General features: G+C 69.1%; 97 protein-coding genes and 3 tRNA genes (2 of these 100 only partly in view). 54 read left to right on the top strand and 46 right to left on the bottom strand.

The window, feature by feature from the left end; all coding sequences use genetic code 11:
• Both ACYVO7_RS12420 and ACYVO7_RS12415 read right to left on the bottom strand, forming a co-directional pair.
• Positions 1-121 carry the beginning of a bifunctional salicylyl-CoA 5-hydroxylase/oxidoreductase gene (locus ACYVO7_RS12420; RefSeq protein WP_460450135.1) on the bottom strand. 2243 nt of this gene lie to the left of the window's left edge, so only the first 121 of its 2364 coding nucleotides appear in the window; it begins with the start codon at positions 119-121; its stop codon lies beyond the left edge, outside the window.
• A gap of 100 nt (positions 122-221) precedes the next feature.
• A complete protein-coding gene (locus tag ACYVO7_RS12415) occupies positions 222-1799 on the bottom strand; it encodes a cryptochrome/photolyase family protein (RefSeq protein ID WP_460450134.1) in 1578 nt (525 codons plus the stop codon).
• Between the two features lie 229 nt (positions 1800-2028).
• Here ACYVO7_RS12415 and ACYVO7_RS12410 point away from each other — a divergent pair, with 229 nt between their 5' ends.
• Positions 2029-3324, top strand: a complete 1296-nt coding sequence (locus tag ACYVO7_RS12410) for a cystathionine gamma-synthase family protein (RefSeq protein ID WP_460450133.1) — start codon at positions 2029-2031, stop codon at positions 3322-3324.
• Between the two features lie 9 nt (positions 3325-3333).
• On the opposite strand, the gene ACYVO7_RS12405 is transcribed toward ACYVO7_RS12410, so the two are convergent.
• From ACYVO7_RS12405 to ACYVO7_RS12375, 7 genes are read right to left on the bottom strand one after another with little or no spacing between them, the layout of a single operon-like run.
• On the bottom strand, positions 3334-4350 hold the full coding sequence (locus ACYVO7_RS12405; protein ID WP_460450132.1) for an ABC transporter substrate-binding protein: 1017 nt from the start codon (positions 4348-4350) through the stop codon (positions 3334-3336).
• A gap of 14 nt (positions 4351-4364) precedes the next feature.
• Positions 4365-5366 carry an ABC transporter substrate-binding protein gene (locus ACYVO7_RS12400; RefSeq protein ID WP_460450131.1) on the bottom strand — a complete coding sequence of 334 codons (1002 nt, stop codon included), beginning with the start codon at positions 5364-5366 and terminating at the stop codon, positions 4365-4367.
• A gap of 46 nt (positions 5367-5412) precedes the next feature.
• On the bottom strand, positions 5413-5751 hold the full coding sequence (locus ACYVO7_RS12395; protein ID WP_460450130.1) for a cupin domain-containing protein: 339 nt from the start codon (positions 5749-5751) through the stop codon (positions 5413-5415).
• Positions 5752-5753: 2 nt separating this feature from the next.
• Positions 5754-6764, bottom strand: a complete 1011-nt coding sequence (locus ACYVO7_RS12390; RefSeq protein ID WP_460450129.1) for a quinone oxidoreductase family protein — start codon at positions 6762-6764, stop codon at positions 5754-5756.
• Positions 6761-7660, bottom strand: coding sequence for a beta-keto acid cleavage family enzyme (locus ACYVO7_RS12385; RefSeq protein WP_460450128.1), 900 nt, complete (start codon positions 7658-7660; stop codon positions 6761-6763). The genes ACYVO7_RS12390 and ACYVO7_RS12385 overlap by 4 nt, the downstream gene beginning before the upstream one ends.
• A gap of 16 nt (positions 7661-7676) precedes the next feature.
• Positions 7677-8450: an SDR family NAD(P)-dependent oxidoreductase gene (locus ACYVO7_RS12380; RefSeq protein ID WP_460450127.1), complete on the bottom strand. Its 774-nt coding sequence runs from the start codon at positions 8448-8450 to the stop codon at positions 7677-7679.
• A gap of 25 nt (positions 8451-8475) precedes the next feature.
• Positions 8476-9363, bottom strand: a complete 888-nt coding sequence (locus ACYVO7_RS12375) for a dioxygenase family protein (RefSeq protein ID WP_460450126.1) — start codon at positions 9361-9363, stop codon at positions 8476-8478.
• Positions 9364-9458: 95 nt separating this feature from the next.
• Between ACYVO7_RS12375 and ACYVO7_RS12370 the strand changes: the two genes are divergently transcribed.
• On the top strand, positions 9459-10490 hold the full coding sequence (locus ACYVO7_RS12370; RefSeq protein ID WP_460450125.1) for a LacI family DNA-binding transcriptional regulator: 1032 nt from the start codon (positions 9459-9461) through the stop codon (positions 10488-10490).
• Positions 10491-10634: 144 nt separating this feature from the next.
• Positions 10635-11354 carry a transglutaminase-like cysteine peptidase gene (locus ACYVO7_RS12365; RefSeq protein WP_460450124.1) on the top strand — a complete coding sequence of 240 codons (720 nt, stop codon included), beginning with the start codon at positions 10635-10637 and terminating at the stop codon, positions 11352-11354.
• A gap of 27 nt (positions 11355-11381) precedes the next feature.
• Here the strand turns inward: ACYVO7_RS12365 and metC are convergent, their stop codons facing one another.
• Positions 11382-12569 (bottom strand): cystathionine beta-lyase, encoded by a 1188-nt coding sequence (metC, locus tag ACYVO7_RS12360; protein ID WP_460450123.1) that lies wholly within the window; start codon positions 12567-12569, stop codon positions 11382-11384.
• A 267-nt stretch (positions 12570-12836) separates the two neighbouring features.
• On the opposite strand from metC, the gene ACYVO7_RS12355 reads away from it, so the two are divergent.
• From ACYVO7_RS12355 to ACYVO7_RS12335, 5 genes are all read left to right on the top strand, one after another.
• Positions 12837-13856, top strand: coding sequence for an amino acid ABC transporter substrate-binding protein (locus tag ACYVO7_RS12355; protein WP_460450122.1), 1020 nt, complete (start codon positions 12837-12839; stop codon positions 13854-13856).
• Between the two features lie 98 nt (positions 13857-13954).
• Positions 13955-15151: an amino acid ABC transporter permease gene (locus ACYVO7_RS12350; RefSeq protein WP_460450121.1), complete on the top strand. Its 1197-nt coding sequence runs from the start codon at positions 13955-13957 to the stop codon at positions 15149-15151.
• Positions 15152-15161: 10 nt separating this feature from the next.
• Positions 15162-16358, top strand: a complete 1197-nt coding sequence (locus ACYVO7_RS12345) for an amino acid ABC transporter permease (protein ID WP_460450120.1) — start codon at positions 15162-15164, stop codon at positions 16356-16358.
• Between the two features lie 11 nt (positions 16359-16369).
• Positions 16370-17158: an amino acid ABC transporter ATP-binding protein gene (locus ACYVO7_RS12340; protein WP_460450119.1), complete on the top strand. Its 789-nt coding sequence runs from the start codon at positions 16370-16372 to the stop codon at positions 17156-17158.
• A gap of 22 nt (positions 17159-17180) precedes the next feature.
• Positions 17181-17678, top strand: coding sequence for a hypothetical protein (locus ACYVO7_RS12335; RefSeq protein ID WP_460450118.1), 498 nt, complete (start codon positions 17181-17183; stop codon positions 17676-17678).
• A 107-nt stretch (positions 17679-17785) separates the two neighbouring features.
• Here the strand turns inward: ACYVO7_RS12335 and sseA are convergent, their stop codons facing one another.
• Together sseA and ACYVO7_RS12325 are read right to left on the bottom strand one after the other, a co-directional pair.
• Positions 17786-18643 (bottom strand): 3-mercaptopyruvate sulfurtransferase, encoded by an 858-nt coding sequence (gene sseA, locus ACYVO7_RS12330; RefSeq protein WP_460450117.1) that lies wholly within the window; start codon positions 18641-18643, stop codon positions 17786-17788.
• A gap of 28 nt (positions 18644-18671) precedes the next feature.
• Positions 18672-19385, bottom strand: a complete 714-nt coding sequence (locus ACYVO7_RS12325; protein ID WP_460450116.1) for an alanyl-tRNA editing protein — start codon at positions 19383-19385, stop codon at positions 18672-18674.
• A 234-nt stretch (positions 19386-19619) separates the two neighbouring features.
• On the opposite strand from ACYVO7_RS12325, the gene ACYVO7_RS12320 reads away from it, so the two are divergent.
• Both ACYVO7_RS12320 and ACYVO7_RS12315 read left to right on the top strand, forming a co-directional pair.
• A complete protein-coding gene (locus tag ACYVO7_RS12320; RefSeq protein WP_460450115.1) occupies positions 19620-20279 on the top strand; it encodes a ChrR family anti-sigma-E factor in 660 nt (219 codons plus the stop codon).
• Between the two features lie 35 nt (positions 20280-20314).
• Positions 20315-21106 carry an SDR family NAD(P)-dependent oxidoreductase gene (locus ACYVO7_RS12315; RefSeq protein ID WP_460450114.1) on the top strand — a complete coding sequence of 264 codons (792 nt, stop codon included), beginning with the start codon at positions 20315-20317 and terminating at the stop codon, positions 21104-21106.
• On the opposite strand, the gene ACYVO7_RS12310 is transcribed toward ACYVO7_RS12315, so the two are convergent.
• From ACYVO7_RS12310 to ACYVO7_RS12285, 6 genes are all read right to left on the bottom strand, one after another.
• Positions 21103-22452, bottom strand: a complete 1350-nt coding sequence (locus ACYVO7_RS12310; RefSeq protein WP_460450113.1) for an MFS transporter — start codon at positions 22450-22452, stop codon at positions 21103-21105. The two genes, ACYVO7_RS12315 and ACYVO7_RS12310, sit on opposite strands and share 4 nt — an antisense overlap.
• A complete protein-coding gene (locus ACYVO7_RS12305) occupies positions 22449-23699 on the bottom strand; it encodes a class I SAM-dependent methyltransferase (protein WP_460450112.1) in 1251 nt (416 codons plus the stop codon). The genes ACYVO7_RS12310 and ACYVO7_RS12305 overlap by 4 nt, the downstream gene beginning before the upstream one ends.
• A 32-nt stretch (positions 23700-23731) precedes the next feature.
• Complete coding sequence (locus ACYVO7_RS12300; RefSeq protein ID WP_460450111.1) at positions 23732-24622, bottom strand: DUF1365 domain-containing protein; 891 nt, start codon at positions 24620-24622, stop codon at positions 23732-23734.
• Positions 24619-25935: an NAD(P)/FAD-dependent oxidoreductase gene (locus tag ACYVO7_RS12295; RefSeq protein WP_460450110.1), complete on the bottom strand. Its 1317-nt coding sequence runs from the start codon at positions 25933-25935 to the stop codon at positions 24619-24621. Before ACYVO7_RS12295 ends, ACYVO7_RS12300 begins: the two co-directional genes overlap by 4 nt.
• Before the next feature lie 63 nt (positions 25936-25998).
• Positions 25999-27462: a cryptochrome/photolyase family protein gene (locus ACYVO7_RS12290; protein WP_460450109.1), complete on the bottom strand. Its 1464-nt coding sequence runs from the start codon at positions 27460-27462 to the stop codon at positions 25999-26001.
• Positions 27463-27633: 171 nt separating this feature from the next.
• Positions 27634-27709 (bottom strand) — tRNA-Asn (locus tag ACYVO7_RS12285).
• Positions 27710-27882: 173 nt separating this feature from the next.
• On the opposite strand from ACYVO7_RS12285, the gene ACYVO7_RS12280 reads away from it, so the two are divergent.
• From ACYVO7_RS12280 to ACYVO7_RS12240, 9 genes are all read left to right on the top strand, one after another.
• A tRNA-Cys gene (locus ACYVO7_RS12280) sits at positions 27883-27956 on the top strand.
• Positions 27957-28107: 151 nt separating this feature from the next.
• The gene (locus tag ACYVO7_RS12275; RefSeq protein ID WP_460450108.1) at positions 28108-28773 is read left to right on the top strand and encodes a protein-L-isoaspartate O-methyltransferase family protein; all 666 of its coding nucleotides are present in this window, start codon (positions 28108-28110) and stop codon (positions 28771-28773) included.
• Positions 28774-28895: 122 nt separating this feature from the next.
• The gene (locus ACYVO7_RS12270) at positions 28896-30380 is read left to right on the top strand and encodes a TolC family outer membrane protein (RefSeq protein WP_460450107.1); all 1485 of its coding nucleotides are present in this window, start codon (positions 28896-28898) and stop codon (positions 30378-30380) included.
• 167 nt (positions 30381-30547) lie between these two features.
• Complete coding sequence (locus tag ACYVO7_RS12265; RefSeq protein ID WP_460450106.1) at positions 30548-31081, top strand: PopZ family protein; 534 nt, start codon at positions 30548-30550, stop codon at positions 31079-31081.
• 116 nt (positions 31082-31197) lie between these two features.
• Complete coding sequence (locus tag ACYVO7_RS12260; RefSeq protein WP_460450105.1) at positions 31198-34011, top strand: valine--tRNA ligase; 2814 nt, start codon at positions 31198-31200, stop codon at positions 34009-34011.
• Positions 34012-34280: 269 nt separating this feature from the next.
• The gene (locus ACYVO7_RS12255; protein WP_460450104.1) at positions 34281-35870 is read left to right on the top strand and encodes a peptide ABC transporter substrate-binding protein; all 1590 of its coding nucleotides are present in this window, start codon (positions 34281-34283) and stop codon (positions 35868-35870) included.
• A gap of 66 nt (positions 35871-35936) precedes the next feature.
• Positions 35937-36857, top strand: coding sequence for an oligopeptide ABC transporter permease OppB (gene oppB / locus ACYVO7_RS12250; protein ID WP_460450103.1), 921 nt, complete (start codon positions 35937-35939; stop codon positions 36855-36857).
• The gene (locus ACYVO7_RS12245) at positions 36823-38001 is read left to right on the top strand and encodes an ABC transporter permease subunit (RefSeq protein ID WP_460450102.1); all 1179 of its coding nucleotides are present in this window, start codon (positions 36823-36825) and stop codon (positions 37999-38001) included. The genes oppB and ACYVO7_RS12245 overlap by 35 nt, the downstream gene beginning before the upstream one ends.
• A gap of 1 nt (position 38002) precedes the next feature.
• A complete protein-coding gene (locus ACYVO7_RS12240) occupies positions 38003-39649 on the top strand; it encodes an ABC transporter ATP-binding protein (protein ID WP_460450101.1) in 1647 nt (548 codons plus the stop codon).
• Positions 39650-39676: 27 nt separating this feature from the next.
• Here the strand turns inward: ACYVO7_RS12240 and ACYVO7_RS12235 are convergent, their stop codons facing one another.
• Entirely contained in the window at positions 39677-39988 is a 312-nt protein-coding gene (locus tag ACYVO7_RS12235) for a hypothetical protein (protein WP_460450100.1), read from the bottom strand.
• A 237-nt stretch (positions 39989-40225) separates the two neighbouring features.
• Here ACYVO7_RS12235 and ACYVO7_RS12230 point away from each other — a divergent pair, with 237 nt between their 5' ends.
• The 4 genes from ACYVO7_RS12230 to ACYVO7_RS12215 all read left to right on the top strand — a co-directional run bounded on the left by ACYVO7_RS12230 (position 40226) and on the right by ACYVO7_RS12215 (position 45017).
• Positions 40226-42469, top strand: coding sequence for a PAS domain-containing sensor histidine kinase (locus ACYVO7_RS12230; protein WP_460450099.1), 2244 nt, complete (start codon positions 40226-40228; stop codon positions 42467-42469).
• On the top strand, positions 42466-42897 hold the full coding sequence (locus tag ACYVO7_RS12225) for a response regulator (protein ID WP_406853590.1): 432 nt from the start codon (positions 42466-42468) through the stop codon (positions 42895-42897). The genes ACYVO7_RS12230 and ACYVO7_RS12225 overlap by 4 nt, the downstream gene beginning before the upstream one ends.
• Before the next feature lie 16 nt (positions 42898-42913).
• Entirely contained in the window at positions 42914-43942 is a 1029-nt protein-coding gene (locus ACYVO7_RS12220; protein ID WP_460450098.1) for a sensor histidine kinase, read from the top strand.
• Between the two features lie 118 nt (positions 43943-44060).
• A complete protein-coding gene (locus ACYVO7_RS12215; RefSeq protein ID WP_460450097.1) occupies positions 44061-45017 on the top strand; it encodes a PAS domain-containing protein in 957 nt (318 codons plus the stop codon).
• Here the strand turns inward: ACYVO7_RS12215 and ACYVO7_RS12210 are convergent.
• Together ACYVO7_RS12210 and ACYVO7_RS12205 are read right to left on the bottom strand one after the other, a co-directional pair.
• Positions 44998-45744, bottom strand: coding sequence for a hypothetical protein (locus ACYVO7_RS12210; RefSeq protein WP_460450096.1), 747 nt, complete (start codon positions 45742-45744; stop codon positions 44998-45000). The two genes, ACYVO7_RS12215 and ACYVO7_RS12210, sit on opposite strands and share 20 nt — an antisense overlap.
• Positions 45745-45895: 151 nt before the next feature.
• Positions 45896-46429, bottom strand: coding sequence for a Dps family protein (locus tag ACYVO7_RS12205; protein ID WP_460450294.1), 534 nt, complete (start codon positions 46427-46429; stop codon positions 45896-45898).
• 497 nt (positions 46430-46926) lie between these two features.
• Between ACYVO7_RS12205 and ACYVO7_RS12200 the strand changes: the two genes are divergently transcribed.
• The 3 genes from ACYVO7_RS12200 to ACYVO7_RS12190 all read left to right on the top strand — a co-directional run bounded on the left by ACYVO7_RS12200 (position 46927) and on the right by ACYVO7_RS12190 (position 48019).
• A complete protein-coding gene (locus ACYVO7_RS12200) occupies positions 46927-47145 on the top strand; it encodes a hypothetical protein (protein ID WP_460450095.1) in 219 nt (72 codons plus the stop codon).
• A 128-nt stretch (positions 47146-47273) separates the two neighbouring features.
• Positions 47274-47597 (top strand): PilZ domain-containing protein, encoded by a 324-nt coding sequence (locus tag ACYVO7_RS12195; protein WP_460450094.1) that lies wholly within the window; start codon positions 47274-47276, stop codon positions 47595-47597.
• On the top strand, positions 47594-48019 hold the full coding sequence (locus ACYVO7_RS12190; RefSeq protein WP_460450093.1) for a response regulator: 426 nt from the start codon (positions 47594-47596) through the stop codon (positions 48017-48019). Before ACYVO7_RS12195 ends, ACYVO7_RS12190 begins: the two co-directional genes overlap by 4 nt.
• On the opposite strand, the gene ACYVO7_RS12185 is transcribed toward ACYVO7_RS12190, so the two are convergent.
• From ACYVO7_RS12185 to ACYVO7_RS12155, 7 genes are all read right to left on the bottom strand, one after another.
• Entirely contained in the window at positions 48013-50436 is a 2424-nt protein-coding gene (locus tag ACYVO7_RS12185; protein ID WP_460450092.1) for a penicillin-binding protein 1A, read from the bottom strand. The genes ACYVO7_RS12190 and ACYVO7_RS12185 overlap by 7 nt on opposite strands.
• Before the next feature lie 192 nt (positions 50437-50628).
• Positions 50629-50704, bottom strand: a tRNA-Lys gene (locus ACYVO7_RS12180).
• Between the two features lie 79 nt (positions 50705-50783).
• On the bottom strand, positions 50784-51452 hold the full coding sequence (gene aat / locus ACYVO7_RS12175; RefSeq protein ID WP_460450091.1) for a leucyl/phenylalanyl-tRNA--protein transferase: 669 nt from the start codon (positions 51450-51452) through the stop codon (positions 50784-50786).
• Between the two features lie 43 nt (positions 51453-51495).
• Positions 51496-52860: an acetyl-CoA carboxylase biotin carboxylase subunit gene (accC, locus tag ACYVO7_RS12170; RefSeq protein ID WP_460450090.1), complete on the bottom strand. Its 1365-nt coding sequence runs from the start codon at positions 52858-52860 to the stop codon at positions 51496-51498.
• The gene (accB, locus tag ACYVO7_RS12165; protein ID WP_460450089.1) at positions 52860-53336 is read right to left on the bottom strand and encodes an acetyl-CoA carboxylase biotin carboxyl carrier protein; all 477 of its coding nucleotides are present in this window, start codon (positions 53334-53336) and stop codon (positions 52860-52862) included. Before accB ends, accC begins: the two co-directional genes overlap by 1 nt.
• Before the next feature lie 258 nt (positions 53337-53594).
• Positions 53595-54392, bottom strand: a complete 798-nt coding sequence (locus ACYVO7_RS12160) for a DsbA family protein (RefSeq protein ID WP_460450088.1) — start codon at positions 54390-54392, stop codon at positions 53595-53597.
• 62 nt (positions 54393-54454) lie between these two features.
• Positions 54455-55810: a M48 family metalloprotease gene (locus ACYVO7_RS12155; protein ID WP_460450087.1), complete on the bottom strand. Its 1356-nt coding sequence runs from the start codon at positions 55808-55810 to the stop codon at positions 54455-54457.
• A gap of 334 nt (positions 55811-56144) precedes the next feature.
• On the opposite strand from ACYVO7_RS12155, the gene ACYVO7_RS12150 reads away from it, so the two are divergent.
• A complete protein-coding gene (locus tag ACYVO7_RS12150; protein ID WP_460450293.1) occupies positions 56145-57254 on the top strand; it encodes a pyridoxal phosphate-dependent aminotransferase in 1110 nt (369 codons plus the stop codon).
• On the opposite strand, the gene ACYVO7_RS12145 is transcribed toward ACYVO7_RS12150, so the two are convergent.
• Complete coding sequence (locus tag ACYVO7_RS12145) at positions 57173-58111, bottom strand: phosphatase PAP2 family protein (RefSeq protein ID WP_460450086.1); 939 nt, start codon at positions 58109-58111, stop codon at positions 57173-57175. The genes ACYVO7_RS12150 and ACYVO7_RS12145 overlap by 82 nt on opposite strands.
• Before the next feature lie 245 nt (positions 58112-58356).
• Positions 58357-61329, bottom strand: a complete 2973-nt coding sequence (locus tag ACYVO7_RS12140) for an Rne/Rng family ribonuclease (RefSeq protein ID WP_460450085.1) — start codon at positions 61327-61329, stop codon at positions 58357-58359.
• A 727-nt stretch (positions 61330-62056) separates the two neighbouring features.
• Here ACYVO7_RS12140 and ACYVO7_RS12135 point away from each other — a divergent pair.
• The 3 genes from ACYVO7_RS12135 to prfB all read left to right on the top strand — a co-directional run bounded on the left by ACYVO7_RS12135 (position 62057) and on the right by prfB (position 67240).
• Positions 62057-63307: an N-acetylmuramoyl-L-alanine amidase gene (locus ACYVO7_RS12135; protein ID WP_460450084.1), complete on the top strand. Its 1251-nt coding sequence runs from the start codon at positions 62057-62059 to the stop codon at positions 63305-63307.
• 284 nt (positions 63308-63591) lie between these two features.
• Positions 63592-66003: a penicillin-binding protein 1A gene (locus ACYVO7_RS12130; RefSeq protein WP_460450083.1), complete on the top strand. Its 2412-nt coding sequence runs from the start codon at positions 63592-63594 to the stop codon at positions 66001-66003.
• A gap of 108 nt (positions 66004-66111) precedes the next feature.
• Positions 66112-67240, top strand: a protein-coding gene (gene prfB / locus ACYVO7_RS12125; RefSeq protein WP_460450082.1) for a peptide chain release factor 2 whose coding sequence is annotated in 2 segments (ribosomal slippage) — positions 66112-66180 and positions 66182-67240 — 1128 coding nt in all. Because the reading frame shifts where the segments join, the coding sequence is not laid out codon by codon here.
• A gap of 21 nt (positions 67241-67261) precedes the next feature.
• Here the strand turns inward: prfB and ACYVO7_RS12120 are convergent.
• Together ACYVO7_RS12120 and ACYVO7_RS12115 are read right to left on the bottom strand one after the other, a co-directional pair.
• The gene (locus ACYVO7_RS12120; protein ID WP_460450081.1) at positions 67262-68629 is read right to left on the bottom strand and encodes a M23 family metallopeptidase; all 1368 of its coding nucleotides are present in this window, start codon (positions 68627-68629) and stop codon (positions 67262-67264) included.
• Positions 68630-68710: 81 nt separating this feature from the next.
• Positions 68711-69181: a peroxiredoxin gene (locus tag ACYVO7_RS12115; RefSeq protein ID WP_460450080.1), complete on the bottom strand. Its 471-nt coding sequence runs from the start codon at positions 69179-69181 to the stop codon at positions 68711-68713.
• 149 nt (positions 69182-69330) lie between these two features.
• Between ACYVO7_RS12115 and ACYVO7_RS12110 the strand changes: the two genes are divergently transcribed.
• Positions 69331-72726, top strand: a complete 3396-nt coding sequence (locus ACYVO7_RS12110; protein WP_460450079.1) for a hypothetical protein — start codon at positions 69331-69333, stop codon at positions 72724-72726.
• Positions 72727-72738: 12 nt separating this feature from the next.
• Here the strand turns inward: ACYVO7_RS12110 and tyrS are convergent, their stop codons facing one another.
• Positions 72739-74016, bottom strand: a complete 1278-nt coding sequence (gene tyrS, locus ACYVO7_RS12105; protein WP_460450078.1) for a tyrosine--tRNA ligase — start codon at positions 74014-74016, stop codon at positions 72739-72741.
• Between the two features lie 161 nt (positions 74017-74177).
• Between tyrS and ACYVO7_RS12100 the strand changes: the two genes are divergently transcribed.
• Positions 74178-74795: a redoxin family protein gene (locus tag ACYVO7_RS12100; RefSeq protein ID WP_460450077.1), complete on the top strand. Its 618-nt coding sequence runs from the start codon at positions 74178-74180 to the stop codon at positions 74793-74795.
• 1 nt (position 74796) lies between these two features.
• On the opposite strand, the gene ACYVO7_RS12095 is transcribed toward ACYVO7_RS12100, so the two are convergent.
• Entirely contained in the window at positions 74797-75447 is a 651-nt protein-coding gene (locus tag ACYVO7_RS12095; RefSeq protein ID WP_406853569.1) for an alpha/beta hydrolase, read from the bottom strand.
• A 361-nt stretch (positions 75448-75808) separates the two neighbouring features.
• Here ACYVO7_RS12095 and ACYVO7_RS12090 point away from each other — a divergent pair, with 361 nt between their 5' ends.
• From ACYVO7_RS12090 to ACYVO7_RS12055, 8 genes are all read left to right on the top strand, one after another.
• Positions 75809-76993: a cysteine desulfurase family protein gene (locus ACYVO7_RS12090; protein ID WP_460450076.1), complete on the top strand. Its 1185-nt coding sequence runs from the start codon at positions 75809-75811 to the stop codon at positions 76991-76993.
• A 55-nt stretch (positions 76994-77048) separates the two neighbouring features.
• Positions 77049-78518, top strand: a complete 1470-nt coding sequence (gene sufB / locus ACYVO7_RS12085) for a Fe-S cluster assembly protein SufB (RefSeq protein ID WP_460450075.1) — start codon at positions 77049-77051, stop codon at positions 78516-78518.
• Between the two features lie 94 nt (positions 78519-78612).
• On the top strand, positions 78613-79362 hold the full coding sequence (sufC, locus tag ACYVO7_RS12080; RefSeq protein WP_460450074.1) for a Fe-S cluster assembly ATPase SufC: 750 nt from the start codon (positions 78613-78615) through the stop codon (positions 79360-79362).
• Between the two features lie 7 nt (positions 79363-79369).
• Entirely contained in the window at positions 79370-80692 is a 1323-nt protein-coding gene (gene sufD, locus ACYVO7_RS12075; RefSeq protein ID WP_460450073.1) for a Fe-S cluster assembly protein SufD, read from the top strand.
• 159 nt (positions 80693-80851) lie between these two features.
• Positions 80852-82090, top strand: coding sequence for a cysteine desulfurase (locus ACYVO7_RS12070; RefSeq protein ID WP_460450072.1), 1239 nt, complete (start codon positions 80852-80854; stop codon positions 82088-82090).
• Positions 82091-82106: 16 nt separating this feature from the next.
• Complete coding sequence (locus tag ACYVO7_RS12065; protein ID WP_460450071.1) at positions 82107-82487, top strand: SUF system Fe-S cluster assembly protein; 381 nt, start codon at positions 82107-82109, stop codon at positions 82485-82487.
• A gap of 140 nt (positions 82488-82627) precedes the next feature.
• Positions 82628-83008, top strand: a complete 381-nt coding sequence (locus tag ACYVO7_RS12060; RefSeq protein WP_460450292.1) for a HesB/IscA family protein — start codon at positions 82628-82630, stop codon at positions 83006-83008.
• A 9-nt stretch (positions 83009-83017) separates the two neighbouring features.
• The gene (locus ACYVO7_RS12055; protein WP_460450070.1) at positions 83018-83380 is read left to right on the top strand and encodes a TfoX/Sxy family protein; all 363 of its coding nucleotides are present in this window, start codon (positions 83018-83020) and stop codon (positions 83378-83380) included.
• 10 nt (positions 83381-83390) lie between these two features.
• Here ACYVO7_RS12055 and ACYVO7_RS12050 read toward each other — a convergent pair whose 3' ends face one another.
• Positions 83391-84443, bottom strand: coding sequence for a diguanylate cyclase (locus ACYVO7_RS12050; protein ID WP_460450069.1), 1053 nt, complete (start codon positions 84441-84443; stop codon positions 83391-83393).
• A gap of 86 nt (positions 84444-84529) precedes the next feature.
• Positions 84530-86086, bottom strand: coding sequence for a DEAD/DEAH box helicase (locus ACYVO7_RS12045; protein ID WP_460450068.1), 1557 nt, complete (start codon positions 86084-86086; stop codon positions 84530-84532).
• Between the two features lie 198 nt (positions 86087-86284).
• Here ACYVO7_RS12045 and ACYVO7_RS12040 point away from each other — a divergent pair, with 198 nt between their 5' ends.
• The 5 genes from ACYVO7_RS12040 (at position 86285) to ACYVO7_RS12020 (ending at position 91261) form a co-directional block, all read left to right on the top strand.
• Positions 86285-86980 carry an alpha/beta fold hydrolase gene (locus ACYVO7_RS12040; protein ID WP_460450067.1) on the top strand — a complete coding sequence of 232 codons (696 nt, stop codon included), beginning with the start codon at positions 86285-86287 and terminating at the stop codon, positions 86978-86980.
• Positions 86981-87175: 195 nt separating this feature from the next.
• Positions 87176-88357, top strand: a complete 1182-nt coding sequence (locus ACYVO7_RS12035; RefSeq protein ID WP_460450066.1) for an extracellular solute-binding protein — start codon at positions 87176-87178, stop codon at positions 88355-88357.
• Between the two features lie 108 nt (positions 88358-88465).
• Positions 88466-89530, top strand: a complete 1065-nt coding sequence (locus ACYVO7_RS12030) for an ABC transporter ATP-binding protein (protein ID WP_460450065.1) — start codon at positions 88466-88468, stop codon at positions 89528-89530.
• The gene (locus ACYVO7_RS12025) at positions 89530-90411 is read left to right on the top strand and encodes an ABC transporter permease (RefSeq protein WP_460450064.1); all 882 of its coding nucleotides are present in this window, start codon (positions 89530-89532) and stop codon (positions 90409-90411) included. The genes ACYVO7_RS12030 and ACYVO7_RS12025 overlap by 1 nt, the downstream gene beginning before the upstream one ends.
• A gap of 4 nt (positions 90412-90415) precedes the next feature.
• Positions 90416-91261: an ABC transporter permease gene (locus ACYVO7_RS12020; protein ID WP_460450063.1), complete on the top strand. Its 846-nt coding sequence runs from the start codon at positions 90416-90418 to the stop codon at positions 91259-91261.
• Positions 91262-91296: 35 nt separating this feature from the next.
• On the opposite strand, the gene ACYVO7_RS12015 is transcribed toward ACYVO7_RS12020, so the two are convergent.
• A complete protein-coding gene (locus ACYVO7_RS12015; RefSeq protein WP_460450291.1) occupies positions 91297-92286 on the bottom strand; it encodes an ABC transporter substrate-binding protein in 990 nt (329 codons plus the stop codon).
• 153 nt (positions 92287-92439) lie between these two features.
• Between ACYVO7_RS12015 and ACYVO7_RS12010 the strand changes: the two genes are divergently transcribed.
• Together ACYVO7_RS12010 and ACYVO7_RS12005 are read left to right on the top strand one after the other, a co-directional pair.
• Positions 92440-94791 (top strand): glycoside hydrolase family 15 protein, encoded by a 2352-nt coding sequence (locus tag ACYVO7_RS12010; RefSeq protein WP_460450062.1) that lies wholly within the window; start codon positions 92440-92442, stop codon positions 94789-94791.
• A gap of 131 nt (positions 94792-94922) precedes the next feature.
• Positions 94923-96608, top strand: coding sequence for an adenylate/guanylate cyclase domain-containing protein (locus tag ACYVO7_RS12005; RefSeq protein ID WP_460450061.1), 1686 nt, complete (start codon positions 94923-94925; stop codon positions 96606-96608).
• A 7-nt stretch (positions 96609-96615) separates the two neighbouring features.
• On the opposite strand, the gene ACYVO7_RS12000 is transcribed toward ACYVO7_RS12005, so the two are convergent.
• From ACYVO7_RS12000 to pcaD, 3 genes are read right to left on the bottom strand one after another with little or no spacing between them, the layout of a single operon-like run.
• Positions 96616-96801 (bottom strand): hypothetical protein, encoded by a 186-nt coding sequence (locus ACYVO7_RS12000; RefSeq protein WP_460450060.1) that lies wholly within the window; start codon positions 96799-96801, stop codon positions 96616-96618.
• A 48-nt stretch (positions 96802-96849) separates the two neighbouring features.
• Positions 96850-97896 (bottom strand): ketopantoate reductase family protein, encoded by a 1047-nt coding sequence (locus ACYVO7_RS11995; RefSeq protein WP_460450059.1) that lies wholly within the window; start codon positions 97894-97896, stop codon positions 96850-96852.
• 22 nt (positions 97897-97918) lie between these two features.
• The gene (gene pcaD, locus ACYVO7_RS11990) at positions 97919-98689 is read right to left on the bottom strand and encodes a 3-oxoadipate enol-lactonase (protein WP_460450058.1); all 771 of its coding nucleotides are present in this window, start codon (positions 98687-98689) and stop codon (positions 97919-97921) included.
• 314 nt (positions 98690-99003) lie between these two features.
• On the opposite strand from pcaD, the gene ACYVO7_RS11985 reads away from it, so the two are divergent.
• From ACYVO7_RS11985 to ACYVO7_RS11970, 4 genes are all read left to right on the top strand, one after another.
• Complete coding sequence (locus tag ACYVO7_RS11985) at positions 99004-100149, top strand: ABC transporter substrate-binding protein (protein ID WP_460450057.1); 1146 nt, start codon at positions 99004-99006, stop codon at positions 100147-100149.
• 76 nt (positions 100150-100225) lie between these two features.
• A complete protein-coding gene (locus ACYVO7_RS11980) occupies positions 100226-101101 on the top strand; it encodes a branched-chain amino acid ABC transporter permease (protein ID WP_460450056.1) in 876 nt (291 codons plus the stop codon).
• Complete coding sequence (locus tag ACYVO7_RS11975; protein WP_460450055.1) at positions 101098-102873, top strand: branched-chain amino acid ABC transporter ATP-binding protein/permease; 1776 nt, start codon at positions 101098-101100, stop codon at positions 102871-102873. The genes ACYVO7_RS11980 and ACYVO7_RS11975 overlap by 4 nt, the downstream gene beginning before the upstream one ends.
• Entirely contained in the window at positions 102860-103609 is a 750-nt protein-coding gene (locus tag ACYVO7_RS11970) for an ABC transporter ATP-binding protein (RefSeq protein WP_460450054.1), read from the top strand. The genes ACYVO7_RS11975 and ACYVO7_RS11970 overlap by 14 nt, the downstream gene beginning before the upstream one ends.
• A 5-nt stretch (positions 103610-103614) precedes the next feature.
• Here the strand turns inward: ACYVO7_RS11970 and ACYVO7_RS11965 are convergent, their stop codons facing one another.
• The 3 genes from ACYVO7_RS11965 to ACYVO7_RS11955 form a co-directional block, all read right to left on the bottom strand.
• Positions 103615-103899 carry a hypothetical protein gene (locus tag ACYVO7_RS11965; RefSeq protein WP_460450053.1) on the bottom strand — a complete coding sequence of 95 codons (285 nt, stop codon included), beginning with the start codon at positions 103897-103899 and terminating at the stop codon, positions 103615-103617.
• A 107-nt stretch (positions 103900-104006) separates the two neighbouring features.
• Entirely contained in the window at positions 104007-106685 is a 2679-nt protein-coding gene (gene ppdK / locus ACYVO7_RS11960) for a pyruvate, phosphate dikinase (RefSeq protein ID WP_460450052.1), read from the bottom strand.
• A gap of 267 nt (positions 106686-106952) precedes the next feature.
• The gene (locus ACYVO7_RS11955; protein WP_460450051.1) at positions 106953-107537 is read right to left on the bottom strand and encodes an HdeD family acid-resistance protein; all 585 of its coding nucleotides are present in this window, start codon (positions 107535-107537) and stop codon (positions 106953-106955) included.
• Positions 107538-107708: 171 nt separating this feature from the next.
• On the opposite strand from ACYVO7_RS11955, the gene greA reads away from it, so the two are divergent.
• Both greA and ACYVO7_RS11945 read left to right on the top strand, forming a co-directional pair.
• Entirely contained in the window at positions 107709-108176 is a 468-nt protein-coding gene (gene greA, locus ACYVO7_RS11950) for a transcription elongation factor GreA (RefSeq protein ID WP_460450050.1), read from the top strand.
• Between the two features lie 48 nt (positions 108177-108224).
• Positions 108225-108911 (top strand): 4'-phosphopantetheinyl transferase family protein, encoded by a 687-nt coding sequence (locus ACYVO7_RS11945; protein WP_460450049.1) that lies wholly within the window; start codon positions 108225-108227, stop codon positions 108909-108911.
• Between the two features lie 3 nt (positions 108912-108914).
• Here the strand turns inward: ACYVO7_RS11945 and ACYVO7_RS11940 are convergent, their stop codons facing one another.
• The 3 genes from ACYVO7_RS11940 to ACYVO7_RS11930 all read right to left on the bottom strand — a co-directional run bounded on the left by ACYVO7_RS11940 (position 108915) and on the right by ACYVO7_RS11930 (position 112257).
• Positions 108915-110417, bottom strand: coding sequence for a DHA2 family efflux MFS transporter permease subunit (locus tag ACYVO7_RS11940; RefSeq protein ID WP_460450048.1), 1503 nt, complete (start codon positions 110415-110417; stop codon positions 108915-108917).
• 71 nt (positions 110418-110488) lie between these two features.
• A complete protein-coding gene (locus ACYVO7_RS11935) occupies positions 110489-111709 on the bottom strand; it encodes an HlyD family secretion protein (RefSeq protein WP_460450047.1) in 1221 nt (406 codons plus the stop codon).
• Positions 111706-112257: a MarR family winged helix-turn-helix transcriptional regulator gene (locus ACYVO7_RS11930; RefSeq protein ID WP_460450046.1), complete on the bottom strand. Its 552-nt coding sequence runs from the start codon at positions 112255-112257 to the stop codon at positions 111706-111708. The genes ACYVO7_RS11935 and ACYVO7_RS11930 overlap by 4 nt, the downstream gene beginning before the upstream one ends.
• A gap of 335 nt (positions 112258-112592) precedes the next feature.
• Here ACYVO7_RS11930 and ACYVO7_RS11925 point away from each other — a divergent pair, with 335 nt between their 5' ends.
• Positions 112593-112696, top strand: partial view of a cold-shock protein gene (locus tag ACYVO7_RS11925; protein WP_460450045.1) — the 5' portion only. Its footprint extends 496 nt past the window's final position; only the first 104 of its 600 coding nucleotides appear in the window; it begins with the start codon at positions 112593-112595; its stop codon lies off the right edge, out of view.

Here is a 112696-nt window from a genome sequence, read left to right as displayed (position 1 = left end):
CGAAGGTGTCGTCGGCCCTGTTGCGCTCCAGCACCGTGATGGCCGCCTGCGGGAAGGACTTGCGGGCCAGGATGGCGAAATACAGGCCGGCGGGGCCGCCTCCGATGACACTGATGCGCATGGGATGCCTCTTCGTCGTCACGGTGGGCCAGGCTGCGAATTCATTTAAGCTTAAAATAATTTGGCTCGCAAGGCCTGCGGCCCGACGCTCACGGCCTTGCTCACAGGTCCAGGGCGAGCTGCGCGGGCCGGGTCGCGGAGGGGTAGTCGGGATCGGGCGAAAGCCCGTTCAGGAAGGCGTTCGCCTCCCGGGCGATCTGGAGGCGGCGGGCCGCCGGCATGGCGTCGAGCGTGCGATAGGGCATGCCCAGGCGCGGATTGCGGCCGAGCGCGGCGCGGTTCTCCAGCAGGAAGTGCCAGTAGAGCAGGTTGAACGGACAGGCGCCGGGGCCGGTCTTCACCTTGGGGTCGTAGCGGCAGCCGGCGCAGTAGTCCGACATGCGGTCGATATAGGCTCCCGACGCCGCATAGGGCTTGGAGGCGAGCAGGCCGCCGTCGGCGAACAGCGCCATGCCGTGGGTGTTGGGCAGTTCGACCCACTCATACGCGTCGGCGTAGACCGCCAGATACCATTCCTCCACCTGGCTGGGCGCGATCCCGGCCAGGAGGGCGAAGGTTCCCGTCACCATCAGGCGTTGGATGTGGTGCGCATAGGCGTGGCGGCGCGTGTCCGCGACCACCTGGGCGACGCAGTTCATCTCCGTCTCGCCGGACCAGTAGAACCAGGGCAGCGGCCGGGACGCGCCCAGCGCGTTGGTCGCCGCATAGTCGGGCATGCGCAGCCAGTAGACGCCCCGGACATATTCGCGCCACCCGAGGATCTGGCGGATGAAGCCCTCCGCCGCGTTCAGCTCCACCCGCCCGGCCTTCCAGGCGCGCTCGGCCGCGACGCAGACCTCGCGCGGCGTGAGCAGGCCGCAGTTCAGCGAGGTCGAGACGAGGGCGTGGTAGAGGAAGGGCTCGCCCGATTTCATCGCGTCCTGGTAGTCGCCGAAGCGGGGCAGGGCGTCCGCGATGAAATGCGCCAGCGCCTCGAGCGCTTCGGAGCGGGTCACCGGCCAGCCGAAGGCGTCGAGATCGCCGAAATGGCCTGAGAAGCGCTCGGCCACCAGGGCGATGACCTCGCGCGTGATCGCGTCCGGCTCGAAGCGAAGCCGGGGCGGGGTCTGGGCGCCGGCGGGCAGCGACTTGCGGTTCTCGCGGTCGAAGTTCCAGCGGTCCCCGGCCGGCTCGTCGTTCTCCATGAGCAGGCCGGTCTCCCGCCGCATCTCGCGGTAGAAGAACTCCATGCGGTAGGAGCGCCGGTCGGCGGCCCAGCGGGCGAAGCGCCCGCGCGTGCAGAAGAAGCGGTCGTCTTCGCGGATCTCGACAGGGACGCCCAGGCTGGCGGACCAGTCCCGCATCATCTCCCAGACGCGCCATTCGCCGGGCTCGGTCAGGACCACGCGGTCCGGCGCATGCCGCTGGACCGCGCGGGCGAGCTCGCCGCCGAAGGAGCCGGCATTGGCCGGGTCGTCCAGCCGGACATAGTCGACCGCGATCCCATCCGCCGCCAGCTCGCGCGCGAAGTGGCGCATGGCCGACAGGATCAGCGCGATCTTCTGCTTGTGGTGGCCCACATAGGTCGTCTCTTCTGCGACCTCGACCATCAGGACCACGTCGGTTCCGGGATCGATGTCGACGAGAGACGCCAGATCGCGCGTGAGCTGGTCGCCCAGGACGAAACGCAGAGTTGTCATGCGGGATACAGGCTCATGGCGACCTCTCGCTGGCGCTTGCGATCTCGGGTGAGGCTCGGGCGCCGGCAAGGGGCGAAAGGTCGCAAGAGCTGCGGAAGGACCGATGTTCCTAGCGGACGCCGCCGCCATGTTCCCGCCGACGAGGCCGAAGGCCCGCGCGTGCGCGGGGCGGGGGTGCTAGGATCGGTTGCAACAACCGCTCCATTCCCCCCCGAGCAGGATGACCGCCGTGGCCGATCAACGCTATCACAAGGACCGTCTGGGCAACCGCAAGCTCGCTCCCGAGACGCTCATGCTGAGCTACGGGTTCGATCCGCGTCTCTCGGAAGGGGCGGTGAAGCCGCCGGTGTTCCTGACCTCGACCTTCGTGTTCTCCTCGGCCGAGCACGGCAAGGAGTTCTTCGACTATGTGTCGGGGCGCAAGCCCCTGCCGGCGGGCGAGAGCGCGGGACTCGTCTACTCCCGCTTCAACCATCCGAACGCCGAGATCGTCGAGGACCGGCTGTCCGTCTTCGAGGGCGCCGAGGCGGCGCTCCTGTTCTCGTCGGGCATGTCGGCCATCGCCACGACCCTGCTGGCGCATTGCCGGCCGGGCGACGTGATCCTGCACTCGCAGCCGCTCTATGGCGGCACCGAGACGCTGATCGCCAAGACACTGTCCAATTTCGGCATGAAGTCGCACGCCCTTCCGGACGGAGTGGACGAGGCCGTGATGCGCCAGGCGGCCGAGGACGCCATGGCGATGGGGCCGGTCTCGATGATCTTCATCGAGACGCCGTCCAACCCGCTCAACTCCCTGGTCGACATCGCCGCGATCCGGCGGGTGGCCGAAGCCATCGGGGCCCGGCAGGGCCGGCGTCCGCTGATCGCCTGCGACAACACGCTGCTCGGGCCGGTCTACCAGCAGCCGCTGCTGCATGGCGCGGACCTGTCGGTCTACTCGCTGACGAAATATGTCGGCGGCCATTCCGACCTCATCGCCGGGGCGACGCTGGGCTCGGCCGAGCACATGCGCCCCATCCGGCTGCTGCGGTCCGCGATCGGCACCCAGCTCGATCCGCATTCGTGCTGGATGCTGGGCCGCTCGCTGGAGACGCTGGTGATCCGGCTTGCGGCGGCCAACCGCAACGCCCGGACGGTCGCGGACTTCCTCGCCGCGCATCCCAGCGTGAGCTCCGTGTTCTATCTGGGCTTCCTGCCGGAGGGCTCGCCCGAGCGGCGGACCTATGAGGCGCAGTGCCAGGCGCCGGGCTCCACCTTCTCGTTCGACGTCCGGGGCGGCGAAGCGGAGGCGTTCCGGGTGCTGAACGCGCTGCAGATCGTCAAGCTCGCGGTCAGCCTGGGGGGCACCGAGTCGCTGGCCTGCCACCCCGCGTCGACCACCCATTCGGGCGTGCCCAAGGAGGTCCGCGACCGGCTGGGCGTGAGCGACGCGACCATCCGGGTGTCGATCGGCATCGAGAACGCGGACGACCTCGTCGCCGACCTGGCGCAGGCGCTGGACGCGATGAGACCGCCGGCCTGAGCCGGCCGGTCAGCGCTTCAGGGCGGCCTCGCGCGGGCGCTCGTCGATGTAGCGCTCGGGATCCGACAGCGCCTTGCGCGGCTCGCCATAAGCCGAGCGCAGGCGCAGCACCGTCTTCATGCCTTCCCGGTCGATCCTGAGGTCGCGGTAGATGCCGGACGCCGGATCGAGCAGGGCCGCATAGGCCTTCTCGGCCGGCGGACCCTGCATGGCCTTCATGCGGTCGGTCAGGATGCGGATCGCCTCGGCCTTGTTGGCCGGCTCCGCAAGCCAGGCCACGGAGGCATGGAAGCCGGAGATGAAGCTCTGCAGCCGAGGCGCGCCGTCCGCCAGGGCGCTGCGCCGCACCGCGCCGACGATGCCCTGATAGGGACCGACGGCGTCGCGGCCGCGCATCAGGCGCCTGAAGCCCTTCGCCTCCGCGGCGAGGTCGAGGGGCGTGTTGAGCAGGGTGGCGGCCTGCTCGTTCTTCAGAAGCGCCTCGAGCCGCTGGGCTCCGCCGCCCACCTTCACCCATTGGACGTCGCCCTCGGCGAGGCCGTTTCGCGCCAGCGCGTCGCGCAGCACGAAGGCGAAGCCGGTGGTCATGGCGTCGACCGAGATGGCCTTGCCCTTGAGGTCGGCGATCCGGCTGACGCCCGGCTCGGCCATGATGCTGAGAAGGCCGTTGTCCACGCCGAACACGGCCACGAAGTCGGCGGGGCCGCCGAGATCCGTCTCGCCCTGGCCCTCGTCATAGGCGACGAGGTTGTCGACGGCGGTGAGCGCCAGGTCGTAGCGCCCGGCGTGGAGGTTCTTCGCCATCTCCACCGAGTTCGGCGTGATCTCCAGCGTCGGCTCCAGGCCGGCGGCCTTGAAGAACCCCTTCTCCTGTCCCACCCAGAAGGGCCAGTTGGAGGCCCCCGCGAAGGCGACGACGCGGAACGGCTCGGCCGCCGCGGGACGGAGGGGCAGGGCGCAGGCGAGCGCCATGAGTGCGCCGGCGAAGGCGCGGCGCATCAGGGCGAGCGGTCCTTGCGAGAGCATGGGGAACTCCCGGGTCAGTTGCTGGCCGTGCCATGGATGACGGGCAGGAACACGTCCTTGAAGCTTGCGGGCGTGTTCTTGAGGCCGCCATGCCGGCTCATGAAGTCGGACACCGTCTTCACGCCATGGACCTCCACGCCGAAGTCGTCTGGCATGGCCTTCAGCATCGCGGCCACCTTGGCCACGTCCATGGTCTTGGACGGCTCGACCTTCAGGTAGATCTCGGCGGCCTTCTCCGGCTGCTCCCGGATCATGGCCGTGGCTTCCGCGATGGCCTTGACCATGACCTCCGGCATCTTCGGATTGGCGTCGATCCAACGCTTGGCGGCGCCCAGCGCCAGAAAGGTGGAGCGCCCGCCATAGGCGTCCTCGGAGGTCGCGATCGGCTTGGCCTTGCCGCTGGCGAGCACGATCTGGGTGAAGGGCGGCGACGAGAAATAGGCCTTCACCTCGGTGCCGGCGCTCAGCATGGCGGCCACGGCCTCGGGGTGCGGCAGGCCGACGACCTGGTTCTTCAGCTTGTCCTGCTGGCCCGGCCCGAACTTCTTCTCCGAGATCATCTGCAGCGCGTACATCTGCGGCGAGACGATCGCCGGCATGGCGATCTTGTCGGTCGGGGCGAGGTCGCCGATGTCCTTTGCGCCCTCCTTGTTGGAGAGCAGCACCAGCGGGCTGGAATTCACGCCCGCGATCCCGAACACCTGGGAGGGCGTGTTGCGGGCCTTGTCCCAGGCGATCAGCATGGCCGGGACGCCGTAGACGCCCATGTCGACCGAGCCGGAGAGGACCGCGTCCTGCATGGCGGCCGAGCCGGAGAACCGCTGATAGGTCGCCTTGACGTCGAGGCCGGCGGCCTTGGCGTGCTTCTCCACGAGATCCAGCTCGTCGACGATGAACATCGGCAGGAAGCCGACGCCGAAGCCGATCCCGATCTTGGTCTCGGTCTGGGCCGCGGCGGGGCCGCAGGCCATGAGCGCGGCGACGACGGCGCCCGCCAACAAGGCTTTGTGGATCATGACGTCCTCCCCAGGACCGGTTCGAAGGCGCGCTTTCCGCGCGCGGTCATTTGGGCAGCGGCATCGCCAGGAGGGCGATCACCGGCCGGTTGGTCTTGTTCTTCAGGGCGCGGGCTTCGCCCGGCGCGATGCGGCAGGAATCCATCGGGCGCAGGACGGTCTCGCCGTCGGGCGTCTCGACGGTGAGCTCCCCCTCGACGACGACGTAGAACTTCTCGGACGGGGACGCGCTCAGGCTGGTGTGGCCGCCGGGCAGGATCTGCGACATGCCGAGCCAGAGCGTGTCGGACGGCCCGGCGTCCCTGCCCTGGAGCATGAGGCAGCGCATGTCGAAATGCTCGGGCGGATGATAGGCCGGGGCCTCGTCGAAGCGGGTCAGGTGCATGGTCAGGCCCTGGGATCGAGGATGATGCGGTCGCGGGAGGAGCCGAGCACGGCCACATAGGCGCGCGCCGCCTCCCGCAGCGGGTAAATGGCGGAGGGCTGGATCGGGAAGGGCCGGAGCGCCCCGTCGGCGAAGCCGGGCGCCAGCTCGCGCAGCACGTCGGCGGTCTCGACCGAGGAGAGCGCCAGCGTGTCGATGCCCACATAGGTGTGCCGGCCGCGGTAGAACTCGAAGATGTTGAACTCCACGATCCGGTTCACGGCCGAGATCAGGATCTGGCGCCCCAGCTTGGCGGTCGAGCGATGGGCGTCCTGGTAATAGGGGTCGCCGACCGTGTTGAAGACGATCGCGGCGCCGTTTCCGTCGGTCAGCTCGCGCACCCGCGCGGCGACGTCGCCGGCCGACGAATCGATCACCTCGACCGGCCCGCTGGCGTGGCCCGCATAGGGCTCCGACTTGCGGACGACTCCGATGACCCGCGCGCCGCGCCACGTCGCGATCTGGGCGGCGGCCTGGCCGACCTTGCCGTTCAGCCCCATGACGAGCACGACCTCGCCGGGCTTGGGCATGCCCGCCCGGCGGTAGCCTTCCAGGGCCGTCACGAAGGGCACGCCGATCCCGGCGGCCTCCTGCAGGGAGACGCCGGCCGGCTTGCGGACGACCGCGTCGGCCTCGACGACCAGATGGCTCGCATGGGCCCCGTCGCGCCTGATGCCGAGATCGCCGGACGACCCGAACACCTCCGCGCCGAGCAGGCCCGCCGGGCCCTCGACCACGACGCCGGCGAAATCCCGCCCGGGCGTGCGCGGGAAGACCGCATAGGGCATCATCCCGATCGCCGCCTTGACGTCGGACGGATTCACCGCCGCGGCCCGGACCTCGACCAGCACGTCTCCCGGACCGGGCGCGAGCCGGCGCTGCTCGATCCGCGGCGCCACGCTTTCGGCGTCGGGGGCCTTGGCGTCGAGCCGCAGGACCGTGGCGAGGACGCCGTCATCCGTCCCGACGGTCACGCCGGGCTCCTGTCGCGCAGGCCGATGATGCGGCGCGCTTCGTCGGGGGTGGCGATCTGCGCCCCGAGATCCTCCACGATGCGGCGGGCCTTCTCGACCATGGCCGCGTTGGTCTCGGCCAGGACGCCGCGATCCAGATAGACGCCGTCCTCAAGCCCCACCCGGACATGGCCGCCCGCCAGATAGGACTGCGCCACGGACGGAAACACGTGGCGGCCGATCCCGATGGCGGTGAAGAGCGCGTCCGCCGGCAGCAGGTTGCGGGCATAGATCACCGTCTCGGGAGTGGGCTGGAAGCCGTATTTCACCCCCATCACGAAGGAGGTCAGGGCGGGGCCGGTCAGCGTGCCGTCCTTGAGCAGGTCGTGCATCATCGCGATGTCGCCGGAATCGAACAGCTCGATCTCCGGCTTGGAGCCGGCTTCGGCCATGATCCTGGCCATGCGCCGCACATTGCCGGGCGTGTTGATGACGACCTGGCCGCCGGAATTCATGGTGTTGAGGTCGAGCGTGCAGATCTCCGGGCGCAGCGCGCGGATGTGTTCGACGCGCTTCTCCGGGTTCATCAGCGTGGTGCCGGGGGCCGCGACGCTGGGCTCGTCCTGCGAGGGGACGAAGCGTCCGCCGGGCCCGGTCGTGATGTTGAGGATCAGGGCCGGGTTCTTGCGCCGGATCCGGTCGACCACGTCCTGGTAGTAGCCGATCTCCATCGAGGGCTGGCCCGTCGCCGGATCGCGCACATGGATATGGGCGATGGCGGCGCCCGCCTCCGCCGCGCCCAGGCAGGCGTCGGCGATCTGTTCGGGCGTGATCGGAAGATGCGGGGTCTGCTCGGGCCGGGTCAGGTTTCCGGTGACCGCGCAGGTGATGAAGATCTTGCCCAGGGGCTCGCGCATGATGTGTCTCGTCGGATCAGAGCGACCGGCCGCCATCGACCACCAGGGTCGAGCCGGTGGAGAAGGTGAGGTGGGTCGCGCAGGCCAGGATGGCGGCGGCCACGTCCATGGCTGTCGCCACGCGCCTGAGCGGGGTCGACGCCGCCGTCCTGGCGTTGAACTCGGCGCCGCGCCCGGGCACGAAGCCGGTGTCGACCACGCCCGGCGAGACGCCGAGCACCCGGATCTCGGGCGCGAGCGCCCGCCCGAGGGACTTGGTCATCACGTCGATCCCGGCCTTCGTCGCCGAATAGGCGATGCTGGAGCCGGCCCCGTTCACGCCCGCGATGGACGACACCGAGACGATGAGCCCGTCGCCGCTGGCCTTCAGAAGGGGCGCGAAAGCGCGGATCGCGGCGAACTGCCCGCGCCAGTTGACCTGGAACATGCGGTCGATGAGGTCGTCGTCGAGCGCGTCGAGATCGGCATGCGCCACCGGCTTGGTGAAGCCGGCGCTGTTGACGAGGATGTCGCAGCGGCCATAGCGCTGCGCCACGGCGTCGCGCAGCGCGTTGAGGGTGGCGGTGTCGGCGACGTCGGCCGGCGAAGCCGCGTGTCCGGAGCCGGCGAGCTCCGCCACGATCCGGGCGGCCTGTTCGGCCTTGTCGGCGCCGGGACGGTGGGTGATCACGACCCGCGCGCCGGCCCTGGCGAAGAGCTCGGCGGTGGCCTTGCCGATGCCTCCCGCGCCGCCCACCACGACGGCGACCTTGTCGGAAAGAGATGCGGGCGGGGCGGGGGGAACGGTCATTCGATTGAGCCTGCGTGGAGAGAGGTCACTTGATCGGCGGCTTGGGGAGGACCGCCTCGCCCGGCTCCATGACGAAGGCGTAGTCCAGGCTGAACCAAGGCCCCTCCACGCCGGGCTCCGGCGCATCGCCCTCGTGGCGGCGGAAATCGCCGATCAGATGTCGCGTCACGCCGAACACGACGTCGGATTCGAGGTGCTCGTCGTCGTCGACGAAGACCTGGGTGATCAGGGTCTTGTAGCCGGGCTTGAAGGCGAGCACGTGCAGGTGGGCCGGGCGGTAGGGATGGCGCAGCTGGGCGCGCAGCAACTCGCCGAAGGGGCCGTCGGTGGGCACCGGATAGCCGGCGGGCTTGACCGAGCGGAAGCCGAAGCGGCCCTGCTCGTCGGTCGTGAACTTGCCGCGCAGGTTCATGTCCGCCTGCGTGTCGTCCTGGTTGTCGTAGAAGCCGAGCGGGCTGGAGTGCCAGACGTCCACCTCGACGCCGGAGAGCGGCCGGCCGGCCGGATCCGACACGGTGCACCGCGCGAAGAGCGGCGGCCCCGGCGTGGGCGAACGCACGATCGAGGCGCCATTCTCGGTGCGCGGCGAGTTGGCGCGCCAGAACGGCCCGAGCAGCGCCGAGGCGGTCTCGGTCGCCCCGTTCCGCCCATTGTTGAGCAGGCAGACCAGGGTGGAGAAGCCGACGCCGTCGGAGAACAGGACCGCCTCGTTGTGGTGGTCGTTGGTCGCCTGTCCGATCCGGTTGAGGTAGTCGATCCCCCTCTCGAACTCGGCCTCGGTGAGCGAGACCTCGCGGGCGAAGGCGTGCATGTGCTTGACGAAGCTCGCCATAATGGCGCGCAGGCGCGCGTCGGGCGTCCGGGACATGGCGGCCAGCACTGCGTCGGTGACGCCGGCTTCGTTTTCGATCATTGCTCCTCCCCGAGCGTTGGTCGTAAACTTTGCAATCGATTGCAGGTCTGTCAACGGCCAAGACCTGAACCGGGAGAGAGGGCGAGGGGCCAGGCGTGAGCGATACGGGGCGGCAATCGCCGACATTGCAGTCGGTGGCGGACCTGGCGGGCGTGCATCGCTCGACGGCCTCGCGCGCCCTCAACCCCGCGACGAGCCACATGCTGGCCGCCGACGTGGTCGAGCGCATCCGCCTCGCGGCGAGCAGCCTGGGCTACCGCCGCGACGCGCTCGCGGCCGGGCTGCGGACGGGCCGCTCGCGGCTGGTGGGCGTGGTGGTGCCGGACATCGCCAACCCGGTGTTCGGCCCGATCCTGCGGGGAATAGAATCGGCGCTGTCGGAGCAGGGCCATTCGGTGCTGGTGGCCAACGCCGGGCAGGAGGAGGACGGGCAGGCGGCCATCGTCGAGGAGTTCATCGGCCGGCGCGTGGACGGGCTGATCCTGGCCACGGCGCGCCGCGACGATCCGGTGCTCAGCCTGTGCCTCGCGGCCGGCGTGCCCACGGTGCTGGTCAACCGACTGGAGCAGGGCGGGCGCGTCTCGGCCGTCGTGTCCGACGACCGGGCCGGCATGCGCATGGCCGTCGCGCATCTGGTCGGCCTGGGACATCGGCGAATCGGCCACCTGGCGGGGCCGCAGCATCTCTCCACCGGGCTGCTGCGGCGGGAGGGTTTCGGGCAGGGGATGGCCGAGGCGGGCCTGCCGCCCGGCCCCGTCGAGGTGGCGTCCGCCTATACGCGGGAGGCCGGCGAGCAGGCCGCCGCCGCGCTGCTGCGACGGGCCGACCTCACCGCCCTCGTGGCGGCCAACGATCTCCTGGCGCTCGGCGCCTATCGGGCGGCCGAGGCGCTCGGCCTCCGGCGGCCCGGGGACCTGTCCATCGTCGGGCACAACGACATGCCGCTCGTCGACATGGTGGAGCCGCCGCTGACGACCGTGCGCATCCGGCACCAGGAGATGGGGCTGGAGGCCGCGCGGCTCCTCCTGCGCGAGATCGCCGAGCGGGGCCGCGCGCCGTCGCTGGTCGTGACCGAGCCCCTGCTGATCGTGCGCGGATCCACGGCCGCGCCCGTCCCGATGCGCTGACGGGGCGCGGGCGGGCAGCTTGAGCTCACCTGTTGCCGGAAGGACTCACCCCTGGCAGGATCACCGACTTAGGTGAAATCCCGGATAGCGGCGCGCCTTCCGCCCAAGCACTCTTGTTGCGCTGCAACTTGGGGGTGGGGTCACATGGGGGCGCTCCGGAGAGCTTCGCCGCTGATCACGGGCTGCGTGGTCAGCCTCTTCATCGGCGTCCAGGGCGCGTCGGCCCAGCCGCGGCATTCGCCGTCCCACCGGCCCTCCGCCGCCGAGACCACCGCATCGGCGGCGCTCGTGAGTTCGGGGGCCGCGATGACGGTCGGCAAGACGGCGCCGGCCCCGCGCGCCTTCTACCCCTTCTGCGAGAGGTCGCCCGCCGAGTGCCAGCCCGCCGGCGACGTCGCCGCCTTCCCGGCCGGGCCGGAGCGCATGGCCGAACTCGTCGCCGTGAACGACGAGGTGAACGCCTCGATCGCGCAGGTGACCGACCTCGAGCATTTCGGCGTCTCGGATCTCTGGACGCTGCCGACCGACGGCTCGGGCGACTGCGAGGACATCGCGCTGCTGAAGCGCCGCAAGCTGATCGACAAGGGGTGGCCGTCGGGCCGCCTGCTCATGTCCGCGGTGCTGGACCAGCAGGGCGAGGGCCATGCGGTGCTGGTGGCGGTGACGGACCAGGGCGACGTCGTGCTCGACAACAAGCGCGACGACGTGCGGCCCTGGAAGCGCACGGGCTACTTCTTCCTCACCCGCCAGTCCCAGTCGTCGCCCATGAAGTGGGTCTACACGGCGCCGCAGAGCCAGATCCTGATCGCCATGCGGCGCGCCGCGGCGCCGCTCGGCTCCAAGCCCAGCGCGCCCCTGCGCTGAGCGGGGGCCCGGCCGGCGCGGCTCCGGTCAGAGCGCCGCGCGCAGCCGGGCGAAGCCGGCGTCGAGGTCGGCCTTGAGGTCGTCCAGGTCCTCCAGCCCGATATGGAAGCGCAGCGCCGGGCCGGACGGCCGCCACTGCGTGGCGGTGCGGTAGGACGAGCAGTCGAACGGAACCACGAGGCTCTCGAAGCCGCCCCAGCTGAAGCCCATGCCGAACAGCTGGAGGTCGTCCAGCATGGCGGCCAGAGCCCGATCCGAGGCGGGCTTGAGGATGATCGAGAACAGGCCGGACGAGCCCAGATAGTCCCGCTTCCAGATCTCGTGGCCCGGGCAGGTCTCCAGCGCGGGATGCAGCACCTGCTCCACCTCCGGCCGGTCCCGCAGCCAGCGCGCCATCTCGAGCGCCTGCTTCTCGTGCTCCCTGAGGCGCAGCTCCATGGTGCGCAGGCCGCGCAGCCCGAGGAAGACGTCCTCGGGGCCGGCGCAGGGGGCGATCAGGTCGAACATGCGCCTGACATGCGGAAACCACTTTTCGTTGGCCGAGACCATGCCGAGGAGAAGGTCCGAACCGCCCGACAGGTACTTCGTGCCCGCCTCGATGGCGATGTCCACGCCCCTGGCGTGCGGCCGGAAGAACAGCGGCGTCGCCCAGGTGTTGTCCATGACGACGCAGATGTCGCGCCGGTGCGCCGCCTCGGCGATGGCCGGGACGTCCTGCATCTCGAAGGACTGCGAGCCGGGCGACTCGGTCAGCACCGCCGCCGTGTTCGGCTTGAAGAGCCGCTCGATGTCAGCGCCGATGGCGGGGTCGTAATAGGTCGTCTCGACGCCGTAGCGGGCCAGGAACCCGTTGCAGAAGGTCCGGGCCGGCTGATAGGCCGAATCCGTGACGAGCAGGTGGTCGCCCGCCTTGAGGCAGGACTGCAGGGCGATCGCCACTGCGGCGAGGCCGGAGGGCAGCAGCACGGTCCCGGCGGCGCCGGCGAGATCGCTCCAGGCGGTTTCGAGCGCCTCGATCGTGGGCGTGCCCTTCGTGCCGTAGGAGAACCGGCCCCGGCGGCTCCGGATGTCGTCGAAGGTGGGATAGAGCACCGTGGAGCCGCGGTAGATCGGCGTGTTGACGAAGCCGAACTGCTCGGAAGGGTCGCGCCCGGCGTGAACGAGGCGGGTCCGGGAGCCAAGACGCGCCTGGTCTTCGGGCGAGAGCTTCTTCATGCGGAAAGTCCATGGGCTGGTCGGAGGGCTTGGGCCGCAATGGGCCAGCGGCGGCGTCGTCCGTCAAGTCCCGCCACCCGTTCGACGGCGGCCGGACCCCTCGTCCGGGGATCGGCGGGACGGCGCCTGTTAAGCCCTTGACCGCTCGCCGAAAGTCAAATGAGATGGGAACATGCCGGCCATGCGAGAACGTCGTATGAACGCATGCTGCGCCGCATACAGACCCCTGAACAGGGGCGATTAATCCGGAGTGGGAGCACTTTTCAGATGAGAACCAATCTCTTCGTATCGGCGGCGTTCGGCGCCGTCGCGGCGCTGGTCGCCGGATCGGCGTCAGCCGGTACATTGGACAACGTCAAGCAGAAGGGCTTTTTGCAGTGCGGCTCCAATACCGGCCTCGCCGGCTTCGGCCAGCCTGACGCCCAGGGCAACTGGACCGGCCTCGACGTCGAGTTCTGCCGCGCCATCGCGGCCGCCGTGCTCAACGACGCGACCAAGGTCAAGTTCGTGCCGCTCTCGGCCAAGGACCGGTTCACGGCGCTGCAGTCCGGAGAGGTGGACGTCCTCGTCCGCAACACGACCTGGACGATCTCGCGCGACACGTCGCTGGGCCTGAACTTCACCGGCGTCAACTACTATGACGGCCAGGGCTTCATGGTTCGCAAGAGCCTGAAGGTGGCCTCGGCGCTCGAGCTCAACGGCGCCTCGGTCTGCGTGCAGCAGGGCACCACGACCGAGCTGAACCTCGCCGACTATTTCCGCGCCAACAAGATCCAGCTGAAGTCGGTGACCTTCGCGAGCTCGGACGAGACGCTGAAGGCCTATGAGGCCGGCCGCTGCGACGCGTTCACGACCGACGCCTCGGGCCTCTACGCCGAGCGCCTGCGCCTCGCCCAGCCCGACGAGCACCTGGTGCTGCCGGAGATCATCTCCAAGGAGCCGCTCGGGCCGGCCGTCCGGCACGGCGACGACCAGTGGTTCGACATCGTGAAATGGGTCGGCTACGCCCAGCTCACGGCCGAGGAGCTCGGCGTCGACCAGAAGAACGTCGATGCGATGCTGAAGTCCGACAACCCGGACATCAAGCGTCTGCTCGGGACGGAAGGCAAGTTCGGCGAGGCGCTCGGCCTCAGCAACGATTGGGCCTACCGCGTCATCAAGCTCGTCGGCAATTACGGCGAGAGCTTCGAGCGCACCGTCGGCCAGGGTTCGCCCCTGAAGATCAAGCGCGGCCTTAACGCGCTGTGGAACAAGGGCGGCCTGCAATACGCTCCGCCGATCCGCTGATCTGAGACGGGCGGGGCGCGGATCAACCGCGCTCCGCCATCGATAGCCGCAGGTGGAACGACGCTTGCTTCAGGCTATCGCGAGTGGGGAACAGGGTCATGTCAACGGGTCAAGTCGAGGTCGCTCCCGGGCGGCCGAAAGTGTCGCCTCTGTACGACCCGCGTGTTCGCAGCGTCGTGTTCCAGCTTCTCCTGTGCCTGTTCGTCGCCTTCCTGGTCTGGGTGGCGGCCAGCAACGCCATGGAGAACCTGCGACGGCAGAACATCGCGACCGGCCTCGGCTTCTGGCGCAACCTCGCCGGATTCCCGATCAGCCAGTCGATGATCGATTATTCCGAGCGCTACAGCACCTATGGCCAGGCCTTCTGGGTCGGCCTGATCAACACGCTGCTGGTCGCCGGCGTGGGCATCGTCCTGGCGACGCTCCTCGGCTTCACCATGGGCGTGGCCCGGCTGTCCAAGAACATCCTCGTCTCGGGCGTGGCCCGTTGGTATGTCGAGATCGTCCGCAACCTGCCGCTGCTGCTGCAGCTGCTTTTCTGGTACAACGCCGTCCTCAAGGCCCTGCCGAGCGTGCGCGACAGCGCCCAGCTCCCCTTCGGGATCTTCCTCAACAATCGCGGCATGTTCTCGCCCCGGCCGGACCCTGAGCCGGCCTTCGACTTCGTCTGGCTGTCGCTGGCGGTCGGCGTGGCGGGGGCGATCGCCTACCGGATCTGGGCCCGCAAGCGCCAGGAGAAGACCGGCCAGCAGGCGCCCGTGGGCCGGGTGACGCTCGGCCTGGTCATCGGGCTCCCGCTCGTCGTTTTCTTCCTCTCGGGACGCCCGCTCACCTTCGACTATCCCCAGGCGACCCGGTTCAACATCGCCGGCGGCATGGTGATCCAGCCTGAATTCCTGGCGCTGCTCTTCGGCCTGACGATCTACACCGGCGCCTTCATCACCGAGGTGGTCCGGGCGGGCATCCTCGCGGTCTCGCACGGCCAGACCGAGGCCGCCTTTGCGCTGGGCCTGAAGCCGCGGACCACCACCAAGCTGATCATCATCCCGCAGGCCATGCGGGTGATCATCCCGCCGCTGACAAGCCAGTATCTGAACCTGACCAAAAACTCGTCGCTTGCGGTTTTCGTGGGCTACCCCGACCTCGCCAACGTGTTCACCGGCACGGTGCTGAACCAGACCGGTCAGGCCATCGAGGTCGTGGGCATCACCATGCTGGTCTACCTCACGATCAGCCTGGGGACCTCCTTCGTGATGAACATCTACAATCGCCGCAAGATGCTGGTCGAACGGTGAGGAGCAGACCATGACCGCCACCGACGCGACCGCCTTTCCGGCGCCGTCCGGCGCCCCCGCCGGCAAGGCCGCAGGGCCCGCCTTCGTCAGCGGCTCGACGCTGGCTCCGTCGCCGCCGCCGTCGACGGTGGTCGGCCCGCGGGCGTGGATGCGCGAGCATCTGTTCACCGGGCCGGTGAACATCGCGCTCACCATCGTCATCGCGCTCATGCTGGCGTGGCTGATCCCGCCCTTCATCCGCTTCGTGCTCATCGACGCGGTGTGGTCGGGCGCCAACCGCGACGTCTGCATCTACACGCCGGAGCGCACCGCGGTCGGGGCCTGCTGGGCCTTCATCTGGGATCGCGCGGCCTATTTCACCTACGGGTCCTACCCGGTCTCCGAGCGGTGGCGCGTCAACGTGTTCTTCGCGCTGCTCGCCATCGGCGTCGTGTGGCTCTTGAACCTGAAGGCGCCGCGCCGCGACCTCGGCGCCCTCTATTTCTTCATCGTGCTGCCGATCCTGTCCTTCATCCTCCTCGTCGGCGTGCCGGCGTTCGGATTGCGGAAGGTCGAGACCAATCTCTGGGGCGGCATCCTGGTCACCATCGTGTGCTCGGCCGTGGGCATCGTGGTGTCGCTGCCGCTCGGGATCGTCCTGGCGCTGGGCCGCCGGTCGACCATGCCCGCGGCCAAGCTCTTCAGCGTCATCTTCATCGAATTCGTGCGCGGCGTTCCGCTCATCACGGTGCTGTTCATGGCCAGCGTGATGCTGCCGCTGTTCGTGCCGGACTACCTGCAGCCCGACAAGCTGCTGCGGGCGCTCGTCGGCATCGCGCTCTTCGCCGCCGCCTACATGGCCGAGGTGGTGCGCGCCGGCCTGCAGGCGCTCCCGCGCGGCCAGTACGAGGGCGCCATGGCGATGGGCCTGAGCTACTGGCAGATGATGGGCCTCGTGGTCCTTCCGCAGGCGCTGAAGATCACCATCCCCAACATCGTGAACACCTACATCGGGCTGTTCAAGGACACGACCCTCGTCGTCATCGTGGGCATTTTCGACTTCCTCAAGACGATCGAGGCGGCCCGCATCGATCCGACCTGGGGCGCGCCGACCGTCTCGGCGACGGGCTACCTGTACGCCGCCGTCTTCTACTTCATCTGCTGCTACCTGATGTCGCGTTACGCGCGGGGCGTGGAAGCCCGCCTGGCGCGCGCAGACAAACGGTAAGGGGGAACTCCATGTCGTCTGCCATCGCCGCCGCGCCGGCCAGCCTCAAGCCCGCTCAACTCAAGAACGAGACCGCGATCGAACTGATCGACATGAACAAGTGGTACGGCGAGTTCCACGTGCTGCGCGACATCAACCTCACCGTGAAGCGCGGCGAACGCGTGGTGGTGTGCGGGCCGTCCGGCTCCGGCAAGTCGACCATGATCCGCTGCATCAACCGGCTGGAGGAGCACCAGAAAGGCCGGATCATCGTCGACGGCATCGAACTCACCAACGACCTCAAGCGGATCGACGAGATCCGCCGCGAGGTGGGCATGGTCTTCCAGCACTTCAACCTGTTCCCGCACCTGACGATCCTCGAGAACTGCACCCTCGCGCCGATCTGGGTCAAGAAGATGCCCAAGAAGGACGCCGAGGAGGTCGCGATGCACTATCTGCGTCGCGTCAAGATCCCCGAGCAGGCCAACAAATATCCCGGCCAGCTTTCGGGCGGCCAGCAGCAGCGCGTGGCCATCGCCCGCTCGCTGTGCATGAGCCCCAAGATCATGCTGTTCGACGAGCCCACCTCCGCCCTCGATCCCGAGATGGTCAAGGAGGTGCTCGACACCATGGTGACGCTCGCCATGGAGGGCATGACGATGATCTGCGTGACCCACGAGATGGGTTTCGCCCGGCAGGTCGCCAACCGGGTCATCTTCATGGACGCCGGGCAGATCGTCGAGATGAACACGCCCGACGAGTTCTTCCGGAACCCGCAGCACGAGCGCACCAAGCTCTTCCTCAGCCAGATCCTGCACTGAGCCGCGGGCGGGAGGCGCAGCCTTGCGGGCCGCCGCCGCTCTCCTGGGCATCGGGCTCTTGATGCTGGCCGGCGTGCTCGCCAGCATCGGCTGGCGCCATGGCCGGGCCGCGGTCGGGCCCGTGCTGGCCGGCGCGGTGGTGTCCTTCGCGGCCTTTCTGTGGGTCGATTGCCGGCAGTGCCAGGCCGGCGCGCTCTATGTGGGGGCGCTGGCCTCGCTGCCCTTCTTCGCGGTGGGCTGGATCGCGCTCGGGCTGGACCCCTACGGCCTGTCGCCGCCGGCCCGCGCGGCCGTGAGCGCCGCGTCGCTGTTCACGATCCTCTGGTCGGCCTTGATCACGGCGACGGCCACCTTCGGAGGCGCGTGCCCCTGCCGCGCGCTGGGCTGGGGCGATCCGGTCGCGCCCTTGCGGGCCGTCGGGACCGACCGGCTGGTCGGTCCGCTCCTTCTGGCGGCGAGCGCCGTGACGTTGCTGCTCGCCGGGCGCGCCGCCCGGCGCTTCGCAAGCCGAGGCGCCTAGAGCATGCCGTGTTTCGACGGAAACACGGCATGCCCCGTTTCCTGATGGTCGCATGCTTTGGCGCGAAAAGCCGGTTTCCGCCTTTTCGCAGCATGCTCTAGCCTCGCTCAGCGCGGCGGCGCGTCCCCCGTGGCGACGGGGCAGTCGTCGCGGCCGCCCCATTCGGCCCAGGATCCGTCATAGACCGTCCGGGTCGGCACGCCGGCGCTGTTGAGCGCGAGCGTCAGGATCGCGGCCGAGACGCCGGACCCGCAGGTCGTGACGATGGGCTTTTGCAGATCCACCCCGGCCTTGGCGAAGGCGGCCCGGATCTCGTCCGGCGCTCGCAGCGTCCCGTTGGATTGCACCTCGGACCAGGGCACGTTCAGGCTGCCGGGCATATGGCCGGCCTTCAGACCCGGCCGCGGCTCGGGCGCGTCGCCGCGGAACCGGTCCGCCGCGCGGGCGTCGACGACCTGGTGCGAGCCGGACGCCAGCATGCGGGCGATGTCCTCGCGGGAGGCCACCGCGCCATGGTCGAAGCGGGGCGTGAAGGTCGCCGGGCGGCGGCGGGTCGGCTCGTCCGTCCAGGGGCGCCCCTCGGCCCGCCATTTCGGCGCTCCGCCTTCAAGCACGGCGACGTCGCGCGCCCCGAAGGCGCGCAGCATCCACCAGACGCGCGGGGCGGAGAACAGGCCCAGTCCGTCATAGACGACGATCCGCACGCCGTCGCCGATCCCCAGCGCGCCCACGGCCCGGGCGAACGGCTCGGGGCGCGGCAGCATGTGGGGCAGGGGGTCGTCGTGATCCGACACCTCGTCGATGTCGAGATGCACCGCGCCGGGGATATGGCCCGCCGCATGTTCGGCCTTGGCGTCGCGGTTCTGCGTCGGCAGGTACCAGGACGCGTCCACCACGACGAGGTCGGGCGCGCTCAGATGGTTTTCGAGCCACTCGGTCGTGACGAGGTCGGGATTGGCCGCCATGGGTGCGCCTGTTCTGGAGGGGAGGATGTCAGGCGAGCGCGATCCGGACGCGCCGGTTCTGCTTGCCCTTCTTTTCGATGGTGGTGACCAGGACGGTCCCGATCTCGCGCGTGTTGGCGACGTGCGTGCCGCCGCAGGGCTGGAGGTCGAGGCCTTCGATCTCGATCAGGCGCACGCGGCCCGATCCGATGGGCGGCTTCACCGACATGGTCTTCACCAGCCCCGGATTGGCCTCCAGCTCGGCGTCGGTGATCCAGCTCTGCCGCACGTCGGCGTTGCGGCCGACCGCCTTGGCGAGCGCCTCGGTCAACTGATCCTTGTCCAGCCCCGCGTCGGGGATGTCGAAATCGAGGCGGCCTTCGCCGTCGCCGATGGAGCCCCCGGTGACCGGATAGGGCAGCACGGTGGTGAGGAGATGCAGCGCGGTGTGGATGCGCATGCGCGGCAGGCGGACGGACCAGTCGATCCGGGCCGTCACGCGGTCGCCGACCGACGGCAAGGTCGAGCCCGCCTCCGGAACATGCACGATGGTGGACTTGTCCTCGCCATAGACGGCCGTGGCGATGGCGATCTCGGAGCCGTCAGCGGCCACGAGCGCGCCCTTGTCGCCCGGCTGGCCGCCGCCCGTCGGATAAAAGACGGTGCGGTCCAGGACGATCCCGCCCCGGTCGTTCACCTCCACCACCGTGGCGTCGCAGGACTGCAGGTAAGCGTCGTCTCTGAAAAGGAATTCGGTCGGCATTGAACGTCCATGAAATGCGGTTCGGGCGGCGACGCTAGACCAGTTCGGCCGTCCGTGGGAAGAGGCTGCGCCGCCGGGCGGCCCCGGGCCCTGGTTTTGGTCGCGGCGCATGCGCCCGCATGGCATCATGCAGCTCGACCCAAGCCGGCGAGGATGATCCAAGGCTTCGCCTTTCCCGTAGACAGGGGACCTTGCTTCACGCCGGCGTGAAGACCCCACGACACGAGAGCCATCTTGAGCCCGAACGACGAAGCCGCCCCGAACGGATCCCGACTGGACGAGCTGCTCGCCGGCTATGCGGCGGGGACGCTCAGCCCTCATCTCCACTCGCTCGTCGCGGCGCATCTCTATCTGAAGCCCGAGAGCCGGTCCTTCGTGCGCGCGATGGAGCAGATCGGGGCCCAAGCTCTCGAGGACATGCCCGCCTGCTCGGTCGCCGACCGGGACCGCAAGCTCGCGGCGATCTTCGAGGCCGCCGAGCGGGTCGAGCCGCGCCCCGCCGCGCCGGTCTGCTCGGTGATGCCGCCCCCGCTCTGCGCCGTCGCCGGCAAGCGGGTGTCGGACATTCCGTGGCGTTTCAAGCTTCCCGGCGTGCGCGAGTTCCGGCTTCCCGACCAGGCCGGAACCGAGGCGACCTTCTATTGGATCAAGCCCGGCAAGACCATTCCGTCGCATACCCACGAGGGCAGCGAGGTCACCCTGGTCCTGCGCGGCGGGTTCAGCGATTCGACCGGGCATTATGTGCGCGGCGACATCGCGATCGCCGATCCGGAGATCGACCACCATCCCCGGGCCGACGACGACGAGGACTGCATCTGCTTCGCCGTCACGGACGCGCCGCTGCGGCTCACCGGGCCGCTGGCGCGCTTCGTCCGCCGCATCGTCGGCCACTGAGGCCGCCCTTCCATTCAGCGACAGGACGGTCGGCGATGGCGAACACCTATCGGGCGTCTCCGGCCGACGGCGTGGCGTGGGTCACGGGCGCGAGCTCGGGCATCGGCCGGGCCACCGCGCTGGAGCTGGCGCGCCGCGGCTATGCGGTCGCGGCCACGGCCCGCCGCCGCGGGGAGCTGGAGGCGCTGGCCCGCGAGGCGACCGGCCCGGGGCGGATCGTCGCCTTCCCGGCGGATGTGACGCGCAAGGACGAGATGGCCGAGGCCTTCGCGGCGGTCGAGCGTAATTTGGGTCCCGTCGCCCTGGCCTTCCTGAACGCCGGCACGTTCTACCCCATGAAGGGCGCCGGCTTCGACGCCGATCTCGTGATGCGGACTTTCGAGGTGAATGTCGGGGGCGCGGTGAACGGGCTCGCCGTCCTGATCCCGGCGATGACGGGGCGGGGGCGTGGGCAGATCGCGTTGAACGCGTCGGTGGCGGGCTATGGCGGCCTGCCGACCTCGGCCGCTTATGGGGCCACCAAGGCGGCGCTGATCAACATGGCCGAGGCCCTGAAATTCACCTGCGACGACGTCGGCGTCACCCTGCAGGTGGTCAATCCGGGCTTCGTCGGCACGCCGCTGACCGACCGGAACGAGTTCCCGATGCCGTTCCTGATCCCGGCCGAGGACGCGGCGCGGCGGATCTGCGACGGTTTCGCCAAAGGCGGCTTCGAGATCACCTTCCCGCGCCGGCTGTCGTGGATCCTGAAGGCGATCAACCACCTGCCTTATAGCCTGTATTTTCCGCTCGTCGCCCGGGCGACGGGCGTCGGGCGCTCCCGCTAGGGAGGCGCTTCGCGCTCCCGGGCGCTCTCGATGGCGCGGCGCAGCTCCGCATGGGCCTTTGCGTCGAGGGGAAACCGCCACACGAGCGCGATGGCGGCCAGCTTCAGCAGGACCGGAAGGCCGGCGTAGAGAAAGGCCAGCGTGGCGAGGCTCGAGGGCGGATTGCCGGAGCCCAGCGCCGCGTCGAACCCGGCCGCGCCGAGAATCGGGAAGGCCACGCCCACCGCGCCGGCCAGCGCCAGTTTCGTGGCGAGCGCCCAGAACGCCAGATACACGCCGGTCCGTTCTTCGCCGGAGCGGGCCGTGTCGACGTCGATCACGTCGGCCTGCATGCTGGCCGGGAGGATGACGTCCGCGCCCAGGGCCAGCCCGGTGACGAGCGTGACGACCGCGAAGGCGGCGACGTCGCCCGACCCGAGCCATGGCGCGACCGAGAACGCCGCGCAGGCGAGCATCATTCCCCAGCACCAGGCCCGATGCTTGCTGGTGCGCCGCGCCAGCCAGAGCCAGCCGGGGACGCCGGCGACGCCGGCCAGGAAGTAGAGGACGAGCAGCGGGCCCGCCGCATCGGCGGCGTCCAGCCTGAAGCGCACGAAGAAGAGGAACAGCGTGGCCGGCAGGCCATTGGCGAGGCCGTTGACCAGGAAGGCGAGAAGCAGGCGCCAGAAAGGCCGGTTCGCGGCCAGCCCCGCGAGGCCGTCGCGCCAGCCCGCCGTCTTGCGCGAGCGCTCCACCGGCTCGGGCACGACGAGGACGGCGGCCGCCGTCCCGAGCGGGAGGGCGACGGCCACGATCGCCGCGAAGGCGGCCAGGACCGCGCCGTCGCCCTCGACGCCGAAGCGCGGCAGAAGGGCCGGAAGCGTCAGCGCCAGCAGGGCGCCCGCCACGGTGAGGGCCTCGCGATAGGCGGTGACGCGGTTGCGTCCCGCGTAGGACCGGGACAGCTCCGCTCCCCAGGCGCCGTAGGGAATCTGGATCGCCGTCCAGGCGATGGACAGCGCCGCTCCCCAGCCGAACAGGCCCCACAGGCCCGCGGAGGGCGGCGGCGCGAACACGCGCCACGCGGCGACCACGACGAAGGGCGTCGCCAGCGCCACCCACAGCCTCCGGCGCCCGAATCTCGGCCGGAACCGGTCGGCGAGGGCGCCCACGAGCGGGTCGCTGACCGCGTCGACGATGCGCACCATCATGAGCGTCTGGCCGACGGCCGCGATGGGCAAAGCGAGGCCCGCCGCGTAATAGGCCGGGACCAGCACATAGAAGGGCAGGCTCAGGATCGCGAGCGGAAGCGCCGGCAGCGCATAGGCCAGCAGCCGCCGGGCGCTCGGCTCGGCGTCGCCGGTCACGCGGGCTTCGTGTAGACGATCTGGCGCACGTCGATGTTGCCGGAGAGGAACCCCGCCTCGCAATAGGCCAGATAGTACTCCCACATGCGCCGGAAGCGCTCGTCGAAGCCGAGGGGGACGAGGTTCGGCCACGCCTCGCGGAAGCGCTCGCGCCAGGTGGCGAGCGTCACCGCGTAATCCAGGCCGAAGATCCGCTCGTCGCGGAGCGCGAGGCCGACCTTCTCGCCGAGATGCTTCATCATAGCGGGGGAGGGCAGCATGCCGCCCGGAAAGATGTAGCGGCGGATGAAGTCGATCTCGCGCCGGTAGGTCTCGAACAGGCTGTCCTTGATGGTGATGACCTGCAGCCCGGCCGAGCCGCCTGCCTTGAGGCGCGCGGACAGCTGGCGGAAATAGACCGCCCAGTACTCTTCTCCCACGGCCTCGAACATCTCGATCGAGGCGATGCGGTCATAGACGCCCTTCTCGTCGCGATAGTCCTGGAGCTTGATCTCGACCCTGTCGGCGAGGCCGGCCTCGGCCATGCGGCGGCGGGCGTAGTCGAACTGCTCGCGCGAGATCGTCAGGCCGGTGACGCGGCAGCCGATCTCGCGCGCGGCGTATTCGGCGAAGCCGCCCCACCCGCATCCGATCTCCAGCACGTGGTGCTCGGGGCCGATCTGAAGCTTGTGGGCGAGCGCTTCGTATTTCCGCTTCTGGGCGGTGGCGAGGTCTTCGCCCGCGCCGGCGAACAGGGCCGACGAATAGGTCATCGAGCCGTCGAGCCAGGACTCGTAGAACCGGTTCCCGAGATCGTAATGGGCGTGGATGTTGCGGCGCGAGCCCGAGCGCGTGTTGCGGTTCATCCAGTGGCGCACGCGCTGGAGGAACCGGGCGACGGGCCGGTGCTCCAGTATGTTGGCGATCAGGTGGTGATTGGCGCAAAAAAGCTCGAGGAAGCGGGTCAGGTCCGGCGTGTCCCACTCGCCATGCAGGAACGCCTCGGCGATGCCGATGTCGCCGCCCTCGATGAGCCGCCTCGCGAACTGGATGTCGCGCACCGTCATGACGGCGTCCGGGCCGGCCTGCGGCCCCTCGATCAGCAGGGTCCTGCCGTCGGGAAGGCCCACGGTGAGCGAGCCCGCTTCCAGGCGAGCCGCGAAGGCCACGGCCTGACGGGCGGCGAAGGGAAGATCGCGCGTCACGTCGGAGAGGTTGTCGGCGGTCACCCGGACCGGGGCGGAGGCAAGGGGGATCGGCAGGTCCATCGGGCCGAGCGTCCTCATTGAAAAATGCTTGGTCATGAGCGGGATGCGGCCATGTCTTGAACTCCCGTCGGAATGGTCTCGTGGGCGGAGGCGCTCCCGGCGGGGGACTTGGCGTAGACGCCGTCGGCGATGCTGACGGCGGGCGGCGCGGGCGGGCGGGGCGTCAGGCGCATGCCCTTGGCCCAGAGCCGCAGCGCTTCCCAGTGAATGCCGCCGACGACCTTGAGGGTGAGGAGAGGCACGCGCGCCAGGGCGCGCAGGATCGAGGCGGTCGTCAGCGCGCTCCGCCCGCCGTGGAAGGCCGCCGCCAGGAGCGGGCCTTCAGCGTCCGACTCCAGGATGCGCAGCGTCACCCGTTCGCCGGGCGGAAGCACGCGGAACCGGTAGCCCATCTCCATCCCGTTGAACGGCGACACGTAGAAGAGCTTGCGCCGTTCCTGCCGCACCCCGGCCGGACCGATCTGGACGTCCTCGACGGGGCACACATAAGTGTGGTTCTGCCCGAAGGTGTTGCGGACCTCGTAGACGATGGCGGCCAGGTCGCCGTCGGCCCGGTAGGCGAAATAGACCGCCAGCGGATTGAAGGCGAAGCCCAGCATCCGCGGATAGCACAACAGCAGCACGCGCCCGTCCGGCGGTTCGACGCCCGCCGCCGCGACGATGCGTCGGACGTGATCCTGCAGCGACGATCCGTCCCGCGGCCCGTGGTCCCGCTCGTGGAAGGAGAGCAGGTTGAAGCGGCCGACCGAAAAGGCCGCGCTCGCCGCGTCGGCGTCCTTCAGGCGGCCGAGATCGACGAGGAGCGAGAAGACCTCATAGGAGAATCGATGCGCGACCGGCTTCAGCCGGGCGTGCATCACCACGCCCCGGTAGATCGAGACGGCGTCCGCCGGAGGCGGAAATGTCGCGCGCGCTCCGCTCATTCGGCGGCCTCCAGCAGGGCGGCGCTCTCCTGCACGACCGCCTTGCGCCGCCACGACACGGTCCCGCCCAGCGCCTCGGCCACTGCGAGGCCCGAGCGGACCCCGTCCTCGTGGAAGCCGTAGCCGGTCCAGGCTCCGCAGAACCAGACGCGGTTGCGGCCCTGCACGGTAGGCAGCGCCTTCTGGGCGGCGAGCGCCGCCGCGTCGAACTGGGGATGGGCGTAGCTGAAGCGGCCGAAGGTCTTCTCCGCCGCGGGCGGACGAGGCGGGTTCAGGGTCACGAAGAGCGGCTTCGCCGGGTCGACGCCCTGCAGGGCGTTCATCCAGTAGGAGACGCAGAGATCCGCCTGCGGGTCGTCGTTCTGCATCACGTTCCAGGCCGACCAGGCGCGGCGGCGGCGCGGCATCAAGGCGAGGTCGCGATGCAGGTAGACGTCGTTGTCGCGGAACCGGACGGCGCCGAGGACGGCCTTCTCCTGCTCGCTCGCATCGGCGAGCATGGCGAGCGTCTGGTCCGAATGGGACGCGAACACGACCTGGTCGAACAGCTCCGTCTGGCCGGTCGAGTCGGTGACCTCGACCCCATCGGGACCGCGAACGACGCGCGTCACGCCGGCGCCCAGACGGATCCGGTCGCGGTAGGGAGCGCTGACGCGCTCGACATAGGACCGGCTGCCGCCCACGACCGTGCGCCACACCGGCCGCTCCCATTGCAGCAGATGGTGGTTCTGGAAAAAGGCGATGAAGCTCTCGGCCGGGAAGGCCAGCATGGCGGCCGGCGACATCGACCAGATCGCGGCGCCCATCGGCACGATGTAGTCGTCCCGGAAGCGCCGGGAGAAGCCGCGCAGGGTGACGTAGTGGTCGAGCGACAACGAGCCGAGCCGGCCGGCCTTCCTGTCCTCGACGGCGACCCTGTTGAAGCGCAGCACCTCGATCAGCATGCGCATGTAGCCGGGCGAGAGCAGGTTGCGCCGCTGCGCGAAGAGCCCGTTGGCGACGTCCGTCGTGCGCCCGCACCACTCGAAGCGGCCGCCGCGCGCCGAGACGGCGAAGCTCATGTCGGAGGCGCGCGTCTCGACGCCGAGTTCGGCGAAGAGGGCCGTCAGGTTCTCGTAATTGGGTTCGTTGAAGACGATGAAGCCGGTGTCCACCGCGATCCGCTCGCCGTCATAGTCGACGTCCACGGTGGCCGAATGGCCTCCCAGGCGATTCTCGCGCTCATAGACCGTCAGGCGGTGGGACGTGCTGGTCGCGATCGCGTAGGCGGCCGCGTTGCCGGCGATGCCGGTCCCGATGATGGCGATGCGCATGTGAACCCAAGCGAAAGCGTTGCCGATTGCGCTGGAGTATACGGACGCTTCGCGCGTTCGGTTTCAGCCTTTCGACGAGGAAATCTCCGAAAGCGCGGCGAGCGCCAGGGCCCGGGCTTCGGCGTGGTCGACGACGGGGAGCGGATAGGTGTCGCCGAGGCGCACGCCGGCCCTGGCCAGGACGTCCGGAGAGGCGGTCCAGGGCTTGTGGATCACGTCCGCCGGCAGGCGGGCGAGTTCGGGCGCGAAGGCGCGGACATAGTCGCCCCGCGGATCGAACTTCTCGCCCTGCAGGATGGGGTTGAAGATCCGGTAATAGGGCGCGGCGTCCGCCCCGGAGCCGGCGACCCATTGCCAGCTCGCGGCGTTGTTGGCCGGGTCGGCGTCGACCAGCGTGTCCCAGAACCAGGCCTCGCCCTCGCGCCAGTCCTGGAGGAGGTGCTTGATGAGGAAGGACGCGGCGATCATCCGAACCCGGTTGTGCATCCATCCCGTGCGCCAGAGCTGCCGCATGCCGGCGTCGACGATCGGGTAGCCGGTCATCCCGCGCCGCCAGGCCCGGACGAGATCCGGGTCGGGACGCCAGGGGAAATCGTCGAACTTGCGCTGGACATTGGTCCGCGCCAGCTCCGGATGCCGGAAGAGGAGATGGTGCGAAAACTCGCGCCAGCCCAGCTCGGACTGGAACTTGGCGAGGTCCTCCACGGGCGCCGGGGACGAACCGTTCTCGACGGCCGCTTCGGCCGCGGCCCAGATCTGGCGGGGGCTGATCTCGCCGAAGCGAAGGTGGGGGGACAACCGCGAGGTCGCGGCCCGGTCGGGCCTGTCGCGCCCGTCGCCATAGCCCTTCAGCTCGCGCCGGAGGAAGGCGTCGAGGCGGGCCTGCGCGCCGGCCTCGCCGGGCGTCCAGGTCTCCCGCAGCCCGCCGGCCCAGTCCGGCCGGGTGGGAAGCAGGGCCAGGTCGTCCAGCGTCACGGCGCCGAGATCGGCGTCGCTCGCCTCGGCGCTCTGCAACCTGTCCACCGGGGCGAGCGGCGAAGGGGGCGGCCCGGACGCCTGGGCGGCGCGCCAGAACGGGGTGAAGACCTTCATCGGCTCGCCCGCGCGCGACTTCACCATCCACGGTTCGTACAGAAGGGCGCCGTTGAAGCTCTCGGCGACGATCCCCTGCGCCCTCAGATCGGCCTTCACGTCCGAATCGACCGCCATGCCCGGGCCGTCATACCGGCGGTTCCAGTACGCCGCCGCGGGGGCAAGCTTCACGCGCAGCCGCTCGATCACCATCCGGGCGGGACCGCGCAGGATCACCAGACGGCCGCCGGCCTTTTCCAGGCTCGCCGCCAGCGCCGCCAGCGAATGATGCAGCCACCAGCGAGACGCGCCTCCCAGCGGGCGGACGCCGTCGCTCTGCTCGTCGAAGACATAGAAGGCCAGCACCGGCGCGCCGCTGTCGCGGGCCGCGGTCAGGGCCGGATTGTCGGAGAGCCGGAGGTCCTCGCGGAACCAGACGAGCGCGGGTCGTGTCATCAGGCTGGCCATCTCCCGGAGGCGCTGCGGAGCCCCCAGCCTACGGCGCGCGGCCCGGCCCAGATCACCGGCGCGAGGCGCCCGCGCGAACGCGGAGCGACCGTCCCGGCCCCGGCGGGCCAAGCTCAAGTCTCTGGATTGTTTTGGATTTCAGACGCCGAAGAAGAGAGTTGGCTCCCCGAGCAGGGCTCGAACCTGCGACAATTCGATTAACAGTCGAATGCTCTACCAACTGAGCTATCGGGGACCGTCGGCAGGCGGGGGATTACATCAGCCGAACCGGTCGCGCAACCCCTTCGATGCGAAGAGGGCCGCAAAAGATTTCAGTCAACCAATCGAAACGAAAGGCGTTGCCCGGCCGCGGCGAGTTCTGTATCAGGGCCTTGCTCGCGCCGCCCAACTCCCGGGCGGAGACACGATGGCCTCGTGGCGGAGTGGTTACGCAGAGGACTGCAAATCCTTGCACCCCGGTTCGATTCCGGGCGAGGCCTCCATCCCCCGCCGTCCCCCATGACCATCGCCCGCGCAGGGCTTCGCCGGATGTCGGGAGCGCTTGCGTTTTCGCTTCGGCTGGTCGAAAACGCGGCACGTTCTTGGCTGCGGCCGCCCGGTCCGCGCCGTCTTCCTTCCCGCAGGAGGTCACCCATGCCCGACTATGCTTTGCAGCGCCGCATGATGGTCGACTGCCAGCTGCGGACCTATGACATCACGTCCGCTCCCGTGCTCGAGGCCATGGAGGAGACCCCGCGCGAGCTGTTCCTCGCGGCGGACCAGCGCAGCATCGCCTATGCGGATCTGGGCCTGACGGTCGGCGCGGCCGACGGCGCCAGGCGCACGATGCTCTCCCCGATGGTCTTCGCCCGGCTGCTCCAGGCGGCCTCGATTCGCCCGGAGGACGTGGTCCTCGACGTCGGCTGCGGGACGGGCTACTCCAGCGCCGTGCTGGCGCGGCTCGCCGCCTCGGTGGTGGCTCTCGAATCGGATCCGGCGCTCGCCTCCAAGGCCGGCGAGATCCTGGGCGGCCTGGGCGTCGCGAACGTCGCCGTCGTGTCGGGCCCGCTCAAGAGCGGCTGCGAGAAGGAGGCGCCGTTCGACGTCATCGTGGTAAACGGGGCGTTCGAACTGGAGCCGACCGGGCTGTTCGCCCAGTTGCGCGACGGCGGCCGGCTGGTCGGCGTCCATGGCGTGGGCCGCTCGGCCAAGGCCATGGTCTACAGGAAGTCGGGAGACATCGTGGGGGGCAGGGCGGTTTTCGACGCCGCGGCCCCGGTCATCGACGAGTTCAAGGCTGTCCCGACCTTCGTGTTTTGACGCTTATCACTGTCACCTTTTTGCGGCAGTGACTCGAAATCGGCCCGGGCAACTTCAATGATCGCCTGGGACAGGTTAGCCTCTAGCAAGCTGAGGTTAGGCTGCGTGTCATAAACTTAGCTATGGTTGCGTTTGCGGCTTTGCTGCGCAGACTTCCGCTGCTCTGGGAGGCGATTGTCCGGAGCGGCTCCAGGTACGACGAGGCGGGTGGCGAATTGTCAAAGGGTCTGACCCCAAACGCGCGCAAGGCGCTTCTGTCCTGCGCGGTCGCCGCTTTGCTGCTTCCCAGCGGAGTGGTGAATGCGGAAACCATCGAGAGCGCCCTTGCGCGAGCCTATAACGCAAACCCTCAGCTGAATGCGCAGCGGGCGGCCGTTCGCGCCGTGGACGAGAACGTGAATCAGGCGCTGTCGGGCTATCGGCCGAAGGTCGCCGCGTCGGCGGACGTCGGGTACAGCGTCCAAGATCTGACGTCGCCTGTCTCGGGCAGTAAGAACGAAAAATTCTTCCCTCATGGGGTAGGCCTGCAGGTCAACCAGACTCTGTTCAACGGCTTTCGGACCGGCAACTCGGTCCGCCGCGCCGACGCCAACGTCCTTGCGGCGCGCGAACAGCTCCGCTCGACCGAGCAGTCGGTCCTGCTGGATGGCGCGACGGCCTATATGGACGTGCTGCGCGACACCGCGATCCTGAATTTGCGCAACAACAACATCGACGTGCTCGACGAGCAGCTGCGCCAGACGCGCGACCGCTTCAATGTCGGCGAGGTGACCCGCACGGACGTCGCCCAGGCCGAAGCCCGCCTGGCGGCGTCGCGTTCCGACGCGAGCTCCGCGGCCGGCAACCTCAAGGCCTCGCTGTCGCGCTTCCGCCAGGTCATCGGCGTGGAGGCGCGCCAGCTCGCCCCGGCCAAGCCGCTCGAGGCCAATCTGCCGCGGACCCTGGAGGCCGCGGTCGCGCTGTCGCAGTCCGCCCACCCCTCGATCCAGTCCGCCCTTCACTCAGTCGACGCGGCGGCGCTGCTGGTGAAGGTCACGGAAGGCGAGCTCGCGCCCAGCGTCTCGCTGCAGGGCACGCTGACTCATCGGTGGCAGTACCAGTCGACCGGCTCGGAGCTGAACACCGCGGCGGTGACCGGCACCCTTTCGGTGCCGATCTACGAAGGCGGCGAGGTCTATTCTCGTGTCCGCCAGGCCAAGGAGACGCTGGGCCAGCGCCGGATCGAGGCCGATCAGGTGCGCGATTCGGTGCGCCAGTCGGTGGTGTCCGCCTGGGCGGCCCTCGAAGCCACCAAGGAGCGCATCACGGCGTCCCAGGCGCAGATCCAGGCGGCTGAAGTGGCGCTGAACGGCGTGCGCGAAGAAGCCAAGGTCGGACAGCGCACCACGCTCGACGTGCTGAACGCCCAGCAGGAGCTCCTCACGGCGCGCGTCAGCCTGATCACGGCCCAGCGCGACCGGGTGGTGGCGTCCTACAACCTGCAGAGCGCGCTCGGGCGGCTGTCGTCCAACCAGCTCCGCCTTGCGACCCAGGAGTACAAGCCCTCGGTCCATTACGAGCAGGTCCGCGACAAGTGGATCGGCCTGCGCAACCCCGACGGCCGCTGATCTCCGAAGCTTCTGGATAGCCGCTTCAACCGGGTTGCGCCCCGGCGAACCGAGACGATACTTGCGTCCGAGCGTCGACGCGGACTGGTTTGATTCGGCGCGTCTTTGGCGATGACGGAGCGGCGGGCCCGATGAGTGCTGCGAGCCTGAAGGCGAACGAACCTTCGATGGAGGAGATTCTCGCCTCCATTCGTCGCATCATCGCGGACGACCAGAAGGATGCGCCCGTCGCCGCCCAGCCGGAGCCTGAGCCGGAGGCGGCCCAGGAGCCCGAGGACGACGTGCTCGACCTCGCGACCGTGCAGCAGCCGGGCTGGGACGACGTCGAGCATTCGGACGACGAGGACGCCGTGGACTTCCGCGAGACGGAGGATCCTCTGCTCATCCTTCCCAAGCGCGAGGAGCCCGTCGCGCCGCCCCCGGCGCCCGAGCCGCCGCCGCCTCCTCCGGCGGCGCCCGCGCCTCCTCCTCCGCGCGCGGAGGATGCGCTGCTGTCGCCCATGGCGGACGCTGCGGTGGCCTCGACCTTCAACATGTTCTCGTCGGCCATTCTGACGACCCAGGCGCGGACGCTGGAGGATCTCGTCAAGGACATGATGCGGCCGATGCTGAAGGCGTGGCTGGACGACAATCTGCCGGCCCTCGTCGAGCGGCTCGTCAAGGCCGAGATCGAGCGGCTGTCGCGCGGTCCGCGCGGCTGAGCCCTCCGCCCCGCCGCGAGGCGGGCCTGCCCGGCGCAGCATCGCCGTTGACTAAGCGCGCCTGCTCGGTTTTCTAGCGCGCAGCGCGGGCCGGACGCCCGGCCGAAGGATTCACGATGGACAAGACGTTCGAACCCGCTTCCGTCGAGAAGCGCATCGCCGAGCTTTGGGAGCGGGAACAGGCGTTCAAGGCCGGCCGGCCCGAGCGGGCGGGCGCGGAGCCCTACACCATCGTGATCCCGCCGCCGAACGTCACCGGCTCGCTCCACATGGGGCATGCGCTCAACAACACGCTGCAGGACATCCTGTGCCGCTTCGAGCGCATGCGCGGCAAGGACGTGCTCTGGCAGCCGGGCACCGACCATGCGGGCATCGCCACCCAGATGGTGGTGGAGCGCCAGCTCATGGAGAAGCAGGAGCCGGGCCGCCGCGCGATGGGCCGCGAGGCCTTCGTGAAGCGCGTCTGGGAGTGGAAGGCCGAATCCGGCGGCGTGATCGTCAACCAGCTGAAGCGCCTGGGCGCGTCCTGCGACTGGTCGCGCGAGCGCTTCACCATGGACGAGGGCCTGTCCCGGGCCGTGCTGAAGGTGTTCGTCGCCCTGCACAAGCAGGGCCTGATCTATCGCGACAAGCGCCTCGTGAACTGGGACCCGAAGTTCCAGACCGCGATCTCGGACCTCGAGGTCGTGCAGGTCGAGAAGAAGGGCAGCTTCAAGTGGGAGCGCCCGGCTGCGGACGCCGAGGAGCCGAAGGCGCTCGATCTCGCCGCCCTGGGCAAGCTGCTGGACCGAGACCCGAGCGGGCACCTGTTCTATTTCGACTACCCGCTCGAAGGCGCGGCCTATGACCCGGCCGACGCCGGCACGTTCATCCGCATCGCGACGACGCGCCCGGAGACGATGCTGGGCGACACCGCCATCGCGGTGCATCCCGAGAACGAGACGCTGAAGCATCTCATCGGCCGCAATGTGGTGCTGCCGCTGGTCGGGCGCGTGATCCCGATCGTGGCCGACGACTACGCCGACCCGGAGAAGGGCACCGGCGCGGTGAAGATCACCCCGGCGCACGACTTCAACGACTTCGAGGTCGGCAAGCGGCACGGCTTGGCGGTGGTCAACATCCTGGACGCCGAAGCGGCCATGCTGCTGGCCGGCAATGACGCCTTCCTGGCGGGCGCGAGCCCGGAGCCTGAGGTCATGGCCCTCCACGGGGTCGACCGCTTCGAGGCCCGCAAGCGCGTGGTCGCCCTGATGGCCGGGAAGGGCCTTCTGGCCACGATCGAGCCGACCGGCCACACCGTCCCGCATGGCGACCGGTCCAATGTGGTGATCGAGCCCTGGCTGACGGACCAGTGGTATGTCGACGCCAAGACCCTGGCGCAGCCGGCGCTCGCCGCCGTGCGCGACGGGCGGACCAAATTCGTGCCCGAGAACTGGGAGAAGACCTACTTCCAGTGGCTCGACAACATCGAGCCCTGGTGCGTCTCGCGCCAGCTCTGGTGGGGTCACCAGATCCCCGCCTGGTACGGGCCGGACGGCTCCATCTTCGTCGAGGAGAGCGAGGAGGCGGCCTACGCCAGCGCCAAGGCGCGTTTCGGCGACGCCGTGCAGCTCACGCGCGACGAGGACGTGCTCGACACTTGGTTCTCGTCAGCGCTCTGGCCCTTCTCCACCCTCGGCTGGCCGGACGCCACGCCCGAGCTGGCGCGGCACTATCCCACGGATGTGCTGGTCACCGGCTTCGACATCATCTTCTTCTGGGTCGCCCGGATGATGATGATGGGCCTCCATTTCATGGAGGAGATCCCCTTCCACACGGTCTACATCCACGCCCTCGTCCGCGACGAGAAAGGGGCGAAGATGTCGAAGTCGAAGGGCAACGTCATCGACCCGCTGGAGCTCGTGGAGGCCTACGGCGCGGACGCCCTGCGCTTCACGCTGGCCGCCATGGCGGCGCAGGGGAGGGACATCAAGCTCTCCCGCCAGCGCGTCGAGGGCTACCGCAACTTCGCGACCAAGCTCTGGAACGCGGCGCGCTTCGCCGAGATGAACGAGTGCGCGCGCGTGGCCGGGTTCGACCCCGCGTCGGCCAGGCTGCCGCTGAACCGCTGGGCCCTGTCGGAACTCGGGACCGCGGTGGCCGAGGTCACCGCCGCGATCGAGGCCTACAGGTTCAACGATGCGGCTAACGCCGCCTACCGTTTCGTCTGGAACGTGTTCTGCGACTGGTATCTGGAGCTCGCCAAGCCGGTCTTCATGGGGTCGGACGAGGCCGAGAAGGCCGAGACCCGCGCGAGCGTAGCGCATGTGCTGGACGCCATCGCCAAGCTGCTGCACCCGTTCATGCCGTTCCTCACCGAGGAGCTCTGGGAGATCAAGGGCCAGGAAGGGCCGAAGCGCGAGACCATCCTGGCGCTGGCGCCCTGGCCGGCCGACGCGGGCGTCGCCGACCCGGACGCCCAGGCGGAGATCGGCTGGCTGGTCGACCTGATCACCGAGATCCGCTCGGCCCGGCAGGAGGTGAACGTGCCGGCCGCAGCGCAGATCCCGCTCGTATTGGTGGGCGTGGGCGAGGAAACGCGCGTCCGCGCCGAGCGTTGGGGAGACATGCTCAAGCGTCTGGCGAGGTTGTCGGCGATCGACTTCGCCACGGCGGCGCCCAGCGAGTCGGTCCAGCTCGTCGTCCGGGGCGACGTCGCCGCCCTGCCGCTGGCGGGCGTGGTCGACATCGAGGCCGAGAGCCAGCGGCTCCAGAAGGAGATCGGCAAGCTGGAGGCGGACGTCGCCAAGGTGGACGCCAAGCTTGGCAACGCCGACTTCCTGGCCCGGGCGCCCGAGGAGGTCGTCGAGGAGCAGCGCGAGCGCCGCCAGGAGGCGCTCGACCGGGCCGGCAAGCTCCGTGACGCCCTGGAGCGGTTGAAGAAAGCGTAGGCCCGCCGCGCCACTTCCCCGGCGAATCGAGGTCGGTCCCGAACGGTCCGCAGCCGTCGGGCGCCGGAATCCGGGCCGAACGATCGTCAATCGCCGGACCGACATGGGTCGCGCTCGGGCGCTTCGCACGGGACCGGCGGCCCGCGGCTCCCGCGGGGTTGCTTCATGCGGGCGGGAACAAAGGCGATTCAGCCGCCCGGGTTGTTGCAACGCCTCGGGTTCTGTCGCACCGTCCTCGCCAGATACGTCGATTTCAGGCGAGGACCATCATGTTCCATCACCCCTTCCGCAGCGTCTGCGCGGTGGTCGCGCTGGGCCTCGGGCTCACGGCCGCTTCGGCCGAGACCGTGTACAATCGCGGCGCCCAGGGCGAGCCGGAGACCCTCGATCCGCAGAAAACCTCGACCGTGGTCGAGAGCGACCTGCTGCTGGACCTCTATGAAGGGCTCGTGACCTACGACGCCAAGGCCAATGTCGTGCCGGGCGTCGCCGAGAGCTGGACGGTCAATGACGACGGCTCCGTCTACCGGTTCAAGCTGCGGGCCAACGCCAAGTGGTCGAACGGCGACCCGGTCACGGCGAACGACTTCGTGTTCTCGTTCCGCAGGCTGATGAACCCGGAGACGGGCGCGAAATACGCCAACGTGCTCTACACGATCAAGAACGGCGAGAAGGTCAACAAGGGCCAGGCCAAGGTCGAGGAGCTCGGCGTCAAGGCCATCGACGACAAGACGCTGGAGATCGCGCTGGAGACGCCGGCGCCCTATTTCGTCGCCCAATTGGCCCACCAGACCGGCATTCCGGTCCACCCCGCTTCGGTGCAGAAATACGGCAAGGATTTCGTCAAGGCCGAGAACTGGGTCTCCAACGGCGCCTATACGTTGAAGAGCTTCTCGCCCAACGACAAGATCGTGCTGGTCAAGAACCCGAACTACCGCGAGGCCGCGGCCACCAAGGTCGACACGGTCAACGTCTTCGGCATCGAGGATCGCTCGGCCGCCCTGCGCCGCTTCCAGGCGGGGGAGCTCGACACCTATGGCGACGTCCCCACGGACCAGATCAAGTTCATCCGCGAGAACCTGAAGACGAAGTTCAGGCTCGCGCCCTATCTGGGCACCTACTACTTCGTCTTCAACACCAAGAAGCCGCCCTTCGACGACGTGCGGGTGCGTCAGGCGCTGTCCATGGTCGTCGATCGCGAGTTCCTGGCGGAGGACATCTGGGGCGGGACGATGATCCCCGCCTATTCCTTCGTGCCGCCGGGGATCGGCAATTACGGCGAGCCCGCCTTCGCCAGCTGGAAGGACATGTCCCCGATCGAGCGGGAGGACAAGGCCAAGGAGCTTCTGAAGGCGGCGGGCTACGGCCCGGGCGGCAAGAAGCTCACCGTCGAGATCCGCTACAACACGTCCGAGAACCACAAGAACACGTCCGTGGCGCTCGCCAATATGTGGAAGCCCTTCAACGTGGACGTGAAGCTCGTCAACACGGACCTGAAGACCCACTACGCGCTCTTGCGCGACAAGGGCGACTTCGACGTGGCCCGGGCGGGGTGGATCGCCGACTATTCCGACCCGCAGAACTTCCTCTTCCTGGCCGAGAGCGACAACAAGGGGCTGAACTACGCCAATTACGCCAATCCCGACTACGACGCGCTGATGAAGAAGGCGGCTTCGGAGAAGGACCTGACCGCCCGGGCGGCGATCCTGAGGGACGCGGAGGCGATCTTCATGCGCGACCAGCCCTATATCCCGCTGCTCTATTACGGCTCGAAGAACCTGGTCTCCGACAAGGTGTCCGGCTTCGAGACGAACGTGCTCGACCGCCATCTGTCCCGGTTCATCACGATCAAGCCCTGAGCTGGCGGCCGACGCCGACCCACGCGGCGGGAGTGCCCGCCGCGGCACACAGGAACGGAGGCCGACGTGGGCTTCTACGTCGTCAAGCGGCTGCTGTCGGCCATCCCGACGCTGTTCATCATCGTCACCATCTCGTTCTTCCTGATCCGGCTCGCGCCGGGCGGCCCGTTCGACCTGGAGCGGCCGCTCGAGGCCAAGGTGATGGAGAACCTGCGCAAGATCTACCAGCTGGATAAGCCGCTCTACGAGCAATACTGGCTCTATCTCTCGGCCTTGATGCGGGGCGACCTGGGGCCGTCCTTCTATTTCCGCGACTTCACCATCGCCGAGCTCTTCGCGCGCGGGCTGCCGATCTCGATGCGCCTCGGCTTCTCGGCGCTGCTGCTGGCCGTGCTCGTCGGCGGGACGCTGGGAGTGGTGGCGGCGTTCCGGCAGAACCACGCGGCGGACTACGCCGTCATCGGGCTCGCCACCTTCGGCATCACGGTCCCGACCTTCGTGGTCGCGCCCGTGCTGCAGATCGTGTTCGGGCTGACCCTGGCGTGGCTCCCGGTCGGCGGCTGGAACGACGGGGCGCTGCGCAACACGGTCCTGCCCATCCTCACGCTGGCCCTGCCGCAGGTCGCCGTGATCGCCCGGATGATGCGGGCCGCGATGATCGAGGTGCTGCGCTCCAATCCCATCCGCACGCTGCGCGCCAACGGGCTGCCGCTGGGCGTCATCGTGCGCCACGCGCTGCGCGGCGCGGCGCTACCGGTGGTCTCCTATCTCGGCCCGGCCGCCGCCGCGCTCCTCACCGGGTCGGTGGTGGTGGAGTCGATCTTCGGCATCCCCGGCGTGGGACGCTACTTCGTCGAGGGGGCGCTGAACCGCGACTACACGCTCGTGATGGGCACGGTGATCATGATCGCGGTGTTCGTCCTCGCCTTCAATCTCCTGGTCGACGTCGTCTATGCGCTCATCGACCCGAGGGTCCGCTATGAGTGAGGTCAGCACCCCCGACATGGTGATGGAGGCCGCCGCGGTCGCGCAGACCCGCGGGCGCTCGCTCTGGGCCGATGCGCGCGGACGGCTCTTCCGCAATCGCGCCGCGCTGGCCAGCATCGTGCTCCTGGCGATCGTGGCGCTGGCCTGCGCGCTCGGGCCGTCGCTGACGGGCCACGATTACGATCAGGTCTACCAGGACTATGTCCGCGTCCCGGCGACCTTCTCGTCCTACCCGCTGCCGTCCCAGACGGCGCCTGCGGTGGACCGGATCGCGTCGCGCATCCGCGCCAAGGCGGAGGGGCTCGTCGACGAGGGCGACCGGATCCGGCTGACCCTCGTCTCGGCCTCGACGCGGCCGATCGACGAGCGGCTGCTCGTCTATTTCGAGCGCTCGGACCTGTTCGGCCGGGCCGTGGCGACGGGCAAGGAGGACGAGGGCCGCAGGCTCGCCGTGGAGGTCCCGGTGAAGCGCCAGCATTTCTGGTTCGGGACCGATTCCAACGGCCGCGACCTGCTGACCCGCACGCTCGTGGCCGGGCGTGTGTCGCTCGCCATCGGGGTGCTGGCGACCACGGTGGCGATCCTCATCGGCGTGCTGTGGGGCTCCACGGCGGGCTACCTGGGCGGGCGCGTCGACCTTGTGATGATGCGGGTCGTCGACATCCTCTATTCGCTGCCCTTCATCTTCTTCGTCATCCTGCTCGTGGTGTTCTTCGGCCGGAACTTCGTGCTCATGTTCATCGCCGTGGGGGCGGTGGAATGGCTCGACATGGCCCGGATCGTGCGGGGCCAGACCCTCTCCATCAAGCGGCAGGAATATGTCCAGGCGGCCGAGGCCATGGGGGTCGGCACGCGGGGCATCCTGCGGCGCCACATCATCCCCAACACGCTGGGTCCCGTCGTGGTCTACATGACGCTGCTGGTGCCCAAGGTGATCCTGCTGGAGAGCTTCCTGTCTTTCCTGGGGCTTGGCGTGCAGGAGCCCATGACGAGCTGGGGCGTCCTCATCGCCGAAGGCGCCAAGGCCATCCAGGGCTCCGTCTGGATGCTGGTCTGGCCCTCCGTCTTCCTCACCAGCACGCTGTTCTGCCTCAACTTCATCGGCGACGGGCTGCGTGACGCCCTCGACCCGAAGGATCGCTGACGTGGACCGCGCCGCCGACGCCACACGCGCCGACGCGGGGTCGCCCGCCCCCGTCCTGTCGGTCCGGAACCTCGACGTTCGGTTCAGGATCGCGGACGGCGAACTGCGCGCCGTGAAGGGCGTCAGCTTCGACGTGTCCCCGGGGGAGACGCTGGCGATCGTCGGGGAATCCGGCTCTGGAAAGAGCCAGACCATGATGGCCGTCATGGGCCTTTTGGCGTCGAACGGCTTCGTCGAAGGCTCCGTGAAGATCGCCGGCGAGGAGATCCTCGGGCTTACGCCCCGCGAGCTGAACCGGTTCCGCGGCAGGCGCATGGGGATGATCTTCCAGGAGCCCATGACCTCGCTGGACCCGCTCTACCGCATCGGCGACCAGCTGGCCGAACCGCTCGTCGCGCATGCGAAGATGTCCCGCAAGGCGGCGCGCGAGCGCGCGCTGGAGCTGCTGACGCTTGTCGGCATCCCGCGCCCGGCCGAACGGCTCGGGTCCTACCCGCATGAGCTCTCGGGCGGGCAGCGGCAGCGCGTGATGATCGCCATGGCGCTGGCGAACCGGCCGGAGGTGCTGATCGCCGACGAGCCGACCACGGCGCTGGACGTCACCATCCAGGCGCAGGTGCTGGACCTCCTGGCCGATCTCAAGCGACGCTTCGGGATGGCGATCGTCTTCATCACGCATGACCTCGGGATCGTCAGGCGCATCGCCGACCGGGTCGTGGTGATGCGCAACGGCGCCATCGTCGAGACGGGCCTCACCGAGGAGGTCTTCGCCCGCCCGCAGCAGGCCTATACGCGCATGCTGCTCGCCGCCGAACCCACGGGACGCAAGGCGCCGCCGCCCATGCCGGCCACGCCGGTGATCGAGGCGCGCGACGTTCGCGTCGCCTTCACGCTGAGGGGCGGGTGGTTCGGCCGGGGCGACCGCGAGCTGAAGGCGGTCGACGGCGTCGACCTGACGCTCCTGCGCGGGGGCACGATCGGGATCGTCGGCGAATCCGGCTCCGGCAAGTCGACGCTGGGCCGCGCCGTGCTGCGGCTGCTTCCCTCGTCGGGCAGCGTGCGCTTCGAGGACCGGGACCTCACCGGCCTGGACCGGGCTGCGATGCGGCCTTTGCGCCGCCGCCTCCAGCTCGTCTTCCAGGATCCTTTCGGGTCGCTCTCGCCGCGCATGACGGTGGGCGAGATCGTCACCGAGGGGCTGCTGGTCCACGAGCCCGCGATCACGCGGGCGGAGCGCGACAGGCGGGCCGCTGCGGCGCTGGAGGAGGTGGGCCTGGACCCCTCCACCCGCAACCGTTTCCCGCACGAGTTCTCAGGCGGGCAGCGCCAGCGCATCGCGATCGCCCGCACCATGATCCTCAATCCCAGCGTGGTGGTCCTGGACGAACCCACCTCCGCGCTCGACCGGTCCGTGCAGAAGGACATCGTCGACCTGTTGCGCGGATTGCAGGCCCGCCATGGGCTGTCCTACCTGTTCATCAGCCACGACCTCGCCGTCGTCCGGGCCATGGCGGACGAGATCATCGTCATGAAGTCGGGCAAGGTGGTGGAGCGCGGGACCGTCGACGCCATCTTCCGCGATCCGCGCCAGCCCTACACCCGGGATCTGATGGCCGCCGCGTTCCTCAGCGAGACGCCCGTTCCGTGACGGAGCGGCGAAGTGTCCGCCCGACGGTCACGCGCCCTGCGCGGCCATGTCGGCGGAGGGCTCCCCAGTAAGCGCCAGGGGGCGGGATACGCGCCACGGACGAAGTCTCGCGGCCTCCATGGTGGCGCTCGACAGGGGCCGGAGTTCCCCGCTGGACGTGAGCTCCTGGGCGAAGAGCAGCCCCATGCGGTGCAGTTGCGCCACCACGATCCGGGCCAGCGTCTCATCCGGCGAGATCGAGATGGATCCGGCGGCGTAGACCGCCTCCATGATGTGCCGGGGGTGGGTGCGGCTGGCGGATTGTCCGCGCCGTCGTCTCAGAGCCGCCAGTTCGTCCATGTCGCCCTGCATTCATCGGGACAGAAGCTACGCCGTCCGATGAGAACCGATTCGCCCGCCCTGGCGCGTCCGTAGAAATCCGTGCCCTGCGGGAACGGCGGAACTTCCCCCATACCGCAGCGTTGAAGGCCGGATTTCAGCGACGGTCGGGTCTTGGTTGGCCGGGATTTGGATGGCCGGGACTTGGACGGCCAGGACTTGGGGGCAAGGCTTTTGGAGGCGGAGCGAGCAGGGCCGATGGCGCAGGCCTCCTTGGCGGGTCCGGGCGGCGCAGGCGCGGCGGCGGCCCTGTCCGGCGTCGATTACGCAGCGCTCTTCGACTCGGCTCCCAATCCCTATGTTCTCCTCGATCCGGCCTTCGCGATCGTCGGCATGAACGAGGCCTATCTGCGCGTGACGATGCGCGAGAAGGCTGAGCTGCTCGGACGGAACATGTTCGAGGCGTTCCCCCCTGGGCCGGAGGATTCCGGCGCCAGCAGCCGGCTGTTGCGGGACTCGCTGGAGCGGGTGCTGCGCCAGCGCACCGCCGACCACATCGCGCTCATCAAATACGACATCCCCCGGCCCGACGGTCAGTTCGACGAGCGCTACTGGAGCGCGACCCATACGCCGCTCCTCGGCCCGAACGGCGACGTCGCCTTCATCCTGCAGAACACCGTCGACGTGACCGAGCTGCACAGGCTGCGGCAGGCGACCCGCCAGTTCTCCTGGCTGCAGCGGGCCGGCGGCGACGGGCGCGTCGAAGGAGAGATCCTGCAGCGGGCGCAGGCCGTGCAGGACGCCAATGTGTCGCTGGAGGCCGAGAGGCGGCACCTGCGCAGCCTGTTCGAGCAGGCGCCCGGGTTCATGGCGGTGTTGCGCGGCCCGACGCACGTCTTCGAGATCGCCAACGCCTCCTACTCGCAGGTGGTCGGCCACCGCGACATCCTGGGCAAGCCGGTCGCCGAGGCGCTGCCCGAAATCGCCGGGCAGGGCTTTTTCGAACTCCTCGACCAGGTCTACGCCAGCGGCGAACCCTTCGTCGGCCGCGGGCTCAAGGCGTACCTGCAGCATGAGCCGGGCGCCCCGCTGGAGCTGCGCTATCTCGATCTCGTCTACCAGCCCATCTTCGACCAGACCGGGGCCGTCGTGGGCATCTTCGTCCAGGGCAACGACATCACGGAGCAGAAGCGAGCCGAGGAGGCGCTTCGCGAGAGCGAGGCGAACCTTCTCTCCCTGGCCAATCTCATTCCCCAGTTCGTGTGGATGGCCGCGCCCTCCGGCTGGATCTATTGGTACAATCAGCGCTGGTACGACTACACCGGAACGACCCAGGCCGAAGTCGAAGGCGACGGCTGGCGCTCCCTGCACCATCCCGATCACGTGGAGCGCGTCAGCGCCCGCCTCGCCGAGGCCTTCGCCAGCGGCGAGCCCTGGGAGGACACGTTTCCGCTGCGCGGGAAGGACGGCGCCTATCGCTGGTTCCTGTCGCGGGCGGTGCCGGTCCGGGACGAGGACGGCGCGATCGTGCGGTGGTTCGGGACCAACACCGACGTGACCGACCAGCTCGCGATCGAGGAGCGCCTGCGCGAGAGCGAGGAGCGGATCAGGCGGCTGAACGAGACGCTCGAGCAGCGCGTCGTCGACCGGACGATCGAGATGCAGGAGGCGCGCGACGCGCTGCAGTTGATCAACCACAATCTCGAAGCCATGGTGGCGGCGCGGGTGTCCGACCTCAAGGCCGCCAACGAGGAGATCCAGCGCTTCGCCTATATCGTCAGCCACGATCTCCGGGCGCCGCTCGTCAACATCATGGGCTTCACCAGCGAGCTCGAGGCCCTGCGCGCGCAGCTGCAGCGCTTCGTGGACGAGATCGGTGCGACGGCGCTCGACGCGGTCCCGGCCCGGGTGCGGGAGGGCGTGGGGGAGGATCTGCCCGAAGCGATCGGCTTCATCCGCAGCTCGACCGACAAGATGGACCGCCTCATCAAGGCCATCTTGCGGTTGTCCAGAGAGGGCCGGCGCGTCCTCGCGCCCGAGGCGCTCGACATGCGCGCCGTCCTGGAGGGCGTCTTCAAGACGCTCGCCCACCAGGCGGACGGCGTGGCGTTCGTTCTCGGCGACACGCCCGACATCGTCAGCGACAGGCTGGCTGTCGAGCAGATCTTCGCAAACCTCGCGGAAAACGCCGTGAAGTATCGACATCCCGAGCGGGAAGGCAGGATCATGTTCAGCGGTGAGCGGATCGGCGACCTCGTCCGCTATCGGGTCGAGGACAATGGGCGCGGCATCGACCCGCGTGACTTCGACCGCATCTTCGACCTGTTCCGCCGCTCGGGCGTCCAGGACACGCCGGGCGAAGGGATCGGCCTGGCCCATGTCCGGGCGCTCGTGCGCCGGCTGGGCGGGACCATCACGGTCGCCTCCGAACCGGGAGAAGGCTCCACCTTCACGGTCGAACTCCCCGCCACTCTCCACGCCGCGGAGGACGCCGCCCGATGAAGAGCCACAAGCCGGTGACGATCATCATGGTCGAGGACGACGAGGGCCATGCGCGGCTGATCGAGAAGAACATCCGGCGCGCCGGCGTGTGCAACGAGATCCGCCACTTCGCCAGCGGAACCGCCGCGGTGGAGCACATGTTCAGCCCGGAGATCCGCGACGGCGGGCCGCTTCTCGTCCTGCTGGACCTCAATCTCCCGGATATGAGCGGCACGCACATCCTCGGATTGCTGAAGGGTGACGAGACCCTCAGGCGCGCGCCGGTGGTCGTCCTGACCACAACCGACGATCAGCGCGAAATCCAGCGTTGCTATGACCTGGGTTGCAATGTCTACATCACGAAGCCTGTCGAATATGAAACCTTCGCCCAGGCGATCCGGCAGCTCGGGCTCTTCCTGTCCGTGATGCAAGTTCCAGACGCGACCTGACCCGACGGACCTCGGCGTGCCCATATCCGTTCTCTATATCGACGATGACGCCGGTCTGGGCAGGCTCGTCTCCCGCACCCTGGCGAGGCAAGACTGCGAGGTCACCCACGTCCTGAGCGGGGACGAGGGCCTGGCTGCCCTGAGCCGGGCGCCCTTCGACGTGATCGGCCTCGATCACTTCATGCCGGGGCGCGAGGGACTCGACGTCCTGAAGGACATCCGGGCCATGCCGGACGCGCCGCCGGTCATCTATGTGACGGGCAGCGACGAAGGACGCATCGCCATCGCGGCGCTGAAGGCCGGCGCGGCGGACTACGTCATCAAGGACGTCGGCAACGCCTTCATCGACCTGTTCCGCCAGGCCATCGACCAGGCGCTCGAGCAGGTCAGGCTCCGGCGCGAGAAGGAGGCGGCCCAGACCGAGATGCGGGAGGCGCGCGAACGGGCCGAGATCCTGCTGCGGGAGGTGAACCACCGGGTGGCCAACAGCCTGCAGCTCGTGGCCTCCCTCGTCACCATGCAGCAGAAGACGGTGCCGGACGACTCGCCCGCCCGCCACGCGCTGACCGAGGCGCATGGCCGCATCCACGCCATCGCCCAGGTCCACCGCAGGCTCTACACGTCGGACGACGTGCGATTCGTCGACATGGCGGGCTATCTGGAGGGTCTGACCGAGGAGCTGTCCGCCGCCATGCGGGTCGCCGAGCGCGAGCACCGGCTCACCCTGGAGGCCGAGCCGCTGCGGGTCGCCACCGACAAGGCGGTGGCGGTGGGCGTCATCGTCAGCGAGCTCGTCACCAACGCCTTCAAATACGCCTACCCCAAGGGCGACGCCGGGGAGATCCGGATCAGGCTCTGGAACGGCGGCAGGAGGGTGTCGCTCGCGGTGGAGGACGACGGGGCGGGGTGGACCGGCGCGGGTCCCGTCCAGGGCACGGGGCTCGGCATGCGCATCATCCGCGCCATGGCGACGAGCCTTCAGGCTGATTTGAGTTTCGACAGGGCTGCGGCGGGCACGAGAGCCGTGCTGAGTTTCGAGACGTGAGGCAGGACTGCGGCGCTTCGCCCCGGCGGGCTCGCCCGGGGCGGCGTGTCGGTTCGCATATGCGTGGCATCGGACGCTGGGCCAGCCGGTCCTCGCGTCCCTCTAGAAGGCGCCTTCGATGATCGAGATCCCGGGGTCCGAGAGCGAGTTCCGCCTGCTTGCGGACCATGCGCCCGTGATGGTGTGGCGGTCCGGGACCGACATGGGCTGCGACTGGTTTAACGAGCCCTGGCTCGCCTTCACGGGCCGGGAGCTTCGGCAGGAGCTCGGCCAGGGCTGGGCGGAGAACGTCCACCCGGACGACGTGGCCGACTGCCTCGACGCCTATCATTCAGCCTTTCGCCGGCAGGAGCCGTTCACGATCGAGTACCGGCTGCGCCGCCATGACGGCCAGTACCGCTACGTCATGGACAATGGCCGGCCCTATTACCGGGACGGCGAATTCGCGGGCTATTTCGGCTCATGCGTGGACGTGACGGCCCACCGGCGAACGGAGGCGAAGCTGGTCCATGCGCTGGCCGAGCGGGACAATCTGCTGCGCGAGCTTCATCACCGGGTGCGGAACAACCTGCAATCGGTGCTGGCGCTGTTGCGCCTGACGACCCGCGGCGCCGACGCCAGCGGCCAGGCGCTGCTCTCGGTGCTCGACCGCCGGGTCAGCGCGATGGCGCTGGCGCAAAAGAGCATGCAGGGCCTCGACGCCGCCGGGCCCATCGCGCTGCGCAAAATCGTGTCGAGCACGATCGAGGACGTCAACGCCGTCATCCCGGACCTGAGCGTGAAGGTGGAGCAGGATCCCGCCGAAAGCGCGATTCAGGCCGAGCAGGCGTCGAGCTTCATGCTGGGCATGGCCGAAGCCCTGGCGATCCTTGCGAACGGACGCGCGGGGGCGAAGCTCACCGTTCGCTTCGAGCCGGGGCCCGCCGTGCGGATCGGCGTGGAGCCGGGGAGGACGGATCTGGCGGTGGATCGGCCGTCCCTCCTCCTGATCAAGCAGTACGCCCGCAGCGCCGGGTTCGACAGCGAGCCCGCCGAGGACGGCGGCTCGATCACCTTCAGGCAGCGGGCCAGCTGAGCGGGTCGTCCTGGCTCACGCCGGCGAAGCCGACCCTCTCGGACGCCTCCGCGCCGCATTTCTCCACATGCGCGGTGCGGTTGATGACCTGCAGATTGGGCGCGCCCCAGAAAGCCAGCAGGTCCGGCCATGGCGCGTCGCGGTGGTCGCGCCAGACGCGGAACAGCGGCGTGCGGTGGTCGACCTCCGCCGTCTTGAGGAGCCGCTGGCCGCTCGCGGCGCAGCGCCGCTTCTGGAGCCTGGCGAGGGGCGTGGAGAATTCGCTCGGGGCGGTCCAGAGCTTCCAGGCCGTGACGCAGGCGGAATGCCACTCGGCGCGCCTGTTCAGGGCTCCGTCGCCCCACAGGTCCTGGTGCCAGCCCAGCCGGTACACGGGCCCGCCGCAGATCCGGCAATGGCCGGCGCCCAGGGCGCGCCCGGCCTCCCGGTAGGGAGCCGGCGGCTGTCGGAAGGAGGCGCCGAGACCGGTCGTCCTGTCGGGGGAGATCCGCCAGGTCCAGCCCTCGGGAGCGCCGGTGCGGCCCGCGAGCGCGCGCGCCAGGCGGTCCGCCCTGACGGGGTGAAGGCGCCAGTAGGATTCCACGGCGAGCCGCGGAGTGGGCGGAATGAAGGGGCGCGAGTAGGCGTGCGCCAGCACGGAGGCGGGAAACCCGACCGGCAGGCTCTTGGCCAGCCGGGCCCGGGCCTTCTCGTTGCGCTCCGCCCGGAATGCAGACGTCTTGCTCATCTCTCGCCGATTCTCGATGCCGAGCCCTGCTTTGCCAGCCTGGCCTCGCCGGGACAAGCGAACGCGATCGCCGCCGGACGGGGTCCGGCGGAGAGCATGCGGTGCGGAAGCTTTCAGAATGGTGAGCGGCGCGAGCCCGCGCGACGGAAGCCTAGTGGCCGGTGTCGTCGGCCGACCGGCTGGCCTCGAACAGGAACCAGGTCCGGCGCTCGGTCTGGTCGATGAGCTCTTCGAGCAGGCTCGCGGTGGCGACGTCGTCGTGCTCGTCGCAGACCTCGTGCGCCTGCCGCATCGCGGTCGCCATCGCCTTGTTGTCGGCCAGCAGCTCCCTCAGCATGTCGGCGGCCGAGACGAAGTCCGCCTCATTGTCCTGGATCCGGCGCAGCCGCTCGATATGGCTGATCCCGCGCAGGGTCTTGCCGCCGATCTTCCGCACGCGCTCGGCGAGAGGATCGGTGGAGGCGAAGATCTGCTCGGCGTGCTCGTCCAGCATGAGGTGGTAGTCGCGGAAATGCGGGCCGCTGACGTGCCAGTGGAAGTTCTTGGTCTTCAGATAGAGCGAGAACGCATCGGCCACGAGCCCGTTGACCGCTTCCGAGACGGCCTGCACGGCGTCGGAGGACAGATCGGTGGGGGTCTCCAGCATCGCATCGCCCTGGAGGCCGGACTTGCCCGGCGATGCCATGGAGCGGGACGGCTTGCCTCGCGACGTCTTGCCGGACGACGCCTCGCCGGCGAATGCGCCAGGCGCGGGCGCCTGACCCGCAGGATTGCGCGACTTCGGCTTCGCAGCTGCCATGGGAGTCTCCTCGGATCGGGAAAGCGGCCCGGCGCTCGCGGCGACCGTAACCTGCGCGATAACGAGGGCGCGCGCCGATCGTTCCGCCCCGGACCAAGATCCAGAAAGAAAGAGGGCCGCTCGAAAGCGGCCCCAAGTCTAGGGAGGAAACGCCCACGGAGGGCTAAGACGTCGAAACGTCACGTCTCCTTACCTATATGGTGCAGTGCGAAATGGCAAGGGGCGCGCGTGCGGAGAGCCCCGCCGGAAGCCGCCAGCGGCGACATGTCGCAATGCTGCAACATTCCAGGGCGACCTGGCCGGCGGGCTGCCTACGCCGCGTTAACGGAACGTGAACCATCCGGCCGCAAGGTGAGTTGATCAACGCCACCCGGAGAACGTGCATGTTCGCCAGCGTCGTCGATCCGTCGGAGCCCCGCGTCGTCTCCATCGCGATCACCCTGGAGGGGCGGCCCATCTTCTCGGAGCATTACGTCGTCTCCGGCCATGCCGACATGGGCCGCGCTGTGTTCCACGCCCATTCGAGCGCGGTGCGGCTTTGCGCCGACATCGGCCCCGCGCGGCTGAAGACCGACATCCAGCGCGCCCCGCGCCTTCAGTAGGCCCCGCCGGAGCGCGAGGGGAAAGCACGCGAAAGTTGTAAAACTGAATCTATTTCCAAATACGATTTTCAACGGCTCTCCGCCTAGGGTTCTGCGTCGGCTCGACGCCGATCCTAGGGACGGACTTCATGAGCGCACAGCGTCGAAAAAGCACGAGACGGCGGGCCCTGCTCGCCGCCAAGCTGGTCTTTGGGTCGGGCGGCACGCTCGACTGCCTCGTGAACGACCTTTCGGACGACGGCGCCAAGCTGCAGTTCAGGATGCAGCCGCAGCGACTGCCCCCGGCGTTCAAGTTGCGCATCGGCGACGAGCCGCGCGCCCGCGAGTGCCGGCTGCGCTGGGCGACGCCCACCCATATCGGGGTTGAATTCGCGACCCAGGTCGCGCTGCTCAACTCCGAGGCTCTGAAGACCCGCATCGCGGCGGTGCGCGCCAGGCGGGCGGCCGGATGAGCAAGATCTCGTTCCCGGACGTCCCGATCCTGCTCGTCGAGGACAGCCTGTTCGTGCGGGCGATCATCCGCCGCATGCTGCGTCAGGTCGGCATGCGCAACGTCACGGAAGTCGGAGACGGGGAGGCGGCTCTGGAGGCGCTCCAGACCTTCTCGCCCGAGCTGGTGCTGCTCGACTGGCATCTGCCCCATCTCACCGGGGGCCAGATCCTCGAGATCATCCGCGATCCGACGATCTCGGCGCGGACGGACGTGCCCGTCATCATGATCTCGGGCGCGCCCACGAAGTCGCTGATCGAGCGCTCCGCGCAGCTCGGCGTCACCCATTTCCTGCGCAAGCCCTTTTCGCCCCATGAGCTCTGGACGCGGCTGCAGGCGATCGGGATCGGAGCCGGGCCGACCGCGGCCGCCGTCCTTCAGTAGAGGCCGCCGGTTCCGCCGCCGACCTGGCGCTCCCCGTCCTGCGGGGCGGCCGCGACCGGAGCGCCTTCGTCCCCGAAGGAGCCGCGCTCCGGCGGAGCGGTGCCGGGCTTGAACGCCTCCAGGATGGCCGTGCGCTCGCCTCCGGTCGCCCGCGCGCCGGTCTGCGGGTCGACGCGCACCAGCTTGATGCCGGGCGGCACGCGGAACGGCGTCGGCGGCTTGTCGGCCAGCGCCATCTTCATGAAGTCGCGGAAGATCGGCGCGGCGTACTGCGCCGCATAGGCCGAGTTGCCGAGGGAGCGGGGCTGGTCGTAGCCGATATAGACGCCTGCGGCCAGATCGGGCGAGAAGCCCACGAACCACAGGTCCTTGGCGTCGTTGGTCGTGCCGGTCTTGCCCGCCAGCGGCTTGCCGACCTCCTTGACCACCGTGCCGGTGCCGCGCTGCACGACGCCTTCCAGGATGGAGGTGATCTGGTAGGCGGTCAGCGGGTCGAGCACCTGCTGGCGCTCGTCGACGATCTTCGGCTCGTTCTGGCCGGAATAGCTTTGCGCATCGCAGCCGACGCATTTGCGCTCGTCATGGGCGTAGACGTTGCGGCCCCAGCGGTCCTGGATGCGGTCGACGAGGGTGGGGTGGATCTTGCGCCCGCCATTCGCGAACATCGCATAGGCCGCGGTCATCCGCATGACGGTGGTCTCGCCGGAGCCGAGGGCCATGGCGAGCAGCGGCTGCAGGTTGTCGTAGACCCCGAAGCGCTTGGCGTACTCGACCACCAGGGGCATGCCGATGTCCTGGGCGAGCCGCACCGTCATCATGTTCTGCGAGTGCTCGACGCCGAAGCGCAGCGTGCGGGGGCCGGCGAAGCCTTCCTCGGCGTTTTCGGGCCGCCACGGCTCCTGCCCGGGACCCTGGTCGATGCTGATCGGGGCGTCCAGAATAATGCTGGACGGGGTGTAGCCGTTATCCATGGCCGCCGCGTAGACGATCGGCTTGAAGGAGGAGCCCGGCTGGCGTTGCGCCTGCGTGGCGCGGTTGAACTTGGACTGGTCGAACGAGAAGCCGCCCACCATCGCCAGGACGCGCCCGGTATAGGGGTCCATCGCGACGAGCGCGCCGGAGATCTCGGGCAGCTGCCGCAGCCGGAACTGCCCCGGCTTGCCCTCGAGGGGCTCCACATAGACCACGTCTCCCGCCGACACGACCTGGCGGGCGGGCTTGCGGGTCCATTTCAGGCCCTCGGCCGGGATGACGCCGGCCTCGCGTTCCTTCGCGACGGCGCCGGACGGTTCGCGCGCGGGCTGCAGTCCGATGCGCACGCCGTCGCCCGCCACGTCGAGCACCACGGCGAGCCGCCAGGGCTGCACGTCGCCCAGCGCCGGCGCCTCGGCCAGCGCTGCGCCCCATTCCTTGCCGGCGATGTCGAGCTTCTGCATCGGCCCGCGCCAGCCATGCGCCTCGTCATAGCGCACGAGGCCGTCGGCCAGCGCCTTGCGGGCCATCACCTGCATCTTGGGATCGAGCGTGGTCCGGACGGACAGCCCGCCCTCGTAGAGCGCCTTCTCGCCGAACCGGTCGGCGATGTCGCGCCGGACCTCCTCGGCGAAGAAGCCGGCCGCGTAGGTGTTGGGCGAGAGGGAGCGCGGATTGACGGTGAGCGGCTCGGCCTTGGACTTCTCGCCGTCCTCGCGCGAGACGTAGCCGTTCTCCACCATGCGATCGATCACATAGTTGCGCCGCTCGGTGGCCGCCTCGCGGGCGCGGAAGGGATTGTAGTTGTTGGGGCCCTTCGGCAGGGCCGCCAGATAGGCGACCTCGGCCAGGGTCAGCTCATGCACCGACTTGCCGTAGTAATTGAGCGACGCGGCCGCGACGCCGTAATTGCCCAGGCCGAGATAGATCTCGTTCAGATAGAGCTCGAGGATCTTGTCCTTCGTGTAGGCCTTCTCCATCCGCAGCGCGAGGAGCACCTCCTTGATCTTGCGGTCGAAGGTCTGTTCGCTCGTCAGGAGGAAGTTCTTGGCCACCTGCTGGGTGATGGTGGACGCGCCCTGCGGGCGCCGGCCATTGTCCCGCTTCAGATAGTAGAGGGCGGCCCGGGCGATGCCCTCCGGGTCGACGCCCTGGTGCTTGTAGAAATTCTTGTCCTCGGCTGACACGAAGGCGGCGATGACGAGCTTCGGCACGGCCTGGATGGGGATGAACATGCGCCGCTCGCGGGCGTATTCGGCCAGCAGGCTGCCGTCGGCGGCGTGGACGCGGGTCATCACCGCAGGCTGGTAGTCGGCCAGCTGCGTGTAGTCGGGGAGGTCGCGCGACACCTTCCAGAGCAGGGCGCCGACCGCGCAGGCGGCCACGACGAACGTGATCGCGCCGGCCGTGAAAAGAATTCCGATCCCACGGAGGAAAAACCGCATCGCTGCACGCCTGCCTGCTTCAGTGCGGGAGGGGATGCGCCGCGAATGTGGTCAAAGGTTGAAAGAGAAGGCGCAGCCCTTCAATGACGGGCGTTTAACGCCGAGCTGTGTCCAGAGCGGCCCGTCGCGCGAGACCACGGCGGCGCGACCCGTGCGGACGCCACCTGGCCGGGCCTGGAAAGGCGGACGAGGTGGTGAGCGCGCTGGGACTCGAACCCAGGACCTACTGATTAAAAGTCAGTTGCTCTACCGGCTGAGCTACGCGCTCGGATCGCGGGCTTCTGCGTATCCGTCCCGGCGGGCCGGGTCAATAGAGCCGGGCCGGGGCCGCCTTCATGTCGCACCGCTCAAGCCAGGGCCGCCAGCGCCCTTGCGCCTGCGTCCGGCTGGACCATGGGCCAGCGGCGGAAATCGCCGTCGGCGGCCGTCGCGGCGTCGAGCAGCACCCGGTACTCCCGGCGGGGGACCTCGACCGCGCCGAAGCTGGCGAGGTGGGCCGTCACGAACTGGGTGTCGAGGAGGCGAAAGCCCCCCGTCCGGAGCCTGGCCACGAGATGCACCAGCGCCACCTTGGAGGCGTCGCGCTCGCGGTGGAACATGCTCTCGCCGAAGAACGCGCCGCCGAGCCGCACCCCATAGAGCCCGCCGACGAGGCGTCCGTCCCGCCAGGCCTCGACCGTATGGGCGTAGCCGAGGTCGAAGAGCGCGCCATAGAGCTCGCGGATGCGCGCGTTGATCCAGGTCTGCTTGCGGTCCGGCGCGGGAGACGCGCAGCCGGCGATGACGCCGTCGAAGTCCGTGTCGATGCGGATCTCGAACCGATCGCTGCGGACCGTCCGGGCCAAGCGGGACGGCACGTGGAAACCGTCCAGCGGGATCACCCCGCGTTCGCGCGGCTCGACCCAGTAGAGGGCCGGGTCGTCCGCGCTCTCGGCCATCGGAAAGATCCCGCACGCATAGGCGCGCAGGAGCAGCTCGGGGGTGATCTCCGTGTCCGCGTCTTGTCGCCGCGCCATCCGATACCGGCCCGTTCGCAGCCGCCCGTCGCGTCGCCGGCGATCAGGCGCCGCCCGTGACGTCCATTCCTCCGGTGGAGAGGAACTTCTCCAGCCAGTGAATATCGTAATCGCCGTTCTGGATATCCGGGTTCCGGACCAGGGCCCTGAAAAGCGGCAGCGTGGTCTCGATTCCGTCCACGACGAATTCGTCGAGGGCCCGGCGCAGCCGCATCAGGCACTCGTTGCGGGTCCGGCCATGCACGATCAGCTTGCCGACCAGCGAGTCGTAGTTCGGCGGGATCGTGTAGCCCTGGTACACGGCCGAATCGACGCGGACGCCGAGCCCGCCGGGCGGATGGAAATAGGCGATCCGGCCCGGGGAGGGCGTGAAGGTGGCGGGGTGTTCGGCGTTGATCCGGCACTCGATGGCGTGCCCGGAGAGCTGAACGTCCTCCTGCGCGAAGGAGAGCGCCGCGCCGGCAGCCAGGCGGATCTGTTCGTTCACCAGGTCGATCCCGGTGATCATCTCGGTCACCGGATGCTCGACCTGGATCCGGGTGTTCATCTCGATGAAGTAGAACTGCCCGTCCTCGTAGAGGAACTCGACCGTACCGGCGCCCAGATAGCCGAGCTCGCGCATGGCCTCGGCCACCGTGTCGCCGATCTGCGAGCGCATCTCGGCATTGAGGGCCGGGGAGGGGCCTTCCTCCCAGACCTTCTGGTGTCGCCGCTGCAGCGAGCAGTCGCGCTCGAAGAGGTGCACCGCGCCGCCGCGGCCGTCGCCGAGCACCTGCAACTCGATGTGCCGGGGCTTCTCGAGATACTTCTCCAGATAGACGGCGTCGTCCCCGAAGGCGGCCTTGGCCTCCATGCGGGCGGTCTGCAGCGCGTGGACGAGGTCGCCTTCGGTGCGCGCGACCTTCATGCCGCGCCCGCCGCCGCCGGCGGCGGCCTTCACCAGCACCGGGTAGCCGATCTCCGCCGCGATCCTGAGCGCGTCGTCATCCTCCGTGACGCCGCCCTCGGAGCCGGGCACGCACGGGATGCCGAGGCGCTTGGCCGTGCGCTTGGCCTCGATCTTGTCGCCCATGATGCGGATGTGCTCCGCCTTGGGGCCGATGAAATGGATGTTGTGGCTCTCCAGGATCTCGGCGAAGCGCGCGTTCTCCGACAGGAAGCCATAGCCGGGATGGACGGCGTCCGCGCCGGTGATCTCGCAGGCCGAGAGGAGAGCCGGGATGTTGAGATAGCTGTCGCGGGCCGAGGGAGGGCCGATGCAGACGCTCTCGTCGGCGAGGCGCACATGCATGGCGTCCGCGTCGGCCGTGGAATGGACCGCCACGGTGGCGATGCCGAGCTCCTTGGCGGCGCGCAGGACGCGGAGGGCGATCTCGCCGCGGTTGGCGATGAGGATCTTGTCGAACATCACTCGATGACCAGCAGGGGCTCGCCATATTCCACGGGCTGGCCGTCCTCCACCAGGATGGCCGTCACCGTGCCCGCCCGGGGGGCGACGATCTCGTTGAAGGTCTTCATCGCCTCGACGAGCAGGATCTTCTCGCCGACCTTCACCACCGAGCCCACTTCGACGAAGGCCTTGGAGTCCGGAGAGGCGCGGCGATAGGCGGTGCCCACCATCGGCGACGTCACGGCGCCCGGATGGGGCCCGGCGGCCTCCCGGTTCACGCCAGGCGCGGCGGCGGGAGCGCCGGCCGGCGCGGCCGCCAGGATCGGCGCGGGAGCCGGAGCGCTGTACTGCATGACCGGCGCGGCGGCGACCTGCCGCGCGACCCTGATCCGCAAGTCGCCCTTCTCGACCTCGATCTCGGTGAGATCGCTGTCGGACAGCATGGTCGCGATCTCGCGGACGAGCTTGGGGTCGATGGCTTGGTCCTTGGACATGTGTCTGGTCAACGCCTTTGCTTCAGGTGCCCGCCCGATCGGCGACGCCCCCGTCCGGACGCCCGCATGGGCGACGGCGAGAGCCGAGCTTCCTCTGGCGCCCGCCAGGGGCGGGCCTTGGTCGTCGGCCTTGCGGCATGCGCAAACCGCGCCAGCGAAACCGACGCGTCGTCATAACCGCTTGTGCGTGTCAGGGGAAGCGCGCGCCGTTCGGCGGCGCGCCTCGTCAACAGGGGCGTGGCCGGGGCGCAGGCCTGTTCAGCAGGCCGCCTTGCCGCACTGGCGCACATTGGCGACGGCGGCGCGGAGCGGCTCGACCCCCTGGGACCCGAAGATGATGTCGTCGCCCACCACGAAGGCTGGCGTGCCCTGCAGCTTCAGGGTGTCGGCGACCTTCATCGTCTCTTCCACGGCGGCGCGCGTCTCGGCGCTCTCGACGTCCTTGGCGAGCCGGACCGGGTCGACGCCGAACTCCTTAGCGACCGCGATGGCGCGCTCCTTGCCGACCCTACCCTTCGATTCCAGCAGCTTCTGGTGGAAGTCGAAATATTTATCGCCCTTGATCTGGTTCTTGGCCGCGACGGCCACGAAGGATGCCTCGACCGAATCGGGACCCAGCACGGGGAAATCGCGGATCACGATGCGGAGCTTCGGATCGGTCTTGGCCATCTCGCGCATGTCAGCCAGCGACTTCTTGCAGTAGCCGCAGTTGTAATCGAAGAACTCGACGAGCGTCACGTCGCCGCTGGGGTTGCCGAGCACGATGTTGCGCGGCGACTGGATGAGCGTCGCCGCGACCTGCCCGAGGGCCGACTTGGTGGCGACCTTCTCGGCCTCCTTCTGCCGGCGGTCGAGCTCGACGAGCGCCTCCTGGATCACCTCCGGATTCTCCAGGAGGTAGGAGCGCACCATGTCGCGAATCGCGTTCTTCTGCTGCTCGGTGAAGTCGACGGCCTTGGATTGAGCCATGCCGGCGACGGGCGCGAAGGCGAGAGCCGCCGCGAGGGCGACGCCCGCGATCGAGCGGCAGGTCGGGAGGACGGCGGTCAGCAACATCGGGATCTCCTCGTCGGGGCCAGGTCGGTCCTGGCGCCCTGCGGTCTTGCGTTCCGCCATCCTTACGGACTTTTCGGCGGGCGCGTGTTCAAAATGTCGTCGGCTTTGAGCCAGCCGGGCGAATTGGGCGGCAATTGCTCCTTGGCGCGGCTGGCCTGGGTGGCGGCCGCATTGTAGTCGCCCTCGTTGAAATAGGCCTGCGCGGCCGCATAGGCGGCCATGCCCTCGTTGCCCCGGATGGCGTAGGCGCGCGATAGGTGGCGCCACCCCTCCGCTCCCTCGGGCTCGCGCTGAACGGCGTTGGACAGCTCCCGCACGGCTTCGTCCGCCGAGCCTCGCGCCTCGGTCGCCACCAGGGCGTGGCCCAGCAGGACGCGAATCGGCGTCGCGGCCGGCGCGAGAGCCACCGCCTTGCGCAGGATCGGGATGGCTTCCTGCGCCCGGCCGAACTCCAGAAGGATCTGGCCCTTCAGCTCCCACAGATAGGGGTTGGCGCTCTCCTCCCGGATCAGCGCGTCGACCTGCGACAAAGCCTCGGGCAGCCGCTTGTACCGGTAGGCGACGATCGCGCGCGCGTAGCGGGCCGGGCGCGACATGTCCGAGGCCGGGTAGCGGCGGCCGACCTCCTCGGCCTTAGCCATGAAGCCGAACAGCTTGGCCTTGGCCATGTCGTGGCGGGCCTGGAGGGCGGGCGAATCCTTGGCGTCGAAATAGGGGCTCTTGTGGGCGAGCACGTCGAGATTGGCGATGCGCTCGTTCGGCATCGGGTGGCTGACGAGATAGGGGTCGATGCTCGACGTCTTGAACATCGCGTCCTGGTTGAAGCGCTGGAAGGTGTCCAGCATCCCGCGCGGCGATTGCTGGGTGGCCGAGAGGAACCGCACGGCCATGACGTCGGCGGCCTGCTCCTCCGAGCGCTGGTAGGACAGCAGGCTGCGCTTGACCAGTTCCTGCGAGCCGACCGCGATGCCCATCGCGCCGCCGCCGGCGTTCCCGACCCGGTCCCGCGAGGAAGCCGCGCCGACGACGGCGCCCGCGCCCAGAAGCATCCCGGCGATGGCCAGGATCTGGGCGTTGGCGAGCTGCTCGCGCAGGCGCTGCAGGTGGCCGCCCGCGATGTGCCCGGATTCATGCGCGATGACGCCGATGATCTCGTTCGGCGTCTTGGAATCCATGATGGCGCCGACATTGATGAACATGCGCCGGCCGTCGGCCACGAAGGCGTTGAACGACCGATCGGACACCAGGATGATCTGAACCGCGCCCTTGCGGATGTTGGCGGCCTGGAAGATCGGCGTCGCATAGTCCCGCAGCAAAGCCTCGACCTCGGCGTCGCGGACGATCGACTGGCGCGCGCCCTGGGCGGCGGCGAGCGTCGGCTGCATCGCGGCGCCGGCCGCCGCCGCCAGCGCGAGCATCGTGCGGATCGGGCGAGCGGTCCGGCCGCGGGCTGGCGAGCCGGGAGCCTTGCTGATAGGGGAACGGCGGACGAAACGAAGCATCGGGCCCTTTGCCTTTCGGCGCCCAACTTACGGATCGAGACCGGGCGGTCAATTCGCCGGGCTCCCGCTCCGCGAGGGCGCGCCGCATGTGCCTGCAGAACACGGCGACCCCATGGCGGACAGCTCTCACCTCCCATCCCGCACGTCCACGCCGCCGGGCGGCGATACGCCCCGCAGGCCCGCATCGGCGCGCGTGGGACCGCCGCACCTCGCGCCCTCGGCGCGCAGCGACGTCGAGCCCTTCCTGGCGATGGACGTGCTCGGCGCGGCGAACGCCATGGAGGCGGCCGGCCGCAGCGTCCTGCACATGGAGGTGGGGCAGCCCGGCGCGCCGGCGCCCCGCGCCGCCCTGGACGCGGCTGCGGCCGCCCTCGCCAAGGGCCGCATCGGCTACACGGAGGCGCTCGGCATGCCGAGCCTGCGCGAGCGCATCGCGCGGCACTACCGGGACGCCTACGGGATCGCTGTCCCGGCCGACAGGGTCGTGGTCACCACGGGCTCGTCGGGCGGCTTCATCCTCTCGTTCCTGGCGATGTTCGATCCCGGGGACCGCGTGGCGATCAGCGCTCCGGGCTACCCGGCCTATCGCAACACGCTGAAGGCGCTGGGCGTCGAGCCCGTGGAGATCGAGACGCATGCGGCCATGGGCTGGGCGCTCACCGGGGAGGCGGTCGCGAGGGCCCATGCCGAAAAGCCGCTGCGGGGCGTTCTGGCGATGAGCCCCGCCAATCCGTCGGGCGTGATGATGAGCCGCGAGGCGCTCGCCGATCTCGGGCGCGCCTGCCGCGAGCTCGGCCTCTGGTTCATCTCGGACGAGATCTATCACGGGCTGACCTATGACCGGCCGGCCGACACCGCGCTGGCCTTCGACCCGGACGCGGTCGTGATCAACAGCTTCTCGAAATATTACTGCATGACCGGCTGGCGGGTCGGCTGGATGGTCGTTCCCGAGATCCTCGCGCGGCCAATCGAGCGGCTGGCGCAGAGCCTGTTCATCTCCGTGCCGCAGCTGAGCCAGATCGCGGCCGAGGCGGCGTTCTCCGCGGTGGACGAGCTCGAAGCCGTCAAGGCCGGCTACGCCCGCAACCGGGCGATGCTGCTGCAGGAGTTGCCGCGGATCGGCCTGCCGGATTTCCTGCCGGTCGACGGGGCCTTCTACGTCTATGTGGACGTCGGCCGCTACACCAACGACTCCATGGCGTTCTGCCGCCGCATCCTGGACCAAACCGGCGTTGCGGCGACGCCGGGGCTGGATTTCGACCCCGGCCGGGGCAGCCGCTACATGCGGCTCTCGTTCGCCGGCGCGGAGGAGACGTGCCGGGAGGCGGTGAGGCGGCTGGAGGCGTTCCTGCAAGCCTGAACGAGCGTAGCGCCGACCGGCCTGGCGGTGGCCGATGCGATCGAAACCAGGGCGACGCAGACGCCCGCCAAGACATCGACGAGGTAATGGCCTCCCACCGGTATGGCCGAAAGCGTGATGAGAGCCGCCAGGGCGGCCAGAGGCAAGCGCAACAGGCGAAGCTGGGAAAGGGGCCAAAGCGCCCAGACGAAGAGAATCGCGCCAGATGTGTGGAAGGACGGCATCGTGGCCACACCGATCAGGACCCTGAAGTCTCGGAGATCGCCAGCCCTGAGAAGATCCACGACCGCAGCGGAGCGGTGCGGAATCTCCAGGCTGATCGCGCCGATCTGGTCCGGCAGCCCAAGAAAGGGCGGCGCTGACACGCAGGGCGCGATCAGGCTGCCGATCGCCGTGAGATTGAGCGCGACGAAAAACGACCAGGCGACGCGATCGAGATGATCGCGATCGGCCAGGATCGTGACGGCGACCAGAGTGATCGGAAGCCCGACATCAAAGCACTGGTACGCCAGCATCAGCAGCGATGACAGGAGAGGTTCTGCGGCGATGCTTCCTACGAGGCCGAGCCAGTCGAAGCCAAGAGCCGCGTCGGCGCGGAGCATCAGCCCATCTCTCAATGGCAGGCCGGCGGCGGCGCCGACCATCGTCGAAACGATTCCGAATGCGGGGATGCCGCCGAGGTAGAGGATGCAGCTGAAGAACTTCTTGAGATGACCAGGGCTCAGCACATAGGCCAGCGCCGCCGAGGCCATTCCGGCGTAAAACATCGCCGGAACGGCGCTCAGTTGGAACCCGAGATCGCGGGCCAGCACGAGCCATAGAACGGTTAAGACCAGAACGATCAGAACATTCGGCACTGGGGGCACTCAAAGTGGTTGAGCCGCTCAACGTCGGTTTGCGTCGATCAATTCACCTCTTACCATTTGTCGCCTAACGGATTCTGTTCTTCCTGGCCAAATCAGCGGGCCCGCCGCAGCGATTCGGCGCGAACGACCCGCGCTCGCCAGCAACGGCGGCTCCGACCGATCACGCCGAACGCGCGCAAAAAGTAAGGGGCCCCACACAGGAGGCCCCCACGGATCGTCGCGTCTTTCGGGTCCGATCAGCCGCCGGAGATCGCCGACTTGGCCTTCGCCCACCAGCCCGCCTTGCGGGGGGAGGCCGGCTCGGCGCCGATCACGACCGGTTCGGTGGTGATGGGCTCCGGCGCAGGCTCGGGAGCGGCCACAGCGGCCATGATCGGCTCGGGGGCCCGGGCGGGCGGGGCCGCCGGCTCCGGAGCGGCCGGAGGCGTGACGGTCTCGGCGGCCGGCTCGGCCTCGGCGGCCGGCTCGGACTCGGCGGGCGCTTGCGCCGCAGCCTCCGCGGCGGCCGCCTCGGCTGCGATCGACGCCTTCGTGCGGCGCGGCGCGCGGGGCTTGCGGGCCGGCTTGGCGGGCGCAGCCGCGGCTTCCGCCGACGCATCGGCGGCGGCTTCCACCGCAGCCTCGGACGCCAGCGTCACGGTCTCTTCCTCCGCGCCCGACACGACGTCGTCCGCCTCGGCCCGGTCGCCGCGCAGGCGACGCCCGCCGCGACGTCCCCGACGACGGCGGGCTCCGCCCTCGTCCTCGGCGCTCGGCACGGTCAGGCCAGCCTCCGCCTCGTTCAGGGCGAGATCCTGCGCGGTCTCGGCGTCCGCCGCGAGCCTCTCTTCGGGCTCGAAGGTGTGCGTGCCGCCGAACGGCGCGCCCGACACGTCGGGCTGCGGGGCGTCGATCGGCATCGGGGCCCGGTCGGAGCCGAAAGCCTCCGAACCGAACGCCTCCGGGCGACCCTCGCCGCCGCGACCGCCGCGCCGCCGACGGCGCCTGCGACGCCGCCGCCCGCCATTCTCGCCGCCCTCGGAGTCGGCGCGCGCATCGTCGGGCCTCGGCCCGCGGTCCTGGCGGGGACCCCGTTCGCCGCGGTCTCCCCGGTCGCGATCCTGGCGAGGAGCGCGCTCCTCGCGCTCCTGCGGGGCGGCCTGGGCCTCCAGGACCTCCTCGTCCTCGTCCTCCTCCGCCTCGACTGCGTCGTCGAGCTCGTCCTCGGGCATGTCGACGCTGTCGACATGGACGGCGGTCATCACGACCGGGCGCGGGTTCAGGATCTGCTCGCCGCGCTCGATGGCGAAGGCGTGCGAGCCGGTATGCGTATCGTCGGACAGGATCGTGATGTCGACCCCGAACCGGTCCTCCAGGCCGCGCAGATGGCTGCGCTTCTGGTTGAGGATGTAGAGGCACACCTCCGTCCGGGTGCGCACGAGCAGATGGTGGCTGTTGCTCTTGATGAGCATCTCCTCGACGGCCCGCAGCACGTGCAGGGCGATCGAGGGCGTCGCCCTCACGATGCCGGCGCCCGCGCAATGCGGACAGGGCACCGTGGAGCCCTCGAGCACGCCGGTGCGGATGCGCTGGCGCGACATCTCCATCAGGCCGAAGGCCGAGATGCGCCCGACCTGGATGCGGGCGCGGTCGTTCTTCAGCGCGTCCTTGAGGCGCCGCTCCACCGTTCGGTTGTTCCGGTTCTCCTCCATGTCGATGAAGTCGATGACGATCAGGCCGGCCAGATCGCGCAGGCGCAGCTGCCGGGCGACCTCGTCGGCCGCCTCGCAATTCGTCTTGAGCGCGGTGTCCTCGATATTGTGCTCGCGCGTGGCGCGGCCCGAGTTCACGTCGATGGCGACGAGCGCCTCGGTCTGGTTGATGACGATGTAGCCGCCCGACTTCAGGGTGACCTGGTTGGAGAACATGGCGTCGAGCTGCGCCTCGACGCCGAACTTGGCGAAGACGGGCTGCGGATCGCGGTAGGGCTTAACGTTCTTGGCATGGCTCGGCATGAGCATGCGCATGAACTCCTTGGCGTCGCGATAGGCCGCTTCGCCGGCGACGAGCACCTCGTCGATGTCCTTGTTGTAGAGGTCGCGGATGGCGCGCTTCACCAGCGAGCCTTCCTCATAGACGAGCGCGGGCGCGCTGGACTTGAGGGTCAGCTCGCGGACCGTCTCCCACAGGCGCATCAGATATTCGAAGTCGCGCTTGATCTCGGTCTTGGTGCGCGAGGCGCCGGCGGTGCGCAGGATGACGCCCATCCCGTCCGGCACGTCGAGCTCCTGGGCGACGGCCTTCAGGCGCTTGCGGTCGACGGCGTCGGTGATCTTGCGGGAGATCCCGCCGCCGCGGCCGGTGTTGGGCATCAGCACCGAGTAGCGGCCGGCGAGCGACAGGTAGGTCGTGAGGGCGGCGCCCTTGTTGCCGCGCTCCTCCTTGACGACCTGCACCAGCAGGACCTGACGGCGCTTGATGACTTCCTGGATCTTGTACTGGCGGCGCGACGGGCGCGGCCTCTCCGGCAGCTCCTCGAGGGCGTCGCCCGCGCCGACCTGCTCGATCACGTCGTGGCGTTCGCCGCGGTCGTCCGAGCCGCCGTCGCCGGAGGGCCGCTCGTCGCGCTCGTCGGAGTGCTCGTCCCCGGCTTCCTGCCCGGACCGGTCCTCGGCGTGCTCCTGGTCGTCGCCGCCTTGGTCGCGATCGTCGCGGTCGTCGTGTTCGTCGGGGGAGGCGACCTCCTCGGGGTCGTCGCGCTCGGCGCGGACCGGGGGCTCCTCGGTGGCGGCCGACGGGTCGAATTCGCCCGCGTCGACGGCCGGAGCGTCTTCGGCCACCGTGGCGTCGCCGCTGTCCCCGCCGGACCGGCGCGCCGACTTGCCCTTGGGGCGGCGCCGGTTGCGGCGGCCGTTGTCTTCCGCCTCGTCGTGGTCGCGCTCGTGGCGGGCTTCCTCCTCGATCAGCGCCTGCCGGTCCGCGACGGGGATCTGGTAGTAGTCGGGGTGGATTTCGCTAAAGGCCAGGAAGCCGTGCCGGTTGCCGCCGTAATCGACGAACGCCGCCTGGAGGGACGGTTCGACCCGGATCACCTTGGCGAGATAGATGTTCCCGCGGAGCTGCTTCTTGTTGGCGGACTCGAAATCGAACTCTTCGACTCGGCTACCGCGGACCACCACGACCCGGGTCTCTTCCGGGTGCGAGGCGTCGATGAGCATCTTGTTGGCCATGAGGATCTCTCATTGGCGCTGCTCCCGTAGGCCGGCCAGTCTTGTCGAAAAAAACGTAAGCCGTGCGCCCGTGTCGGGCGGCGGCGGAACGGGGGCGACAAGCGAACGGACGGAACGGGCCACAACGCGCAGTTGTTGCCGCAAATGGGCGTGGGTTGAACATGCGCTGAAGGCCGTGGGGCGGATTCGGAGCCGACGGAGCGCTCCCGGCCGTCCTTCGACGGCCGCGGTCTGAAGCTCTCGACGGGTCCGGAGCTGTCTGCTCACGCCACGACCTCGACACCTTTTTCGGGGCCGACGATTTCGATGAACCTCGCGAGAGGGACCCTATGTCGGCCTGGGCGCCTCGACGGGGGGACCGCGTGCGAGGCATTCTGGCGTCACGCTGCCGAGGGTGTCTCCGGAAAAACTGCAACCCGGTCAGCGCGGAGGCCTTGGGCGGCAAGAACCGGTTACGGTGCGGAGCCTCGGGAAGCGAGGAGCCCGTCCGTGCGACGCGGAGACGTGACACTCTCCTCTTAAGGGTGAAACCCTGCCCTACGCAAGCATTTATGCACGGTGTGACCGCACCGCAACATGGCCGCCGGAAACCCTGGGGAGGGGGTCAGGATTGGTTAACCAAGACGGTCCTATAGCCTATGAACCGGAAGTGGCACGACGCGCCGGAGGCCTCATGGCCGCCCCTTCCGAGGCGTAGCTTGATGCGGATCGCGGAGGGAAGGTCAGCATGCCTCGAGACCGGTGGAGACGGCTGAAGCTCCTGGCCCTTGGCGTCCCGGGGCTCTCCGCGGCGCTCGCGCTCGGTTCGCCGTCGTCCATGGCCGGACCGGCTCCGTCCGGCCCGCCCGCGCCAGTCGCCATCGAGGCGCAGCTCTCGGGCGACGCCGCCGCCACCAAGCTCGTTTTCACCCTGTCGTCGACGATCAATCCCACCGTGAAGACGCTGGAGAAGCCGGACCGCATCGTCCTGGATCTCGCAGAAGTGAACTTCCAGCTCCCGGCCGAGACGGGGCGCAAGTCGCGCGGGCTGGTGAAGTCCTTCCGCTATGGGCTGATCGGTCCCGGGCGGTCGCGCGTGGTGATCGAACTCGCCGGACCCGCGACCGTCGCCCGCACCTCCAACGAGAGCGTGATGGAGGGGGCCGCGAACGCCTTCGTGATCGAGCTTCGCCGCACGGACCGGGACAGCTTCGCCAAGGCGGCCGCGGCCGACCGCTCCTCCAGCGCCGAGCCGCCGCTGCGGCTCGCCCAGGGCGCCGCCGCCGACCATCGTCCCGTGGTGGTGCTGGATCCGGGGCATGGCGGGATCGACACCGGGGCGATCGGCATCGGCCACACGGTGGAGAAGGACGTCGTCTTCGCCTTCACGCAGGAGCTGAAGGCCAAGCTGGAGAAGTCCGGCCGGTTCCGGGTGGTGGTGACGCGCGACACGGACGAGTTCATCTCGTTGCGCGACCGCGTGCGCATCGCGCAGGCCAACAACGCCAGCCTCTTCGTCTCCATCCACGCCGACACGCTGCAGGCCAGCCCCGAGGTGAGGGGGCTGACGGTCTACACCAACGCCGACCGGGCCTCCGACGCGGAGGCGGCGCGCCTCGCCGACACCGAGAACAAGGCCGACAGCCTCGCCGGCGTCGATTCGGAAAGCGCGACCGAGGAGGTCGCCGGCATCCTGGGCGAGCTCACCCGGCGCGAAACCCGGACCTACTCGCACCTCTTCGCCCGCACCCTGGTGGGCAAGATCACCGCGGCCTCGAAACTGAACAAGAACCCGCATCGCTCGGCGGGCTTCTGGGTGCTGCGCGCGCCCGACGTTCCGTCCGTCCTCGTCGAGCTCGGCTATCTCTCCAGCAAGAGCGACGTCGAATTGCTGACGGCCCAAGGCTGGCGCGACAAGGCCACCGATTCGATCTCCGCCGCCATCACAGGGTTCCTGTCGCCGCGGATCGTGCAACAAAGCCAGGTGGCGACGCCTTGATCTCGGCGAATTGTCGCGTTTAAACCACATGGGCGCGTCACGGACGTGACGAAGCCCTGTTTGCTGGTGTGCGTCGCCGAGGGGACGTGTAAAGATCCCGAGAGCGCATTCGCGGCGGCGACGCTCCGTTCCGCTGTGCGGGGCGGTCCGCCGCATCGAGGCGAGGGCGGCCTGCGGACGCCCGGCTCGACGACGATCGTGAGGAGGCGGGTCTGGCCCGGAACGTTGGTTCCGGCCGACCGGATGGGCCCCGGCCCGAAACTGCAAGGCGGACGGCGCAACCGATGCGGTATGTACTTCGGCTGATCGGATTGATGTTCACCGCGGGGGCGATCCTGTTCCTGATCGGGGCCGCCGGCGCAGGCTTCGTTCTTTGGAAATATTCGCAGGACCTGCCGGACTACACCCAGCTCGCCAACCACGAGCCGGCCGTGATGACCCGCATGCACGCCGGCGACGGCAGCCTGCTGGCGGAATACTCGCGCGAACGGCGGATGTTCATCCCCATCCAGGCCGTCCCCAAGCTCGTCGTCGCCTCGTTCCTGTCCGCCGAGGACAAGAACTTCTACAAGCACCAGGGCGTCGACCCCGAGGGCATCGCCCGCGCCGGCGTCTATTTCTTCAAGCGCGACAAGGGCTCGCGGCCGCAGGGCGCGTCCACCATCACCCAGCAGGTGGCCAAGAACTTCCTGCTCACGAACGAGCAGACCTTCGATCGCAAGATCAAGGAGATCCTGCTCGCGCTGCGGATCGAGTCGACCTACACGAAGGACAAGATCCTCGAGCTGTACCTGAACGAGATCTATCTCGGCCTCGGCAATTACGGCGTCGCGGCCGCCGCGCTGAACTACTACGGCAAGTCCGTCCACGAGCTCACTTTGGCCGAGACCGCTTATCTGGCGGCGCTGCCGAAGGCGCCGAGCGATCTCCACCCCTTCCGCAACCGCGACCGCGCGGTGGAGCGCCGCAACTACGTCGTCGACCGCATGGTCGAGAACGGCTACGTCTCCCGCGAGGACGGCGAGAAGGCGAAGAAGGAGCCGCTCAACGTCAATCCGCGCTCGCTGTCGCCGAACTCCTACGCGGCGGGGTTCTTCGCCGAGGAAGTCCGGCGCGAGCTCGCCGAGCGCTACGGCGAGAAGAAGCTCTACGAGGGCGGTCTGTCCGTCCGCACCACGCTCGACCCCAAGATGCAGCTGATGGCGCGCAAGACGCTGGCCGACGGCCTCGTGCGCTACGACGAGGCGCATGGCTGGCGCGGCGCGATCCAGCGACTCGACATCGCCGGCAAGGACTGGGGCGTCCCGCTCGGCGAGGTTCCGGCGCTGGGCGACGTCCAGCCCTGGCGGCTCGCCGTGGTGATCGACGTGAACGGCGACACGGCCCGCATCGGCCTGCAGCCCCGCCGCGAGCCTTCGGGCCAGCTGGAGCGCGAGCGCGAGACCGGGACGCTGACGAATGACGGGGCGAAATGGACCCGCAAGCCCGTCCGGCAGCTCGTGACCGCCGGCGACGTGATCTATGTCGAACCGCAGGAGCGCGGCCAGTTCCGGCTGCGCCAGCTGCCGGAGATCTCCGGCGCGCTCGTGGCGATGGACCCCTATACGGGCCGCGTCTACGCCATGGTGGGCGGCTTCTCCTACGACCAGTCCAAGTTCAACCGCGCCACCCAGGCGATGCGCCAGCCGGGCTCCTCGTTCAAGCCCTTCGTCTACGCGACGGCGCTCGACAACGGCTACACGCCGTCCTCCGTGGTGATGGATTCGCCCATCGAGATCGACATGGGTCCCGGCCAGGAGGTCTGGCGCCCGGAGAACTATGACGGCAAGTCCGGCGGGCCGCACACGCTGCGCTACGGCATCGAGCACTCCAAGAACCTGATGACCGTGCGTCTCGCCCAGGACGTCGGCATGCCGCTGATCTCCGAATACGCCAAGCGCTTCGGCGTCTATGACGACATGCTGCCGGTGCTGGCGATGTCGCTGGGCGCGGGCGAGACCACCGTGATGCGCATGGTGACCGCCTATTCGATGTTCGTGAACGGCGGCAAGCGCATCAAGTCGACCCTGATCGACCGCATCCAGGACCGCTGGGGCCAGACCATCTACAAGCACGACGAACGCCAGTGCGTCTCCTGCGACGCCGAGAAGTTCAACGGGCAGAACGAGCCGAAGCTCGTCGACAAGCGCGAGCAGGTCCTGGATCCGCTGACGGCCTATCAGGTCGTCTCCATGCTCGAGGGCGTCGTCCAGCGCGGCACCGCGACCGTCGTCAAGGAAGTGGGCAAGCCCCTGGCGGGCAAAACCGGCACGACCAACGAGGCCAAGGACGTGTGGTTCGTCGGCTTCTCGCCGGACCTCGCGGTGGGCGTGTTCATGGGCTACGACAAGCCGCGCTCGCTGGGCAATTCGGCCACGGCGGGCCAGTACGCCGCTCCGATCTTTCGTGACTTCATGAAGCTGGCGCTGGCCGACAAGCCGGCGACGCCGTTCCGCGTGCCGCCCGGGATCAAGCTGATCCGGGTGTCCGGCGGGACGGGCATGCGCGCCGGGCCGGGGGATTCGGGAGGCTTCCTGGAGGCCTTCAAGCCCGGGACCGCGCCGCCCGACACCTATTCGGTGATCGGCGCCGGCGGGACGGGGGTCTCCCCCGAAGCCGACCGGGCCGTCGGATCGGGCACGGGCGGGTTGTACTAGGGCGGCCGAGGCCTCCTCCTTTACACCCGGGCCGCACGCCGCTACCACTCCGGCGACCGCCGCGATCGATCCGCCGCGGCTTCCTTCACCCCTAGACGTGAGATTTCCATGCGCGCCGAGATCGAAGCGCTGGTCGAGTCCGCCAAGCAGTCCGTGGGACTGCTGAGGAGGCATCTTTGACTTCGACGCAGCCACGAGACGCCTCGCCGAACTGAACGCGAAGGCCGAAGACCCCGAACTCTGGAACGACGCCGACGCCGCCCAGAAGGTGATGCGCGAGCGCACCGAGCTGGAAGACCGCCTGTCCTCCATCACGCGCCTGGAGCGCGAGCTGGACGACGCCGTCACCCTCATCGAGCTGGGCGACATGGAGCAGGACCAGACGGCCGTCTCCGAAGGCGAGGAGGCGATCCGCAACGTCCAGGCCGAGGCGGCGCGCCGGCAGATCGAGACGCTTCTGTCCGGCGAAGCCGACCAGAACGACGCCTATCTGGAGGTCCATTCGGGCGCGGGCGGCACCGAGAGCCAGGACTGGACCAACATGCTCATGCGCATGTACACGCGCTGGGCCGAGCGGCGGAAATACAAGGTCGAGCTGGTCGACATCGCCGACGGCGAGGAGGCCGGGATCAAGGGCGCGACGCTCTTGATCAAGGGCCACAACGCCTATGGGTGGGCCAAGACCGAGTCTGGCGTCCACCGGCTGGTGCGCATCTCGCCCTTCGATTCGAACGCGCGGCGGCACACCAGCTTCGCCTCGGTGTGGGTCTACCCGGTCATCGACGACCGCATCCAGATCGACATCAAGGAGAGCGACTGCCGCATCGACACCTTCCGGTCGTCAGGCGCGGGCGGGCAGCACGTCAACACCACCGACTCGGCGGTGCGCATCACCCACATCCCGACCGGCATCGTGGTCGCCTGCCAGCAGGAGCGGTCGCAGCACAAGAACCGCGCCAAGGCGTGGGACATGCTGCGGGCGCGCCTGTACGAGCGCGAGCTGCAGATCCGGGAGGAGAAGGCCAACGCCGAGGCCGCGTCGAAGACCGACATCGGCTGGGGCCACCAGATCCGCTCCTATGTGCTGCAGCCCTACCAGCTCGTGAAGGACCTGCGGACCGGGGAGCAGTCGACCAGCCCCAGCGACGTGCTGGACGGCAAGATCGATCCCTTCCTGGAGGCCGCGCTGGCGCAGCGCGTCTATGGAGGCGGCGAAGCCGTCGAGGACATCGACTGACGCCGAGGGGGGCCGGCGCGCTCAGCCCGGCCCCAGCCTGCTCGCCATCTTGAGATAGCGCAGCGGATCGACCGGCTGCCCGTCGATGCGGGTCTCGTAGTGCAGGTGAGGTCCGGTCGAGCGCCCGGTGGAGCCCACCCGGCCGATGATGGTCCCGACCTCCACCTGCTGGCCTTCCTCGACCAGGATCGCCGAGAGATGCCCGTAGCGGGTGGCGATCCCGGAGCCGTGGTCGATCTCGACCAGGTTGCCATAGCCGCCATACCACTCCGCCATCGTCACCTTGCCGGCGGCCGTGGCCCGCACCCCCGAACCCGCCTCGTCGCGCAGGTCCAGGCCCGTATGCAGGGCCATGCCCCGCGTGAAGGGGTCGACCCGGTAGCCGAAGGACGAGGTCTGCTCCATGTCGCCTTTCAGCGGACGGCGGATCGGGAGCGCGTCGACGACGCGCTTCAGCTTTTCGCTCTCCTGGAGGGAGATCTGGACGCGCGCCAGCAGGCTCTCGAAAGGTCCGGCGTCCTTGTCGGCCCGGACGGGCACATAGGGACCGCCCTGGGCCGGCGCGTTGGGGAAGCGGCTGGGCGAAAGCCCGAGCTCGGCGATCACGCTCTGGTAGCGGGATGCGGCGTTGCGGGCCTGGCTCTCCATCCTGGCGAGAGCCGCGACCTGGCTGTTGTCCAGAAGGGCGAGCTTGGCCGCGATGGCGCCCAGCTGGTGCTGGACGGGACCGGCCTTCAGGAACTCCTTCTCCGGCCAGGCGGCCGCGACGGCGGAGCCCCGGACGCCCGGGATGAGGGCGCCCGCGTCGGCGCTGCTGCCGCGCAGGGGCGCGGGCTCCATCACGGGGCGAGGCCGGGGCGGCTCGGCCGGCGCGAAGCCCAGGGCGGAGGGAGGAATGGGGCCGCCCTGGTTGCGGCCCGAGAAAAGCGGGAGGGGCTGGGCGGCGGACGCGGCCGCCGACGCCTCGACGGGCGGGATCCTGCTCTGGCCCTCCATCCGGGCGGCCAGGGAGGCAACGAGCGCCTGCCGGTTCTCCAGCTGGGCCTGGCGGGAGAGAAGCTCCTGGACCTTGCCCTCGAACGAGTCCTGGTCGACGAGCTGGCGGCTCGTGAGCCGGTCGATGCCCGTCCGGAGGGCGGCGATCCTGTCCTCGTAGGCGTATTGCATCCGGGTCTGGCGCGCCATCAGGCCGCCGAGGATGTCGTCCCGGAAGATCATGTAGGCCGTGGCCGCGATCGACCACGCGACCAGCAGGACGCCCAGCGTCATCACGGCGCCCACGGCCCACCGGCTGACCTCGAAGGAATGCGACAAGGACCTGCCGTCGACCGACACCACGATCGACGAGGAGGACGCCCGAGCCGACTTGCGCGAAGGATCACCTGTCATCAAAGACCTCGCAGGGCCGAACAGGGCCCTGCGATCATTAGAGATGCTTAAGGTTAATCAACCCGTAAGGCCGGAATTCGCTCAGGCGGACTTGGCCGCGGCGAGCACCTCGGCGGCGTGTCCGGGGACCTTCACCTTCGGCCAGACCTGCCGGATCGCGCCATCCGCGCCGACCAGCACGGTCGTGCGCTCGATTCCCATATATTTGCGCCCATACATGCTCTTCTCGACCCAGACGCCATAGGCCTCCAGCATCGCTCTCTCCTCGTCCGACGCGAGGGGGAAATCGAGGCCGTACTTGGCCTTGAACTTGTCATGGCTCTGAACGCTGTCGGCCGACACGCCGATGATCTCCGCATTCGCGGCCGCGAAGTCGGCCCGCAGAGCGTTGAACTCCATCGCTTCCTTGGTGCAACCCGACGTGTCGTCTTTGGGGTAGAAGTAGAGCACCACCGTCTTGCCCTTGAGATCCGCGAGCGAGATGGAGCTTCCTCCGTCGCGGGGCAGCTTGAACGCTGGCGCCTGCTGTCCAACCTGCAATTTTTCCGACATATCGCCTTCCTTTCGTCGAATCGGCATGACCCTTAGCGTACGGCTGACAGGCCGCGCCGGATGATTCTCGCTCGCGGGAGACGAGGCGTGTGTTCATCATGGCCGGACGGGGCATCGACGAACACCTATCACGAGCGCGAACCGAGGGAATGACCGCCGAAGGATCCAACATCGCCCGCCGCGTGGCGCGGTCGTGCAAGCGGGCGCGACCGGGCGAGGCGCGGGCGCGTCGGACGCCGGGCCGGCGGGTCGCCTGGGCGCTGGGCGCGTTGGCCGGCGTGGTCTGCCTTCTCGCGCTCGCCGGCGCGGGAGCCGTGGCGTGGCGCCTGCGGCAAGGTCCGATCGAGATCGACCCCTTCGTCGAACGGATCTCGGTCGCGCTGGAGCAGCAGTTCGGCAACGGCTTCGACGTCGACATCCAGCACGCCCAGCTGGAGTGGTCCGATTCGCCCATGCTCACCGTATCGGGCGTCACGATCCGCGACGCGCAGGGCAATCTGGTGGTCGCGGCCCCGCAAGCCGACATCGGCTTCGACATGGCCTCGCTGGCCATGGGCGGGCTGGTGCCGCGGCGCATCGACCTGATCGGTCTGGCGGTCTCGCTCACCATCGATCCGGACGGCTCCGTCTCGGTCTCGGCGGTCGGGTCGGACGCGGCCGACGCGCCGGCGCCGGTGCAGCCGACCGACACCAGCTTCGGCCCCGGAGCCATCCTCGACGCGCTCGGCGCCAAGTCGGGGCCCATCGCCGTGCTGGAGCGCGCCGGCGTCCGTGACGGGCGCCTGCGGGTGAACGATCGCCGCCGCGGCCGCAGCATCGTCTACGACAAGCTCGGGCTCGCCTATTCGCGGCCGAACGAGGCCCAGGGCCGCCTGATCATGGCGGCCACCGGCCCGTCCGGTCCGTGGACCATGGCGTTGACGATCGCGGGCCAGAAGGGCGGCGAGCGGACGATCGGCCTGACCACCGACAATCTCGCCGTCTCCGACCTGCTGGGCATGGCCGAGCCCGGCGCGATCCCGGTCTCGACCGACATGCCGATCGACGCGAGCCTGCGCCTGACGCTGGGCGCCGACAACGCCGTGGCCTCGCTCGACGGCCAGGTGACCGGCCGCAAGGCCATGGTGCTGTTCGACGACCCGGACGCCGAGCCCCTCTTCGTCGACGAATTGAAGGGCGAGATCGGCTGGGACGCGGGCCGCCACGCCATCCTGGTGAAGCGCCTGGAGATCAATGCGGGGGACACGCGCGTCGCCGTGGCGGGCTCCCTCACGCCGCCGGCGGCCGCCGGCGACTCCTGGGCGGTGGACCTCGTCTCGAACGGGGCGACGCTGGCCGGCGAGGGACCCAAGGACAAGCCGATTCCGATCGCGCAGGCGAGCTTCAAGGGCCGAATCCCGCTCGGCTTCGGCGGGCTCGCCATCGATCGGCTCGATCTCGGCGGCCCGGGCCTCGGGATCGTCCTCTCGGGCTCGCTGGGCCGGGTCGACGGATTCGAGGGGCTTCGGCTCGATCTCACGACCAGCCGGATGCCGGTGCGCTCGCTCCTGGCCTTCTGGCCGACCTTCATCGTTCCCGAGGTGCGGGCCTATCTGGTCGAGAGCATCCAGTCGGGCATGGTCGAGGCGTTTCGCTACCGCACCGCCATGTCGCCGGCCATGCTGGCCGACGCCGTGGCCAAGCGGCCGATTCCCGACGACGCGGTGGCGCTGGACACGACGGTGTCGGGCGGCGTCATGCGGGTCGCGCCCGGACTGGCGCCCCTCACCGACATCGAGGCTGTCGGGCGCGTGACGGGCCGGACCGTAGCGGTCACGGTGCGCCGCGCGGCCGTCGCCGCCGGCGCGGGCCAGCCGATCGCGCTCTCCAACGGGCGCTACGACGTGGCGGACACCTTCGCCAGGCCCACGGTGGCCAAGGTCGTCTTCGACGCGTCCGGGCCCGCGGACGGCGCGCTGGCTCTGCTGAGGTCGGAGGCCCTGCGGCCCTATTTCCCGGCTCCGGCGGACGTGGCCGGCGTGAAGGGCCATGTCGACTTCAAGGCGGCGATCTCCTTCCCGCAGCAGGCCGTCCTTCAGCCCTCGGAGGTCTCGGTCCAGCTGCAGGGCGTGGCTTCGGGCTTCGGCGCCGACAACGTCTTCGGCAAGGAGAAGATCGAGGGCGCGAACCTGGCCATCACCAATGATCGCGCCGGCATCCTGGTGAAGGGCGACGGGCGGATCGGCGGCAGCCCCGCCAGCATCGAGTTGCGGCAGCCGACGGGCGCCCCCGGCGAGGCCGTCGTCAGCCTCGCTCTGGACGAGGCGGGCCGGGCCAGGCGCGGGATCAAGCTGCCGCAGATCACCGGCACGGTCGACGCCAAGATCACCGTGAAGGACCTCGGCGCTCCGCGCGTCATCCCGCGCGTCGATCTCGATCTGACCCGCGCCAACATCGTCGACCTGCTGCCCGGCTGGGTGAAGACGCCGGGCAAGACGGCCAAGGCCTCCTTCAAGCTCGACGCCGACGCGGACGGGACGACCCTGGACGAGTTCACGCTCGACGCCTCGGGCCCCGTCTCGGCCCGCGGAGCGCTGCGCCTGGGCGCCGACGGGTCCCTCGTGGCGGCGAGGCTCTCCTCGCTGAAGATCTCGGCCGGCGACGACATGCGGGTCGATCTGGAGAGGCAGGGCGCCTCGTCCAAGGTCTCGCTGAAGGCGAGCTCCATCGACGCGCGCCCCGTGCTGAAGGCGCTCATGTCGCCAGGCGCGAGCCCCATGGCGGGGCCGGGCGATTTCGACCTCGACATCAAGGCCCAGAGCGTGCTGGGGCTGAACGGCCAGACATTTTCGGCTGTGGACGGCCGGATCTCGATCCGGGGCGGCGACTTCCGGGATTTCAGGCTGGCCGGCCGGTTCGGCGCCGCGCCCGTCGTGGGACAGATGGCGCGCGACGAGGCGGGACGCCTCGGCATCGTGATCGAGAGCGCCGACGCCGGCGACTTCCTGCGCTTCTTCGACATCTACCGGAGGATGCAGGGCGGGGCGATGCTGGTGCAGCTCAACGGCGCGGCCCCGCAGATGAGCGGGACCTTCGTGGTGAACCGCTTCGTGCTGCAGAACGAGCCGGCCCTGGCGCGAAGCGCGCCGGACCAGCAGAACAATGTCAGCTTCACCAAGCTGAAATCCGGCTTCGCGGTCGGCGGGGGCAAGCTCGTCATCCGCGACGCCACGATGTGGGGCCCGGCCGTCGGCGGCACGCTGGAGGGCTCGCTCGACTTCACCCGCGACAAGGCGGATTTCTCGGGCACTTTCGTGCCGGCTTATGGGCTCAACAACATCTTCAACCAGGTGCCGATCGTCGGCCCCATCCTGGGCGGTGGCCAGCATGAGGGGCTGTTCGCGGTCAATTTCCGCATCGCCGGCAAGGCCAGCCAGCCGACGGTGAGCATCAACCCGCTGTCGGCGGTCGCCCCGGGCTTCCTTCGCAAATTCTTCGGCGTCATGGGCGGTTCTGAGGTGACCGGCTCCGGAGCGCCGCCTCCGCCGCCGGTGTCGGACCGCTGAGGCGCCGTTAGTCTAGCGCGCCTTCAGCAGCACATGCTTCTTGCGGCCGAAGGAGAGCTTCACCGCGCCGTCCTGGTTCAGGTCCGCCTGCGAGATCGTGGCGCGGTCGTCGGAGACGGTCGCGTCGTTCACCTTGAGGCCGCCGCCCTTGACCTGCCGGCGCGCCTCGCCGGTCGACGGAACGAGCCCGGCGCGCACGAAGGCGTTGAGGACGCCGATCCCGTCCCGCAGCTCCGCCGCGTCGACCTCCACCGTGGGCAGGGTCTCGGCCGCCTGGCCCTCCTCGAAGGTCCGCCTGGCCGTCTCGGCCGCCTGGACCGCCTTGTCGCGACCATGCATGAGCGCGGTGGCTTCGGTCGCCAGCACCTTCTTGGCCTCGTTGATCTCGGCCCCGCCCAGCGCCACCAGCCGGGCGATCTCGTCCAGCGGCAGTGTGGTGTAGAGCTTCAGGAAGCGGCCGACGTCGGCGTCCTCGGTGTTGCGCCAGAACTGCCAGTAGTCATAGGCGGACAGCTGCTCCTCGTTGAGCCAGACGGCGCCCGAGGCGGTCTTGCCCATCTTGGCGCCGGAGGAGGTGGTCAGCAGCGGGCAGGTGAGGGCGTAGAGCTGCGGCGTGCCCATGCGGCGGCCGAGATCGATGCCGGTGACGATGTTGCCCCACTGGTCGGAGCCGCCCATCTGCAGGTTCACGCCGGCGCGCCGGTTGAGCTCGACGAAGTCGTAGCCCTGCAGGCACATGTAGTTGAACTCGATGAAGGAGAGCTCCTGCTCGCGCTCCAGGCGCATGCGCACGCTGTCCATCGACAGCATGCGGTTGACCGAGAAATGCCGCCCGACGTCGCGCAGGAAGTCGATGTAGTTGAGCTTGGTCAGCCACTCGGCGTTGTCGATCATGACCGCGTCGGTCTTGCCGTCGCCGAACCGGAGGAAGCGCGAGAACACGCGCTTGATGCCGTCCTTGTTGGCTTCGATCTGCTCGGGCGTCAGCAGCTTGCGGGTCTCGTCGCGCCCGGAGGGATCGCCCACCCGGGTCGTGCCGCCGCCCATGAGCGGAATCGGCTTGTTCCCGCTTTTCTGCAGCCAATGCAGCATCATGATCGAGATCAGGCTGCCGACATGCAGGGACGGGGCCGTGCAGTCATACCCGACATAGGCCGTCACCTCGCCCTTGGCCGCCAGCGCGTCCAGGCCCGCATAGTCGGAGCACTGGTGCACATAGCCGCGCTCCAGGAGCGTGCGCAGGAAGTCGGACTGGGGCTTGAACGCCGCGGGCTGGGTCTGGTCTGCCATGGGATCCTCTCGCGGCGGAGGTTTAGGAGGAAGAGCCCCGGCGCGCAACCGCGGATGGTTTCCGCGCCCTTGCTGAAACACCACGCTTTGAGCCGACTGCGAGCCATGGCTTTTCACCGGCTCGCGCCAGAATGCGCGCATAGGTAGAGCAAGAGCACTCCATGCGCGACATGATGGCGAGAGCTGAAACGCCGGTCGAACGCAGGCCCCTCCAGCGCGGGCCGGCCGACCACGGCGCCAACGGCGAGTTCTACGGGCTCCTGGCCAAGGCGGCTGCGGTCACGGGCTGCCTCCTGTTGGGGCTGACGGTCTTGGCGGGGCCGAAAAAGCCGGCCTCGCTGGGCGACGCCGCCTTCTCGCTGGCGCCCTTGCCGGGCCTTCGCGGCCCGACCGGTTTCCCGCTCGAGCCGATCACGGACGAGAGCTTGCGCGGACAGGTCACCGTCCTGAACGTCTTCGCGACCTGGTGCGGCCCCTGCAGGGCGGAGCATCCCGCCTTGCTGGATCTGGCGGCGGGGCGGCGCGTGCGGCTGGTCGGGCTTCTGTCCGCCGACAAGCCCGAAAATGGCTCGGCCTATCTCAAGCAGAACGGCAATCCGTTCAGCGCCGTCTCTGCCGATACGGCCGGGCTCGCCCGGCGGCTGGGCGCGAGCGCCTATCCGACGACGATCGTGCTGGACCGGAACGGCGTCGCGGTCGCCACGATCCGGGGCTCGCTGGACGCCGAGCGGATCCGCGACGTGCTCATGCCGGCCGTCGCCAAGGCGCGCCAGATCTAGCTCAGCCCTCCTTCGGGCCGAGGCGCTTGTCCAGGTAGGTTCCGACGACGCCCATCAGCTCTTCGGTCTTGTTCTCGAAGAAGTGGTTGGCGCCTTCCACCGTCTGGTGCTCTATCTGGATGCCCTTCTGGGTCTTCACCTTCTCGATGACGCTCATGACGTCCTTGATGGGCGCGACGCGGTCCTGCGACCCGTGGACGAAGAGCCCCGACGAGGGGCAGGGCGCCAGGAAGGAGAAGTCGAAGCGGTTGGCCGGGGCCGCGATGGAGATGAAGCCTTCGATCTCGGGCCGGCGCATCAGGAGCTGCATGCCGATCCAGGCGCCGAAGGAGATGCCGGCGATCCAGCAGGCCCGGGCTTCCGGGTTGATGGCCTGCGCCCAGTCCAGCGCGGCGGCGGCGTCCGACAGCTCGCCCTGGCCGTGGTCGAACGAGCCCTGGCTGCGGCCGACGCCGCGGAAGTTGAAGCGCAGCGCCGAGAAGCCGCGTTCGACGAAGCCGTAATAGAGCGCGTAGACGATCTGGTTGTTCATCGTGCCGCCGAACTGCGGATGCGGGTGCAGCACGATGGCGATGGGGGCGCCCTTCGTCTTCGACGGATGGTAGCGGCCTTCGATGCGGCCTGCGGGACCGTTGAAGATGACCTCGGGCATGGTGTTCTCGACCTCTTTTTCAGGAGCGCACGGGGCGTCGCGCCTGCGTCGCCCGAGGGAGCGCGCCATGGCCGGGCCTCGAGGGACGTTGCATGCGGGAACTGGAAGGCCCCGGGCCAAGCAGACCGGGCATTCTTCCAGAGCGTGGTTCGCGCAGCCCTTCGGCTTGACTCCGGCCCGCCGTCGGCCCACACTTTCTGTTAGAATTATTCTAACAGCGGAACAAAGCCGCACCGGAGGCATCCGGTCGGCCGAGCTTGCCGCTGTGGCCGCTTGTAGCACAAGCGCCGGGGTCGGTTGCAAGCCTTTGCTGCCGTGGACATCTGGCGATGGGCGAGGCGGACAACAAGGTCTGACCCGTATGGCTGGGGCGCAGCGTGCCAATCTCGACCACAACGCGACCACGACCGTGCGCCCCGCCGTCATCGACGCGGTCGCGGCGGCGCTGGCGGCGGGCGGCAATCCGTCTTCCGTTCACGCCGAAGGCCGCGCCGCGCGCGGCCGGGTCGAGAGCGCGCGCGACGAGGTGGCTGCCCTGCTCGGGGCGCCGGCGCGGGCCGTCTGGTTCACCAGCGGCGGCACGGAAGCCAATGTCCTGGCGCTGACTCCCTACATCGAGACGGCCGGCGAGAAGCGCCCGCTGGACAGGCTCCTGACCAGCGCCATCGAGCACCCTTGCGTGCTGGAGGGGGCGAGGTTCCCCCAGGACAGGATCGAGCGGATCCCGGTCGCCCCGGACGGCGTGGTCGACCTCGGCTGGCTCGAAGCCCGGCTGGTCGACATGGCGTCGAAGGGGGAGCGCGCCCTCGTCAGCGTGCAGGCGGCCAACAACGAGACGGGCGTCCTTCAGCCCGTGCGGGCGGTCGCGGACCTCGCTCACGCCCATGGCGGGCTGATGCATTGCGACGCCGTGCAGGCCATCGGCAAGGTCGGCTTCGACGTCGCCTCCAGCGGGGCCGACCTCGTGGCGGTGTCGGCCCACAAGATCGGCGGTCCCCAGGGCGTAGGCGCTTTGGCGGCGTCGTCCCCGTCGCTGCACATCGCCGAACGCGTGCTGCGCGGCGGCGGGCAGGAGAGGGGGCTGCGGGCCGGGACCGAGAATGCGCCGGGCGTCGCCGGCTTCGGGGCCGCGGCGCGGGAGGCGCGCCTGCAGGGCGCGGCCGAGGCCGCCCGCATGGCCCGTTTGCGCGACCGGCTCGAGGCTGGCCTGCGCGAGCTGGCGCCCGACGTCGTGATCTTCTCGTCGGGGGTGGAGCGGCTTGCCAACACCACTCTCTTCGCCCTGCCCGGACAGGCGGCCGAGACCGCGCTGATCGCCTTCGATCTGGACGGAGTCGCGCTGTCCTCCGGCTCGGCCTGCTCGTCCGGCAAGGTCCGGCGCTCCCATGTGCTGCAGGCGATGGGCGTCTCCGACGACCTCGCCGGCGGAGCCGTCCGGGTCAGCCTCGGCTGGTCGAGCGTCGAGGCCGACGTGGAAAGGTTCCTGCAGGCCTTCGAAAAACTGCGCGACGCCCTACATCTACGGCAAGGGCGAAGAGCAGCCTAAGCCGATCCCCCAACCAACCCCACGGCCCTTGAAGCCGTCGAGGAAGGAGACTGAAATGCCTGCCGTGCAGGAGACTGTCGAACAGGTCCGCGCCATCGACGTGGACCAGTACAAGTACGGCTTCATCACCGACATCGAGATGGACAAGGCCCCTCGCGGCCTGAACGAGGACATCGTTCGCTTCATCTCGGCCAAGAAGGGCGATCCGGAGTGGATGACCGAATGGAGGCTGGACGCCTACAGGCGCTGGCTGACCATGCGCGAGCCGACCTGGGCGCGCGTCGAGTACCCGCCGATCGACTTCAACGACCTCTACTACTATGCGGCCCCCAAGAAGAAGGAGGGCCCGAAGTCGCTCGACGAGATCGATCCGGCCATCCTGGAGACCTACAAGAAGCTCGGAATCCCGCTGCGCGAGCAGGAGATCCTGGCCGGCGTGCAGACCTCCAAGGTCGCCGTCGACGCCGTGTTCGACAGCGTCTCGGTGGTGACGACCTTCAAGGAGGAGCTCGGCCGGGCCGGCGTCATCTTCTGCTCCATCTCGGAGGCGATCCGCGAGCATCCGGAGCTGGTGCGCAAATATCTGGGCACCGTCGTACCGGTGACGGACAATTTCTACGCCACGCTGAACTCCGCCGTGTTCACGGACGGGTCCTTCGTCTATGTGCCGCCGGGCGTGCGCTGCCCGATGGAGCTGTCGACCTATTTCCGCATCAACGAGAAGGATACGGGCCAGTTCGAGCGCACGCTGATCATCGCCGACAAGGGCTCCTATGTGAGCTATCTGGAGGGCTGCACCGCTCCCCAGCGCGATGAGAACCAGCTGCACGCGGCCGTCGTGGAGCTGATCGCGCTCGAAGACGCGGAGATCAAGTACTCCACGGTCCAGAACTGGTACCCGGGCGACAGCGAGGGGAAGGGCGGCGTCTACAACTTCGTGACCAAGCGCGGCGATTGTCGCGGCGCCAACTCGAAGATCTCGTGGACGCAGGTGGAGACCGGCTCGGCCATCACCTGGAAATACCCGTCCTGCATCCTGCGCGGCGACAACTCCCGCGGCGAGTTCTACTCCATCGCGGTGTCGAACGGCATGCAGCAGGTCGACAGCGGCACGAAGATGATCCATCTCGGCAAGAACACGTCGAGCCGCATCATCTCCAAGGGCATCTCGGCCGGGCGCTCCCAGAACACCTATCGGGGTCTCGTCTCGGCCCACCGCAAGGCGACGGGCGCGCGCAACTTCACCAATTGCGACTCGCTGCTGATCGGCGACCAGTGCGGGGCCCACACCGTCCCCTACATCGAATCGAAGAACGCCAGCGCGATTTTCGAGCATGAGGCCACGACGTCCAAGATCTCCGAGGACCAGCTGTTCTACTGCCTTCAGCGCGGCCTCTCGGCCGAAGAGGCGACGGCGCTGATCGTCAACGGCTTCGTCAAGGACGTGCTGCAGCAGCTTCCGATGGAGTTCGCGGTCGAGGCGCAAAAGCTGATCTCGATCTCGCTGGAAGGCTCGGTCGGCTGACCCATCCGGTCACGGCCGGGGCCCGCCCGGCCGCCCACGGCTTCCGCCTCCGGCGTCGAAGTCGGCATGACGCTCTGAATTCAGGACTGAAACCATGCTCGAAATCCGCAACCTCCACGTCCAGATCGACGACAAGAAGATCCTCAACGGCCTCAGCCTCACGGTCCATGACGGCGAGGTGGCCGCCATCATGGGCCCGAACGGCTCCGGCAAGTCCACGCTGAGCTACGTCATCGCCGGCAAGGACGACTACGAGGTCCTCGACGGCGAGATCCTGCTGAACGGCGAGAACCTGCTCGACATGTCTCCCGACGAGCGCGCCGCCGCCGGCGTGTTCCTGGCCTTCCAGTATCCGCTGGAGATCCCCGGCGTCGCGACGATGACCTTCCTGAAGGCCGCGCTGAACGCCCAGCGCAAGGCGCGCGGCGACGACGAGCTCTCCACGCCCGACTTCATGAAGCGAGTCCGCTCCGGCGCGGAACGCCTTCACATTCCTCAGGATATGCTGAAGCGCGCGCTCAATGTCGGCTTCTCGGGCGGCGAGAAGAAGCGCATGGAGATCCTGCAGATGGCGCTGCTGGAGCCGAGCTTCTGCATCCTCGACGAGACCGACTCAGGGCTCGACATCGACGCGCTCAAGATCGCGGCGGACGGCGTCAACGCCCTGCGCGACCCCAAGCGCTCCTTCCTGGTGATCACCCACTACCAGCGCCTGCTGAACTACATCGTGCCGGACACCGTGCATGTGATGTCCAGCGGCCGGGTGGTGAAGTCCGGCGGCAAGGAGCTCGCGCTCGAGCTCGAGGCCAATGGCTACGCCGATTACCGCTCGCAGGCGGCCTGAGGCTCCCATGTCCCAGATCCCCAACGTCACTCCCATGCGGACGACGGCCGAGACCCAGCTGCTCGAGCTGTTTCCCACCGTGCGGGCCCGCCTCCCGGGCGACGCGGCCGCGCGCGAAAAGGCCTTCGGCGCCTTCGCGGAGGCCGGCCTGCCGCACAGGCGCGTCGAAGCCTGGAAATACACCGACCTGCGCGCCCTGCTGCGCGAAGCGGCCCCCTTGGCGGACGGCGCCTCGGCGGCCGCGCTCGCGGTCGCGGGCTCGTCCATGGGGCCGATCGCGGCCCTGGGCGGCCTGGTCGCCATCGTGGACGGGCAGTTCGCCCCGACCCTGTCGGATCTCGGCGCCGTGCCGGCCGGCGTGGAGGTGACGGGGCTCGCCGACGCCATGGGCGCCGGCCATCCTCTGCTCGCCCGCCTCGGCGCGAGCACGACGGCCGACGACGCCGTCCTGGCGCTCAACGGCGCGCTGATGAGCGACGGCGCGGTGATCCGCGTTCCCGCAGGCCTCAAGGCGTCTCAGCCGATCGTCGTCCGCTTCGTGCGGACGGGCGCGGAGGTCCGGTCCGCCTATACGCGCGTGCTGCTCGTGGTCGAGGACGGCGCCTCCGTCACGCTCGTGGAGACCCATGAGGGGCCGGCCGGGGTGGCCCACCAGGACAACACGGCCGTGGAGATCCTGGCCGGCGACGGCTGCGTGGTGAACCATGTGCGCCTGAACGCCAGCGGCGGGGGCGGCGTCGACCTGTCGTCGCTCGGCGTGCGGCTCGGCGCGGACGCGTCCTTCGCCACGCTGGCTCTCGCGACCGCGCCGGCGCTGACGCGGCATCAGGTGTTCCTGTCCTTCGCGGGCGAACGGTCCAAGGCGTCCATCAACGGCGCGGCCCTGCTCAACGGGCGCCAGCACGCCGACACCACGCTGGTGGTGAACCATTCGGTTCCCCATTGCGAGAGCCGCGAGCTGTTCAAGCACGTGCTGGACGGCGAATCGACGGGCGTGTTCCAGGGCAAGATCATCGTCGCGCCGCATGCGCAAAAGACCGACGGCAAGATGATGAGCCAGGCGGTGCTGCTCGGCGACAACGCCACGATGAACAACAAGCCTGAGCTGGAGATCTTCGCCGACGACGTGGTCTGCGCCCATGGCGCCACCTGCGGCCAGCTCGACGACGACCTGCTGTTCTACCTGCGCGCGCGCGGCCTGCCCAAGCCGGACGCCGAGGCGCTCATGCTGCAGGCTTTCGTCGGGGAGGCGCTGGAGACGGTCGAGGACGAAGCGGTCCGCGCCGTCCTTGAAAGCATCGTCGAGACCTGGCTCAAGGCCCGTATGTAGCTTCAGTCCCTCTCCGCCGTCAGCCCCGGCGGCCCGCGCAAGCGGGACGGCAAGGGGCCAGCGGCGGGGACGGAGCGGATCCCCTTCCCGGCGCGGCGCGCCGCCGGGGATGACGGCGGAGGTGGTTCCGACCCTCCGTGCAAGGACGGATGGAGACCTATGACCTCAGCTCCGACACGGCCCTTCGATCTCGCGGCCATCCGGGCGGATTTTCCGATCCTCTCCAAGGAGGTCTATGGGAAGCCGCTCGTCTATCTCGACAACGCCGCCTCGGCCCAGAAGCCCCGGCAGGTGATCGACCGGATGGTGCATGCCTATGAGCACGAATACGCCAACGTGCATCGCGGGCTGCATTACCTCGCCAATGCGGCCACGGAGGCCTTCGAGGACGCCCGCGAGAAGGTGCGCGGCTTCCTCAACGCCGAGAGCACGGACGAGATCATCTTCACGCGCTCGGCCACGGAGGCGATTAACCTGGTCGCGTCCAGCTTCGGCCAGCTGGCGATCGGGGAGGGCGACGAAATCGTCATCTCCATCATGGAGCACCACTCCAACATCGTCCCGTGGCACTTTCTCAGGGAGCGCAAGGGCGCGGTGCTGAAGTTCTCGCCCGTGAACGACGCGGGCGAGTTCCTGCTGGACGCGTTCGAGGCGCTGCTGACCGATCGGACGCGCATCGTCGCCATCACCCACATGTCCAACATGCTGGGGACGATCACGCCGATCCGGGAGATCATCCGGATCGCGCATGCGCGCGGGATCCCGGTGATGGTCGACGGCAGCCAGGGCGCCGTCCACCTGCCCGTCGACGTGCGCGAGCTGGACGCCGACTTCTACGTTTTCACCGGCCACAAGGTGTATGGGCCCACCGGCATCGGCGTCCTCTACGGCAAGCGGCGCTGGCTGGACAAGCTGCCTCCCTTCAACGGCGGCGGCGAGATGATCAAGGATGTGACCGAGGCGGCGGTCACCTACGGGGATCCCCCGCACCGGTTCGAGGCGGGAACGCCGCCGATCGTGCAGGCCATCGGGCTCGGCGCGGCGATCGACTACATGCAGTCGATCGGACGCGACGCGATCCTGGCGCAGGAGAACGCGCTGCGCGACTACGCGCTGCAACGCCTCGGCGCGATGAACTCGCTGCGGATCTTCGGCCAGGCGCGCGAGCGCGGGGCCATCGTGTCCTTCGAGATGAAGGGCGCCCATGCGCATGACGTCGCGACCGTGATCGACCGGTCCGGCGTCGCGGTCCGCGCCGGGACGCACTGCACGCAGCCTCTGCTGGCGCGCTACGGCGTCACCTCGACATGCCGGGCCTCCTTCGCGTTCTACAACACGCTGGAGGAGGTCGATCGCCTTGCCGAGGCCCTGCAAAAGGCCGAAGCTCTGTTCGGTTGATGAGAAAGTTCCCACCATGAGCGAAGCCAACGACGTCAACGCCCCGAACCGCCCCGATATCGACATCCCGTCGGCGCTGGATCCGGCCGAGATCGACCGGCTGACGGACGACATCGTCGCGGCGCTCAAGAGCGTCTACGACCCTGAGATCCCGGCGGACATCTATGAGCTCGGCCTGGTCTACCGGGTCGACGTGGACGACGCGCGCAACGTCGCCATCGACATGACGCTGACCGCGCCGGGCTGCCCGGTCGCCGGCGAGATGCCGGGCTGGGTGGAGAACGCCGTCGCGGCCGTCCCGGGCGTCCAGTCCGCGAAGGTCAACATGGTCTTCGATCCGCCCTGGGACCAGAGCCGCATGTCCGACGAGGCGCGGGTCGCGCTCGACATGTGGTGAGGCCGCCCTTTGCCGGCGTGCATGCAGCATCCGCAGATCTGCGCCCTTCACAGGGCGCCGGCGCACGCTTACATTAGGCGTGACCTGATCCTGCCCGGGCCTTGAACCCGGCCGTCTAGGACGAGAAAGCCCCCATGGGAATGCTCCCGAAGCTGAAGGTCATGAGTCTGACGGATGCGGCGGCCAGCCGCGTCAAGGAGATCATGGCGAATTCGACGGCGCCGCTGGTCGGCGTGCGCGTCGGCGTGAAGAACGGCGGCTGCGCCGGCATGTCCTACACGATGGACTACGCCGACAGCGTGCGCCCCGGCGACGAGGTGGTGGAGGACAAGGGCGTCACCGTCCTGGTCGACCCCAAGGCGGTTCTGTTCCTGCTGGGAACGACGATGGACTTCCGCACCGGCAAGCTTGCGTCGCAATTCGTCTTTGACAATCCGAACCAGACCTCCGCCTGCGGCTGCGGCGAGTCGGTGGCGCTGACCCCGGCCTCTTCGGACCGGTCCGAAGCCGTCTCCCATTAAACCCGGCGCATGGACGTCCGCGACCTGGAGGAGCTTTTCGCGCCCGCCGGGCGCGTCGAGGCGCGCCGGATGTTCGGCGGCGTGGGCGTCTTCGCGGATGGGCTGATGGTGGCGCTGCAGGCGGGCGGCGTCGTCTATCTCAAGGTCGACGGCGAGAGCGAACCGGCGTTCCTGGCCGAGGGTCTCGAGCCCTTCAGCTACGTGGCCAGGGGCGTGACGAAATCCTTGGGTTACCGGCGCCTGCCGGACGCCGCCTATGACGATCCGGATGCGATGAGGACCTGGTTCGGCTTGGCGCTGGCGGCCGCCCGGCGCAAGGCGGCGACAAAACCGGCCCGCAGGCCGAAACGTCGCTCGCCGAGGGAGATCTGAACGTCGCCGTTCAGGCGACGTCCTGCATCCCGTGGATCTCGTCCTCGCAGACCGTCTTGTTGCGGCCCGTGCGCTTGGCGTGCAGCAGGCAGCGGTCGGCGCGCTCGATCAGCAGTGTGGCGTTGTCGCCCGAGGCGAAAGTGGCCGCGCCGATCGAAATGGTGATGCGGCCCAGCGCTTCGCCGGTGGAGCGCTTCACCAGCTCGCGGCCCATGACGGTCTGGCGGATCCGCTCCGCCACGATGTGCCCGGATTTCAGGGACGACTGCGGAAGCACGACCGCGAACTCCTCGCCGCCGAAGCGCGCGGCGGTGTCGTTGGGCCGCACGGATCCCTTGATCGACATGGCGACGAGGCGCAGCACCTGGTCGCCCGTCAGGTGGCCCCAGGTGTCGTTGAAGTCCTTGAAGCGGTCCACGTCGATCATCAGGATGGTGAGCGGCTCGCCGCTCAACGCCGAGTGGTCGACGGCGTGGCTGATCGTGGCGTCCAGGTGCTTGCGATTGGCCAGCGTGGTCAGCGGGTCCGTGAGGGATTCGGTGCGGATGGATTCCAGCGCCTGCCGGAGATCCTGCACCTCTCCGCGAGTCTCCTTGAGGCGGACCTCCAGGGCGCGGTTGTTGGCCACGGTCTCCTGGGTCACCGAGACGAGCCGGTTCACGATGTCGCGAACGAGGTTCCGGTCCAGCTTGGCGTCGAGGACGTGGGAGATCTCCTCCAGCGAGTCGCCATAGCGGCTGGTGGAGCCGAGCGCCTCGTCGATGAGGCTCACGACGGAGTCGATCTCCGTGAGGACGCCGGCGCTGGCCTTCTCGGCCTGCTGGGCCATGCGGTTCGGAGAGAGGAACTGGTTGTAGAGCTTCTCGATCTGGGAATTGGCGAGCCGTGGGGACGCCGCCAGCTCCTCCGTGAGCGCGCGGCTCAGTGAGCGGTTCGACCCGGCGAGATGCGTGTACCAGACTTCATAGGCCCGAGGCTCCGGCAACGGGCCGTGAGCCTCGATGCGCCGAATGGTTTCCTCGGCCAGTCTGATGGCCGGTTCTTCCGCAGAAGAGGCAACCATAGGCGACTCCCATCACTGATGGGACCCACAGTTGCACAACCACTCTTAAGGGATGGCTAATTGCAGCTACAATCGACCACAACCTGTCAGCTTTTCTTGACCGGCCTGAGCAGGAAGGAGGGCACGTGGTCGCCCAGTCCGATGACGGGCGGGTCGTCGTTGTCCGGGCGCCGGGACGGCGGACGCTGGGGCCGCTCGACCCGGGTCTCGCCGGGGGCGGGCAGGGCGGGTCCGCGCTCGCGGCGGCCGCCGCCATTTTCGCCCGAACGGTCGCGGCGCGGCGGGCGGCTCTCGGTCGGCGGGGAGGGGCTGCGCGCCTCGGGCTCGGACGAACGGCTCCGCGATTCGGCCTCGGCCGCCCGCGGCCTGCTCCTGGTCTCGCCTTCCGAGCTCCGGCCGCGGCCTTCGCGGGAGGACCCGCGTCCGCGCTCGTCGCCCGCAGCGCGCGATCCCTCGCGTCCGCCGGGCCTGCGCCCGCCGGGACGGCGGCGGCGCTCGCCGTCGGCTTCGCCCTCCGCCGGCATCTCGCCCTGCCATTCGATCGGCTGGCCGATCATGTGCTCGATCGCGGCCAGGGACTTCTTGTCCACCGGCGTCACGATCGTGATCGACGTGCCCGACTTGCCGGCGCGGCCCGTGCGGCCGATGCGGTGGACGTAGTCCTCGGCGTGATGGGGCACGTCGTAGTTGAAGACGTGGCTGACGTCCGGGATGTCGAGCCCGCGCGCGGCGACGTCGCTGGCCACCAGCAGCTGGATCGACCCGTTCCGGAACGACTCCAGCGCGGCCATGCGGGCCCGCTGGTCGAGATCGCCGTGCAGCGCCGCGACGCTGAAGCCGTGGCGTTCGAGCGAGCGATAGACCACCTGCACGTCGCGCTTGCGGTTGCAGAAGATGATCGCGTTCTTGAAGTCGGGCTGCTGGCGCACGAGCTTGCGCAGAACCTCGCGCTTCTCGTGCGGCTCGGAGCCGGAGCCGATCAGGCGCTGGGTGATGGTCGCGGCGGTCGAGGCCTGGCGGGCGACCTCGATCTTCACCGGGTTGTGCAGGAAGGTCTCGGTCAGGCGCTGGATCTCGGGCGGCATCGTCGCCGAGAAGAAGAGCGTCTGCCGCGTGAACGGCACCATCCGGCAGATGCGCTCGATGTCCGGGATGAAGCCCATGTCGAGCATCCGGTCGGCCTCGTCGATCACCAGGATCTCGATGCCGGTCAGCAGCAGCTTGCCGCGCTCGAAATGGTCGAGCAGGCGCCCGGGCGTGGCGATCAGCACGTCGACGCCGCGGGTGATCTTCGCGTCCTGGTCGCCGAAGGAGACGCCGCCGATCAGCAGCGCCACGTTCAGGCGCTGGTTGGCGCCGTATTTGACGAACGCCTCCTCGACCTGGGCGGCGAGCTCGCGGGTCGGCTCGAGAATCAGGGTGCGGGGCATGCGGGCGCGGGCGCGGCCCTGCTCCAGCATCGTCAGCATCGGCAGCGTGAACGCCGCCGTCTTGCCGGTGCCCGTCTGGGCGATGCCGAGGACGTCCCGTCGAGCCAGGGCATGCGGAATCGCTTCCGCCTGGATGGGCGTGGGCTGGGTGTAACCGGAAGCGGTGACCGCTTCGAGCACCCTGTCGCTAAGACCGAGATCAGAAAAATTCATTCTTTATGCCGCCTCACGGCGCGGCTATCGACGCAGTTGCGCGTTTTAGGGGAAGCGGGCGGGCAGGACGCGTCAGAACCAGTCGTCGGCCGTTTCCTCAAAGGATGAGGGATACATAGAGAGATTTCGAATCGAGTCAATTCGGCAAAGCCGAAAAGCCCCCCCAAAAACAGCAAAAAGTCCAAGGAAAATCTCAGTATGTCGGAACCCCTGGTCTTGATCCCGGGACTGAACTGCACGCCTGCCCTCTATGCGCCCCAGGCCGAGCGCTTCGGCCACGACCGGCCGATCGTGTTCGCCGACAACCGCCAGGACGCCACGATCGCCGCCATGGCCGGCCGCCTGCTCCGCCAGGCCCCGGCGCGCTTCGCGCTGGCGGGCCTGTCGATGGGGGGCTACGTGGCGCTCGAAATCATGCGGCTCGCGCCGCACCGGGTGTCGCGGCTGGCGCTTCTCGACACCTCCGCCCGGCCCGACACCGAGGAGGCCACGATGCGCCGCCGCCGCCTGATCGCGCTGGCCGAGGCAGGCGAGTTCGACAAGGTTCACGACGCGCTCTGGGCCGCGCTGGTCCATCCCTCCCGTCACGACGACGCGGAACTGGAGGGCGTCGTCCGGAGCATGATGCTGGAGACCGGCCCCGAGGCGTTCGTGCGCCAGGAGCGGGCCATCATCGGCCGGGCGGATTCCCGCCCCTACCTGAAGGCGATCGGCGTGCCGACCCTGATCCTGGTCGGCGAGGAGGACGCCATCACGCCGGTGGACAAGGCCGAGGAGATGCAGGCCGGCGTGCAAGGCGCGGAGCTGGTCGTCGTTCCCGAATGCGGACACCTCTCAACCCTCGAACGGCCGGACGCGGTCAACGAAGCGCTCGGGGCGTGGCTGGCCCGCTAGCACGGGCGAAGGTCCTCGACGCGGCCCTCCAGGATCGGCCCGACAGGCTCCCGTCCGCCCCACAACCTGCCGGTTGCTCCACTAATATTTTAGTGTATCAATGTGCGCCAACGATGACGGGCGGGGGATCCTCTCGCCTGCGCCATGCGGCGGGTTCGCCCGGCCCATGGCTCAAGTCGATCACCGGAGGAAACCATGACGCACGATATCACCAGGCGGACTTTCGTCGGCGGAGCCGCCGGCGCGGCGCTTCTCGGCGCCTCCGGCGCGCGGGCGCAGCTGGCGCTGCCCAAGCAGGCGGTCGCGCTGAACATCGTCGACGTGGCCGGCAACCTGGCGCTGAGCCAGAAGGCCTTCGAGGCCTATCGCAAGGCCAAGCCCGAACTGGTCTCGCGCTTCACCTTCACCAAGGCGCCGGCCCCTGAGCTGCCCGGCAAGATCAAGGCCCAGCAGGACGCCGGCCGGGTCGACATCGACCTCGTGCTGACCGGCACGGACGCGCTCTCCGCCGGCATCGACCAGAAGCTCTGGCTCGACGTGCTCGGCCAGCACAAGGCGGCGCTGCCCAAGCTCGACGACATCTACAACAAGGGCGCGGCGATGATGCAGACGTTGGCCCGCGGGCAGGGCGTGGTCAGCGCCTATTACCCGTCCGGGCCGCTGCTCGAATACATGCCCGACAAGGTGAAGACCCCGCCGACCTCGGTGGAGGAGCTTCTCGCCTGGGCCAAGCAGAACCCGAACCGCTTCCTCTACGCCCGCCCGGCCAATTCCGGCCCCGGCCGCACCTTCATGATGGGGCTGCCCTACATCCTGGGCGACTCCAACCCGAAGGATCCGATGAAGGGCTGGGACAAGACCTGGGCCTATCTGAAGGAGCTCGGCCAGAACATCGAGTACTACCCGACCGGCACCGGCGCGACCATGAAGGAGCTCGGCGAGGGCAGCCGCGACATCATCGTGTCGACCACCGGCTGGGACATCAACCCGCGAGTCCTCGGCGTCGTGCCGAAGGAGGCCAGGATCACCACGCTGAAGAACTTCCGCTGGGTGATCGACGCGCATTACATGTGCATCCCGAAGGGGCTCAGCGACGACAAGGTCGCGGTGCTGCTCGACGTGATGAACTTCATGCTGACCAAGCCCGCGCAGGCCTTCACCTATGACGAGGGCTATTTCTATCCGGGCCCGGCCGTGAAGGACGTCCCGATCACCATGGCGCCGGCCGAGAGCCAGGCCGCCATCAAGGAGTTCGGCCGCCCCGAATACGAGAAGCTGATCGCCGAGGTGCCGCTCGAGCTGCCGCTCGAGCCCGACCAGATGGTGCTCGCCTTCCGTCGCTGGGACGAGGAAATCGGCTCCAAGAAGACCAAGTAAGGCCTTTTCGCCTGTCGGCGGCGGCGCCGTCTCGCGCCGCCGTTCCCTTTCTCCCAGTCTTTTCCGCGCCTCCGCAATGGCGCATCCAGACACCGTCGTGAGCGCTCCATGGCCGCCAATGCTTCTTTCAAGACCCTGAGGCTCCAGCAGGTCGGCCGCGACTTCGGGACCATGAACGCCCTGAAGGACCTCACGCTCGACATCCAGCGCGGCGAATTCATCGCGCTGCTCGGGCCCTCCGGCTGCGGCAAGTCGACGGCGCTCAACTGCATCGCCGGCCTGCTGCCCACGACCCGCGGATCGATCTGGCTGGACGACAAGCGCATCGACGTGCTGCCCGCCGAGGATCGCGGCTTCGGCATGGTGTTCCAGAACTACGCCCTGTTCCCGCACATGACGGTGCGCGGCAATGTCGGCTTCGGGCTGAAGATGCGCGGCGTCCCCCAGGCGGCCGCGACGCCGCGCATCGAGAAGGCGATCCAGACGGTGCGGCTCGAGAGCCAAGCGCACAAGGCGCCGGGGCAGCTCTCCGGCGGTCAGCAGCAGCGCGTGGCGATCGCGCGCGCCATCGCGATCGAGCCGCCGGTGGTGCTCATGGACGAGCCCTTGTCCAACCTCGACGCCAAGCTGCGGCTGGAGATGCGCCAGGAGATCCGCCGCATCCACCAGGGGCTGGGCTCGATCACCATCTACGTCACCCATGACCAGGACGAGGCGCTGTCGCTCGCCGACCGGATCGTCGTGCTGCGCGACGGCGAGATCCGCCAGGTCGGCACGCCGGAGGACCTCTACGCCCGGCCGGCCCATCTCGACGTCGCCGAGTTCATGGGCTTCCGCAACCAGATCCCGGTGACCCTGCTGTCCGCCGGCGGCCAGCAGGTCGAGGTCTCCGCCGAGGGCGTCGCCTTCAAGGCCGTCGCGCAGGAGCCCGTGACCGGACAGACCGCCTATGCGGCGATCCGGCCCGACGACCTGATCGCCGTCTCCAGCGATGCGCCCGGCCTGCCGGCGACCGTGGAGGCCATCGAGTATCGCGGCCGCGACTTCTTCGGTTCGGCCCGGACCGCCTCCGGGACCGAGCTGTTCTTCCGCTCGTCGCGTCGCCTCACGGCCGGCGAGGCGGTGCGCCTGGGGGCCCAGCCCTCGACGATCCTCGTCTACGGGGCTTCGTGATGCAGACCGATACGCCACTTCGCCTTCGCCTGGCGGCGCGGGGCTTCGACGCCGTGACGCTGCTCGTGCTGCCGGCGCTGTTCGTGCTGATCGCGCTCTTCGTATATCCCTTCGCCTATGGGCTGTGGCTCTCGTTCAGGCCCAAGGCCGGCGGCCTCTTCGGCAACTACGCGCGCTTCTTCTCCGATCCCTTCCTCTACGACACGATCGGGACCACGCTCCTCATCGCGCTGCCGACCACGATCCTCAACCTGCTGATCGCCGTTCCGGTCGCCTTCCGGGTGCGCCTGATGCGCCACCAGCGGCTGCTCACCACCATCCTGGTCCTGCCGATCACGCTCGGAACCGTGCTGGTCGCCGAGGGGCTCCTGAACTATCTCGGCCCGCAGGGCTGGCTGAACCGCACCCTGATGGCGGTGGGCCTGATCTCCAGCCCCGTGCGCCTCATCCACAACTATTGGGGCGTGGTGCTGTCGCTGGTGATCACCGGCTTCCCGTTCACCTTTCTGCTGACGCTGTCCTACGTCACCGGCATCGACCCGGCGCTGGAGCAGGCCGCGGCGACGCTGGGGGCCCGGGCTGCGGCGCGGTTCCGCCACGTCTTCCTGCCCCTGCTGGTGCCGGGGCTCGCGATCGCCTTCTGCCTGTCCTTCGTGCAGGCCTATTCGGTCTTCCCCTCGGCCGTGCTGCTCGGGGCGCCGGCGGGGCCGACCCGCGTCATCTCGATCGCCGCGTATCAGGCCGCCTTCGAGGAATACGACTACTCCCTCGCGTCCGCGATCGCGATGATCATGGGCGCCGTGCAGCTCCTGGTCGTCGCCATCGTGCTGTCGATCCGGGGATTGTTCTATCGCGGCCCGGCCGCGGGCGCGAAAGGCTGATCCGATGGCGGTGAATGTGCGGAGCGTCGGCGGCCGTCTCTGGGTCACGGCCGTCTGGGCCACGGTGATCTTCTTCGTCGTCAACCTGCTGGCGATGATCGCGGCGGTGGTGATGAGCTCCTTCGCCACGCGCTGGCTGCGCTCCTGGTTCCCCGACGGCTACACGCTGCGCTGGTACTCGTCCGCCTGGGCCGAGTTTCAGCTGGACGAGCTGCTGCTCGTCACCTTCCAGATCGTCGGCGCTGTGGTGCTGATCTCCGGCCTGGTCGGGGTGCCGGCCGCCTATGCGATGGCGCGCCGGGAGTTCGCCGGCAAGCGCCTCGTCATGCTGCTCCTGCTGCTGCCGCTGCTGGTGCCGCCGGTCACCTACGGCATCCCCCTGGCGACGGTGCTGTACCAGTCCGGCCTCGGCGGCACGATGGGCGGCGTGATCCTCGCCAACCTCGTCCCGTCGGTCCCCTTCGTCGTGCTCGTGATGATGCCCTTCATCGAGCAGATCGACCCGCGGGTCGAGGCGGCGGCCCGGCTTTTCGGCGCCAACACGTTCAAGCTCTTCGTCTATGTGCTGGTGCCGCTGCTGCTGCCGGGCGTGCTCGCCTCGCTGCTGCTGGTGCTGGTGCGCACGATCGCGATGTTCGAGCTGACCTTCCTGACCGCGGGCCCGACGAGCCAGACGCTGGTGGTCGCGCTCTACTACGCCGTCTTCGCCGCCGGCGTGCGGGCGGTCCAGTCGATCGACGCCATGGCGGTGGTCTACATGGTCACGACCCTGATCTGGCTGGTGATCGCGCTGCGCTTCGTCAACCCGACCCAGATCGTGACGCGGGCCAAGCAGCAGCCCGCGCACTGACCGGAGCGGCCCCGGCGGGCCTTCCGCGGCCTGGCTCAGGTGCCCGGCTTGTCGTGGACGAAGGGGAGGAAGAAGTCGCGCCAGCTCGCCGGCCGCGTCTTCAGGATGCCTGACTTGGCCATGTGGTCGGCCTGCAGCATCGTCCCGTAGGGCGTGGTGGAGAACACCACGCCGGGCTGCTGCATCATGGCGACCAGCTCGTCGGGCGTCAGCTTCTCGCCGGTGGCGGCGAGGTAGAGTTCCGCCGCCTTCCGGGGCTCGTCCCTGATCAGCGAGTCGGCGTCCTCCAGGGCGTCCAGGACGGCCTTGGTCAGCTTCGGGTTGGCCTCGGCGAAGCTCTTCTTGCCGAACACGACGGCGTTGCTGAGCGGACCGCCGACGATGTCATAGGAGTTCAGCACGGCGTAGATCTTGGGGTCCTTGAGCTCGATCTGCTGGTAGGGCGGCAGCGAGAAATGGCTGTTCACCTCGTTGTTGGCGCTGAGCACCGCCCCGACCGCGTCGGGGTGCCCGAGCTGGATGGTGATCGGATCCAGCTTGTTGCGCCCGGCCTCGCCCAGCTGGCGCTCCGCCGCGATCTGCAGCAGCACCGCCTGGGTGGAGACCTTCACGGTGGGAACGGCGATGCGGTCCTTGGCCGAGAAGTCGGCGAGCGTCCTCACCTCCGGGTTGCGGGTGACCAGGAGCATCGGGGCGCCGCCCGAGCCCGCCAGGCCCTTGATCTCGCCGCGCGTGCGGTCCCACGCCAGCAGCAGGTTGGTGGCCCCGCTGGTGACGAAGTCGATATTGCCGGAGATGAGCGCGTCGACCGAGGCGCCGCCGCTGGTCAGCGTCACCCAGCTCACCTTGACGTCGCCCAGACCCGCTTCGGCGGCGCGCTTTTCGACCAGCTTCTGCTTCTCCATGAGGATGATCGGCATGTAGATCATGCCGGGCTGGTGGGTCAGGCGCACTTCGGCGACTTCGGCGCGCGCCGGGGCGGCCGCGCCCAGGGCCGCGACGGCCAGCGCGGCCATGCAGGACATCAGTCTCACGTCGTTTCCTCCCGCTGCTTCTTTTTGCGCGGGAAGGCTAGCCGGGCCGATCGGGATCGCCAAGCGCGGGCGGGAGCCGCAGGGCGAAGCAGCCTTTGGTTGTGGTATGGAGAACGCTCCCGCCCCCCGCACGAGGAGCACGCCATGGAAGCGCCTGGACAGCCCGGCATCCGGCCGACCTGGACCAGCAGCGCCAAGGACATGGTGGGCACGAGCCTGGGGACCTCGCGCCTGTGGTTCACGGTCGGCTACGGCATCGTCAACGAGGTCTACTATCCCCGCGTCGACAGCCCGCAGATCCGCGACCTCGGCTTCATCGTCGCCGACGGGCAGGGCTTCTGGGCGGAGGTGAAGCGCTCGGCCGACTATGCGCTGACGACGCCCGGGCCGGGCGTTCCCGCCGTGCACATCATCCACCGCCACTCCCGGTTCGAGCTCACGCTGCGCATCGCGCCGGATCCGGAGCGCGACGTCCTTCTCATCGAGGCGAGCCTGACGGGCGACGCCGGGCTCAAGCTCTACGCCCTGCTGGCCCCGCATCTGGGCGGCACCGGCTTCGACAACACCGCCGACGTGTTCATGAACCGCGACGGCATCGTGCTGTGCGCCGAACAGGGCCCGTTCGCCCTGGCCCTGGCCTGCGTCGACCCCGCCACCCAGCGCGACGCCTGGGGCAAGGCGAGCGCCGGCTATGTCGGGGTGAGCGACGGCTGGCAGGACTTCGCCAGCCACGGCGCGATGACCTGGACGCATGAGCGCGCCGGACCGGGGAACGTCGCCCTCATGGCGGAGATCCAGAGCCCGCAGGCCGTGCTGGCGCTGGGCTTCGGGCGGGAGAAGGACGCCGCGGCCACGCTCGCCATCTCGGCCCTGCTGCAGCCCTTCGACACGGTCTGGCGCCGCCACGTCGAGGACTGGGAGCAGTGGCACGCGCGCAGCGTCGATCCGGAGCGCTGCCCGGGAGAGTTCCGCGAAGCGCTGCATGTGGCCGCCATGGTCCTGCGCGCCCATCAGGACAAGACCTATCCGGGCGCCATGGTGGCGAGCCTCAGCATCCCCTGGGGCAGCAGCACGGACGACACCGGGGGCTACCACCTGGTGTGGCCGCGCGATCTGGTGGAGAGCGCCGGGGCGCTGCTCGGGTTCGGGGCGCTGGCGGAGGCCCGCAACATCCTGCGCTACCTGATCGCGACGCAGAACGCCGACGGGCGCTGGTCCCAGAACCAGTGGCTCGGCGGCCGGCCGCGCTGGTCCGGCGTGCAGCTCGACGAGATCGCCTTCCCGGTGCTGCTGGCCTATGCGCTGGCAGAGGTCGACGCGCTCGACGGCGTCGTGGTGGAGGAGATGGCGCGCCGCGCGCTGCGCTTCGTCGTCCTCAACGGCCCGTCCACGGACCAGGACCGCTGGGAGGAGACGCCCGGCGTCAACGCCTTCACGCTGGCCGTGGCCATCTCGGCCATGGTCTGCGGGGCGGAACTGGCCCATCTGCGGCACAGGCGCGACATGCTGCTCCTGGCCGACGACTGGAACGCCCATGTCGAGGACTGGCTCGCCGCCAGCGATCCGCATCTCACGGCCCGCCACGGCGTCTCCCGTTACTATGTCCGCTCCGCCCCGGCGGCCGTCATCGAGGATCCGGCCGCGATCGCCGATCCGGTCCCGGTGCGCAACCATACGGGCGAGTGCCTGACGCCGGCTTCGACGCTGATCTCGACCGACTTCCTGCAACTGGTCCGCTTCGGCCTGCGGTCGCCGGACGATCCGGTGGTGCGCGACAGCGTCCTGCTGGTCGACGCCATGCTGAAGGCGGAGACTCCCTCCGGTCCGTCCTGGTACCGCTACAATGGCGACGGCTATGGCGAGCATGAGGACGGCGCTCCCTATGACGGGGTGGGCCGGGGCCGCCCCTGGCCGCTCCTTACGGGAGAGCGGGGGCACTTCGCCCTGTGCGCCGGCGACCTGGAGGAGGCCAAGCGTCTGCTGCGGGCCATGATGGCGATGAGCGGCCGCTGCGGGATGCTGCCGGAGCAGATCTGGGACGACGAGCCGGCGCCGCGGGCGGGCCTGCGCGCCGGCAAGCCGTCGGGATCGGCGATGCCGCTGGTCTGGGCCCATGCCGAATTCGCCAAGCTGGCGCTGTCCCTGAACCGCGGGCGTCCCATCGACCGCCCGGAGGCCGTCTGGCTGCGCTATGAGGGTCGCAGGCCCACCGCCGAACGCGCGCACTGGACGCGCAAGATGCCCGTGGGGACGATGCGGGCCGGGCAGAGCCTGCGCTTCATTTTCGACGAGCCCACTCTGGTGCATTGGGGCGTGGATGGCTGGACCCAGCCGCGGGACGCCTCGAGCGCGCCCGGACTGCTGGGCCTGCAGGTCGTCGACGTCGCGCCCGAGGCGCTGGCGGGCGCCGAGCGGGTCGACTTCTCGTGCCAGGACCTCGGCTCGGGCCGGTGGATCGAGATCGACCGGAGGATCCGGATCGAGCGTCGGAGCTGACGGCCTACACGCGGTTGTGCGTGCAGAAATTGTAAACTCATCATCCGCAACTTCCCTTTGAGGGCGCGAACGGCTACCTTCCCCCGGTCGGATCGACGCAGGGCGGGCCCTTGGATCGCCATCAGCTAATCTTGCAGGAAATCGCTTTCGCGGCGGCCGCCATGGCGCAGGCGGAGAACTGGCGTCACGGGATCGACGAGTTGCTGGCCCGCCTCGGCCGGGCGGTGAACGTCAGCCGCGTCTTCCTGTTCGAGATCGATCCCACGCCCGACGGCAAGCTGGCCCATACCTGCCGCCACGACTGGAGCGCTCCGGGCCTGCCCAGCCTCGGCGGGTCGCCCCGATACTCCAAGGAGGTGATCGAGGACTACGATCCCACCTTCGACGAGTGGATCGCCAGGCGCCGGCGCGGGGAGCTCATCCGCGGCCATACGCGCGACCTCACCGGCGTGCTGCGCGAGGACTTCGAGTTCCAGCGGATCGTGTCCTTCATCTCCATTCCGATCCACATCGACGGGGCCTGGTGGGGGCATCTGGGGTTCGACGACTGCGTGGCGGAACGGGACTGGGCCACCGAGGAGATCCATCTGCTGCAGACCACCGGGGCGCTGATCGCGGCCTCGGCGGCGCGCGAGAAGACGGCGCGGTCGCTGCGCGCCATGGAGGCGCTGCGCGCCGCCATGATGGACGTGTCGCTCGACTGCATCCTGATCACCGACGGCGGGGGCCGGGTGATCGACGTGAACCCGGCCTTCGAGGCGACCTTCGGCTGGACGCGCGCCGACGTCCTGCGGCGCAGCATCGGCTCGCTGCTGTTCAATGCCGACAGCGGCGCGGACTGGCGCGAGCTCTTCGCCAAGGCCTCGCGCAGGGGCGGCGCGCGCGGACCGGCGCTGCGCATGGAGACCACGGCGCCCCGCGCCGACGGCCGGCTGTTCCCGATCGAGCTCACCATGGCGCGCATCGACCGCGAGGACCGCGGCATGGTGGCCATTTTCGTGCGCGACCTCACCGCGCGTCACCAGGCCGAGGCGCGCCTGAAGGAGATGACGCAGGAGCGCGCCAACCTGGCCCGCTTCTTCCCGCGCAACCTCGTCGAGCACCTCATCGAGATCGACGTCCCCCTGTCGTCGGCCAAGACGCAGGCGGCCGCGGTGATGTTCGTCGACATGGTCGGCTTCACGTCCTTCTGCGAGGATCGCGCCCCAGACGAGATCATCGCGGTGCTGCGCGAGATGCTGGCCATCGCCTGCCGCATCGTGTTCCGGCACCAGGGCACCATCTACAAATTCACCGGGGACGGCCTGATGGCGGTGTTCGGCGCGCCGATGCGCGGCGTCGCCGACGCGTCGCGCGCGGTGTCCTGCGCGATGGACCTGCAGACGGAGGTCGAAGCGTGGAACCGGTCCCCCGATCGCCTCGGCTCGCCCATCGAGGTGGCCGTGGGAGTGCACTACGGCGACGTGCTCTTCGGCGACGTCGGGGCGGAGGACCAGCTCGAGCTCGCCGTCCTGGGCGACACGGTCAACATCGCCAGCCGCGTCGAGGGCTATTGCCGGGCGCTGCAGACCTCCGTGCTGATCACCGAGGCGACCTGGTCGAAGATCCACGAGGAAATGCGGTCCGACATGCTGGCCCGCTTCACCGATTTCGGCTCGCACCTGCTGCGCGGTCGGCATGACCGCATTCACCTGTTCGGGATCCTGCGCCGCGCGTTCGACGAGAGGGCCGGGCTGGATCTCGAGGCGGCCGACGCCTACGCCTGGCCGCGACAGGCGACGTCGCCCATGCGGCGGACCCTGCGCCCCATGCGCTGACGCGCTCTCAGGCGGGCTGGGCGCTGTCTCCGGCGAAGACGCGCTCGATCATCTCGCGCAGCCAGGCGGCGCGCTCGTCGAGCCGCATGGACGACCAATCGGCGTCCCCGACCCCGACATCGAACAGATGCCGCAGTTCGTCGCGCATGCCTTCGAAGATGATCTCTTCATGGTTCGATTCACAGATCGTCATTGGTCAACCCTGCTCCTCGAAACGAGGTTGCATAAAACCAAACCTTTGCTAGGCGACGCAAGGGGCCGGCGCCCCTGACTTCTGTTGATAACGTGGACAAGTTTCAGGTGCGGCCCGCCCGGACCGCCCGGTCAATCCGCGCATGAGCGCGAGCACGACGTCGACCACGGGCGTGGCCAGCCCATGCGCCTTCGCGAAGGCGGCCGGCTGGCCGAGCAGGGCCTCGACCTCGGTGGGCCGCCCCGCAAGCACGTCCTGGAGCATGGAGGGGCGGCCGCCCCCGAGCGCGCCCGCGGGCCTGACGGCCGCGTCCACGTCGACGTCGGCGGCGAGGTCCCATCCTTCGGCGGCGGCGACCGCGAGGACCTCGCGGATGATCGCGGACGCGACCGCGACCAGGCCTTCGTCCTCGGCCCGTTCGCCCGCCGTGAGGCGGGTGAGGGCCGCCAGAGGGTTGCCGGGCGCGTTCAGGAGGAGCTTCAGCCAGATCTCCCGCCGGATGTCGGCGCTGGCCTGCGCCTCCATGCCCGCCGCCCGAAACAGCGCCACGGTGCGGTCGAGCATCGGGTTCGGTCCGGCCTTCGGCGCGCCGAAGACGAAGCGGCTCCGGGCCCGGTTCACCACCACGCCCGGCTCGACGATCTCGTTCGGCGAGTAGATGACGCCGCCGAGGCTGCGCTCCGGGCCGACGTCGCGCCACAGCGCTCCATCCGGGTCGAGCAGGGGGAGCGTCGCGGGCGCATCGTCCAGCCCGTGCCGCCACCACCACGGGACGCCGTTGCTGAGAAACGCCGCCGCGCCGCCCGGCGCGAGCAGCCGGCCGATCGCGGCGGCGCAGGAGGGCAGGGACACGGCCTTGAGGGTGACCAGGACGAGGTCCTGCGGTCCGAGCGAGCCAGGATCGTCAGTGGCGAGCGGCGTCTCCACCGTGAACGCGTCCGCATCGCTCCTCAGCGTGAGCCCCCGCCGTCGCATGGCGTCGAGATGGGGCCCGCGCGCCACGATGGCGACCCTGGCCGTCGACGCGCGCAGCAGATGCGCGGCGATGTTGCTGCCGACGGCGCCGGCCCCGAACACGCAGACTTTCATCCTCATTCCCCTTGCCCGATCCGGCGTCTCAGCCGAGGAAACGCGCCACGGCGGCCGTGAACTCGGCCGGGCGCTCGACATTCGACAGATGGCCCGCGTCCAGCGTCGCCATCTGGGCGCCGCGAATCGAGGACGCGATCAGCGCGCCGTCGGGCGGCGTCGTGGCGGGATCGCGGGCGCCGACGATCACCAGCACGGGCTTATCGATCCCCTTGATGGCCTCGCGCTGGTCCATGTCGCGGATCGCCGCGCAGCAGCCCTGATAGCCCGCCACGGGCGTGCGCAGCACCATGGCGCGCATCCGCGCCATGACGGCGGGCGCGCTCTCGCGAAAATGGGCCGGAAACCAGCGCTCCAGGGTCGGCTCGACCAGCGCCTCCATGCCGCCGCGCTCGGCGGTGCGGATGCGCCCGTCCCAGAGCTCGCGCGGCCCCATGTGGGCGGCCGTGTTGGCCAGCGCCGCCCTGTCGATCCGCTCCGGCGCGTGGGTCAGGAGCCACATGCCGGTCATGCCGCCCATGGACAGCCCGCACCAATGCGCTTTTTCGATCCCCAGCGCGTCCAGCACGCCCAGGGCGTCGCGGCCGAGCTGGTCGAAGCCATATTCGGCGCGGGGCGCCGCGCTGGCGCCGTGGCCGCGATGGTCGTAGCGGATGACCCTGTAACGCCGGGACCAGGCCGGGACCTGGTCGTCCCACATGCTCAGGTCCGAACTCAGGGAGTTCGAGAGCATCAGGGCGGGTGCGTCCGCCGGGCCGTCGACCCGCACATGGAACGTCTCGCCTTGGATCGTCAGCATCGTCATCGTCGTCTCGCGGCGCGCGGCAGGATAGCAGCAGCGGGCGCGCGGGAGCCAGCGCGCCGCCGCAGCAGGATCCTTGCCGATTGTCACGTCGGCCGCCGGCCGGCGCCGTCCGGGAGGACGCAAGAGATCAGGGTCGATTTCAGCGGGGAACGGCGGCGCTTGAGGTCTTCGAAGCGGAATGGCGCCTAAACTGTGATCAGCGGGTCCCGTTCTTTCATTTCGCCCGTGGACAAAGCGCCGTCCGGCATCCTCTAATGCGTCCAACGTCGAATGACGCCGCGAAGCCGGCGCATCAGGGAGGGATCGAGATGAAGGTGACCAGGCGCGTATTCACGTCGGGACTTGCGGCCGGGCTCGCCGCGCCGGCGCTGCTTCGCGGAGCCAGCGCGCAGGGCGCGACCGTCAAGGTCGGGCAGGTCGTGCCGATCACCGGGCCCGCCGCGGAGGCCGGCAAATACGCCATGGCGGGCGCCAAGCTCGCGCTCGAGAAGGTCAACAAGGCCGGGGGCGTGCTCGGCAAGCCCATGGAGATCGTCACCGAGGACGATCAGACCACCAATCCGGGCGCGGTGCTGGCCTTCTCCAAGCTCGCCACCAACGCCGACATCGTCGGCTTCATCGGCTCCATCCGCTCCACGCAGATGCACGCGATGGCGCCGGACATCCTGAAGACCGCCAAGCCGACGATGTTCGGCGGCACCGACCCGACGCTCACCAAGCTGGGCAATCCGTGGCTGTTCCGCTGCCGGCCCAATGACGGCTATTCGGGCCGCGTCATCGCCGAGTTCGGAGTCAAGGAGCTGAAGCTGCAGAAGTGGGGCATCGTGCACTCCACCGACGCGTTCGGCACCAACGGCATGAAGGCGCTGGAAGGCGCGCTGAAGGCGCTCAACCTCACCCCGGTGGTGATCCAGGGCTACGCCAACCAGTCGCAGGACTTCACCCCCGTCGTGCTGGCGCTGAAGCAGGCCGGCGTCGACATCATCTCCTCCTACTTCACCTTCGAGAACGACCTCGGCATCTTCGCCCGGCAGCTGCGCCAGCTCGGCGTCACGGCGCCGTGGGTGGGGTCGCCGTCGATCGTCAACGTCACGGCGCTGAAGCTCGCCGGCCCGGCCCTCTACAACACCTACGGGGTGGCCGACTACGCCGAGGATTCCAGCCCCGAGGCCAAGGCCTTCGCCGACGCCTATCGGGCCGCCATGAAGGTGAACCCCGACAACCAGTCGTCCTGGTGCTACGACGCGGTGACCCTGCTGGCCGCCGCCATCAACAAGGCCGGCAAGACCGACCCGGCCGCCGTGCGCGACGCGATGCTCTCCATCAAGGGGCACAAGGGCGCCGAGGGCGAGTACAATTTCGACCAGAACGGCGACGGCCTGCACGGCTACAACGTCGTGCAGAACAAGAGCGGAAACATCGTCTTCGCCAAGCATATCGAGTTCAACGACTAAGTCCCCCATGGTCCCGCCCGCCCGACGGCCGGCGGGACCATGACGGCGCGCCGTTCGCGACTTTCCCGGGGGCCTCATGGATCTTGCTTTTCAATTGCTCTTCACGGGCATCGGCATCGGCTCCGTCTACGCGCTCGTGGCGCTCGGATTCGTGCTGATCTTCCGCGCCACCAACGTCGTCAACTTCGCGCAGGGCGAGTTCTCGATGGTCGCGGCGTTCCTGATGGTGATCTTCGCCGTCGACCTGGAATGGCCCTACTGGCTCTCGTTCCTGCTGGCCCTGGCCGGCATGGCGCTCTACGGCGTCGTCTTCAATCTGGGCGTCTACTACCCGCTGCGGCACCGCACCTACCTGCCGGTGATCATCTCCACCATCGGCGCGTCGATCCTCGTCGCCAACACCATGCTGGCCTTGTACGGGCCGCAGCCGCAGGTCCTGTCGCCGGTGTTCGAGACGCCGGGCTTCAATGTCGGGCCGGTCTATCTCGACAGCCAGTATCTCCTGATCATCGCCGTCACGGTCGTGCTGGTGGCGTTCCAGTACTGGTTCTTTGAGCACACGCTCCTGGGCAAGAAGCTGCAGGCCACCTCCCAGGACAAGGAGATGGCCTCGCTGCTGGGCATCCCGGTCGCGATGATGATCATGATCACCTTCGTGTATAGCGCGGTGCTCGGCGGGCTCGCCGGCATCCTGGTCGCGCCGATCCTGTTCGTGTCGATCCAGATGGGCGGCACCATCGCCCTGAAGGCGTTCGCCGCCACCATCATCGGCGGCTTCGGCGACGTGGCGGGAGCGATCATCGGCGGGCTGGCGCTCGGCGTCATCGAGACCTTCGGCGCGGCCTATGTCTCGGTGCCCTACAAGGACGGCTTCGCCTTCCTGGTGCTGGTGCTCTTCCTCGTGTTCAGGCCGCAGGGCCTCTTCGGCGAACGGGTGGCGGAAAAAGCATGACCACCATCACCCAACCCGCTCCGGCCTCGCGCCGGCTGCCGCAGCTCGGGCTCCTCGCCTATGTGGCGCTGGTCGCCGTCGTGGTGTTCTACGCGGCGACCCACGCCTTCGACGGCTACATCACCAATATCCTCATGCAGGCGGCCACCTATTCGGTCGCCGTGATGGGGCTGACGGTGGTGCTGGGCCTGTGCGGCCAAATCAACCTGGCGCAGGCGGCCTTTTTCGGGCTCGGCGCCTATGCGGTGGGGCTCGGCACCGTCGATTACTGCCTCTCCTACTGGGTCTGCGCGCTGATCGGCCTGGTGCTGGTCCTCGCAGCCGGAGCCTTCCTGGGCGCTTCGACCCTGCGCCTCGGGGGCCATTACCTGGCGATGGTGACGATCAGCTTCCAGCAGATCGTCACGCTGGTGATGATCAACTGGATCCCGGTCACGCATGGGCCGGACGGCGTCTCGCGCATCGCGCGGCCGGCCCTGTTCCAGTCGTCGCAGAGCTATCTCGCCTTCTGCGTCGCCGTGCTGGCGGTCGTCGGGTACCTCGTCTGGCGCCTGCCGGCGTCGCCGCTCGGGCGCGCCATGCGGGCGGTCCGCGACAACGAACTCGCGGCCAGCGTCGCCGGCATCGACGTGCAGCGCACCAAGGTGACGGCCTTCGCCATCTGCGCCCTGCTGGGCGGGCTGGGCGGCGCGCTGTTCGCCGGCGGCTTCGCCTATGTGAGCCCGGACCAGTTCTCCTTCGCCGAATCCATCGTGTTCCTCACCATGGTGCTGCTGGGCGGCGTGGCGTCGCCCATCGGGGCGGTCGTGGGCACGGGGCTCCTGATCCTGATCCCCGAATGGCTGCGGTTCCTGAAATCGGTGCCCGGGCTCTACCTCGCGATCTACGGCCTGGCCGTGATCCTGATCGTGCTGTTCATGCCGGACGGGATCTGGGGCTGGATGTCCAACGTCACGCGGCGCTTCCACCGCGCCGCGCCGGCGCGGGCGGAGGCGGCGGCGCTGGAGCTGCGCCAGTCGGCCGGGCACGACCCGGACGTGCTGCGCATCGAGGGGTTGGCCAAGCATTTCGGCGGGCTGAAGGCGGTGGACGGCATCGACTTCGCCGTCCGGCGCGGCAGCGTGCACGCGCTCATCGGCCCCAACGGGTCCGGCAAGACGACGACGCTGAACGTGCTCTCGGGCATCTACACGCCCACCGCGGGCCGGATCGTGCTCGACGGGACCGACATCACGGGCCTGCCGCCGCACCGGCGGACGATCGCGGGGCTCGGGCGGACGTTCCAGAACATCCGCCTGTTCCGCTCCATGACGGCGGTCGAGAACGTCGTGATCGGGGCCGAGCATCCCGGCAACCCGGTCGAGAAGGCGCATCACGCGCTGGAGACGCGGGCCCGCTCGGCGCTGGCCTTCGTCGGGCTCGGCGACCGCGGCGACGAGCTCGTGACGTCGTTCAGCTACGGCCACCAGCGCCTCATCGAGATCGCCCGGGCGCTCGCCGGCAATCCCACCCTCCTGCTCCTGGACGAGCCGGCGGCGGGCCTGAACTCCACCGAGAAGGTGGAGCTCACCGGCCTGCTCAAGCGCATCGCCGCCAAGGGGCTCACCATCCTGATCATCGACCACGACATGACGCTCGTCAGCGACGTGGCCGAGCACATCACGGTGCTGAATTTCGGCCGCAGGATCGCGGACGGCGACCCCGTCTCCGTGCTCAACCATCCCGACGTCGTCACCGCCTACCTGGGAAGCGAGCCCGATGCCGCTCATTGAATGCAAGGACCTCGTGGTCCGCTACGGCGAGATCGAGGCGCTCCATGGCCTGACCGTGGCGGTCGAGCCTGGCGAGGTGGTCACGCTCCTGGGCGGCAACGGCGCGGGCAAGTCCACCACGCTGCGGGCCATCTCGGGGCTGGTGAAGCCCGTCTCGGGCGACATCCTGTTCGAAGGGCAGTCGCTGGTCGGGATCGGCCCGGAGGATATCGTGCGCCGCGGCGTCGCGCATGTGCCGGAGGGGAGGCGGGTCTTCCCCGGCCTCACGACCCGCGAAAACATCATGCTCGGCGCCTCCAACCGCAAGGGCCTGAGCAAGGCCCAGATCCGGCGGGAGGCGGACGAGATGTTCGACCTCTTCCCGGACGTGCGGCCCTTCGCGGATGCGCTGGGCTGGACGCTGTCGGGCGGCCAGCAGCAGATGGTCGCCGTGGCGCGCGGCCTGATGGCCCGGCCGAAGCTGCTCCTGCTGGACGAGCCCTCGCTCGGGCTCGCGCCGGTGATCGTGCAGAAGGTCTTCGCCATCATCGCCGAGATCCGGCATCGAGGCACGACGGTGCTCCTCGTGGAGCAGAACGCCCGCATGGGCCTGTCGGTGGCGGACCGGGGCTATGTGCTGGAGACCGGGCGGCTCGTGCTCAGCGGCAAGCCGGCGGAGCTGTGGGGCAACGAAGAGATCCGCGCCGCCTATCTGGGCGGGCACGCCCGCGTCAAGGCGACCCTGCCGGCCCTCTGACGGGTTCAGCCCTGGGCGGCCCAGCGCACGACCGTATAGGCCAGCACGCCCGCCAGCACGCCGGCGAAGCGCGTCTCGGTGCGCAGGTCCGCGATCCGGCCCGCGGCCACGGCCGGGCGGATCGCCACGTCGATGGCCAGCGACGCCAGGATCGGCCACAGGAAGGTCGGCACGACCGAGCGCTCCAGTTCGGGCCAGCGCGTCACGACCAGGCCCTGCGCCACGCCAAACAGCGTCAGCGCGGCCACGAAGGCGACGGCGGTCTTGTGGGCGAAGATGAATCGGCTCACGGCGCCTCGACGGAAGATCGCGCCGCGATCCGCCGCGGCCGGCCCCCTCATAGCATGAAGGCCGGGCCCTTGCGGACCCGACCTTCGGCTTGCCGGCGGAGACGGTCTCAGGCCTGGCTTGCGGCCTTCACCCCGAGCGCGGCCTGCGCCGCCGCCAAACGGGCGATCGGCACGCGGTAGGGCGAGCAGGAGACGTAGTCGAGGCCGACCTGCTCGCAGAAGGCGATCGAGGTCGGGTCGCCGCCATGCTCGCCGCAGATGCCGAGCTTGATGTCGGGCCGCACCCTGCGGCCGCGCTCGACGCCGATCTTGACCAGTTCGCCGACGCCCTCGATGTCGAGCGTCACGAAGGGATCGTAGGGCAGGATGCCCTTGGCGGTGTAGGGCCCAAGGAAGCTCGCCGCGTCGTCGCGGGAGATGCCGAGGCCGGTCTGGGTGAGGTCGTTCGTCCCGAAGGAGAAGAACTCGGCCGTCTCGGCGATCTCGTCGGCCTTGAGGCAGGCGCGCGGCAGCTCGATCATGGTGCCGACCTGGTAGTCGAGCTTGGCCCCCGTCTCCTTCTCGACCGCCGCCGCCATGGCCACGATGCGCTCCTTGACGATGTCGAATTCCGGCCGGCCCATGACCAGCGGAACCATGATCTCGGGGATCACCGGCGCCCCCGTGGCCTTCGCGGCCTCGACGGAGGCCTCGAAGATGGCGCGCGCCTGCATCTCGGCGATCTCCGGATAGGCGATCGCCAGGCGGCAGCCGCGGAAGCCGAGCATCGGGTTGAACTCGTGCAGCTCGGCGGCCCGGCGCTTCAGCTTGTCCTCGGACGCGCCCATCGCGGCCGCGACCTCGGCCACCTCCTCGTCGCTGTGCGGCAGGAACTCGTGCAAGGGCGGGTCGAGCAGGCGGATGGTGACCGGAAGCCCGCTCATGATCGTGAACAGCTCGACGAAGTCGGCGCGCTGCATGGGCAGCAGCTTGGCGAGCGCGTGGCGCCGGCCGGCCTCGTCGTCCGCCAGGATCATCTCGCGCACGGCGACGATGCGCTCGCCCTCGAAGAACATGTGCTCCGTCCGCGACAGGCCGATCCCCTCGGCGCCGAACTGGCGCGCCGTGCGGGCGTCGAGCGGCGTCTCGGCGTTGGCGCGGATCTTCATGCGGCGGGCCTTGTCGGCCCAGCCCATCAGCGTGCCGAACTCGCCGGAGAGCTCCGGCTCCAGCATCTTGATCTCGCCCAGCAGCACCTGCCCGGCGCCGCCGTCGATGGTGATCCAGTCGCCCTTCTTCAGGGTCACGCCGGCGGCCGTCATGGTCTGGCTGGCGTAGTCGACGCGCAGTCCGCCCGCGCCGGAGACGCAGGGCTTGCCCATGCCGCGCGCCACCACGGCGGCGTGCGAGGTCATGCCGCCGCGCGTGGTCAGGATGCCCTCGGCGGCGTGCATGCCGTGGATGTCCTCGGGGCTCGTCTCGACGCGCACCAGGATCACCTTGCGGCCAGCCGCCTTGGCGGCCTCAGCCTCGTCCGAATCGAACACGATTTCGCCGCCGGCCGCGCCCGGCGACGCCGGAAGCCCGGTCGCCAGGACCTTGCGGTCCGCGTCCGGGTCGATGGTGGGATGCAGCAACTGGTCGAGCGACATCGGGTCGATGCGGGCGACCGCCTCGTCCTGGGTGATCAGGCCCTCGGCCGCCAGCTCCACCGCGATCTTCAGCGCCGCCTTGGCGGTGCGCTTGCCGTTGCGGGTCTGCAGCATCCACAGCTTGCCGCGCTCGATGGTGAACTCGACGTCCTGGACGTCGCGGTAGTGCTTCTCAAGAAGGCCGCAGATGCGGATGAACTCCGCATAGGCCTCCGGCATGGCGACCTCGAGCGACGGCCGGTCCGAGCCCGCGGCCTTGCGGGCCGCCTCGGTGATGTCCTGCGGCGTGCGGATGCCGGCGACGACGTCCTCGCCCTGGGCGTTGATCAGGAACTCGCCATAGAGCTCCTTCTCGCCGGTCGAGGGGTTGCGGGTGAAGGCCACGCCCGTCGCCGAGGTGTCGCCGAGATTGCCGAACACCATGGCCTGGACGTTGACGGCCGTGCCCCAGCTCGCCGGGATGCCGTGCAGCTCGCGGTATTTGTTGGCGCGCTGGTTCATCCAGGAGCCGAACACGGCGCCGATCGCGCCCCAGAGCTGGTCCTTGGGATCCTGCGGGAAGGGCCGGCCGAGCTCCTTCTGGACGGTCTCCTTGAAGCGCGAGACGATGAGCCTCCAGTCGTCGGCGCTGAGGTCCGTGTCGAGGGAGTAGGCCTTGCGGTCCTTGTACTCCTCCAGAATGTCCTCGAAGTGGTGGTGCTCGACGCCGAGCACGACGTCCGAATACATCTGGATGAAGCGGCGGTAGCTGTCATAGGCGAAGCGGGCGTCGCCGGAGCTGGCCGCGATCGCCTCGACCGTGACGTCGTTCAGCCCGAGGTTGAGGACGGTGTCCATCATGCCGGGCATGGAGGCGCGGGCGCCGGAGCGCACGGAGACGAGCAGCGGGTTGGCGGCGTCGCCGAAGGTCTTGCCCGTCAGGCCGCCGACATGGTCCAGCGCCGCCTGGACCTGGCCCGAGAGGTCCTCCGGGTAGGTCTGGCCGTGGGCGTAATAATAGGTGCACACTTCGGTCGAGATCGTGAACCCGGGGGGCACGGGGAGACCGAGATTGCTCATCTCGGCCAGGTTGGCGCCCTTGCCGCCCAGCAGCTCGCGCATGCCGGCCTGGCCTTCCGCCTTGCCGTCCCCGAACGTGTAGACCCACTTCGTCATTAGCCCCGTCCTTCAATGCCATGAAGCGCGCAACGCGGTGAGCCCGCCTTGCGCTGTCCTTCGCCGTCGTGCGGCGATGTCCTGCGCCGCGCACGACCACGGCTGAGCGCGCGACTTCCCATTGCCCAGCTTCAGGCAAAACGCAATCACCCGTTGGTCGGCGCGCATCATCGGCCGACGCACCGGGTGACTGAAGCGGGGCCGAAAAGGCCCGGTCCGCAACGCGCTCGCTTCAACTTGGTTCCGACTCGCGACGCCTGCGAAGGTCTAAGTACGGCGGCGCAAGGCCAACCCCATCGCGATCCAGCCCGTTCCGGCGAAGATCAGGTCGATGCCGAGGAACATGCCGAGCACGTAGAGGCTCGACACGGGCCAGTGCGCCAGGATCATGCCGCCCAGCAGGAGCGTGACCAGACCCGACAGCGCCACCCATCCCCAGGGCGCGCCTTCCTTCATCTGGAAAGCCAGGATGATGCGAACGATTCCGGACGCCACGAGGCCGGCGCCGAGCATCAGGGTCAGCACGCTGGCGGCGAGCAGCGGGTTCATGATCGCGAAGACGCCCGCCAGCGCGTAGAGCGCGCCGAGGAGGATCCAGAGAAAGAAGCGCCCCCAGCTCTTGGACGCGAAACCGTGGGCCATCTCGATCGCGCCGCTCACCACCATCATGAAGCCGACGACCGTCACGCTCACCGCCGTCGCCATGACGACGCTGCCGAGCGCGATCAGGCCGCACAGGCTGATGAGGACGCCGACGGCGACGATCCAGCCCCAGCGGGACCGGAGCGCGTCGATGCCGCTGCGCAGGCTTGGGCCGCCATAGGCGGCATTGTCCGGGGCTGTTGTGCTCATGGGTCACTCCTCTTGCAGTCGCGAGGTCTGGAGTGCGGCGGGGTGCGCCCAGTGTACTCTCTAAAGTTGTGGAACGCAGGGGGGTTCCGTTTCATTGTCTAGCACTGGCCGAGCGGCCGGATGCGCGCGATCGTCCTTCGCACAAGAATACGACCAGAGGGGAACCTGGGCATGAGCCGCGCCTTCGTAAAAGAGCAGGACGGAGGAGAAGCCTTCGAGGACCTGCCGGACCGCCCTGTCAGCCCCCATCCCAACCTCGTGACCCCAGAAGGCCTGCGCCAGATCGAAGAGGCGGTGGAGCGGCTGCGCCGGGAGCACGGCGACGCGCAGGCTTCGGGCGACAAGGCGAGCGTGGCCCGCGCCGCGCGCGACCTGCGCTACTGGCAGCATCGCCTGTCCAACGCCGAGCTGGTGCAACCCTCCACGGACCCGCGTACGGTGCATTTCGGCGCGACGGTGACGATCGAGCGCGACGACGGCCGGCGCCAGACCTGGCGCATCGTCGGCGAGGACGAGGCGGACCCCGCGCGGGGCACGCTCCCGCATGTCGCGCCGCTGGCCCAGGCTCTGCTGGGCAAGAGCGTCGGAGACATCGTCGAAGCCGGCCAGGGCCAGGCCGAAATCGTCGCCATCGGCTGAACCGAAACCGCTCGCGCGCGCCGGCCGATCTGGCACAGTGGCGGGGCGATGCTGACGCCGCCAGACCCCTTTCCGCCCGAGCCGCTCGTCGAAGGGCGCGTCCTCGTCCTGATCAGCGAGATCGCGCGCTGGGCGGCGGGAGCCGAGAGGCTTGCGCCAGAGGAGCGCATCCGCGCCGAAGCGATCTCCCATCCTGCGACCGCGCGCGCCTTCGTGGCGGGCCGGGCGCTGGCCCGCACGTGCATGGCCCGGCTCCTGGGGCTTGCGCCCGGGAAGATTCCGATCGCCATCGACGAGAGGAGCAAGCCGACGCTGGCCCTGCCCACGCGGCTGCGCTTCAACCTCAGTCATTCAGACGAGCATGTCGCGCTCGCCCTGACGCTCGGAGCGGAGGTCGGGGTGGACTTGGAGCCGACCGCTCCGCCGGATCGCGACGCCGTCGCCGAGGTCGTGATGACGCCGGCAGAACTCGAAGCTTTCCTGGCGATCCCGCCGGACGGGCGCGACGCGGCTTTCCTGAAGCTCTGGACCCGCAAGGAGGCGGTGATGAAGGCCGGCGGGACCGGCTTCTCGGTCGATCCGCGCCTGCTGACGGTCGGGACCGGCCCCATCCGTGGCCTGGTGGCCATGCCGGGTTTCGCAGCGCCCTTCGCGCTCGCGGACCTGCCCGGGCCGATCGCGGCGGCCGTGGCGCTGCACGCGCCCAGCGTCGAGGCGACGGTTGTGCGGGCCTGACGCTCAGTCCATCACATGGGCTTCGGGAGCGCCCCCGGCGGGACGCTTGGCGCCCTTGATGGCCAGGAGTAGAGGGAAGGCCGCGAGGCTGATGAACATCATCAGCTTGAAGTCGTTGCCGTAGGCCATGATGGCGGCCTGCTGCGTCACGAGCTGGTCCAGCATCGCCCGGCCGGACACCGTGGTCCAGTCCATCACGGCCTTCACGTCCGGCATCTTCAGCGCGTCGTTGAAGGGCGTCAGGTGCTCCACGAGCTGGCTGTGGAACTGCGTGGTCTTGCTGGTCAGCTGGGCGATCACCACCGAAATGCCGATCGAGCTGCCGATGTTGCGGATCAGCGTCCAGAGCGCCGTGGCGTCGGTGCGCAGCTCGCCCGGCAGCGTCGCGAAGGCGACCGTGTTCAGCGGCACGAAGACGAAGCCGAGGCCGAATCCCTGGATGATGTTGATCATGTTGATGTGCATGGCCGAGGTGTTCGGCGAGAAGCCGATCATGGCCCACAGCGCCCAGGTCGAGGCCGACAGCCCGATGAAGATCAGGATGCGCGGGTCGACGACGCTCAGGAGCCGCCCCACCACCATCATGGCGACCAGCGTGCCGATGCCGCGCGTTCCCAGCAGCAGGCCGGAGGTGAGCACCGGGTAGCCCATCACGTTCTGGATGAAGGGCGTCACCAGCGCCATGGTGGCGAGCAGGATGATGCCGACGATGAACATGAAGATCACGCCGACGGCGAAGTTCCGGTCCCTGAAGATGTGGATCGGGATGAAGGAGCGCGGCGCCGTGAAGGCGTGCGACAGGAAGAAGTAGAAGCCGGCGGCGGCGATGACGGCCTCGGCCACGATCTCGCCGGAGTCGAACCAGCCCACCTGCTCGCCGCGATCGAGCATCAGCTGCAACGCGCCGATGCCGACGGACAGGGCGATGAAGCCGAACCAGTCGAAGGAGAGCGCCTTTTTGGCGGGGCTCTCCTCCATGATGGCCGACAGGCCGAGCACGGTGACGACGCCGACGGGCAGGTTGACGAAGAACACCCAGCGCCAACTGTAGGTCTCGGTGAGCCAGCCGCCCAGCGTCGGGCCCATGATCGGGCCGAGCATCACGCCCATGCCCCAGATCGCCATGGCCGAGCCGCGCTGCTCGGCCGGATAGGCGTCCAGCATGACCGACTGCGACAGCGGCACCAGCGCCGCCCCGAAGACGCCCTGGAGCAGGCGAAACAGCACCATCTGCTCGATGCTCTGGGCCGCCCCGCACAGCATGGACGCCACCGTGAACCCGGCGGTGCAGACGATGAACAGGCGCTTGCGGCCGAAGCGGGCCGACATCCAGCCCAGCGGCGAGGTCATGATGGCCGCGGCCACGATATAGGAGGTCAGCACCCAGTTGACCTGGTCCTGCGTCGTGCCGAGGCCGCCCTGCATGTAGGGCAGCGCCACATTGGCGATCGTCGTGTCCAGCGCCTGCATGATGGTGGCCATCATGACGCAGACGGTCAGGAGCATGCGCCGGGCGCCGGCTCCCGTTTTCGCCGGGGCCGCGGCAGGCGAGGGCAGGGCGGGCGCGGCGGCCGACATCAGCGCGCGCTCGCTTCTTTGGCGGCCGGCGACTGGCCGGCGCCAGGCCCCATGATGGCCGCCACCGCCTTGCCGAGCCCGAACAGGCCCGCCAGCGTGCGCTGCCGGCCGGTGTCGATGTCGACATTGGCGCTCATGCCCGCGCGCAATTCGCGCGTGTCCTCGCCCGCATCGAATTCGATGCGGACCGGAACGCGCTGGACCACCTTCACCCAGTTTCCGCTGGCGTTCTGAGGCGGCAGGATCGCGAACTGGGCCCCGGTCCCGGGGCTGATCGCCGCCACATGGCCGCGCCAGACGCGATCCGGATAGGCGTCGACCGTGATCGACACCGGCTGGCCGTGCTGCACGTAAGTGAGGTCCGTCTCCTTGGGATTGGCGTCGACCCAGGGCTGGTCGTCGGACACGATGCTGAAGACCGCCGTTCCGGCGTCCAGGTATCGTCCCATCTGGATGCTGGAGACCTGCGTCGCCACGCCCGAGATGGGGGCCCGCAGCACGGTCTGGGACAGGTCGCGCTGCGCCCGGTCGAGCGCGGCCTTGGCCTCCATCCAGGGCGCGAAGGCTTCGATGGCCATGTCCGGGTCGCCCCGCAGCTGCGCCAGCTGGGCGGCGCGCTGCTGCTCGAGCTGCTCGATCTGCGCCCGGGCGGCGGCGACGGAGATCTCCGAGGATTCCAGCTCGGCGCGAGACCCGGCGCGGCTGGCCAGCAGGTCCGTCTTGCGCTGCAGGTCGGCCTGGCGAAGCGTCAGGGTCTGGCGGGCGAGCTGGAGCTGGCTCTCCAGGCTCTTCACATTGGCTTTTAGGGTGGCGAAGTCCGTCGCCACCTTGGCGAGGTGAGCCTGCGCGGAATCGACCGCGATCCGGTAGGACGTCTGGTCGATCTCGAGCAGCTCGTCGCCGGGCGACAGGCGCTGGCCTTCCTGCACCAGGATCTTGCTGACCTTGCCGGAGATCTCCGGAGTGATCAGCACCTTCTGGGCGCCCACATAGGCGTTGTCGGTGGAGACGAAGCGTCCCCCGTGCAGATAGGCGTAGCCGCCGCCCGCCACGGCCAGCAGCGGAACGACGACGAACAGGACGAAGCGCAGCCCACGGCGCTTCCTGGCCGGAGCCGGCGCCGCCGGCGCGGCCGAAGCTTCTGCGGCGGCTGCCGGGGCGCCGGCGGACGCCGGCTCTGTCGCGGCGCCCTTCTCGGCGCTTTCGGTCACATCGGTCATGGCTTCGTCTTTGCGGATGAGAGGTCGGTTCGCTCGGCGCCGTCCAAGTGGAGCCGCTGCTTCAGATTGTCCTTCACGACGCCGAGGTCGCGGATCAGGGCCGCGATCGTGTCGCGATCGAGCCCGGCGAGGGCCGCGCCCATGATCTCGCCGCCCACGGCCGACAGGGAATCCAGCACCGGATAGGCCTTCTGCGTCAGGAACAGCCGCTTGAGCCGCCTGTCGCCCGGATCCGGGCGCCGCTCGACGAGGCCGTCGTCGCAGAGCCGGTCGATCTGCCGCGCCAGCGTGATCGGTTGAACGTCCAGGACGCAGGCGAGTTCGTTCTGGCTCATCCCCTGCCGGCGTTCGAGGCGGTTCAGCACGGCCCATTGGGCCCGCGTGGTGCCGATTTCGCGCGCGCGCTGGTCCGTATAGGTGCGCAGCAGGCGCGCCGCGTCGGCGATCAGAAATCCCAGTTCCCGCTCCGGCGTGGCGGGCCTTCGCTCCGGGCCCGGCCCGGCGGCGCCGGCCGGGGCGCGGTGGGCGGCCTTGAGGGAAGATGACATGGGCCTCGTCCTGATTCGAATTCGTAAGCGAGCTTAACATAAGGCGGCACAGCAGCTCTTCCAGAGCATGTGCGGCGAAGCGGCCTTGCGCGTGACGCAGAGCTTCGCAACGATCAATCACGCCAGTGACTACCGGTGGTTGCAGACACCTGGAACGCTGCCGAAGAATGCTGTGCAGAGGGAGCCGCCACCTGACGAAGCCCGCATTTCGGCCTGTCGCGAAGGGGCGGCGGTGCTATGCTGAATCACGGAATGAGTCGGCGAAGTCATGCCCTGCCACGTCGCCCGCGTGTGCTGACCCGGCCTTGTACAACCGCTCGGATTGGTGTTGCCCGATGTCGGAAGATTTCAGTGCCAAGAACCCCTCCTTGACGGGGGGAGCTCTCGACGAAGGAGCGCATGACGAGGCTCCGCTCGATCTGATCGAGATCACCGGCGC

It is taken from the genome of Alsobacter sp. SYSU BS001988, assembly GCF_054796215.1.
This window is presented reverse-complemented; position numbering and strand designations above follow the sequence as displayed.

What these genes read in the sequence shown, in the direction of transcription:
- ACYVO7_RS12415 (WP_460450134.1), bottom strand. Translation starts at nt 1,799, where the DNA reads ATGACAACTCTGCGTTTCGTCCTGGGCGACCAGCTCACGCGCGATCTG.
- ACYVO7_RS12405 (WP_460450132.1), bottom strand. Translation starts at nt 4,350, where the DNA reads ATGCTCTCGCAAGGACCGCTCGCCCTGATGCGCCGCGCCTTCGCCGGC.
- ACYVO7_RS12400 (WP_460450131.1), bottom strand. Translation starts at nt 5,366, where the DNA reads ATGATCCACAAAGCCTTGTTGGCGGGCGCCGTCGTCGCCGCGCTCATG.
- ACYVO7_RS12395 (WP_460450130.1), bottom strand. Translation starts at nt 5,751, where the DNA reads ATGCACCTGACCCGCTTCGACGAGGCCCCGGCCTATCATCCGCCCGAG.
- ACYVO7_RS12385 (WP_460450128.1), bottom strand. Translation starts at nt 7,660, where the DNA reads ATGCGCGAGCCCCTGGGCAAGATCTTCATCACCTGCGCGGTCACCGGA.
- ACYVO7_RS12380 (WP_460450127.1), bottom strand. Translation starts at nt 8,450, where the DNA reads ATGACCGTTCCCCCCGCCCCGCCCGCATCTCTTTCCGACAAGGTCGCC.
- ACYVO7_RS12375 (WP_460450126.1), bottom strand. Translation starts at nt 9,363, where the DNA reads ATGATCGAAAACGAAGCCGGCGTCACCGACGCAGTGCTGGCCGCCATG.
- ACYVO7_RS12365 (WP_460450124.1), top strand. Translation starts at nt 10,635, where the DNA reads ATGGGGGCGCTCCGGAGAGCTTCGCCGCTGATCACGGGCTGCGTGGTC.
- metC (WP_460450123.1), bottom strand. Translation starts at nt 12,569, where the DNA reads ATGAAGAAGCTCTCGCCCGAAGACCAGGCGCGTCTTGGCTCCCGGACC.
- ACYVO7_RS12355 (WP_460450122.1), top strand. Translation starts at nt 12,837, where the DNA reads ATGAGAACCAATCTCTTCGTATCGGCGGCGTTCGGCGCCGTCGCGGCG.
- ACYVO7_RS12350 (WP_460450121.1), top strand. Translation starts at nt 13,955, where the DNA reads ATGTCAACGGGTCAAGTCGAGGTCGCTCCCGGGCGGCCGAAAGTGTCG.
- ACYVO7_RS12345 (WP_460450120.1), top strand. Translation starts at nt 15,162, where the DNA reads ATGACCGCCACCGACGCGACCGCCTTTCCGGCGCCGTCCGGCGCCCCC.
- ACYVO7_RS12340 (WP_460450119.1), top strand. Translation starts at nt 16,370, where the DNA reads ATGTCGTCTGCCATCGCCGCCGCGCCGGCCAGCCTCAAGCCCGCTCAA.
- sseA (WP_460450117.1), bottom strand. Translation starts at nt 18,643, where the DNA reads ATGGCGGCCAATCCCGACCTCGTCACGACCGAGTGGCTCGAAAACCAT.
- ACYVO7_RS12325 (WP_460450116.1), bottom strand. Translation starts at nt 19,385, where the DNA reads ATGCCGACCGAATTCCTTTTCAGAGACGACGCTTACCTGCAGTCCTGC.
- ACYVO7_RS12315 (WP_460450114.1), top strand. Translation starts at nt 20,315, where the DNA reads ATGGCGAACACCTATCGGGCGTCTCCGGCCGACGGCGTGGCGTGGGTC.
- ACYVO7_RS12305 (WP_460450112.1), bottom strand. Translation starts at nt 23,699, where the DNA reads ATGGACCTGCCGATCCCCCTTGCCTCCGCCCCGGTCCGGGTGACCGCC.
- ACYVO7_RS12300 (WP_460450111.1), bottom strand. Translation starts at nt 24,622, where the DNA reads ATGAGCGGAGCGCGCGCGACATTTCCGCCTCCGGCGGACGCCGTCTCG.
- ACYVO7_RS12295 (WP_460450110.1), bottom strand. Translation starts at nt 25,935, where the DNA reads ATGCGCATCGCCATCATCGGGACCGGCATCGCCGGCAACGCGGCCGCC.
- ACYVO7_RS12290 (WP_460450109.1), bottom strand. Translation starts at nt 27,462, where the DNA reads ATGACACGACCCGCGCTCGTCTGGTTCCGCGAGGACCTCCGGCTCTCC.
- ACYVO7_RS12275 (WP_460450108.1), top strand. Translation starts at nt 28,108, where the DNA reads ATGCCCGACTATGCTTTGCAGCGCCGCATGATGGTCGACTGCCAGCTG.
- ACYVO7_RS12270 (WP_460450107.1), top strand. Translation starts at nt 28,896, where the DNA reads ATGGTTGCGTTTGCGGCTTTGCTGCGCAGACTTCCGCTGCTCTGGGAG.
- ACYVO7_RS12265 (WP_460450106.1), top strand. Translation starts at nt 30,548, where the DNA reads ATGGAGGAGATTCTCGCCTCCATTCGTCGCATCATCGCGGACGACCAG.
- ACYVO7_RS12260 (WP_460450105.1), top strand. Translation starts at nt 31,198, where the DNA reads ATGGACAAGACGTTCGAACCCGCTTCCGTCGAGAAGCGCATCGCCGAG.
- ACYVO7_RS12255 (WP_460450104.1), top strand. Translation starts at nt 34,281, where the DNA reads ATGTTCCATCACCCCTTCCGCAGCGTCTGCGCGGTGGTCGCGCTGGGC.
- ACYVO7_RS12245 (WP_460450102.1), top strand. Translation starts at nt 36,823, where the DNA reads ATGCGCTCATCGACCCGAGGGTCCGCTATGAGTGAGGTCAGCACCCCC.
- ACYVO7_RS12235 (WP_460450100.1), bottom strand. Translation starts at nt 39,988, where the DNA reads ATGGACGAACTGGCGGCTCTGAGACGACGGCGCGGACAATCCGCCAGC.
- ACYVO7_RS12230 (WP_460450099.1), top strand. Translation starts at nt 40,226, where the DNA reads ATGGCGCAGGCCTCCTTGGCGGGTCCGGGCGGCGCAGGCGCGGCGGCG.
- ACYVO7_RS12225 (WP_406853590.1), top strand. Translation starts at nt 42,466, where the DNA reads ATGAAGAGCCACAAGCCGGTGACGATCATCATGGTCGAGGACGACGAG.
- ACYVO7_RS12215 (WP_460450097.1), top strand. Translation starts at nt 44,061, where the DNA reads ATGATCGAGATCCCGGGGTCCGAGAGCGAGTTCCGCCTGCTTGCGGAC.
- ACYVO7_RS12210 (WP_460450096.1), bottom strand. Translation starts at nt 45,744, where the DNA reads ATGAGCAAGACGTCTGCATTCCGGGCGGAGCGCAACGAGAAGGCCCGG.
- ACYVO7_RS12205 (WP_460450294.1), bottom strand. Translation starts at nt 46,429, where the DNA reads ATGGCATCGCCGGGCAAGTCCGGCCTCCAGGGCGATGCGATGCTGGAG.
- ACYVO7_RS12200 (WP_460450095.1), top strand. Translation starts at nt 46,927, where the DNA reads ATGTTCGCCAGCGTCGTCGATCCGTCGGAGCCCCGCGTCGTCTCCATC.
- ACYVO7_RS12195 (WP_460450094.1), top strand. Translation starts at nt 47,274, where the DNA reads ATGAGCGCACAGCGTCGAAAAAGCACGAGACGGCGGGCCCTGCTCGCC.
- ACYVO7_RS12190 (WP_460450093.1), top strand. Translation starts at nt 47,594, where the DNA reads ATGAGCAAGATCTCGTTCCCGGACGTCCCGATCCTGCTCGTCGAGGAC.
- ACYVO7_RS12185 (WP_460450092.1), bottom strand. Translation starts at nt 50,436, where the DNA reads ATGCGGTTTTTCCTCCGTGGGATCGGAATTCTTTTCACGGCCGGCGCG.
- aat (WP_460450091.1), bottom strand. Translation starts at nt 51,452, where the DNA reads ATGGCGCGGCGACAAGACGCGGACACGGAGATCACCCCCGAGCTGCTC.
- accC (WP_460450090.1), bottom strand. Translation starts at nt 52,860, where the DNA reads ATGTTCGACAAGATCCTCATCGCCAACCGCGGCGAGATCGCCCTCCGC.
- accB (WP_460450089.1), bottom strand. Translation starts at nt 53,336, where the DNA reads ATGTCCAAGGACCAAGCCATCGACCCCAAGCTCGTCCGCGAGATCGCG.
- ACYVO7_RS12160 (WP_460450088.1), bottom strand. Translation starts at nt 54,392, where the DNA reads ATGTTGCTGACCGCCGTCCTCCCGACCTGCCGCTCGATCGCGGGCGTC.
- ACYVO7_RS12155 (WP_460450087.1), bottom strand. Translation starts at nt 55,810, where the DNA reads ATGCTCGCGCTGGCGGCGGCGGCCGGCGCCGCGATGCAGCCGACGCTC.
- ACYVO7_RS12150 (WP_460450293.1), top strand. Translation starts at nt 56,145, where the DNA reads ATGGACGTGCTCGGCGCGGCGAACGCCATGGAGGCGGCCGGCCGCAGC.
- ACYVO7_RS12140 (WP_460450085.1), bottom strand. Translation starts at nt 61,329, where the DNA reads ATGGCCAACAAGATGCTCATCGACGCCTCGCACCCGGAAGAGACCCGG.
- ACYVO7_RS12135 (WP_460450084.1), top strand. Translation starts at nt 62,057, where the DNA reads ATGCCTCGAGACCGGTGGAGACGGCTGAAGCTCCTGGCCCTTGGCGTC.
- ACYVO7_RS12130 (WP_460450083.1), top strand. Translation starts at nt 63,592, where the DNA reads ATGCGGTATGTACTTCGGCTGATCGGATTGATGTTCACCGCGGGGGCG.
- ACYVO7_RS12120 (WP_460450081.1), bottom strand. Translation starts at nt 68,629, where the DNA reads ATGACAGGTGATCCTTCGCGCAAGTCGGCTCGGGCGTCCTCCTCGTCG.
- ACYVO7_RS12115 (WP_460450080.1), bottom strand. Translation starts at nt 69,181, where the DNA reads ATGTCGGAAAAATTGCAGGTTGGACAGCAGGCGCCAGCGTTCAAGCTG.
- ACYVO7_RS12110 (WP_460450079.1), top strand. Translation starts at nt 69,331, where the DNA reads ATGACCGCCGAAGGATCCAACATCGCCCGCCGCGTGGCGCGGTCGTGC.
- tyrS (WP_460450078.1), bottom strand. Translation starts at nt 74,016, where the DNA reads ATGGCAGACCAGACCCAGCCCGCGGCGTTCAAGCCCCAGTCCGACTTC.
- ACYVO7_RS12100 (WP_460450077.1), top strand. Translation starts at nt 74,178, where the DNA reads ATGCGCGACATGATGGCGAGAGCTGAAACGCCGGTCGAACGCAGGCCC.
- ACYVO7_RS12095 (WP_406853569.1), bottom strand. Translation starts at nt 75,447, where the DNA reads ATGCCCGAGGTCATCTTCAACGGTCCCGCAGGCCGCATCGAAGGCCGC.
- ACYVO7_RS12090 (WP_460450076.1), top strand. Translation starts at nt 75,809, where the DNA reads ATGGCTGGGGCGCAGCGTGCCAATCTCGACCACAACGCGACCACGACC.
- sufB (WP_460450075.1), top strand. Translation starts at nt 77,049, where the DNA reads ATGCCTGCCGTGCAGGAGACTGTCGAACAGGTCCGCGCCATCGACGTG.
- sufC (WP_460450074.1), top strand. Translation starts at nt 78,613, where the DNA reads ATGCTCGAAATCCGCAACCTCCACGTCCAGATCGACGACAAGAAGATC.
- sufD (WP_460450073.1), top strand. Translation starts at nt 79,370, where the DNA reads ATGTCCCAGATCCCCAACGTCACTCCCATGCGGACGACGGCCGAGACC.
- ACYVO7_RS12070 (WP_460450072.1), top strand. Translation starts at nt 80,852, where the DNA reads ATGACCTCAGCTCCGACACGGCCCTTCGATCTCGCGGCCATCCGGGCG.
- ACYVO7_RS12065 (WP_460450071.1), top strand. Translation starts at nt 82,107, where the DNA reads ATGAGCGAAGCCAACGACGTCAACGCCCCGAACCGCCCCGATATCGAC.
- ACYVO7_RS12060 (WP_460450292.1), top strand. Translation starts at nt 82,628, where the DNA reads ATGCTCCCGAAGCTGAAGGTCATGAGTCTGACGGATGCGGCGGCCAGC.
- ACYVO7_RS12055 (WP_460450070.1), top strand. Translation starts at nt 83,018, where the DNA reads ATGGACGTCCGCGACCTGGAGGAGCTTTTCGCGCCCGCCGGGCGCGTC.
- ACYVO7_RS12050 (WP_460450069.1), bottom strand. Translation starts at nt 84,443, where the DNA reads ATGGTTGCCTCTTCTGCGGAAGAACCGGCCATCAGACTGGCCGAGGAA.
- ACYVO7_RS12045 (WP_460450068.1), bottom strand. Translation starts at nt 86,086, where the DNA reads ATGAATTTTTCTGATCTCGGTCTTAGCGACAGGGTGCTCGAAGCGGTC.
- ACYVO7_RS12040 (WP_460450067.1), top strand. Translation starts at nt 86,285, where the DNA reads ATGTCGGAACCCCTGGTCTTGATCCCGGGACTGAACTGCACGCCTGCC.
- ACYVO7_RS12035 (WP_460450066.1), top strand. Translation starts at nt 87,176, where the DNA reads ATGACGCACGATATCACCAGGCGGACTTTCGTCGGCGGAGCCGCCGGC.
- ACYVO7_RS12030 (WP_460450065.1), top strand. Translation starts at nt 88,466, where the DNA reads ATGGCCGCCAATGCTTCTTTCAAGACCCTGAGGCTCCAGCAGGTCGGC.
- ACYVO7_RS12025 (WP_460450064.1), top strand. Translation starts at nt 89,530, where the DNA reads ATGCAGACCGATACGCCACTTCGCCTTCGCCTGGCGGCGCGGGGCTTC.
- ACYVO7_RS12020 (WP_460450063.1), top strand. Translation starts at nt 90,416, where the DNA reads ATGGCGGTGAATGTGCGGAGCGTCGGCGGCCGTCTCTGGGTCACGGCC.
- ACYVO7_RS12015 (WP_460450291.1), bottom strand. Translation starts at nt 92,286, where the DNA reads ATGTCCTGCATGGCCGCGCTGGCCGTCGCGGCCCTGGGCGCGGCCGCC.
- ACYVO7_RS12010 (WP_460450062.1), top strand. Translation starts at nt 92,440, where the DNA reads ATGGAAGCGCCTGGACAGCCCGGCATCCGGCCGACCTGGACCAGCAGC.
- ACYVO7_RS12000 (WP_460450060.1), bottom strand. Translation starts at nt 96,801, where the DNA reads ATGACGATCTGTGAATCGAACCATGAAGAGATCATCTTCGAAGGCATG.
- ACYVO7_RS11995 (WP_460450059.1), bottom strand. Translation starts at nt 97,896, where the DNA reads ATGAGGATGAAAGTCTGCGTGTTCGGGGCCGGCGCCGTCGGCAGCAAC.
- pcaD (WP_460450058.1), bottom strand. Translation starts at nt 98,689, where the DNA reads ATGCTGACGATCCAAGGCGAGACGTTCCATGTGCGGGTCGACGGCCCG.
- ACYVO7_RS11985 (WP_460450057.1), top strand. Translation starts at nt 99,004, where the DNA reads ATGAAGGTGACCAGGCGCGTATTCACGTCGGGACTTGCGGCCGGGCTC.
- ACYVO7_RS11980 (WP_460450056.1), top strand. Translation starts at nt 100,226, where the DNA reads ATGGATCTTGCTTTTCAATTGCTCTTCACGGGCATCGGCATCGGCTCC.
- ACYVO7_RS11975 (WP_460450055.1), top strand. Translation starts at nt 101,098, where the DNA reads ATGACCACCATCACCCAACCCGCTCCGGCCTCGCGCCGGCTGCCGCAG.
- ACYVO7_RS11970 (WP_460450054.1), top strand. Translation starts at nt 102,860, where the DNA reads ATGCCGCTCATTGAATGCAAGGACCTCGTGGTCCGCTACGGCGAGATC.
- ppdK (WP_460450052.1), bottom strand. Translation starts at nt 106,685, where the DNA reads ATGACGAAGTGGGTCTACACGTTCGGGGACGGCAAGGCGGAAGGCCAG.
- ACYVO7_RS11955 (WP_460450051.1), bottom strand. Translation starts at nt 107,537, where the DNA reads ATGAGCACAACAGCCCCGGACAATGCCGCCTATGGCGGCCCAAGCCTG.
- greA (WP_460450050.1), top strand. Translation starts at nt 107,709, where the DNA reads ATGAGCCGCGCCTTCGTAAAAGAGCAGGACGGAGGAGAAGCCTTCGAG.
- ACYVO7_RS11945 (WP_460450049.1), top strand. Translation starts at nt 108,225, where the DNA reads ATGCTGACGCCGCCAGACCCCTTTCCGCCCGAGCCGCTCGTCGAAGGG.
- ACYVO7_RS11940 (WP_460450048.1), bottom strand. Translation starts at nt 110,417, where the DNA reads ATGCTCCTGACCGTCTGCGTCATGATGGCCACCATCATGCAGGCGCTG.
- ACYVO7_RS11935 (WP_460450047.1), bottom strand. Translation starts at nt 111,709, where the DNA reads ATGACCGATGTGACCGAAAGCGCCGAGAAGGGCGCCGCGACAGAGCCG.
- ACYVO7_RS11930 (WP_460450046.1), bottom strand. Translation starts at nt 112,257, where the DNA reads ATGTCATCTTCCCTCAAGGCCGCCCACCGCGCCCCGGCCGGCGCCGCC.